Consider the following 115,343-nt stretch of genomic DNA (forward strand, 5'->3'; position numbering starts at 1 on the left):
ATTTCTTCCGTAGTAAGATCTGTGGTTAAGTACTCCTTGATGACTTGCCTTTTGAAGGCTTCTGAGTAACGCGTTAATTGTCTCATTTTGGTTGATTTTGTGTCAACCTATTTCAGGACAAGACAATGAACTGATGAAGGATTAATGGATGAAAGGATGAACTGATGGAGGATGAATTGATGAAGGCTTTTGCCTGAGTTCGAACTTTGGGTTAACGGGGTTCCGCCCAAATGCGGTATGACTGCTTCGGTTTTTAGTGTCGATGCTTGGTTTTACTAAACCCCTGAAGGGGGTGCAAGTATTCTATCACAATAGGGTTAGAGCGGTAATAAACCCCAACGGGGTGATACGGTGCTTGCTTATTGGCTAGTGGCTAATTGGCTTATAAGCATGCTTTTGCCTGAGTTCGAATATGGTTAACGGGATCCCTCCTATGGTCGGGATGACAGCTCCGAGGCACCTCATTCTCGCTCTGCTTCTCATTCTGTTATGGGATGAGGAGATGAAAGATGAATTGATTAAGGATGAATTGATGAAGTCTTTTGCCTGAGCTCAAATGTGGTTAACGGGATCTCGCCCAAATGCGGGATGACTGCTTCGGGAATAGATGGATATCCTTTAAACACTGGGAACACGCCAGCCCCGTAGGGGCGACATTCTTATAATTTACCCGTGGATGATAAACTCAAGCTCCGTAGGAGCGGCACCAACTGGCTAATTGGCCAATTGGCGGGCTCTCTCCTAATCTAGAATATGGCTTAACAGGATTCCTCCTAATGTCGGGATGACAGCTTCGGGTTTACAGCGCCCTCATTCTCGCTCTGCTTCTCATTCTGAACGCCGCGTTTCAATTCCACATTGATACATTCTTATATCGCTACATTTTTCCATTTTCATAAATTCCCTCACATTTACTTTCCATGAAACGACTCCAGGTTATAGAGTTTCTTAAAGGCTTTTCCATTTTTACTATCGTTATTTTTCATCTCTTGCAAAAAGCACATTTAGAAGGGATTTTGAGTAAACTAATTGGATTTGGGGGGACTGGTATCCATCTTTTCGTGCTGCTGTCTGGGTTTGGACTGTATTTATCCTTTCAAAAAAAGCCACTTGCTCTTGTACCCTTCCTTAAAAAGAGATTTTCTAAAATTTACATTCCCTACATTTTGGTAGTTCTTTTTTCAGCCCTTATATCGCTTTTTATCCCTCTTTTTGAAAATTCATGGTTTGCCCTCGGGGGACATGTTTTTCTGTATAAAATGTTTAACGAGTCTATTATGGGGTCTTATGGTTACCCCTTTTGGTTCGTTTCTATGATCATTCAATTCTACCTGGTATTTCACTTGTTGGTTTTTGTTAAGAAACGGGTGCCAGCTATTCCCTTTTTTATTGGTGGACTTATAATTAGTCTAAGCTGGAGTTTTTTGGTTTTATACCTTGGAAAGGCTCACCTTAGAGTTTGGAACAGTTTTTTCCTACAATATCTATGGGAGTTTGCCCTTGGGATGGTGCTTGCCGAGCGTTATGCTACTGGGAAAGGAATAAACTGGAACCCCGGTGTTTTAGTGGTTGGAATTATCGCAATTGTAAACTGTGCTTTGTATGCGCTATTGGCCCTAAAAGGAGGAGAGACGGGTAAAATGCTGAATGATATTCCAGCTTTATTGGGATATTCTTTTGCGGCCTTGTTTTTATATAAGCTTCCAATTGCGATCCTTAAGAAGTTTTTCTTGTTTACAGGTGGGATTTCCTTCTCGGTGTATCTGTGGCATATTTTCTCGTACCGTCTGCTGGCATATGTGATGGGAGATGCTTCCATCGCTGCGGTTCTAATACTTTCCCTTTTGTTGTGTTATTTAATTGCTTGGAAATTTCAGGATGTAGTAAACTGGATCTATAAAAAGTTAGGGGTATAAAAAAACGCCCCGAAGGGCGTTTCACAACAATCTATGATGGGTAGGTATCTTAGTGTGCTTCTGCAGTGTGAGCATCTGCTTCAACTGCTAATTTCACAGTAAGTTCAATTTCATCTGAAATAACCATATCCTTTACTCCAGTGCTAAATGCAACACCATACTTTTGTCTGTCGAACTTTAAAGTAGTAGTAATTGTGTGGTTTTCAGTATCGTGATTGGTTATGGTAGCAACCTCTTCGTGTGTATTTCCATGAATGGTTAGGTTTCCTTTTAATTCGTTTTCAGTCGCAGAAGTAATTACAAACTTCGCGGTTGGATGATTGGCAACATCAAAGAAATCTGGAGATTCAAGGTGTCCAACAAGCATTGAACTTGGCTTTTCTTCCGTGTAGTTTTCATCGGTTGGAGTTATCGCTGTTAAGTCAGCAACAAATTCTCCTCCAGTGATTTTCCCGTCTGTAAATTCCAACTTTCCATATTCAAATGGTACTGTTCCTTCGTGTTCTTTAACACCCAACATTACACCCTTCCACATTACGGTGCTGTTTTCTGTGTTAATCATATGGCTTCCAGTTCCCATGCTAGCATGTTGGTCCTGAGCCTCGGTGTTTTGTTCTGTAGTTTCAGTAGATCCGTTTCCACAAGAAGCTAGTAGAGCCACTCCAGCTAGTCCAAGTATTGCTTTTTTAATTGTTTTCATTTCTGTTTGTTCTAAGGTTTATTTAGTGGTACAAATGTTGTGTATTGCACAACACAACTCAATTAGTTTTCATTAAATCTTGTGAAAGAAATCCGCTCTAACCCCTTGATATATAAAAATTTAACAATTGATTGGTTCTGGGAGGTTAGCGTAGATTAGTCGGCCCAATTTGCTCTATCCAGACTCCTATACTGTATGGCCTCGGCAATGTGTTGGTTTAAGATTTTATCGCTGGCATCTAGGTCCGCTATGGTTCGAGCTACCTTTAAAATTCGGTCGTATGCTCTAGCCGATAACTGCAATTTCTCCATAGCTTTTTTAAGTAGGTTCAAGCTTGCTTGGTCAAGATCGCAAGTAGAACGAATCTCCTTACTGCCCATTTGGGCGTTGCAGTGGATATTGCTTTTACCAAATCTGGCATTCTGAATTTTTCGGGCTCCAATCACGCGATCCCGAACCTTAACCGATTTTTCTGCATGATATTCCTTAACGGCCAATTCATCTAAAGAGACTGGTGTAACTTCTATATGTATATCTATTCTATCCAGAAGTGGCCCCGATACCTTGCTCAAATAACGCTGTACGGTCCCAGGTGGACAAATACATTCCTTTTCGGGGTGATTGTGATATCCGCAGGGGCAGGGATTCATAGCCGCAACGAGCATAAACGAGGCAGGATATTCGACGGTATATTTACTCCTGGCAATGGTAACCATTCTATCTTCTAGAGGTTGACGCATTACCTCTAATACCGTTCTTTTAAATTCGGGTAATTCGTCTAGGAAAAGCACTCCGTTATGAGAAAGAGAAATTTCTCCCGGAGCAGGAAAACTTCCTCCACCCACCAGAGCAACATCACTTATGGTATGATGTGGCGAGCGGAAGGGTCTTTGAGCTAGGAGGGAGGTTTCTTTTCGCAGTTTTCCTGCAACCGAATGAATTTTAGTGGTCTCTAAAGCTTCAGACAGGTTTAAAGGAGGCAGGATAGTGGGTAGCCGTTTGGCCAACATGGTTTTTCCGGCTCCAGGCGGACCTACTAATATGATGTTATGGCCCCCGGCAGCCGCAATTTCAAAAGCACGTTTTACATTTTCCTGACCTTTAACGTCAGCAAAATTTACGGGATACTCCTTTATGTCTTGTTCAAATTGAGCCCGAGTATCTACGGTGGTTATTGGAGGTGCCTTGTCCGCCACAAAAAAGTCGATTAGCTCCTTAATATTTTCTATTCCATAAACATCTATATCGCTAACAATTGCTGCTTCCTTCGCATTTTCTTTTGGGAGGAAAATGGCTTTGTAACCAAGGTTTCTAGTTTCAATTGCCATGGGTAAAACTCCTTTGAGTGGTCTTAGGTTGCCGTCGAGCGCAAGCTCACCCATAATCATAAATTCAGAAAAGTCGCATTTTGGAATTTGTTCTGAGGCCGCCAAAATTCCAATGGCAATGGGTAGATCGTATGCCGATCCTTCCTTTTTAATATCGGCCGGAGCCATGTTTATGGTAATCCCTTTACCCGGAATTTTATATCCAATATTATCTAGTGCTGCATTAATACGGTGTTGACTTTCTTTGACGGCCGAATCGGGTAATCCAACTAAAAAGAAATTAATCCCTTTAGCAATGTTAACTTCTATGGTAATGGGAATGGCTTCAAGTCCGATTACGGCACAGCCAGTGACTTTTACGAGCATGTGGTAGGGTTTTCCTTTAAGTTAGGAAATATCCTGTACATGATTAATTAGTCCAACTAATTTTTCACTTTCCGCAGCCCAGTTAATTTCTTGTTTAGCCTTTACAATGTGTGGAAGGTAGGCTTCCCGTTTGGATAGAACCAATTGAATGGTTTTGGCAACAGACTCTGGCGTTCGATCTTCCACCACTTCTCCAATTTGTTGGGATAATACTAATGAGCTCATTTCTGGCAATGCTGAGCAAACACAAGGGATTTCTGCATGGAGGTATGAAAATATTTTATTGGGTAAGGCTGCGCGGTAATTAAAGCCAAGGTCTTCTTCTAAGCTCAATCCAAGTAGGGCCTTCTCGGTAATACCATGTACTTCTTCAGGAGATAATCTGCCTGTAAAATGGATGCGTTTATTATTTGGCGATAGCTCTGCTTTAACTTTTAAATCCTTCTCGATATCACCCGTTCCTACAATTACTAAATGGATGGATTCATCCAGTTCATTTAAGCTGTCTATCATTAACTCTATCCCCCTGCCCAGGTTTAGCACGCCTTGATACAAAATGTATTGATCTGGAAGTTGGATTGAGATTAATTTAGAATGCTGTATATCGTTGATATTCCGAATTACATGGAATTTAAGTTGGAAGCGTTCCTCGTAAGCTTTAGCAACCAAGTTGGAAACGGTGATGCAAATACTTGCTTTTGGAATTACCAGTTCTTCAACTCTTTGCCAAAGCTTTTGTTTTAAAGGCTTTCCTTGAAGTTCTGGCACCTCTGAGAAGTATTCATGAGCATCGAAAATGATTCGGCGGCTACTAAAAAGTTTACCGAGGTAGGCACCGAGTAAACTGTCGGTATCATTTGCGTAAATGAGTGAGGATCGCGAAGACTTTATGGATAATGCGAATTTTAAATTTAGAAATAGATAAAAGAGAAATCCGCTATTAAACCAAAGTTTATATCGTTTGTGGGCAATATCTTGAGGAACTGAAGGCGATGATTTTAATTTTCTACCATTGACCAAGCATGCATATCCAGCCTGTGACAAAGCCCTTACGGTACGGTGCAAACGCGCATCGGTACTTATGTCGTTACTTACCAGAAATATGATGCTGCGTTGATCCAAGGTTCTTTAAAAAGCCATTTCTATTCCCTCAATTAACGAGTGAATTACCTTAATGTGTATTTCTTGGGCTCTATCGGCATACTGGGTTTTGGGAGATCTAATTTCCACATCTGCAATTGCGCCTAGTTTACCACCATCTTTTCCTGTTAGTGCAACGATTTTCATGCCTTTTACTTTGGCGCATTCGGCAGCTCGGAGCACATTTTCTGAATTTCCGCTGGTACTAATCGCTAGTAGAACATCATTTTTATTTCCCAGGGCTTCTACAAATCGGGCAAATACCTGATTAAAACCGTAATCGTTTCCAACACAAGAAATGTGCGATGGATCTGAAATGGATATAGCAGGTAAGGCTTTTCTGTCATCTCTAAACCTACCCGAGAGTTCCTCTGCAAAATGCATGGCATCGCACATAGATCCTCCATTTCCACAAGAAATAATCTTGCCACCAGCCTTGATAGCTTGGGCCATTAGGATGGCGCTGTCATCAATTTTTTTTGCGTTTGAATCGTCGCTTAAAAATTGTTTAAGTACCTCTTGCGCTTCTAGTAAGTTCTTAAGTGCTATCGACATGGGTAGATGTTTAGGGTGCCAAAATAAAAAAGTCCCGCCATCGGGCGAGACTTTTCTATTGGAATAATCTATAATACTACTGCTTGATAAGCTCTGTAGTGAAAGTTATTTCTACTTCGTTACCAAGAACACCTGGCATAAAAGTAATTCCGTAGTCATTTCTATCAATTGTTAAGCTACCAGCAAATGCTGCAACTTCACTTCCAAATGGGCTTTCACCATTTCCAAGAAATTCTGCCTTAACTACAACTTCTTTAGTTACATCCTTAATGGTTAACGTACCAGGGATATCATAACCATTTTCAGTTTGTACCAAACCGTTTCCTTTAAAGTTGATGGTTTTGTACTTCTTAACTTCGAAGAAATCTTCAGATCTAAGGTGATCGTCTCTTTTTTCGTTTCTCGTATCAATCGTTTTCGCGTCGATAACGATATCGAATTTAGCTTCGCTTGGGTTTTCTCCAAAGTTTACATTTCCTGAAACTTTTCCGAAAGTACCTCTTGAGTTCGAGAATAGGTGACGAATTTCGAAGTTTACGAAAGTGTGCGCTTCGTCAACTTTGTACATTCCAGTTAATCCAGCGATTGATTTAACCTCAGATTCTGGAGTTGCTGGAGTTTCCTCAACAACCTCAATTACTTCTTCGGTTTTTTCTTCAGAGTGTGCAGTATGTCCTCCTAAGATTGGAGCAATAACAAGTCCAACAAGACATGTAAGCTTAATTAGGATGTTCATAGAAGGTCCAGAAGTATCTTTAAATGGATCACCAACTGTATCTCCAGTTACTGCTGCTTTGTGCGCATCTGAACCTTTGTAAGTCATTTCTCCATTAATCTCAACTCCAGCCTCGAAAGATTTCTTAGCGTTATCCCATGCTCCACCAGCGTTGTTTTGGAAGATAGCCCAAAGAACACCAGAAACAGCAACACCAGCCATATAAGCTCCAAGAGCCTCGGCACCCATTGCAAATCCGATGATGATAGGAGTAACAATAGTAATCGCTCCAGGAAGCATCATTTCTCTAAGAGCGGCCTTAGTAGAAATTTCAACACACTTACCGTATTCAGGAGTACCAGTTCCTTCCATAATACCTGGAATTTCTTTGAACTGACGACGAACTTCCATTACCATGTCCATTGCAGCTTTACCTACAGATTTCATGGCTAATGCAGAGAATACTACTGGAATCATTCCACCAATAAATAGAGCAGAAAGTACATCAGCACGGAAAATGTTAATTCCGTCGATTCCTGTAAAAGTTACATAGGCAGCAAAAAGAGCAAGGGCGGTAAGCGCTGCAGATGCAATTGCAAATCCTTTTCCAACAGCAGCAGTAGTGTTACCAACAGAATCAAGGATGTCGGTACGCTCTCGTACTTCATCAGGAAGTTCACTCATTTCGGCAACACCACCCGCGTTATCCGCGATAGGACCGAAAGCATCAATAGCTAATTGCATTGCAGTGGTTGCCATCATGGCAGACGCAGCAAGAGCAACACCGTAGAAACCAGCAAGAGCATAAGATCCCCAAATTGCAGCAGCAAATAATATTACTGAAGAGAAAGTAGAAATCATACCAGTAGCTAAACCAGCGATAATGTTGGTTGCAGCACCAGTTGATGAATTTTTAACGATATCTAAAACAGGCTTTTTACCAAGTGCTGTATAGTACTCAGTAAACATAGAGATAAGGTATCCAACACCTAAACCTACAAGGGTTGCGTAGAATACGTTTATAGATGGTACATCTTTAGTTCCTTCACCAAAGAATTTCATTCCCATAATGGTTTCTGGAAGCATCCAGTCGATAAGGAACCAACAAGCAACTATAGTTAGTAGGATAGAGGTAATGTTACCAGTGTTAAGAGCTCTTTGTACCTGAGCTTCTTTCGCGCTATTGTCTTTTACTTTAATAAGGAAAGTACCTATAATAGAAGCAACGATACCAGCACCAGCGATCATAATTGGTAAAAGGATAGCACCCATACCATTAAATGTTTCGATAACCTGACCCGCATCTAGCATATCCTTGATGATGTAGTTACCAAGAACCATTGATGCAAGAACGGTTGCAACATAAGAACCAAATAAATCGGCACCCATACCAGCAACGTCACCTACGTTATCACCAACGTTATCTGCAATAGTAGCAGGGTTTCTAGGATCATCTTCTGGAATACCTGCTTCAACTTTTCCTACTAAGTCAGCTCCAACGTCTGCAGCTTTGGTATAAATACCACCACCTACACGTGCAAAAAGAGCAATAGATTCGGCACCTAATGAGAAACCAGCTAGGGCTTCAAGTACCATTGTCATGTTTTGGTAGAAACTACCTTCTTGGCCCATGAAAGAACCAACAAATATCATAAAGAACAAGCTAAGACCTAAAACAGCTAATCCAGCAACACCAAGTCCCATAACGGTACCACCACCAAAAGATACTTTTAATGCTTGTGGTAAGCTGGTTCTCGCTGCTTCTGTTGTTCTGGCGTTTGCTTCGGTTGCAATACGCATACCGATATTACCTGCTAAAGCCGAGAAAACAGCTCCAATAATAAATGCAGGAACAATCATCCAGCTTGTGGTTTCAACAATAGTTGAAATTCCAAATAATGCTGCTGAGGCTATGACAACAAAAATTGCCAGAAGTCTATATTCAGCACTTAAAAACGCAAGAGCCCCTTCTTTAATGTTTTTGGAGATTTCTTGCATTCTTTCATTCCCCGCGTTTTGTTTTTTAACCCACGCCATTTTGATGAGCATAAAAACAAGTCCCAAGACTGCCAATGCAATCGGTACAATAATTAGATTTTCCATATGATTAGATTGAGTAAATAAGCCTGTTCTGCTTAAATTTTAGGTCGGCAAAAGTAGTTTTATTCCCGTTTGTCTGCAAGTCTTAACAAAACGGTAACCTGCAACATGCTGCTACTTCTCGATATACAATACTTCTTTTACTAGTTTAACTGTTTTCTCAACGCTTGGATAGCTGTTGTCAATTAGAGGTTTTGCGAATGGGAAAGGCGTATCAGATAAAGTAACGCGCTTAACCGGTGCATCTAAATAATCGAAGGCCTCTCTTTGAACGGTGTATGCAATTTCAGAAGAGATTGAGGCGATAGGCCAGCTTTCTTCCACAACCACTAACCTGTTGGTTTTCTTAATCGACTCGATAATGGTTGGGATATCCATAGGACGGATCGTACGAAGGTCGATCAATTCTACACTTACATCTTCTTTGGCCAATTCGTCGGCAGCTTTGTGTGCTACTTCCATAACTTTCCCAAAGGATACAATAGTAACATCGGTACCTTCTCTAACTACATCGGCTTTTCCGATTGGAATTAAATATTCGCCATCAGGAATTTCACCTTTGTTACCGTACATTTTTTCCGACTCCATAATTAAAACCGGATCATTATCTCTGATTGCCGATTTCATTAGTCCTTTAAAATCCTTTGGAGTGTATGGAGTAATAACTTTAAGTCCAGGAACATGAGCGTACATCGCTTCGAAACTCTGGCTATGGGTTGCAGCTAATTGACCTGCAGTACCGTTGGGACCTCTAAATACTATAGGTACATTGTATTGACCTCCCGACATCTGGTACATTTTTGCAGCGTGATTGATAATTTGGTCAGCAGCAAGAATGGCAAAGTTCCAGGTCATGAACTCAACAATAGGGCGAAGTCCATTCATAGCAGCACCAACTGCTATACCTGCAAATCCTAATTCTGCGATTGGAGTATCGATAACGCGCTTCGGTCCAAATTCATCTAACATTCCTTTAGAAACCTTATATGCACCGTTGTATTCGGCAACTTCCTCACCCATTAAAAATACGCTCTCATCGCGGCGCATTTCTTCTACCATGGCCTCGCGAATCGCTTCTCTTATTTGGACTTCTCTCATCTTTTGAAATTTCAATAGCTGCGCAAAAATAGGAAAGCATCTTTTTTAACCGCACATTAATAAAACCTTTTCTTCTATTCTATGTTACACTTTTTAATTAGGTTGGTCTTCTAACCTTTGGTTATACTCCATTTTTACTAAATTCGCGAAGCTAAAATTTTAGATATTTCATGAAAATTCTTGTTTGCATCAGTAAAGCACCCGATACGACAACTAAAATTTCATTTACCGATAACAACACTAAGTTTAACACTGATAAGGTTACCTATATAGTAAACCCTTATGACGAGTGGTATGCATTAGTTAGAGGTTTAGAGTTAAAAGAATCTTTAGGTGGTTCGGTTACGACAATTACCGTTGGAACGGCAGCGGATGAACCTACAATTAGAAAAGCATTAGCTATTGGAGCAGATAACGCAGTGCGCGTTGATGCCGAAGCAACAGATGCATTCTTTGTAGCGAACCAAATTGCTACTTACGCTAAAGAAAATAATTTCGACCTAGTGCTATGCGGTAAAGAAACTATCGACTACAACGGTTCTCAGGTAGGAGGAATGGTTGCTGCCTTAATGGATGCGCCATTTATTTCCCTAGGATCTAGTCTAGAGGTTAACGACAAGGTGGCTACAGTAGTTAGAGACATTCCTGGTGGAACCGAAACCCTAGAAGCAGATCTACCCGCTGTTATCAGCGCAGCTAAAGGTATGGCAGAGCAAAGGATTCCTAATATGAGAGGAATTATGGCTGCTAGAACTAAACCGCTAGAAGTAATTCCAGCTGTGGGAGACGAGAAATTAACCTCGGTTAAGTCTTACGCACTTCCTCCAGAAAAAGGAGATTGCAAATACGTTGATCCTGAAAACGTAGCGGAATTAGTAGATCTATTACACAACGAAGCAAAAGTTATTTAAGAGCATGTCTGTATTAGTATTTGTAGAAACTTTAGAAGGAAAGATTCAGAAAAATGCCTACGAGGCAGTTTTCTATGGAAATAAAATTGCAGGTGGATCTGGAGTTACTGTATTAACTTTTGGAGACGCTTCTAACGACGATCTTGCAGCATTGGGTAATTACGGTGCTACTAAGGTTAAAGTTGCTAGAGCTATCAAAACCCTTGATACCCTTGCCCTAACCAAATTCATCGAAGAGGAGGTTAACGCCGGTGGTCACGATGTTGCTGTATTCTCATTCGATCCAGCTGGAAAAATGGTAGCTCCTGTAGCTGCAGCAAAATTAAAAGCAGGATTGGTTGCAGGTGCAATCGACCTTCCAGATACAAGCGATGGATTTGTCGTTAAAAAGAATGTGTTCTCTGGAAAGGCGTTCGCGTTCCAACAAATTCATACCGATAAGAAATTTATCAGCATCCTGCCAAATTCATTCAAACCAGAAAAAGGTAGCGCAACAGCAGAAGTAGAAGAGGTAAGCACCGACTTCAACTCTGGTAAGGTAAGAAGCAAAGGGGTAAGCCGTGCTTCTACCGATAGAGCTCCACTACCTGAGGCTGAATTAGTTGTAAGTGCCGGTAGAGGATTGAAAGGTCCAGAAAACTGGGGGATGGTTGAAGAATTAGCTGATGTACTAGAAGCTACAACTGCTTGTTCTAGACCCGTAGCCGATATTGGTTGGAGACCTCACCACGAGCACGTTGGTCAAACAGGTATTGCTATACGTCCAAACTTATACATTGCAATTGGTATCTCTGGAGCAATCCAACACCTTGCAGGAGTAAACGGATCAAAAGTAATCGTAGTTATCAATAACGATCCAGAAGCACCTTTCTTCAAGGCTGCAGATTACGGTATCGTAGGAGACGCTTTCGAAGTAGTTCCTAAATTGGTAGAAGCCTTTAAAGCTCACAAGGCAAATCAATAGTAGAACACAACTTATTTAAACCGTTCAGCGTACTCATACTACGGTAATGGAAAAGATTAAACTAAATATAGTTGGATTATCATATAGCCATACGAGTAGGGGAGCCTATGTGCTTTTGCTAGGAGAAGAGGATGGTAATCGCAGAGTTCCAATTATCATCGGCGCTCCAGAAGCACAGGCTATTGCGATAGAATTGGAGAAAATGACTCCAAACCGACCGCTTACGCATGATCTGTTTAAAACATTTGCAGATAATTTCGAGATTACTCTCGAAGAAGTGGTAGTGTACAACTTGGTCGAAGGCGTATTCTTCGCCAAGTTGTATTGCCGCCAAGGTGATAATACCATCGAAATTGACGCCCGAACCTCAGATGCCATTGCTTTGGCAGTGCGTTTCAATAGCCCAATCTACACCTATGAATTCATTCTAGCTTCTGCTGGGATTTTTGTTGAAAAAGGTGAGGAGAAAAAAGAGGGGGAAGACTCGGCCAAAGCTGTAGAAAAAGAGGAGGTAAAAGAGGATGTGTCCGTAGAAGAACTCGAACAGCAGTTGGACGAGGCACTGAGAACAGAAAACTATGAAAAGGCCTCTAAGCTCAGGGATAAAATAAACAGTATCAAGGGAAATGAAAGCGATAATTAATTGCGCACTACTTTTAACCATTTTCCTCTCTGCATGTAATTCTGAGCCCAAATTTTCCATAGCTGGTTGCTGGAATACCAAGGAAATTACCCAAGGAAATGTTGCTGCTAAGCAAGTAGCTGTAGGTGATAATTTATGCCTGAATACAGATAGCTCATTTAGCTATGTTTTGCAGCGAGAAATGATTTATGCAACAGGTAACTGGAGACTTACCAAAGATTCAGTGCTAATTCTTAATTACGATTATCTTCCTGGTGATTTTGGAGTGGACTCAGTGGCGGTTAAAGATTCGGGTTTATTGGTTTACTATCGCGGTAAAAGGGTGGTTAAACGCATAGGTGTTTCGCGGAATTTAACTAAGGACAAAGATTTTGCTGGAATTTACGAGGCTTCTAAAAATATTAGTAGAACCGAACGTGAATATACCATCGAAATGCTGAACGAAAACCAGCTTCAATTTTCGGAGAAAGGCATCCTATTCTCCTACAGTAAAAACTAGGCCCAATAAAAGGGTATATATATCTTTAGGGTATGAGACAATACTTAGATCTACTCCAGCACATTTTGGATAACGGAGTTGATAAAGGAGACAGAACCGGAACAGGAACAAGAAGCGTTTTTGGTTATCAAATGCGCTTTAATCTGCAAGAAGGTTTTCCGGTGGTTACCACTAAGAAATTACACCTTCGCTCAATTATCCACGAATTACTTTGGTTTTTACAAGGGGATACGAATATTAAATACCTCAAAGAAAATGGGGTAAGTATTTGGGATGAATGGGCCGATGAAAATGGAAATTTGGGTCCAGTTTACGGTTACCAATGGCGCTCATGGCCAACTCCAGATGGAAGAAAGGTTGATCAGATTGTAAATTTGGTAAATGACCTGAAAAATAATCCAGACTCCAGAAGACATATTGTTTCGGCTTGGAATGTGGCTGATATAGAAAACATGGCGCTGCCACCTTGCCACTGCTTGTTTCAGTTTTATGTAGCAAACGGAAAGCTCTCCTGCCAACTTTATCAGCGGTCAGCAGATGTTTTTCTTGGTGTGCCATTTAATATAGCCTCCTACGCCCTGCTTACTATGATGCTCGCTCAAGTGTGCGGTCTAGAACCGGGAGATTTCGTTCATACCTTCGGAGATGCCCACCTATACAGCAATCACTTCGATCAAGCCAAACTTCAACTTTCAAGGAGTCCTTACCCGCTACCAACCATGAAAATCAATCCAGAAGTAAAGGATTTATTTGAATTTAAATACGAGGATTTTAGTCTAGAGAATTACGTTTGCCATCCACACATTAAAGCACCTGTTGCAGTATGAGGTTTTTAGCAATGATTGCGGCCGTTGGTACCAACAATGTTATTGGGTCCAACAACGACTTAATGTGGCATTTGCCCAATGACTTTAGGTTTTTTAAAAAGACAACTACCAATAGAGTGGTAGTTATGGGAAGAAAAACCTACGAATCTATGGACCATGCCTTGCCGCATCGCTATAATTTTGTTCTTACCAATAATAGAGAATGGAATAAAGAAGATGCTCGGGTATTCTCTCAGGTAGATGAGATGTTCGAACACGCTTATAAAATAGATAAAACCCCTTTTGTAATTGGTGGGGCGCAGATTTATAAGCAATTTCTTAATAAGGCTACCCATTTATTCATTACAAGGGTAGATTTTTCAAAGGAGGGAGAGGCTTATTTTCCAGAATTCAGCGAATCCGATTTTGAGCTTTTAAAGGAACGTAAACATCCAAGCGATGAAAAACATGCATATCCTTTTACCATTCAAATTTGGCAACGTAGAGGGGTAACTCCTAAAGGTGAGGAACTAGATTTTCTAAACCAACAGATCGAGAACCTTTAATTAGGATATTCTTACCCGAAAAATCATTTAGATTGTTTTCACCTTCTACCAACGCTTTCCAGGTTGGATAGTATCCAAGAGTTTTTGGGTTAGAGATCCCGTTGAATTCAGCTCCGATCAAAAAATGCGGTATTTCAAGGCTGGATAATAAGTCAGCAATCTCCTCATGTTCTTTGCTGCTGTTTTCACCGCCTTCTTTCATTGCACCGATAATGGCTAATTTTTCCCCTTTAAATTTCGCGAAACTTCTAATCGCATGAGAGACTGAAGTTGGGTTGGCGTTATATGCGTCTAGAAATAACTTGTTTCGTTTACCTTGAGCAAGTTGTGACCTTGAGTTTTCAGGTTGGTAGGATTCTAAACCCTTTTTAATAGTGCGCAAATCCATTCCAAGGTAAGCACCAATGGTGGCTGCAGCAAGAACATTGTCGGAGTTGTATTCTCCAATAAGTTGAGTTTCAACTTCTATTTTTTGACCATCAATGTTAAGGGCGCCGGTTAGCATGGGGTTTTCATTTTCAATAGGTGAAAATTTATAGTTGCTTTCCGCCCCGTACAAAATGATGCGTTGGTAATTATTTTTGGCCTTGGCTAAGAATGGGTCGTTGTTATTTATAAAGCAGAATCCTTCAGGCTGATTGTTTATAAAGTCAAAAAGCTCCCGTTTAGATCTGTCCACCCCTTCAATGCTTCCAAATCCCTCGAGATGTGCCTTTCCTATATTGGTAATTAAGCCATGAAGAGGTTTGGCAATGCTGGCCAATAATTCGATTTCCTTTGGGTGATTAGCACCCATTTCTACGATTAATATTTCCGTTTCGGCTCTGCACGATAATAAGGTTAAGGGTACCCCAATATGATTATTTAGGTTGCCCTTGGTACATTGAACGCTAAAGTTCTGTTTTAAAACCGAGAACAGTAGTTCTTTAGTGGTTGTCTTGCCATTGCTTCCGGTAAGCGCAATAACTTTTGGGTTTAGCTGTATACGGTGATGGGTAGCTAGTTCTTGTAAAAAAGTTAATACGTCAGAAACCAAAAATGTTTTATCCGAGGTAGCGTATTCCGGTTCATCTATTACCGCTGCAATAGCACCTTGCTCAAGAGCCTTAGCGGCAAACTTGTTGCCGTTAAAATTAGGCCCCTTAAGCGCGAAAAATATTTTGTTGGTTAAATCGTCTCTTGTATCGGTAGAAACACCGTTAGACTGAAGAAAAAGGTTATAGACTTTAGATATCATAAACAAAAAATCCCGCCACTAAGGACGGGATTTTTATCAATTATTTGAAGTGTTTATTGCCTACTTTCTTTGACCACCTTGAACTGGGTCTCCAAGTCTAGACATAGCACATCTAAATCCAATTTTATTGCTAGACATTCTTTCATCTAAGAATCTTCTGGTTGCTGGAGAACAGTAATACGCTCTATCTGCCCAAGACCCACCTTTGTATACTCTAGCTCTATTGTCGATTAGAGAAGTTTGTTGCCAGTGGTACATAGATTCTTTTTCACCATACTCCCCTGGAGTAGCGTAGTCGATAGAAGAATATAAGTCTCCATCTTGATAGTCGATATTGTCAGACTCCTTGTAATTAATTCTTCTGGTGTTTTCTTCAACCTTAACATCTCTCATTCTTAGTTGTCCAGGAACGTTTGTAACGTGATCTGATAATCCATCTAAAAGAAGTGGAGAAATTACAGTTTCAGAATCTTTAATTAAGTCAACAGCCTCTTGAATTTTCTCGTTAGCTGCATCGCGTTGTCTCTTGTTATAAAGATCAACAGCTTCTTCACCCATTGTCACTAAAGTGTTCATTAATTGCTCTTCTTCTGGGATGATGGGTACACCACTAGAAGCAGCATCTTCTTGTGCTTTAGTTTGGAAATCTTGGAAGAACTTAAGAACGTTTTCGGTATCGTACTCAACAATGTCGTATTTGTCTTGAACTAATCCGTCGCTTGTTAAAACAGGAGTACGGTATACATTACCTCTAAACGGGTTAAGTGCATCTGCATCTTCGCTAGTAAGAGGTCTGTACACGTCCATTACCCATTCTGAAACGTTTCCGGCCATAGAATAAAGACCGTAGTCATTCGGGAAGTACTTGTATACGTTAGCAGTAATATCTGCACCATCGTTAAGTGCACCAGCGATACCCATTAGATCGCCTCTACCACGAGTAAAGTTATCGTTGATATCACCTAGGTAGTTTCCAGAAGCATCATCGTTACGGATAAAGTTTCCGCTCCAAGGGTAAATTTTTCTGTTTTCAATACGCTCGTTGAAAGACTCACCAATTAAACCAAGTGCAGCATATTCCCATTCTGCTTCGGTAGGAAGTCTGTAGTCTGGAAGGAAAATTCCATCCTTAATTCCAACGTTTCTAAACTCTTTATTAGGATCGTATGCTGGAAGACCTTCTTTTCTTTTCCCAGATTCATATTGACCAGCTAAATATGCATCGGTGCTAAAGTTGTCGTCGTTAATCTGGTTAGGATTGTTTTCGAATAAACCTTGCTGAATAAGGATGTTTTCGTTTACACGGTCAGTTCTCCACTTACAGTAGTTGTTTGCTTGTAACCAAGAAACACCAACTACCGGGTAATCTCTATACGCTGGGTGACGTAGGTAATACTTTACGTGCGTTTCAGCGTAACCCAATTTAGATCTCCAAACCAGAGTATCTGGTAAGGCATTGGTATAAATTTCTGGATAATCAGCTCCGTAAACTCTTGATAGCCAGTATAAATATTCTGTCCAAGCAAGGTTGGTAACCTCTGTTTCGTCCATATAGAAAGAAGAAACTGTAACCTTACGAGGTTCATTGTTCCACTCGTAGTTAAGATCGGTCTCAGTTCTACCCATCACAAAAGAACCACCTTCGATGAAAACTAAACCTGGTCCGGTTTGTTGCTCATCAAATTCTGGTTTCTCAAATCCTCCCGCATCAGGATCGTTGTATGCTGTACCTGTAGTTTGAGATACTTCTCCACCACAAGACGCCATGAATATAGCAAAGCTAAATATCCCGAATCCTGCTAATAATTTTCTTCCTGGCATATCAAAAAGGTTTTCTTCTAAATGCTAAATTACGAAATAACTAAAGTGATAACTAAAAAGATGGACAGCTTATTGTTCTAAATCTTCTTTTTTGTGGGGCGCAGTCTAACTGAATCCCTAAAGAAAGCTCGTGCGAACCACCAGATTGTGTGGTTAAACTAGACACTGTTACATCATAGGAGTATCCGAATCTGATTACATCAGTTTGTACACCTGCTAATAGAATGAAAGAATCTTTAGATCTAATCCAAACCCCACCAACAATAGGGCCTTTGGTTAAATACATACCATAAAGTAACTGCTTGAAATCGCCCTGTAATTGGTACATAATATTTGGCGAAATGAAACTTGCGTTGGCTTTATTGTAGCTATCTCCTATTCTAAACTTACCTCCTGCGTGTACTGTGTACTTTCTAGGAAGCGGAGATTTACTAAGGATTAAGCTTTCGTTTGGTTCTGTTAAGTGATGCACTGCAATACCAGCAAAAAAGTTTTCGCTAAAACCTAAAATCCCGGCAGAGAAATCAGCATTTGATACCTGACCACCACGCTTTGTATCCTGCGTTTCGTAGATAAATCCTTTTCTAGGATCTATCATATCTCCAAAAGTTAGCTTAGACCAATCTAGCCCAAGTTGAAAAAATGAAGCTTCAATCCCCGCTTTCATCGCAAATTCCCTTGAAAGGTTAAATGTATAGGCGTATTGAAGGCTAGCTCTGTATGTAGTTAAAGTTCCATTTCCAGCATTATCTCTCATTAATTGGATTCCTGCCCCTCCGTAAATGGCGGGGATAAATTGGTCGTAAGAGACGGTTTGGGTAACAAAAGTACCCGGTATGCTAGGCCATTGGTTTCTATAGTTAGCAATAATCCTAGGACATTTTGCCGATCCAGCAAACGCTGGGTTTAGATAAAGTGGGTTTGCGTAAAACTGCGTAAACTCCGGATCTTGCGCCTTCACCTCTTGGAACCAAAGTCCCCCTAAAAACGTAAGTATAAGAATCCGGATTAAGTACTTCGACATAAACCTATTGTTAATTTTGTTGACGGTAAATAGCTTAAAATATTTCGGACTTCAGGCCGTTACTTTGAGCGTAGCAACGAAAGTACGGCAATTTTCTCTTGTAAAAGTTGTCAAGATATCAATGATAAATTAAAATGCTAAGAATTTTTAAAAAGCTAACATTCATAATAATCTCCTTTTTTCCGCTACTGGCTGTTAATATGTCCGTTTTAGCTAACAGTTTGGATAAGTGGGGAAATCCTTTCGTTGAAAGGTTTATAGATGGTGATGAGGGGTATAAAGATGCGCAAAGAAAATCGAATCACACCTCTGTTTTATCCTCTGGAAATTGGGCGAAATTAAGGATTTCTAAATCTGGAATACACGGTATCTCCTACAGCTTCTTACTTAATAATGGATTTATTAACGGCCCCATTGAAAGCTCTAAAATAGGAGTTTTTGGATTTGGTGCTTCCTTTTTAGATTACAGTAGCTCAGTGTCTAGACCAGCTGATCTTCCGGAATTACCCATAAAAATGTTAGACGGAGGCGATGGGGTTTTCGGTCCTGGCGATAAATTGTACTTCTATGCCGATGGACCAACCAAATTAGCAATTAACAATGGTTCTCCTGTTCATACTTCTAACACTTTTTCCAGATCTAGCTACTACTTTATCAGCTCAGATAAAGGAACGGGTAAAAGATTAGAGAGCAACTTCGAAACCGCTCCAAATAATGTGGTAGCTAGCATGGACAGCTACGTTTATTACAGTTTTCATGAAAGAGATCTTGAAAATATTGGAAGAACGGGAAGAAGAATGTACGGAGAGGCTTTTGAGTTTGTCCAGAATCAGACTTTTTCAATTCCTACAAAGACTTCAGTCGATGGCGCCCAGGTTAACCTCAGAATAGCAGGGGCATCTCATAGTAAACTTGCTACATCTACTTTTAAATTCAATTTCTTGGGAAGGGAAGAAACGGTAACTTTATCTTCCATCTCATCTGGATCTTACGATTTGGCGCATCGCTTTGTAAAAGATTATAACCTGCAAAACATTAATAATAATGCGCTTAATGTAAATATTGAACTCATTAAAGGTTCTGGGGATGTTAAAGCTTGGTTAGATTATATCGCTATTAGCTACCCTTCTCGAGAATTGCCTTTAGCTGGTACTCCTATGCTAATTGCTGGAACCATCTCTGATACTGGGGTAATCCTTTTACAAGATTTTCTTAATCCTAACTCAGAATATTGGGATATATCGGATCCAGTAAATCCAAAAATTATTGCGGAATTTGATAACAATGGATTCAATTCTTGGTTCATTTCAAATAATAAAACCAACAAAATTGTCGCCTATGATGGGGTGAATAGCCTCAATCCAATATGGGAGGGTAGAGTACCAAATCAAAATATCCACGAAATCGCCGAGGTAGACTATATTATAATACATCCTACTTCCCTTCAGGCTCCAGCTAACCGCTTGGCTTCTTTCCACCAAAGCAGAGGACTTGATGTGGTAACAGTGGATGTGAATAAGATATACACGGAGTTTTCTTCTGGTGCTAAATCCGATATCGGAATTCGAGATTTCCTAAGATACGTTTGGAAAAAGGATACAGATAAATTGAAGTATGCGTTGCTATTAGGAGATGGATCTTACGTTAACCTGGATGGGTTCGAGGAGAATACCAACTTGCTTCCTACATACCAGTCAGCCAATAGTGAGCGAGAAACATCGTCTTATGTCTCCGATGATTTTTATGGAATGCTTGAAGATTTGGAAGGCGGAGACCAAGGGATTAATCCAGTTCCTGGAAGTAAAGACATTAGGAGATCGGATATGGATATAGCCATTGGTCGTTTTCCTGTTACCACGGTGCTACAAGCCAATCAGCTTATCGATAAGATAGAGCGCTATACCTTAGGGTCAGCCGACGAGATTTATGGAGATTGGAGGAATTTAACGGCCTTTGTTGCCGATGATTTAGACGGAAATTTTGCCCCAACCGAAGACTTCCACGTAGAAGATGCCAACATATTAACCGAGTGGATTACGGATAACTACCCAGAATTTTATACGCATAAATTTTATATGGATGCCTATCCACAAGTTACTACTCCAGGAGGATCAAGATATCCAGCTATTAATAAGTTGATTAAAGATAGAGTTCAAGACGGTTTGTTGCTGCTTAACTACACTGGACACGGAGGTGAAGTAGGCTGGGCGCACGAGCGTATTTTGGATATCGGTACCATAAATGGCTGGACCAATAGTTATAAAATGCCCATAATGGTTACGGCAACCTGCGAGTTTAGCAAGTTCGATGATTACGACCGCGTTTCGGCTGGGGAGCTATGTTTACTTAATCCAAATGGTGGGGCAATTGTAATGTTGAGTACAACAAGAATTGTGTATGCTGACGATAACTTTAGGCTAAACCAAGATTTTGTAGAGCAGTTTTTCTCGCGGGCCAATTCAACTGGTGTTGTTAGAATTGGAGATGTTTATAAAGACTCCAAAAGACAGTATGTAGCATCTTCATCGGTAGGGATAAATCATTTAAACTTTTCTCTTTTGGGAGATCCCGCATTGGAGATTGCTTTCCCTAAACATAAGGTAGTAACGACAGAAATAAATGATAAGCCTCTTAATTCGGATACTTTAAGTGCGCTATCAGTAGTGAAATTAAAAGGGGAGGTAAGAGATCATCAAGACTTAGTGCTAACTGATTTTAATGGTGAAGTAGAGGTTCAAGTATTCGATAAAGCCATAACCCAGCAAACCTTGGGGAATGATAATCCCTCTTTAAAGAAGAGTTTCAAGGTTAGAAACTCGCTGATATACAAAGGGGTGGCATCAGTGAATAACGGGGAGTTTGAAATAACCTTTGTGGTACCAAAAGATATCCGTTTAAACGTGGGTGCTGGTTTAATTCAGTACTATGCAAAAAGTGAAAACGCAGATGCAAACGGAGCCTTGAAGAATATAAATGTAGGGGGAATATCCAGTAATCCATTGGTAGATGACCAAGGGCCGCAAATTGATCTCTATTTAAATAATCTCGATTTTGTTTCAGGCGATGCAACTGGGGAAAATTCCAATTTATTAGCCTTCTTGTCGGATGAATCTGGAATTAATACCACCGGAGCAGGAATTGGCCACGACATTATAGCCTTTATCGATGGGGATATTAAAAATGCAATTACGCTCAACGAGTTCTACAAGGCTACTTTAGATACTTATAAAGAAGGTACGATATCCTACCCCTTAGAAGGGGTTTCGGAAGGAAGCCATACTCTAACATTAAGAGCCTGGGATAGTAACAATAATCCAGGGGAAGCCAAAATAAACTTCCTGGTTCGCAATTCATCTAAGCCATTTTTAGAAGAGCTCTTGGTTTATCCAAATCCGGCGGCCGATAGAGCTACTTTTGAGTTTACCCATAATCAAGGGGGATATGCCAGCGAAGCAACGCTAGAAGTTTTCGATTTAATGGGTAGAAGAGTAGCTGGAAAGATTTGGAAATTAGAACCTCAGGAAAAAGGTACGGCTACCTATACGTGGGAAATAAAAAGTAGCGGTTCCAACACAATAAATCCTGGAACCTACGTTTATCGAGTTACTTTAAATTCGGAGTCCGGTGAAACGGCGGTTAAAAGTTCAAAATTGTTGATTGTTCGATAACGCGCTTTAAAAGGTCAACGAATAATCAAAAAACTATATTTGCAATCCAATCAAACAATAATGAGGATACTAAGTACGGCGATACTTTTTTTACTGGTATTAACATCCTACGGTCAAAATAGCCAAAAACAGGAAGAATTTAGAGACGCATTTAACGCAATAACTACCGCAGTTCCTGTATTAAATATAGCACCAGATTCTAGATCATCTGCAATGGGTGATGTAGGAGTTTCTACCACTCCAGATGTAAACTCAATTCACTGGAATCCTGCCAAACTGGCTTTTTTAAACGACGATTTCGGAATTTCTCTTTCCTACGTACCTTGGTTAAGAACCTTTGTGCCGGATATGAATATCGCGTATTTATCTGCATTTAAGAAGATAGATAAGACCAGTACACTAGGTGCCTCTTTGCGTTATTTCTCTATGGGAAATATTGTGTTTACGGATCAATCGGCTAATAGAACCGGAGAATTTACACCAAACGAGTTTGCTTTTGATGTGGCTTATGCTCTAAAAATGTCTGAGTATTTTTCTACGGGTGTGTCTTTAAGATTTATTTACAGTAACCTTACTGGAGGGAATCAGTCTTCAGGGTCTGATACCAAGCCGGGGACTGCATTTGCTTTTGATGCATCATTATACTATACCAGTGATGAGTTTCAGATTTCGGATATCGACGCTAAATTCCGTGGAGGTCTAAATTTCTCTAATATTGGTAATAAGATTACCTACAACACAGGAGGGGCAAGAGATAAAAACTTCCTGCCAATGAATATGAGACTTGGTGGAGGGATAACCTTGGAGCTGGACCAGTACAACGATCTTACTTTTAACATTGAAACCAATAAACTTTTAGTGCCTACACCTGGTGGAACACTAGATACTTCTTCTGCTGATGTGAGTGTGGCTACTGCTGTATTTGGATCGTTTAGTGATGCTCCGGGTGGAACAAGAGAAGAATTGCAAGAATTTAATTTAGGATTTGGAGTTGAATACAACTACGACGATAAATTAGCTTTCAGAACTGGATTTTTTCACGAGCCACAAAACAAAGGGAATAGACAATACATTACAATGGGGGCTGGTTTAGCTTACTCTATGTTACAGTTCGATTTGTCTTACCTGATTCCTACTCAGCAAAACTCACCATTTGCGAATTCTTTAAGAATTACCATTAGCGCTCTAATTGATAAGAAGTCTTCGGAGGATGAAACTCCACCTACACTGAATTAATGGATTTTAGAGTTGGATTTGGATACGATGTACATAGATTGGTGTACAATCGGCCCTGTATAATTGGGGGAGTAGAAATTCCTTTTTTCAAAGGCCTATTGGGGCATTCTGATGCGGATGTGTTGCTTCATGCAATTACCGATGCATTGTTAGGTGCCCTGGCGTTAGGTGATATTGGAACCCATTTTCCTGATACGGATCCTAAATATAAAAATGCCGATTCTGCTGTGCTACTTAAGGACGCATACGTTTTGGTAGGGGAAAAAGGTTATGAGCTAAATAATCTAGATGCCACCGTGGCTGCACAGTATCCAAAAATGAAGCCTTATATCCCACAAATTAGGGAGAGAATAGCCTCACTCTTGGATGTTGAAATGGATAGAATTTCCATAAAGGCCACAACAACTGAAGGCTTGGGATTTGTTGGTAAGGAGGAAGGAATCGCAGCCTACGCCAATGTTTCTGTAATTTCTAGATAAGATTTAGCCCCAAAGGGTATTACCTTAGGCTTATATTCTATACTTTTGGCTCACATTTTATTGGGAATATGGCCAAGAAAAAATCTGTTGTAAAAGAAATCACCATTGATACTTACAAGCGTTGGTACAAAGAAATGTACCTTATGCGTAAGTTCGAGGAGAAGGTAGGGCAGTTATACACCATGCAAAAGTTTGGTGGATTCTGCCACTTATATATTGGTCAGGAGGCCATTTTAGCAGGTGCAGTAACTGCTATAGAACCTACTGACAGAATGATTACTGCGTATAGAGATCACGCGCATCCACTGGTTTTAGGAACAGATCCTAAAAAAGTAATGGCCGAGCTGTTTGGTAAGGCGACGGGAACCAGTAAAGGAAAAGGTGGTTCTATGCACTTCTTCGATAAGGAGAGAAACCTGTTTGGTGGGCATGGAATCGTAGGTGGTCAAATAGGTTTAGGTGCTGGAATTGCATTTGCCGATAAATACCGCGACGAAAAGCATGTAACCCTATGTTTTATGGGGGACGGAGCAACACGTCAGGGTATTTTGCACGAGACCTTTAACATGGCCATGACCTGGAAGTTGCCAGTAATTTTCATTGTAGAGAATAACAACTATGCAATGGGAACTTCTGTGGAGCGAACTTCTAACGTTACCGAGCTTTCTAAGCTAGGTGATGCCTACGATATGCCTGGTTTTGGGGTAGATGGTATGAGTTGTGAAGCGGTTCACCAAGCCATTGGAGAGGCTGCGGATAGAGCAAGAAAAGGAGAGGGACCAACCCTTTTAGATATCAAAACTTACCGATATAAAGGACACTCAATGTCCGATCCTCAAACGTACAGAACCAAAGAAGAGGTTGAGAAGTACAAAGAGCAAGATCCAATCGGAAAAGTGCAAAACCACTTGTTAAAAGAAAAGGCAATGACCGAGGCTGATATAAAGGCCATTCAAAAGGAGGTTAAGGCTTTGGTAGAGGAGTGCGTTAAATTCGCGGAGGAGTCTCCAGAACCAGATCCAAGCGAATTATTCGAAGATGTATATAGCGAACCAGATTATCCATTTGTAACGAGATAAGCAATGGCTGAAATAGTTAGAATGCCCAAGCTAAGCGACACCATGACTGAAGGTGTGGTAGCAGAATGGCACAAAAAAGTAGGAGATGAAGTTGAAGCAGGTGATTTACTTGCTGAAATTGAAACGGATAAAGCAACAATGGAATTCGAATCCTTCCAAGATGGAGTTTTACTTCATATTGGAGTGGAAAAGGGAGGTTCGGCTCCTGTAGATTCTATCCTAGCCATTCTTGGAGAAAAAGGCGAAGATATCGAGGCGCTTCTTAAAGAGGAAGGGTCGTCGGAAGAAAAACCTACTGAGCCTAAGAAAGAGGAGCCAAAAGCAGAAAAGGAAGCCCCTAAAGAGGCTCCTAAAAAAGAGGCAGCTCCAGCTCCTGCCGCAAGTCAGAGTCAATCTAGTGATACTGCGGATGGTGGTAGAATTAAGGCTAGCCCGTTAGCTAAAAAACTAGCTGATGACAAAGGAATAGATATTCAGCAGGTTAAAGGTTCTGGTGAAGGTGGAAGAATCGTAAAACGCGATATTGAAAACTTTAAACCATCAGCTGCAAGCAGCGCGGCATCTTTTGCTACTTCTGGTCCAGAATATACCGAGGAGGCAGTTTCTCAAATGAGAAAAACTATTGCTAGAAGATTAGCCGAATCTAAGTTCTCTGCACCGCATTTCTACCTTAATATCGATATAGATATGGATGCCGCTATTGAGGCTAGAAAAGCAATCAATGAGTCTATAGAAGGTAAGGTGTCTTTTAACGATATGGTTATTAAAGCTGTATCCATTGCTCTTACTAAAAACCCAGCGGTTAACAGTAGCTGGCTAGAAGATAAAATTAGATACAACAACGTTGTAAATATTGGGGTTGCCGTTGCAGTACCAGATGGACTTTTAGTTCCCGTAATTCGCAATGCAAACTTTAAGTCGTTAACCCAAATCAATGGCGAGGTTAAGGAGTATGCTCAAAAGGCAAAAGATAAAAAGCTTCAACCGTCAGATTGGGAAGGAAACACCTTTACCATTTCTAACCTAGGAATGTTTGGTATCGAGGATTTCACGGCCATTATCAATCCACCAGATTCTTGTATCCTAGCCGTTGGTGCTATTCGTCAAGAACCTGTTGTAAAGAATGGTGCAGTGGTTCCTGGAAACAGAATGAAGGTAACCTTGTCTTGCGACCACCGCGTGGTGGATGGAGCAACTGGTGCTCAATTCCTGCAAGATTTGAAAACTCTGTTAGAAAACCCTGTTAGGATGTTGGCTTAAGCCAATTAACTATTGTTATTTTAAGCCCTTGAGAAATCAAGGGCTTTTTTTGTGCTTAATCTAGATACCGATATTACCTATTTAAAGGGACTTGGACCAGAACGTGCTTCTACCTTAAAGAAGGAATTGGAGTTGTTTTCGGCCCGGCAGTTATTTGCTCATTTTCCTTTTCGTTACATAGATAGGTCGGCCATTGTATCCATTGGTGATATCCATAGCGAAGATGCTTTTATCCAAGTAAAGGGAAGACTTGGACAAGTAAAAGAAATAGGAGCAGGGCGTAAAAAAAGACTTGAAGCCTTATTAACCGATGATTCTGGGGTATGTAAGTTGATTTGGTTTAAAGGCCTAAAATGGGTAAAACCATCCCTGATTACAGGTAAAAATTTTGTGGTATTCGGAAAGCCTCAACGTTTTGGAGCCACTTACAGCTTTGCTCATCCAGAAATTACACCCGAAGAAAAATTTCAAGTTAGTGTTCAAGCTTTTGAACCCGTTTATTCCTCCACAGAATTATTGGGTAAAAAAGGATTGCATTCAAAGGGAATCCATAAAATAATAAAGCAAAATCTCCCTGAGTTTCTAAATCAGTACCTCGAGAATCTACCCTCAGAATTAATTCATAAGTATAAATTACTTTCTAGGGCCGAAGCTATGCGCGGTATTCATTTGCCTCGAAATATGAATGAGGTAAAGGCCGCAAAAAGGCGATTGAAATTTGAGGAGCTTTTCCTACTCCAAACTTTCTTGCTTTACAAAAAGCTAATAACGCTAAACCACAATAAGGGGGCTGTATTTTCAGAGGTAGGAAACTATTTTAATCGCTTCTACAAGGAGGTTCTACCCTTTGAGCTTACCAATGCACAAAAGCGTGTTTTAAAGGAAATTAGGGTTCATACGCGCGACGGTAAGCAAATGAACAGACTGGTGCAGGGTGACGTAGGGAGTGGTAAAACTATAGTCGCGTTGATGGCGATGCTTTTGGGTATCGATAATGGAACTCAAGCTTGTTTGATGGCCCCAACAGAAATTTTAGCTAGACAGCACTTTTTGGGTATACAAAAGCTGGTAGAACCGCTAGGGTTGGGGGTGGCACTTTTAACCGGAGCGGTGAAAGGGGCCGAACGAAAGAAAATCCTTGCAGATACAAAGTCGGGGGAATTAAAAATATTGATAGGTACCCATGCGTTGATAGAAGATAAAGTGTCTTTTGGAAACCTTGGTATAGCGGTAATTGATGAGCAGCACCGATTTGGCGTTGCGCAACGGGCTAAGTTGTGGGCAAAAAATAACCCCTCGCCACATGTTTTAGTCATGACTGCCACCCCTATCCCAAGAACCCTGGCGATGACCCTTTATTCAGATTTGGAAATATCGGTTATCGATGAGCTCCCTCCAGGAAGAAAACCGATAAAAACACTCCATAAACGAGATTCGCATAGAGAATGGGTTTTTGGTTTTATGGAGCAAGAAATAAAAAAAGGACGCCAGGTTTACGTTGTTTATCCACTGATAGAAGAGTCTGAGAGTATGGATTACAAAGACTTGATGGATGGATATGAAAGCATTACTCGAAGATTTCAGCCTCCAGCATATCAGATTTCCATTGTCCATGGTAAGATGAAACCGGAGGATAAGGAATGGGAAATGCAGCGCTTTAAAACAGGAATTACTCAAATTTTAGTAGCTACCACAGTAATTGAGGTGGGAGTGGATGTTCCAAATGCCTCTGTAATGGTGATAGAAAGTGCAGAACGATTTGGTTTAGCGCAATTGCACCAGTTACGAGGTAGGGTTGGAAGAGGTGCAGAACAATCGTTTTGCATTTTAATGAGCTCAAATAAATTGTCTGCCAACTCTAAAAAAAGGCTTTCAACGATGGTGGAAACCCAGGATGGCTTTAAAATTGCAGAGGTAGACTTGGAATTAAGAGGGTCGGGGGAAATAATGGGTACGCGACAAAGTGGAGACTCTGATCTTAAATTGGCCGATTTGGTATACGATGCAAACATGTTAGCTGTTGCAAGAGAAGAGGCCAAAAATATTGTTGAATTTGACCCCAACTTAGAAATGAAAGAAAACCAAGCGTTGAAAATGGAATTGAAAAGGCGTTATGCAGATAAGTTGATCTGGAGCAAGATATCCTAACATGAAAAAATTTTTACTCTATACCATTTTTATCCTTGCCACTGTATCGGTTTTAGGGCAATCTAAAAGCATCATTAGTGGTGATGGTAGGTTTGTCGCAACGGTAGATTACTTGGATAAAAATGCAGTTTCCGGTCAGCACGAATACGAGGCTAGAGTTTACTCTGTAGCCTACAAAACTTTAATAAAAGCCTTTCGACTTCGCTACGAAAAGTCGTTAAACATAGATTCTTTGCGATTAAGCCACACGGGTAAAATGCTCTATGTAGGAACCAAAGAAGACCGTAGAATATACAATACCCGAGTGGGTAATATGTTGTTTAGAACCAATGAACCCATGGAGTTTGCCATGGCCAATCAGGACAACTTTTTTGTGGTGAGTGCCCCCAGTTTTGTCAAGGCCCTTGATGCCTACACCGGAGAGGAAATTACCAACTATAAAACGGCTCCCAATAATCAAATTAAGGAGTTGTACATTACCCAAGACGATGAGCATATTGCCGCGATTACATTTCGGAAACAGATACTTTTTTGGCAGGTAGGAAGGGAACGCGCTAGGAAGAAATATTTTGGGGATGATATTGTTTTTAAAACAAATGGAAAGGGCTTTACCGTTGCCAGAAAAGTGGGTACACAGCTTAACGTGTACAATTACGAACTTCCAACATTTAAAAGGATAAATAAGCTTTCCATCGATAAGGTATTGCGCGAAGACGCTAGGGAAAGAACCATGGCTTTGAGGGAAAGCGACCCAAGTCAAAAAAGGACCATTATTAATCCATCCAAATCGCTTCACAATGATTTTTTGCTTTCTCAAGTGGGAAATTACATTGCCATTTTAGCCAAAAGCCCGGAGGATGAGAAAGAGCTGTATGTTATTAATACCAATACAGGAACGGTAAAACTGAGGGAGGTTGTTGGAGATTTAAAGCAAGAAATAGCCCTCAATTGGTACAGCGATTCGCTACTTATTCCGCAGAATATGGCAAGCCCCAGAGTGTACAATGCCAACACCAATGCCTTTGAAAATAACTTAAAACTCAAGTTTTTATACAGCAAAAAGAAGGGGCTTTTCGCGAAAAGGCAGGAGTGGAGTAACAAAAATATATCCTCCAATTTTAAATGGGCAATTTCGCAAAAGGAGGATGCTTTACTTATGAGCTATACCTCGGGAAATGAGGGGCCAAGAAAATTCCCTGGATTTCAATTTTTGGGATTCTCCACCAATGCTCTTTTTGCTTATGCTAAAAACAATGCGGGTCAGAAATTTTACGCAGAACTGCGCGGATTGAAATCTGTAAATGCCGTAAAATGGATTCCTCTCCAAGAAGAAGAGCGTTTATACATGGAGCCAGAAATGGGAAATGTAGCGGCGCCCAACAGCTATAACTTTGTTCGAATAAAAGGCATGCGCCATATCTCGGAGGCGGGACCAACTGATACCTTGAGATTATTAATGAAGACCGTGGAAACGGGTTCTAAGGCTGGCGTTCAGGTGCAAATTGTGGATCAAAATGGGATTTATTATTACGGCGCTGGAACCGAAGATTTTAAGGGGATTTGGTGTAATCTGATGGTAAAGGGGTCGGATGGGAAAATCCGCCAAATTGATGATTTCAGCATTACCGAATACAGCGAAATGGATAGCTTGCCTAACGCCATAGCTACCATTATGGATTTTTCTGGTTCCATGGGGTGGCCTAGAGCCGATGCCTTGCAAGAGGGGGTAGAGAAATTCATAAACGCTAAAAAAGAAAAAGATGAAGTGGCTCTTTTTAAGTATGATCACCGGGTAGTCCAAGAGAGTGATTTGTTGGATAAAAAAGAACGACTGATAAGAAAACTCTATCATTTAGATTTTAGTTCTTTCGGCGGTGCAACGGCACTTTTAGACGCAACCAATGCTGGTATATTTGGCGTTAAAAAAGCCCGAAATGTGAGTAGGAAAATAGTTATAGTAATGACCGATGGAAATGAGAATTCCAGTTTAATTACTAAAAATGAGGTCCTTAAAAACGCGCTGGAAAACGGAGTAAATATTTACACCATTGGGTATGGAAACCAGGTAAACCAGGGGTATTTAAAGTCTCTATCTTATAACACCAGGGGAGGGCATTACCAAATTTATGATGTTGCGGATTTTGAATGGATTTACAACGACATTTATAAAAAATCCCTCAATTATTATTCGGTTAATTACAAAACGGCAGATAAGGGAAGTCAGGTATACCTTCTTAAGATTTGTAAAGACGGTTTAAATTCCGATTCTGTGGTAGTAGAGTTTGAGAATAATCCAGCAGATTTAGCGGTTTTGGCCAATACCTTGGCTGATTATAAGGATAACCCCGTGGCAGCTTCTGGCTTTTCTGAAATAAACACAAAGGGGTTTAACAAGCCGAATTTGAAGCAGTTTTCCAAGGTTAAAATGGAGCAACCTTTACTCCCAAAGCGAATCAGAATTTACGAGGATTCGCTTACTACTATTGAGGATGAGTTTAGTACAATAAAGCTTCCAAGGTTCAATTTCGATTACGACCGAGTTACTACGGTAAAGGAGACCGAGTCGCGTATATTGGATTTAATTGCCTTTCTAAAAAAGTATCCTCAGGTAAACCTTGAAATTATTGGGCATACCGATAATAGTGGCGAAAGCGATTACAATGACGATTTATCCTTGAGACGAGCGAAAAGAGTAAAAGAGCTCATCGTGGATATGGGAGGCGATTCCAATCGGTTGGTGATAAGGGGTTTTGGAGAGACTGCACCTGTGGCTAGTAATGCAACCGAAGAGGGTAGAGCAAAAAATAGACGGGTTGAGTTTAACGTAATAGAAAGGAAGTAAGCTTGAAAATTAAGGGAAAGAAAATCTGGATTACCGGTGCGTCTTCGGGAATTGGGGCCGCTTTAACCAAAGTACTTGCGGCGGATAACCAGTTATTGCTCTTGGCCAGATCCCAAGAAAAGCTTGAGCAATTATCTCAAATGCATCCCAATCAAATTCAGTTTGAATTGTTCGATGTTAGCGATGCTGAAGCTTACCTAAAAACTGAAGGATTAATAGAGAAATACTTTTATCCAGACTTGGTTTTTTTCAATGCTGGAATATCTCAACGCGCGATAGCCAAAGAGGCAAAACCAGAGGTATTTAAAGCAATGATGGATGTGAATTACTTTGGAGTAATCAATCCATTTTTGGCAATACTGCACAACAAGCCAGAAAACCAGCAATTGCAGGTAGTGGTAACCAATAGTGTGGCTGGAAAGTTTGGCTATTGGATGCGAAGCGGTTATGCTGCCAGCAAACATGCGCTCACAGGGTTTTTCGATACTGTAGCCCTAGAGGAGTATCAACATGGGTTGAGAGTTACTCAAGTTTTTCCAGGAAGAATAGATACACCGATAAATCAGCATGCCCTGATGGCGGATGGCAAACCATCGGCTGGCAGATACGAAGGGTTTACCGATGCGATGAAAACGGAATATGTTGTTAGGAAAATCATAAATGCAACAGCCGCTAAAAAATCTCACAAAGTGATAGCGAAACTAGAATGGATCCCCTTTGTGGTATACAACCTGAGCAAGGGCTTGTTCTTTCGATTATTCTCAAAAAGGAAACCAGAGTAATCTGAGCTTCGGTTTAAACAACCTGCTTGTTTTTCCATTTACCCCGTTTAAAATACCACACGGTTAAAATGCAGGGTAAAATGTAGCTTATTGGGAAGGAATACCAAACAGCCAATTCTTCAAAACCTTCAATTTTCGCAGCGAAGTAGGCAAAGGGAAATTGAATAAGCCAAATTCCAATTAGGGTAAGTACCATGGATTGCACCGTATTTCCAGAACCTCGAAGTGTCCCCACCAGGGCCAATTGAGCACCTAGAAAACCAAAACTCAAGGAAACTACCTCCATAAACTTAACTCCCATGGCTACTACATGGTCTTCAGCATCCAAAAAGGTACGTACTATGGGTTCGGTAAATAGGTAAAACAGTAGTCCGATAAAGCTTAGAAACACAAAACCTATCCAGGCAGCGTAGATGGATCCTTTTTCCGCGCGTTCTATTTTTCTTGCACCCATATTTTGCCCAACCAAGGTGGAGTTGGCACGTAATAAGCCCAATCCAAAAATTACTACAAAACTGATGAGGCGAGATCCTACGCCATAGGCAGCCAGCACTTCGGTCCCAAATTGTGCTGCAATCCCTGTTAGAACAGTTAATCCCAAAGCTCTAGCAGAAATTTCGATTGAAGAGGGAGTTCCCAACTTAAAAGCTCTGGCCAATAGAGGTTTGTCGATTTTAAACTGGTTAAAACTTAGTTTGATACCTGCCGAGCCTTTAAAAAGAATAAAAAATCCAGCGATGGAAGATAGTGCCAAGGTAGCCATAGTTGAGTAGGCCGCACCGGCAACTCCTGCGGCAGGTATTGGGCCGTATCCATATATAAACAATGGGTCTAAGATGAAATTTAACGCCAATGCCACCCCATTTATGTACAACGGAATTCGTACCTCTCCAACACCACGCAGGAGGGATTGAAACATGATAAAGCTAAAGTTGAAGGTGAGTGCCAGAAAAATAATGCGCTGAAAGTAATTGGCTTCCTCAAAAATATCTTGTCCAACACCTAACCAACTTAATATATGAGGCGAAAGCGCATAGGCGAGAAGGGAAATAATAAGGGAAAGTAAAACCACCATGCTCAGCGTTTGCTGTGCAGTATGATTTACCATTTTATAGTTTTTGGCCCCAGCGTACTGGGCTACCAAGATGGTGCCAGCAAAGGCAAAGCCGGAGGTAAGTGAAATCAGTAAAAAGTTTACAGGAAAACTTACGGATACCGCTGCAACTGCATTAGCGCCTAACCGTCCTACCCAAAATGCATCTACTAGTTGATATCCCGTTTGCAGAATATTGGCCCCAATAATAGGTAGCGCAAGCGATATGAGCCCTTTGAGTATAGGGCCTTGGGTTAAATCTATTCTGCGGTTTTGCATCGGCCGCAAAATTAAGGTATTCGACTGTTTTGCTGACCTTAAATGTTGTTATTAGTTGGGGGGGTGAGGGGATGAGGGGGTAAGTTGTTTTTTGGGAACAGTCAGTGGTTAGTGGTCAATAATTGGGTGGTTGCATAGCTTAAAGCATTACGCGAATGTGGTTTAGGTTATCGATACTCGGTTCTCGAGTGCACACGCTATGGCATGGGTGTATCGAGAGAACAAAGGCCGGGGTGCCCGCGCATCCCAGGAAAGTGTTCTCTGTTTTCAGTAAACTAGTATGCTCCCTGTCTTGGCTTGAAAAAAGTTGATGAATGTAGTGGGATGATTAAAAAAAGGGGCGATGCCCCTTTTTTTAATCATCCCAATCATGTTGTCCTCTACCTCTTCTCCCGTAAGCTTTTCCTCTTCGGTTACAATCGTCGTTGTTCCTGTAGTAATCTGGGTGGTAATGATGGTCGTGTCTCATATTACAGCTTCTTCTACAGTAGTCTCTCGGTGCTCTCCTTATTGGTTGAATTCTAAAGTCTCCAAACCTATCAATACAAGCTTCTAAATGTGCTCCGTGAGGTAGAAATATTCTATCGGCAAATACTACTTGTGCATAACCATAGCCTCTCCGGTTAATTCTATGTTCAATAACCCTGATGTGGTGCGAACCTGGTCTTAAACGATTGAGAAATAGGCTTCCATACATGTCATATCTTACTCCATCCACAATTACCTCATAATTAATATTGGTTCTATTGTGGATTTCAAGACTCGCGAAATACCTTTTGTTGTGTCCGTCTTCTGCAAATCCTATCATCGGTATAAGCAGAAGTAAAATCAATAACTTTTTCATAAGGCAATAGTTTTAATTTCCTCAATAGAAATCAATTCCCGTGCCAAAACTGTAAGTTATTGATAGCTAATATGTTGTAAGGTGTTCTTGAGGGCCTCTTGATCACTTTTCCTCAAGCGGAGGAATCTAATTTGTGCTAATAATCGATGGAAGTACTTCTTTCCTTTCGGGAAAACTGCTATCCCACCTAAAAGGAAAATAAAGTACCAGGTGTTGATGCTAGATAAGCCGCTGAGCATCAATTGAAAGAAACAAATCCACGCCAAGATGGTAACCAGCAGGTGCTTGGTTAACCAATGTATGGAAAGATGGAATTGGTGATCTTTAAATTTCTTGAGAACCAGTTTAAGGATGAACCAAAATGGAATTTCAAAAAGGCAACCCACCAGCATCAGCGGAAGGCTTGCAGCCAATTTTACCATATTGATTACATAAGATCCAACGGTAAATGGAATAATCAGTTTATCGCCAATTATAGACTTAACCTTAGACCAGTGCTCCTCATTTAAGCTTTCTTTTTTAAGTAGATTTTGCTTTATCCGAGCTGGCCAATCCAGATTTAAAATAGGATCTAAGCTCTCGAATTGTTCTACGGTACATAATTCTTTTTCAAGGGCTTGCTCTAATTCTTTAGTTGTAAGCCCTGCTTCGTATTGAAATGGTTTCCCAAATTTCACCTCTATACACGCATGCGATTTTGTAAGGGAACTAAAGTTTATGGCTATAGGCACCACGCTTGTGGTGGGATTTTGTTCCCATATTCGAAATACGCCCTTTTTAAACCTCCTAAGCGTTCTGTGCTGCAAATGGGTGCCCTCGGGGAATAAAGCGACCCAATCCTTTTTATTCAGTTTGGATTTTAACAGATTAAATGTCTCTTGATTTTTAAGAGGAGCCTTAAAACCATCTACCGCTCTATAGGCAGGAATTGGACCAAAAAAAGATAATAATCTATTGATGTAATTTGATTTGAACACATCAGATCGCGTTAAAAACCAAATCTTTTTCCTAACCGAACAGGTAATCAATAAGGGGTCAATCAGCGTGTTCCAATGGTTGGCAATAAAAATAACCCCTTTGCCTTTGGGTATGTTGTTGCGTCCTACTACCCTGATATCAGAGAAAAAAAGCCGGAGAGACAAGGCAATCCAGCTTTTAAATATGTAGTAGCACCACTTTTCCATTTACCTTAAACTAGCGCCTAATTCTTTTTCAAGACTCTTCATTATTTTATCCATCTGCGCATCTACCTCTTTGTCAGTAAGGGTTTTCTCTGGCGATCTAAATTGATAGCTCAGCGCATAAGACTTTTTACCTTTTTCAAGGTTTTTCCCTTCGTAAACATCGAATAATGAAACGGATTGCAGCAGCTGGTTGGCCGCCTTCTTGCTAACCTTTTCAAGTGCTTGATATTCCACTTCCTTCTCTAACAGTAAAGAAAGATCCCTTCTCATACCAGGGAATTTCGGAAGTTCAGCAATCTGTGGTTTTACATTGGCCAAGGCTTCGTAGGCGAAATCAAAATCAAAAACTGCGAAAAACACTTCTTTTTTGATATCGGATTTCTTTAATAATTCGGCTTTAACCTTACCCCATTTTACCAGTGATTTTTTTCTGAATGAAATTTCCATTCCATATTCCATCCAAAATTCTTTTCCCTCGGTAGTCTTTAATGCCGACTTAAAGCCTAGACGGTCTATTACACTGTATACCAGGCTTTTTAAGTCAGACCAAGAGGCATTTCCAGCATTGGTGTTCCACCCTTCCTCGTTCGCTAATCCAGACAAGGTAATGGCCAGTTGCTCATTTTCGTTGTAGCCCTCACCCGCTTTAAAGTAGGCTTTTCCAAACTCGAATAAGGCAATGCGCTCGTTTCCAAACTTCTGGTTGTACAGCACTGCATCCAATGAAGAAAACAGCATGGAGTTTCTCAAAATTCCTAAATCGGAACTTAAAGGATTCAGAAGGTTGATTGCCGACTTTTCTATTCCCGCATCAAAGGTTTTATAGTTGGCATTGGTTAAACCGTTGCTCATTCCTTCTGCTAAACCTTTGGCAGCAAGAAATGCAGAAATAATTTCTCTGGCTTTATGCTTAGATAAACGCTCTCTTTTTCCTGGACTTAAAGCAATTTTCTGAGGAATAGGAATAGCGTTAAAACCGTATATCCTCATAACTTCCTCGCATACGTCGGCATGTCTTGTAACATCCACGCGATACGCCGGAATATCCAGTGTCCATTTGTCTTCTTTCTCAGAGAGGATAGTGATATCCAAATCCTTAAGAATGGCCTTAACTGTTTCTTTATCAAAATCAACCCCAGCAAGGGTGTTAAGTCCTTTTAATGAGAATTCGCACTGATGACTGGTTGCCACTCCTGCATTTACATCTTGATATCCACCCTTGATTTCACCTCCTGCAATATCCGTGTAGAGTTTAGCAGCAAATTGTAAGGCAGTTAGGGTGGCAGTGGGGTCTATACCTCTTTCATATCTAAAGGAGGCATCTGTGTTTAATGCTTGTCTTTTGGCAGTTTTTCGAACCGAAACGGGATTGAAATATGCCGATTCTAGAAAGATTCCCTTTGTTGTTTCTGACACTCCTGATGATAATCCTCCAAAAACACCGGCGATACACATGGCGCTTTCGGCATTGCAAATCATCAAATCTTCCTCATGTAAAGTTCTTTCAACTTCATCGAGGGTGGTGAATTTATCTTTTGCTTTTGCAGTCTTTACAATTACTTTTTGTCCAGCTACCTTTTCCAAATCAAAGGCGTGCATAGGGTGCCCAAAACCATGACAAACGTAGTTGGTAATATCTACAAGGTTATTTATGGGCTTTAGACCTATGGTTTTAAGTCTGTTTTGAAGCCATTCTGGAGAAGGAGCAACTTTTAAGTTTTCTATAACCAGTCCAGCATACCTTGGACATCTTTCTTTATTTTCCACCTCTATTGTTACTGGGCAGTTTCCTTCTTTAAGATCTGCCAGATTACTAAGAGGTTTTATTGTAAGCTGTTTACCTTCTTTGTGGTTTAATGCCGCCACAATATCTCTCGCTACCCCGAAATGAGACATAGCGTCTGTACGGTTGGGGGTTAATCCAATCTCTATTTGGTAATCGGTAGTAACGTTAAAGTAGTCTGCGGCTTTTTGTCCCACCTTAGCTCCTGAAGGTAGAACCATAATTCCTGCATGACTTTGCCCTAGACTTAATTCGTCTTCAGCGCAGATCATACCCTGAGAAACTTCCCCTCTTATTTTGGCCTTTTTTATTTCGAATGGATCACCCTCAGTTGGGTGGATAGTAGCTCCAACGGTTGCTACCACAACTTTTTGTCCCGCTTCTACATTTGGTGCTCCACAAACGATAGGAACAACCTCTGTCCCTATCTTTACCGTGGTGCACTTTAATTTATCGGCGTTTTCGTGCTTTTTGCAAGTAAGAACTTCTCCAATTACTATTCCTTCTAATCCACCTGGAATACTATCTACCCGTTCAACTCCTTCAACTTCTAACCCTGTATCGGTTAAAATTTCCGATAGCTCATCGGGTGAACGATGGTAATCTTCGGGTAAAAAATCTAATAACCAGTTATATGAAATTTTCATGATAGCGCTCTAAATCGGGACAAAAGTAAGGGATATAACCCGACTAACTTTTATCGTTTTCAATATTGTTTCCGAACTGTATTTTAAGGTGAATTAGATGGAAAAGGGATGCCGAGATGTTTCGTTAGCACCCCCCCCATCTAATTTGGTAATTCTATTTGCTGGTTTGTTCTTGCCCAATGGCAGAAAGTACCTCTTCTTCGCTAATTTCTTCAGGAAGGGTTACTTTAAGTTGTTTGTTTATTTCCATTGCCCTTTTAATGGCAAACACGGCGTTGTCGTTTCTGGCCCAAGATCTTCTAGCAATTCCGTTGTTAACATCCCAGAATAACATGCTGTTTAGCTTTTGCTCGGCTTCTTGGGTTCCGTCAAGCAGTAACCCGAAGCCACCATTTATAACTTCTCCCCAGCCTACACCACCTCCGTTGTGCAGCGAAATCCAAGTTGCTCCTCTAAAGGAGTCTCCTACAAAATTTTGAACGGCCATATCAGCGGTAAACTGACTACCATCGTAAATGTTAGAGGTTTCTCTAAATGGTGAATCTGTACCAGAAACATCGTGGTGGTCTCTACCCAGTACCACCGGTCCTTCTAATTCTCCCAGTGCAATAGCCTTATTAAAAGCTTTTGCAATTTCTATTCTTCCGGTTGAATCTGCATAAAGGATACGCGCCTTAGATCCTACAACCATTTGGTTCTCTTCGGCCTGCTCTATCCATTGGATGTTGTCTTGCAGTTGTTGCTCTATTTCTTTGGGAGCCACCACAGCTAATTCCTTTAATACTTCTGCAGCGATCTTGTCTGTTTTGCGCAGATCTTCCTCATTTCCGCTAGTACAAACCCAACGGAAAGGACCAAAGCCAAGGTCGAAGCACATAGGCCCCATAATATCTTGTACGTAGCTAGGGTATTTAAAGTCGCCATTTTCTTTTACGATATCGGCACCTGCTCTACTCGATTCAAGCAAGAAAGCATTCCCGTAATCGAAGAAGTACATTCCACGGTCCACCAATGCATTTATTGCTTCAACATGCGCTTTAAGGGTTGCATAAATTTCCTTTTTGAATTGCTCTGGGTTGTTCGCCATCATGTCGTTGGCATCATCAAAGCTCATTCCTATAGGGTAATATCCTCCAGCAAATGGATTATGCAGTGAAGTTTGGTCAGATCCAATATCTACTTTAACATTTCTGTCAACCAGTTTTCTCCACAGATCTACCACGTTACCTAAATAGGCAATTGCATAGGCTTTACCCTCTTTTCTTTTGGCTTCGGCAAGGTCAATAACCTGGTCAAGATCTTCAACTACTTCATCAACCCATCCTTGCTCGTGCCTTTTGTAGGCTGCGGCTGGATTTACTTCTGCGGTAATAGAAACGCATCCCGCAATATTTGCCGCTTTAGGCTGCGCTCCCGACATTCCACCTAAACCAGAGGTTACAAAAAGTTTGGTGCCATATTCCGATCTATCCTTACAGATTTTACGCAGTGCATTTAAAACGGTAATGGTGGTTCCATGCACAATTCCCTGTGGTCCGATGTACATGTACGATCCTGCCGTCATTTGCCCATATTGGGTAACCCCTAAAGCATTGTATTTTTCCCAATCATCTGGCTTAGAGTAATTCGGAATCATCATCCCGTTGGTTACTACTACTCTTGGTGCGTTGCTGTTAGATGGGAACAATCCGAGTGGATGACCAGAATACATAACAAGCGTTTGCTCGTCGGTCATTTCGGTTAGGTATTGCATGGTAAGCAAGTATTGCGCCCAGTTTTGGAAAACTGCACCATTACCACCGTAGGTAATTAACTCATCGGGGTGTTGCGCCACCTTTGGATCCAGGTTGTTTTGGATCATTAACATTATGGATGCCGCCTGAATGCTTTTTGCAGGATACTCGTGTATTGGACGGGCATACATATCGTATTCGGGCTTGAAACGATACATGTATATCCTACCATATTTTTCGAGCTCCTCGTTAAACTCTACAGCCAATTCCCGATGCCACTCCTTTGGGAAATATCTAAGGGCATTTCTCAAGGCTAAAATTTGCTCAGATTGAGAAAGTATTTTTTTGCGCTTAGGGGCATGACTTACCTTAGGGTCTATATCTTTTTTTGGAGGTAAATTTGAAGGAATTCCTTGTGCAATTTGCTTTGCAAATTCTGTAGTAACCATACAATAATTAGATTGTAGCGATAAAATAACTAATAAATACCCGAATGTTTAAAACGGTAGAAGAATCTCAAACCCAACTTACCGAATTAATGGTTCCCAGTTATACCAATTTTGGTGGGAAAATTCACGGAGGGCAAATATTATCATTATTAGACAAAACAGCCTATGTATGCGCGTCTAAACATGCAGATAATTACTGCGTAACGCTATCTGTAGATCGCGTAGAATTTCTTCATCCTGTAGAGGTGGGAACCTTGTTGCATTTATATGCCTCGGTAAATTACGTGGGAAGAACCTCATTAATTGTAGGTGTGCGGGTGGTTTCGGAAAACTTTAAGACCAAAGAAAAAATTCACACCAACAGCTGCTATTTTACCATGGTTTCTGTGGATGATGCGGGAAAGCCAAGCCCAGTTCCCGGTTTAATTTTAAGAAGTACGGATGAAATGCGCCGCTTTATTGAGGGGCGAGAGAGAAAAAAGACCAATCTGCGTTTCAAAAGTGAGTTTGAAAAAAGCAAGAAGGAAATTTTGTCCAACATTAAAGCCTACGATTTTGCCGATGAAAATTGCGAATTGAAGATTTAAACACTTCTGTGTTTAATCCGTTTTGCAATTAAAATAATCTGTTATCATGTCCAAAGCCATCAAAAACATTTTTCCCTTGGGTTTTCCTTGGCAAACCCCAGATCCTTTTCTTTTCTGTGTTTACCACCAAGATAATTATCCTGCCGGAACGGAGACTTTGGGACCTGCTCCGTCCTATTTAAAGGGAAGACCCATTGGGAATGATTTTCAAAAGAAGGATGGATTTAGAATGTATCACGGAACAGAGGTTCCGGGATTTCCCGGGCATCCGCACAGAGGTTTCGAAACCATAACCATCGTTGAGCAGGGTTATGCAGATCACTCAGACTCCATGGGGGCTACTGGAAGATTTGGAAACGGCGACGTACAATGGATGACAGCAGGTAAAGGGGTTATGCATTCTGAGATGTTTCCCCTAATTAGTAGCGAGGGACCAAACATTTTGGAGCTATTTCAGATTTGGTTAAATCTACCTCGGAAGTCTAAAATGGTGGAACCCCACTACAAAATGCTTTGGAATGAGGATATACCCGTTCATAAAACTGATGGGGTTGAGGTGAAGGTGGTTGCCGGAGATTTTAAGGATAGCTCCGCCCTAAACCCTACTCCAGATTCCTGGGCTGCCGATCCTGTTTCAGAGGTTGGAGTTTGGCTTATATCTATACCAGAAAATGGCAAAGTAAATTTGCCAAGCTGCTCTGCCGACTGTAATAGAAGCATTTATTTGTACGAAGGTGAAAAGCTTTCGGTACAGGGAGTGGAACTTACCGTAAACCATGGTGCCGAGTTATTATCTGGAGCGGTAAACCTGGAAAATAAATCATCTAGCGCAAAAGTATTGGTGTTACAAGGACGTCCTATTGGTGAGCCCGTTGTGCAACACGGTCCTTTTGTTATGAATACCGAAGGAGAAATTAGAGCTGCGATAATGGATTATCAGAAGGATCAATTCGGTGGATGGCCGTGGCCTAAATATGAGCATGTTCACCCAAGGGATGCCGGTAGGTTTGCAAAATATGCAGATGGTGCCGTGGAAAAAAGGGGGGATTAACGCGCTCCTTTTACTCTTCTTTTGTTAAATCCGTATGGGCAGTGGCGGCAGCCATTTTGGCAACAGTAGCCTCTTTTAAGCAGATATTTTTCGGTGAAAACCATGTAGCCATCTATAGTGGTGTAATAGTCTTCGGGATCTAACTCCTTTTTTTTCGAAAAACCGCTCATATCTTCTGCCATCCCTTCAGATTTTATGCAAATTTACCCCAAATGAAGGAGATCTTTTCCCAAAAGTCTAAAATTGAAACCCATCGATTCGTTTTCAAAGGAAAGGAACTGCAAATTAATATCCTCAGGGAAGATCAATTGCACCCCATAATTAGTGGGAATAAACTAAGGAAATTAAAGTACCCCATTTTAGGTGCTGTACAACAAAAAGTAACTGGAATAATAAGTTTTGGAGGTGCATATTCCAATCACCTCAGCGCCTTGTCGTACTGCTGTAGTATGTTCGACTTGCCCCTGCTTTGTATGGTGCGATCCAATGATAAAAATCTATCTAATCCTACTTTAAAATTTATCGAGAGTCAGGGTGCGAGCATAGCTTTTTTAAGTTTTGCGGAATACCGGATGCGAAACGATGCTGCATTTCTAGCAGAACTTCAAAGCAACTATCCAAATTACCTGATTATTAAAGAAGGAGGAAAAGGTGGAGAAGCAGAGCAGGGGGTAGGAGAAATTGTCGACTCGAGAGTAAAAGAATACGATAGGTTAATAGTAGGGGTAGGAACGGGTACTACTTTTAGGGGATTAAAAAACAGCTTGGGAGATGGTCAAAAAATAACGGGGTTTTCAGCTGTGCCCCAAAAATTTTTGGATGCTGATATCCGTAATGACAAGGACCTTAACTTCGATTTCCTTTTTGGAGCATATGCCAAAACCAATGTCGAACTACAAGCCTTTGTATTCGACTTTTGGGAGCAAACAAAAGTTCTGTTAGATCCCATTTACACCAGTAAGGCTATGTATGGATTGTGCAGCAAAATGAGCGAGGATGTTAATTACGCCCAGCTTCCATTGTTAATACATACAGGAGGTTTACAGGGCTTTTTGGGGATGGAAGATGTATTTCCGTGGGTGAAAGCAGCTCTTCCACAAGCGCTTGTTAGCAAGCATCTTTAGGCTGGGTTATTGTTAGCACTTGACTACCCTAACTTTGTAGGGTATTTCTAATGCTATGAACACCAAAATCACCAGTTTATTTATCGCTTTACTGTGCAGTGCAAGTCTTTTCGCAGGAGGGGATAAAATTACTACCCAAGAGTACATCGATACCTGGAAAGAAACAGCCATTAGAAATATGCGCGAATTTGGTATTCCGGCCTCTATAACTTTGGCGCAGGGGATTTTGGAATCTGCGTCGGGAAACTCCATGTTGGCCAAAAAGGGAAACAACCATTTTGGAATTAAATGCCACGGTTGGGAAGGTGGAAAAATTTATCACGACGACGATAAAAAGGGGGAATGCTTTAGGAAATACAATTCTGCAGCCGAGAGTTTTGAAGATCACAGCTTATTCCTCAAGAATAAAAGTCGATATGCGTTTTTGTTTGACTATAAATCGGATGATTATAAATCTTGGGCGAAAGGCTTGAAAAAGGCTGGATATGCCACCAACCCTAAGTATCCGCAGCTTCTTATGGCAATTATTGAAAAATGGGAGCTTTATAAATTCGATGAGGATATTAGTAAGCCGAGAAAAGAAAAGGTTGATAAGGAAATCGAAGAGGTTAAGGCTAAACCTGTAATTGCTGAAAAGGTGATTACCCTGGATAGAGGAATAGACCTTAGCGATAATAATATTAAGTACACGCGAGCAAAAGCGGGAGACTCCGTTAAAGAAATAGCTGAGGATTTAGAGCTTGCAACCTGGCAAATTACTAAGTACAACGATATCAGCGAAAAGCACACCTTTAATAGCGGCGAATTGGTTTACATCCAACCGAAAAGAAGAAAAAACTGCTCGGTTAAGAAGTATGAAATTACTGAGGAAGACGATTTAAGATTGGTGAGTCAGAAGCTTGGGATAAAACCAAAGCACATTTTACGATTAAACCGGCTTGAGGATTTCTCAACAATCCACGCAGGAGATTCCATTAATACTTGTAAGCGGGTTAAAAAATAAAATTGATTGGATCTATTCGTCAGTTAAAATGAATTGCCAGGAAATCCCGAATTTATCCTGACACCACCCAAACTTTTTCCCAAATCCATAATCCCCTTCGCCATTATAATTGTCAAGCGGAACCATAACCTGACCGTCTTTAGAAAGTTGATCGAATAATTTTTGAATCCGCTCTGGGGATTCGTCTCTAATCAATATGGAGTTGGCATGAGAAAAGTTCCAGGCGTGGTTGTAGCTACTTTCCGAAACCATATACTCTGTTCCGTTGATAGTGAAAACACCATATTTAATAAGGTCTGGGCTTCCTCCAGGTTCTCCCTTTTTGTAGTGGGTGATGCGAATAATTTCTGAGTTAGGGAAGATATCGGTGTAAAGGTTAATTGCCTCTGTAGCTTTGCCACATTGGTCACCCACAAAGGTTAGAAAGGTGCTTGTTTTCATAGGTGGAAGTGTTTTTTTCTATCTCGCTTTTAATTGTAATGGAATAAAGGGCAAATTCAAGTGGGATAAGTTGCTAAATGCGTTATCCAGAAAAATTTGGTCCTATTCCCAAATGCACTACATCCTGAGGTAATTGGCCAAGAAGGAAACCAATTAATTTTTACAACAGCTCTTATTGTTCTGTATGGGCGGACAGGGGACGGTGCCGTAGCTGCAATAAACACAGCAGTCGTTGTTTTTGGGTTTCAAGACTTTGTTGCAGCCTTCGCATTGGTAAAAATACTGGCAGGCATTGGTGGGCATGGTTTCAACCTTCTTATGTCCACAATTCGGACAGGTTATCTCAGATTCTAATATTACACTCATTAATCATGTTTTTTCTCATTTACCTCGTAGCCAGTTTTTAGTATGGCTTGCTCAATTTCTAATGCATTGGTTTTTATTGGGTCGAAAACGATGATGGAATTGGCCTTTGAGTATGAGGTTTCGGTGGATAAAATTCCGGGTAATTTCTGCACCTCGTGGTTAACGTGTTCTTCGCAGCCCGAGCAAGTCATCCCTGCTATGCTAAACTCAACCGTTTTGTACGCAGTGCTCTCGGTAACATTTACATCCTGCTTGTTAGGGTAGAAAATGTTGGAATAATAGGGGAAAGCCAGCATAAGAGCTGCCATAATCGTAACCAAGCCCAAGAAAGTGGTGGATTGCAAGAAATTACCTTTCTCCTCCGGTTCACAATCACAGTCGTCTTCTTTTTTGGGCTTAAACTTTTGGTACCATGCAAAGGCGAGTGTACCTATAGTTAGTACTATGAGGTAGGGTCTTAAAGGTTCTAACCAAGAAAAGGTAGTGGCGAAGCTACTGCTACCCGCAACAAGCGCCAAAACAGGGGCTATACAACATAATGAGGCTGCAAAAGCAGAAAGTAGTCCAGCACCCAATAGTTTTTTCTCAGTCTTCATGTATGTTCCTTTTAACCGGTATTTAGGCAAAGGTATGCAACAGAGCGTTGTAACTTATCCCTTCTACCCCAATTCAGCCATTAGGAGTAATTACGAGTCGCTTTACTGAAAGCAATTGCTGCTTGCTATTTAAAAATTGAACGAAGTAAACTCCAGGATTCAGTGCCGATACATCTATGCGGTTTTCCTTATTGGGCTTGTAATTTATGGTCCTTCCCCTTGAGTCCATTACGCTAATACCATGGATGTCGGCTGTGCTTTTGTAGTTTAGAAAGGTGTTGGTTGGATTGGGGTAAATATCGATTTCTGCATCCGATAATAAATGATCTTTTAGGCCTGAGGTAGTTCCAGAAAAAGACAAATCGTCTAGGTACAATAGATTGCATACCACGTTGTACATGCAATGGGTGTACGCATTGGTGATGATGATGTGCACAGAGTCTGGTATTTCATTAGAAAGGTATTGCAGTTCTACTTGAAAGGGAGCGTAGCTTAGGGTAGAATCAAACTGAAAAGATCCGGTAGCTATGGTATCGGCGTTTCCGTTTTTTGTTAGGGCAACCGAAATCAATCCCGTGGCCAAACCATTATAGGTACTGGTTATGTATTTAAAGTGACCATTTAAATACTGAGGTCTGTACGAAATAGTGTCAGAAGATTTAATGGTGGTATTGGCATAACCGTACCAGTTGTGAAGAATAATTGCGTATTTGCCAGAGTAGCTGTCGGTGGTTTGACAAACGCCATAATTATAGTCTTCCGTCCATTTTTTGACGGTTCCATGTTTAGGGTTGGGGACATTAAATAAACTGTCCATCTGCTCCGGATAGGAATGTTGATAGGTGGAGTCCCAGGTTTCAAAACCCTGATTAAACTGTCCAAAAGAAGGGATGACGATAACAAGGCAAAAAAGTAAAATGAGGTTTTTCATTATAACGGGGTATATGCGGAACAATAGGGGTAACCTAAAAATTTAACCTACGGAGTTACAAGGTACAGACGAAAAATTTTCGTTTACGTGGCTCGGCAAGACAGATTGAAAAACGATGTTGCCTCAAAGGTACACCGCTCCTTGGTTTTTCTTCTAAATCAGAGCAAGTACTTATGATCATTAAAAATCAGTAAGCTTTTGTAATTGCTCAAAGTTGACTTCTAAAATAGACCTTGCCGACCTATGAAAACAGTATTAATGGAGGGTTAAAAATTATATCAGAGCTTGGATTTTAGCTCAGATCATTGTAGGTAGTAGTCCTTTTTATTCATTTACCTCTAATCAACTCAAAAATGTCGGGAAATCTACGTTCAAAATATTCTGGTAAATCCTCTGAAAGCAGATCAATTTCATTGCCTTGAATTTGTAAAATATTGGTGTAAACTTCATTTTGGACTGAATTATCAACAAACAAAAGGTTATCGAATAGCCTAAAATGAAGGTTTAGATTTTTATAACCTGCTTTCCATTAGGTGTCAATAGTTGCTTTATCCACAAAGTGCCCTTTAAATTCGGCCCGTACTTTTACCCGATGCTCGGCAAGCTCCTTATTGTCAAGACAAAAGAATATTAAGTTAAGGCGATATCCCTTTTCTTTAAAAATCTGTGGCCAATGGGTTGGATGAGCATCAAAATTTGTCTCGTAACAGAAACTAAGGTTATTTTGAATAGCATATTCAATTGCAGCCTCAAATTCCCTTACGGTACTATCTCTAGCAAATTTGTCCCTTAATTCACTGTCCGGAAGACTTTCGTAGTGTTCTAAATAGGTTTTGTCATAATCAAATGATGACAGGTTGTTTGGAAGGAATGATGTTGAAAAAGTAGATTTACCTGCGCCATTGCAGCCTGCAATCACAATTAAATCAGGCATAACTCTACGAAACCTTTCTTATGGATGTACTAAGTTTACCTTCCCTTTTACGAATTTGGTAAAGCTCTTCTTTTGGGATAACCTGGTTCTGTAGAATGGTTTTGGCTTTACTCAACTGCCTAGAAACCTGAACCCCTGTTATGATCTTCTCCTTACACATAATGCAAATTTACGAATAAGTTTTGTGCTGTGTTTTTTGTATTACTGCCAAGGGTTCGGCGCGAATATTTCCGAAGAGTTATTACGGTTGAAAACGGCAATTAAAACCAAGGTTAGTAACTCGGGACTCGGCTAGACACGTTGAAAAACGATGTTGAGGTACAAGTACAGATACTATGTAGTTGGTTATTGCTTAAAGGATGTTGCTTAGATCCTGTTTTCCGATGATGGCCATTATCTCAACTGTGTTGTGGTTCAGTCGGTAAAAAATACTGTCGGAACCACAAACACATCTTCTATACCCAGCTTTAATATGGTCCACCGCCTCAAACGAGTTTGGGTTATCTGCAATTAGCTCAAAGTATTCAAAGAATTGGTTGAAGTATTTTTCTGCTTGAAGCTCACCGAATCGCACACAACCGTATTGATATATGCGAATTAAATCTTCTTTGGCCTCGTTGCTGAGTTTGTATTCAGCCATTTTTAGCCTGATTCAAAATCTGTTCCTTAGAAAGATTGGTAAAGCCACTTTTTTCGGCCTTCGTAAGCTTAGCTCTTACAAAATCAATTTGCTCATGTTGTTTGCGAGCTTGCCGAATGAGGTCATTAATGATTTCGCTTTTGCTTGAGTATTCTTTGTTTTCGATTTGGCTTTTTAACCACTCGTCATTTGGTTGACTTAGAGATATGCTTTGTCTTGCCATCTGCAATTGCTTTGATGTAAATATACACCAAATACGCACCAGGAGCAAAAAGCAAGGCTACTTATATAGGCTAGTTATTTTTTAGCGAAGAAATTATTTCTTTCAGATTATTTGACTTCAAGATAAATTGGTACTTGTCAGAATAATATTTACTCGCAGTACTTACATCAATTAATATTTTAAGTTCACCATCCTCATTAAGAAGAAAGTCATGTACCAGAGGTTTTTCATCACCTGGGGATTCTAGAATATAATTCTTAAAGAAGAATACCTTTTCCCTTTCTACATCATCATCTGGGTATTTAATTTTGATATAACCAAACTCGTTATCTGGAAAACTTTCTTTTAGCGTCATGCTACTATTAAATATTTGAAAAATGAATTTACCTCCTTCTAGGTATGCCTTTACAAAGACATCTGATTTCACAACAGCAGAATTTGTATGTTCACCTTTTACTATACAGTATGGATATCCTTCCCCTGTTTTATCTCCAAAGTCATCGACGTAGTTTCCAATTTTCCATTTCCCTATGCTTTCTTCAAATTCCTTTACCTCTGCTTTTTTCTGAAGTAAATTATCAATAGCCATTTCTGTATCTTTTGATAGCTTTTTTTGGTCAGCTTTTATCATTTGAATATGCATTTTTGAACCCACATTTTGGAACAAAAAACCATCCGAATTCGGTATGATGTAAGCGTCATCACCATCTGTATTTATTAACATACTATCATTTCGATAGAAAATTTTTGAGTTAATTAAAGAGGTTTGACCAGCTAGAAACATTAAACCCTTTAAGGAGTCGCCAGAAACATTTAATTCAATAACAGAGTTTTCAATTGCTTTATCTAGTACAGCTGTAGATAAGGCGGTTTGGTTATTCTCATCTTTTAAATTGTTCATTAATTCTTTTTTCAATAGTTCCTTGTCTACGGTATAAACACCTTGTATATCATCAATTTTATTCGATTGACAAGAAAAAAGTATCAACAATAAAAGGGTAACGAGAGTGGTAAGATTTTTCATGATGGATGTATATATGTTATTGGTTCGTTGCACTTATGCCTAATCTATAGTGTAGTGTTGAAGCTACAATATTTAATTCTCCCTTACTTTTAGCCGAGGCTTTTATTTGTGTGGTAAATTACTAAAACCACGTAGAATAAAAGGGGAGATGGAAACAAGAGCGAAAATGTGTTTTTAACCAACTAAACCGCATTATTTATAGAAATTGTTGGCGTGTCGTTTTTTTAAACAAATTCTTTTTGACTATTTATGTCTGCTTTAAGTTCTTTAAATAATTCTCTAAAATTTAGAATGCCTTCGTAGGTACCAAGTTTAAATTCCTGTTTTATCCTTTCACCCCATAGTTTATCGCCTATTACATTGGCTTGTGAAATCAATGGTTTTAGTACATTATCGAAGTTCAAAAACTGGTCAAGGTTTAGATCTTCTGTATAATTTAGATGTGCTATTCTTTTATTACGGTGTTTAACTTTTAAGGAATTTACATTCCTTCTAAAGGAATCAAAGTCTGATTTCAAATTTTTGATCACTTCTTGATCTTTAATTGTGGTATTTATAGCTTTTAATATTTTTCGAAATGAGAAATTCGAACTGTCGTCATCAAGGTTGGTTAAATGGAGGATTAGTCCGTTTTCCATATATCTAAGCGCAGTTAATTCTTCTAAAATGTAATGCCTAGTTGTTTCCTTGAACAAAAAACCTATCCGGTTAAACTTTCTGATGTACAAGCAGGCTAAAATATTGAGGTCAATTAGCTCGATTCTCAAACTTGAAAAATCATCCTTCTGTTCCTTATTAAGCATTCTCTGTTTTTTTGAAATACACGCCAACATATAAGCAAAGCTGGGTTGCTGATATGATATTTGTTTTTGTATTTCGAAAAGTACATAAAACCCCCGAAAATTCACGTCTTAGAAGGTGTAATTGAGAAATGAGATGATCTTATTTGCAAGAAGAGAATTGTTGCTCTCAATTCTAGCTTAAAAATGAAATAAGTAATTAAACCTTTCCCCTTCCTAACTTCAAATTTTAAGACATAAAAAAACCGCCTGAATGCTCAGGCGGTTTTTGATATCTAATTGTTTTTATTCCTCGTTTTTCTCAGGCTCATTCCAGTTGTCAAATTCGCCTTCGGCCTTTTTTGCTTTCTCTTTTTCAGCTTTTTTGTCGGCTTTAGCTTTTTCCTTTTTGGCCTTTGCTTCTTCCTTGGCTTTTTTGGCGTCTTCTTTGGTTTTGTTCTTTGCCTCCTTAGCTGCAGCTTTTGCCTTTTCTTGCTCTGCTTTTGCTTTCTCCTGCTCAGCCTTAGCAGCTTCTTTGGCTTTTTGCTCTGCAGCTGCCTTTTCTTCCGCCTCGCGCTTCTTGAGTTCTGCCGGGGTAATGTATTCTAGTCCAGAGTCGTTGTCATCCTCTTCTTCTTTAAACTTCTGCTCCTCTTCGGCTTTTTCTTTTTCTTCTTTGGCCTTTTGCTTGGCTGCTTTCTTCGCTTCCTTAGCCTTTTTCTTTTCTTCTGGTGTTAACTTCTTAACCTCAGGTTTGGCGGCAGGTTCAACCTCTACTTCTGGTTCAGTAGCAGGAATCTCTGGCGCTAGCTCAGTTTCATCAAACATGTTGCGTTTTCCAAAAATGAGGTTCATTCCCAATCTGGTCTGCACGGTTTTTGCCGATTCTGGAGAAACTATCCCCAATAGGTTGTCAGACATTGCATACAGCTGCAGCGTACCCAGTCTAAAAGAAACTCCAGCTCCTACGTTGGCTATACTGCGGTTTGCATAACTGGCATTTATACTGGCGGTAATCCAATCTTTAAGCGATACCCCATAATATGCCGAGGCAGCAAATTTTGCGCTTTTTCTATTCAAGTAATTTCTTACCATAAGTCCGGCTTCGCTTCTTGGCGTAATTTTATATCCACCCGAAAGAATAACCTGAGTATTTAACTTGGTGGTATAGGCTTCTTTAGATCGGTCCGTTTTTAACTCGGCTGATAGTGAGTCTAACAGCTCGGTAAAAGATCCGTCATCGGAACTTCCCGAGGTGAAATCAAAGAAGTCCATTCCCTGGTAGGTAAATTCAAAATTTGGGTTTTTATAAACGTTAGCGTTTTCTTCCGACCAATTAATGGATCCAATATCTAAAATAGAGGCTCCCACTTTTAATTTGTCGTTAACCAAATAGGTAGCGCCTAGGTCTAAACCAAAGCCCTTGTTTGGAGAGTTGGGCAGTCCCTCAAGAATTTTGTCAATGTCTATGATATCCTCAGAGTCTAGGTCGAGGTTATTCATTCTTAAATCTATAGCGCCATCAAAGGTTATGCTATAATCCTCCTCATTGGTAGTTACTCCACCTTTAAGTTCTGCAGTATTAATGTTCAGTTGCCCCTGTATAATTTTGGCTGTTGCCCCAACACTTAATTTGTCGTTTACCTGGTGCGCGGCTCCAATGGTCATTTCGGTGTATGCAGAAAAATCTACCCCCGAACCATCCAGGCTAATTCGCTTACCAAGATTGTCGCCACCATTACCAATTAGCACCAACTCCATAAGTCCTTTGGAGTAATAGGTTTGGAAATCTAGGTTGGCTCTTACTCCAAGAGATACGTACGTTTTCCCTAGGCTAAATCCAAGTGAGAACAGGTCTATATTTCCAACAAATCCAAAGGTGTTAATGGGTTCTAGTCCGTTTAGGATTTCGTTTCTATCTACCTTTCCTCCGGTGCTACCATCGAAGCTTACAAAGTCTCCAGGTTTAAAGCCAGTATTGTATCCGTTAAATGCCACAGATGATATTCCAGGCAATCCAATTTGCAATTTGGATTGGGGTTGATAAGCTGGATTTAAATAGCGCTTTTGGTAAAGGTTGCTCATTCCAAATAGCGAGATGTCGGTTTGCGCAGATGCACTAAGTCCTAGTAGACCAATAAATAATGAGAGTATTAACTTTTTCATGTTTGGCTAGGAATTAGTTGTTAACAGAAATTGAGGCGGCTAAACCAATAGATACCTCCATGAAATATTCTTTGTAGATCGCAACCTGTGTATTGTTCTCCGCATCCGAAGTCCTAATGGTAGCTTCCATTCTAATGCTATCTGAGTTTCTAAGATTTTCCATTTGACTAGCTGATACCTTAATACTGCGGATAGATTCTTTAACACTTGCCTTACCCGTTTGCTGATTTATATCTCCAGCAGCAAGGATAGTAGGATCTCCTAGAATTAGAGAATCGGTTATGTTTCCGTTTGAGACTGTGTATAGCTGCAAATCTGCTTCAAATGGAAATTGATTTTTTAAGTTCAATAAAATCTCGCCCGAAACCACAGATTCTTCAATAATGCTTCCATCTAAAGAAAGGGTGTTGGCAATGGTCCAACCCTCGGCAAAGCCTCTAAGGGGAAGTTTTATAAAACCATCTACGGCTAGTTCTGCATTGTCGGTAATTACAGCTGGCGAAACACTGGTAAGGGTATTAAAGGTAAAGTCGTATTTAACAATCTGCTTTTCGGGGGTAAGTATTTGCCCGATGTTGGAATTGTTCTTGTTGATTTTAATGATGGTTTGCGCAGTATCTCCAATTTGGCTTGGATTTTTTATGGTGAAGGAATTTACCCCTCCATTTAAAAATATTTCATCTCTGCTTCCATCGTTGGTTCCAATGGCCAAAAGGCTGTCGAAAACGATTTCCGATCCCAGTACAAAACCGTTTATAAAGGTTAGCTCTACTTCGGGATCGAAAAACTCAAAGTCTATTACATCGGCAAAAGCTGCGGAATTGCGGAATAGTTTTAAATCTATTTCTGCCGGAGGAAGATCGAAAGATTCGTCTGCGCTATTTAGCTCCAAACGGCTAAATCTGATGTTGTTAAATGCAAAACTAATTCTCAACTCATCGGTAGCTTCTACTGCATTTCCTCTAGAGTTAATGGTAGTGGTGTAGTTAAAATCCATTCCATTATTCGCAGCAAAAAGGAATTCGTAGCCCTCTAGAGAAACCGTTTTTTGCTTGAATTTAGAGCTGTTATCGGTACTTGGAATAATTAGTTCTACCGAAAGGGGAGTGCCGTTTTTAGTAGCGTTGGGAATTTCTAGGGTAACGGTAACGTCGTTTGCAAAGGTGCTAAAGACGGTAAGGTTAAGTAAGCCCCCTTTTCCTACCAACTTATTCAACTCCACATTTCCAAGCGAAAAGGTTTGTTGGCTAGACCCGTTAAAACCAGCAGATGATCCTTCTGGAAATTGAGCCGCAGAACGGGTAATGGGTGAATTTATGGTTACCTCACTTTGCGAATTTGGAATCTTGATAAGGTCGGAACCTTTCATTCTAAAAACGTTCGCGTCGTATATCAGTGCCATCAGTCCACTTGGATCAGCTTGGATAAGGTCCGAAGTGTCTTGGCTGGCTAACATATCCGTTACGTCTATCCTTCCGTAGGCCAGAGGGACAGCGATTTGGGGCTCAATGGTTTTTAGCTGTATGTCTTTTACACAAGCAAATAAACTTGCAGACAACACGCCCAAAACCCATAGTTTGTTTTTTATAAAAAATCGCATGTTTATGAAGATTGAAGTCGGAAAATTAACTTTATTTTTTAGTCGGAAGGGCTAAACACTTTACTTTTTCCGAATTGGAAGTGATAATGAAAACCTCGCCTTGCTCAACAAAAGGGGTGACCAATGCACTAGAGATTTGCTCATTGATTAGCGCTTCTAACTCGAAGTTTTTAGTCAGTATTTGGCTTTTACTTTCCTTGAGGGAGTTAACAATAATTGGGTAATCTGCATCTCCCGTTTCGATAAAGGGAAATTTTACATCGTTAGAGCTGAAAACAATGCTTAGTTTCTCGTCTAACAGGTGCAGGTGGTCATCTGCCAATACCGCCCAGTATTCTTTAGATCCAATTCTTAGTTTGGAGCTTTGTACGGCATCCGCAAACTCGCGCTTTACCACGCTGTTTACTTTTCCATTTAAATATTGGGTAATAAAATGTCCTTGAGCATTTACATATTCAATGCGCGAAGAAGAAATATCTCTCCCCTTGATTACGTGGTATTCCCCAATAGCCGCAGTTAATTTTACCGAGTTCTCGTATCTAATTTGTCCCCTTCTATTTAATACGTAGACCAAACCGCCTTCGTCAATTACCACCAGGTAGTCTTTATTTCCGATGCGCAGGTAGTGAGGTTTTTGAACCACCTTGTTTTCGGTGGTGAAATTTTCCCAGCCGGTGGTTGGCTTTCCGTCTAGGCTATAATTTCTTATTTCTTTTCCCGCCGCAACTATTATTCGGTAGTCTTTATCGAGGTCGTAGTCTACCACCAGAGCAGGCGAAGTGAAATTCTCATTACTTCTTACTGGGAAGGGGTGTACATCATTACCGTTTCTTGCTATAAGCTCCAAACTATTTTGCGTGTTGAAGAAATATTGCAGTTTCCCATTTTTAAATCGATCTATCTGTATGGGGTAACGCAGCGGAACGTGCACCACATTTTTCTTGAAAATTTGTCGTCCTCCTTTACTTAAAAGTTGAATGAACCCTTTGTTATCGCACAGAAGGATTTCGTTTTCGGAGGTGTAGTGATTTTTAACGGCCAGGGGTTTTAATTGCAGATCGGTCTCCAAATTATAATTCCAAATAGGAAGGTGTTCCGTTTTTAACTCGGTGTGACCAAACTTGTAAAATACCTCTTCGTAAAACTTGTTATCCTTTAAGTAAGAAAATACTGCAGCGCTGTATTGGGTAGATTCTATAAGCCCTCGAAGCAGTTCATTATTGCCAGTATAGCTGTTGCTGAAAACAAGTTTGATGTAGGATCCGGTTAAGTTAATTTCCTGGTGTACATCTTGGAACAGGCTCCAGTTTTTAAGGGTTTTCCCCGAAATTACTTTGTCGATAAGGTCTTTTAGAATTTCCTTACTCGCAGAGAAGTAATGCAAATCATTAAGGCTAAGGTGCCATAACTGCTTTGTTTCGGCAAGGGGATTAATAGTGGTTCCCAACTCCGAGTTTACCTGGTTTAGCGTAATTCCTCGGTATTTTTCTTCGGCATTTAATTTCCAGGCATCGGGTAAGCTCCCTTCTTGCTGTACGCAAAAAATGGTAGCTCCATCCAAATTAAAGTTGGCCATTTCAAGCCCAAAAACATCGCTTAAAATTCCTTCCTCCAGCAAGGAGTTAGCAAAATTGGATTTGCCATTTTTCTCCTCAAGTAAAGACAAATAGCTGTCCCACGAGGCTATGGTTCTCCAAATTAAATGGTGTATTTCGCTAGGTAGGTCTTCTATTATCGTTGGAGCAATAGAGGGGGCGGTAGATGAAAAGTAAGCAGGGTGTTTATTTCCAGGTTCCGAAATTCCTGCCAGGCGCAAATGGTCTGTACCCAATTTTACATCCAAACAGGTTTTGGTAGCCAATTCCTCTTTAAAAATTAATGGGTGGCTAAAAATATCCTCGTGGAGTTGCGACCATTTTTTTGGTTGGATATAAATATGTCCTACCTCTTTTTTACCGCGAGTTCCACGTAGACTTAGCCAGTAATTTGGAAGTTTACTTTCGTCAATATCAGCTTCATTCCACCTAATAAACTCCTTTATGGTTTCGATTCCAGATGAAAGTACAATGCGGTGTTTGTCGTATTTGCTGTAAAAGAAGGGGTTGCTATCTACCTGTAATTCGTTAATAGCTATTCCTTCGTAACTCGAAACGGAATGGCTTCCGTATTGCTGAAGGGAGTCCAGAATTACGTTGGGATAGGTGGCGTATACTTGGATTAAAAAATCCAGGGTGTTTTTGCCCCGAATGTGAAATGATAAGGTGCTTGGGCCAGAGAATTCCTCTTCTGCCTCGGTATTTTGAATGAGATTGGGAAGTAGGGTGTTAAGCGTGGTTTTTTTAACCGTATTCCAAAGGAATTTTGAATCTTTTAAATTGGAATAAAGCGATTTTGGGTGATTGCTTTCTATGAGTAAAAAAGCGCTATTGGGAACTGCTTTTGTTAAATCTATTTCACTTCGAATTTCCGCCTCCTTCAATTGGGAGAAAAAGGTTGCTATGCAAATTACAATGGCTAAACCTATGAGTGCGGGGATTATTTTTTTCATGAAATGTTACTGAAAAGCGATTTCTAGTTGGGGTAATAAAGTAAAGGATTTTCTATGGTGTATGCAGGCGCCAATTTCGGCAATTGCCTGGCGGTGTTTTTTGGTGGGATACCCCTTGTTTGATTTCCACTGATACTGTGGAAAATCGGCATCTAATTTTTCCATGTACGCATCGCGGTAGGTTTTTGCGAGAATAGAAGCGGCCGCGATGTTGGCAAATTTTCCATCGCCTTTAATAATGCATTGGTGAAGAACATCGGGGTAGGGGTTAAATCGGTTTCCATCAACCGCTATCATTTCGGGCTTAATGGGAAGCGCATCTATAGCTCTATGCATTGCTGTAAATGAGGCATTGAGGATATTTATTTTGTCTATTTCCTCTGGGGATACAAATGCCACCGCGTAGTGCAGCGCTTCTTCTTCAATCTTATTGCGTAAAAGCTTTCTTTTTTTCTCCGATAACTTTTTGGAGTCGTTTAAATCCGAAATGTCAAACTGTTGAGGTAAAATAACAGCGGCAGCAACCACGGGGCCAGCTAAACACCCACGTCCGGCTTCGTCGCAGCCCACTTCCAAATTACTTTCACTCACTTGTAGCTTAAGCATTTTTGGCGGTGTTTTTTATAATTTCCCAGGTAAACTTGCTGGCAAGATCCCAGGAAAACTGTTGACATTTTTCAAGTCCTCTTTTTACCACACGAGATCTAAATTTCGAATCCATAGAAAGTTGGTGCATTTGATGGGCCACTTCCTCTGCATTGTTTTGATCTACCATAATTGCAGCTTCTTCTCCAATTTCTGAAAGCGCCGAATTGTTGGCAGCTATTACCGGACAACCGCAAGACATGGCTTCTACAATGGGTAATCCAAATCCTTCGAAATGACTTAAAACCAAGGTTCCAATGGCCGATTGGTAGGCCGATACCAATTCTTCGGTTTCCAACCTGTCGGTAAAAATAATGTCCTTAGAGAAAGGCGAATTTTTCACTGCATTTTCCATGCTTTCAGACCACCACTTTTTTCTTCCAGCCAATACTAGCTTTGTATCGGGAACCTCTTTTAACTTTCTGTAAAGGTTAAAAGCCGAAACAATTCCCTCGATATTTTTCCTTGGATGTAATGTTCCAACATGTAGAAAAAAGGGTTTGCCTTTGGTGTATTTTTCGGTGAATAAAGCGGGCTTTTCCGAGGCGTTGAAAACTTTTCTAATGCCGTTGTAAATGGTAGAAATTTTACTTTCAGAAATGCGGTAGCGCTTTACAATATCTTGTTTCGAAAAGTCGGAAACGGTAATGATATGGTCTGACCAGCTGGCGTATTTTGGAAAAAAATGCTGGTAGTAAAATCGCTCGGCTTTAGGAAGGCTATCTGGAAAATGCTCGAAATTTAAATCGTGAATTACATTTACTAGTGGAGTTGTATCTCTAGGGGGCAAGTATCCTTCTGGGCTGTAAAATACATCGGGTTTATTTTTCTTTAACCACCATCTAACCCTAAGGTGAAACCATATAAAATACAGAATCGGATGTCGGGCTTGAGGGGAAAGGATAACCGGTGTTACATTATTGCCGTAGATGAAATTGGGATTCGGGGTGCGGTCGAAAAGGAAATAAAATTGAACCGTAGGATGTTCTGTCACCAAGCGTTGTAGTACTTCGTGGGCATAGTATCCTATTCCGTCTAATTTATTACTTACCAGTAACCTGGTGTTAACTGCAATTCTCAATTTCTGGCTAATTGCGCACGAAAATACTTGGAAATTAACCAAGCTACAAGGAAATCATTTATTTTGCCCTTTGCTGAGGAAGACTATGCGAGCGAAGTTTTTATCCAATCTTTTTTTATTGCTCATTCTAAACCTAATTGTAAAGCCGTTTTGGCTGTTAGGGGTAGATAGAGAGGTGCAAAATGTATTGGGTCCAGAGCAATACGGAACCTATTTCGCCCTGCTAAATTTTTCCATTCTTTTTAGTGCGCTTTTAGATTTTGGGGTTTCTGCCTACAACAATAGAAATATTGCCCAGCACCAGTTTTTGCTGAGTAAGTATTTCCCCAAGCTCATTACCATAAAGCTGGCTCTTGCCTTTTTGTACACCCTTGTAATGCTGGTTTTGGCATTCATTTTAGGGTATAAGGAGGATGTCATCCAACTGCTGTTGGTTCTCGCTTTAAATCAGGTATTAATTTCTCTGATACTTTTTCTTAGATCTAACCTTACGGCCTTGCTGCTATTTAAAAAGGACAGTGTAATTTCTGTTGCCGATAAGGTGTTACTCATTTTATTTTGTGGAGGGCTGCTACTGTATAAAGATGGAGTTTACCTGAGTATTTGGTCCTTTATTTTGGCGCAAACTGTGGCGTATGGATTAAGTGCGCTACTGGCTTTCTTATTTCTATGGGGGCAAATGCGCTTAAAACGTCCCAGCTTTAATACCCAGTCATACATCGCCATAATTAAGGAAAGCTATCCCTACGCAATTTTGGTTCTCCTTATGGCATTGTATTCCCGAACCGATGCATTGATGCTAGAGCGTCTATTGCCCAATGGCGCAACGCAGGCTGGAATTTACGCCCAGGGATACAGAATTCTAGAGGCTTTTAGCATGATAGCCTATTTGTTTTCCACCCTGTTGCTACCCCTTTTTGCCAAAATGCTAAAACAACGCTCCGATGTGTCTGATTTGGTACAAAGCGCATTAAAGCTGCTTTATGTTTTTAGTATAGGCGTTTCCATTACCTGCTTTTTGTTTTCGGGGTTAATTATTAATCTCCTTTACGAGCAGGATACCCAACAATCGATTGAGGTATTTGGCTTTTTAATATTCTCACTGATCCCAATAGCCTTAACCTACATTTTTGGAACGCTGTTAACCGCTGGAGGTAAGCTCAGGTTTTTAAATCAAATGGCCGTAGGTGGAGTGGTGCTCAACCTGATTTTGAATTTCATTTTAATTCCAAAGTATCAGGCTTCAGGTGCCGTAGTTGCCACCTTGTTTACGCAGGGAATAACGGCTGCCGTTCAGCTTATTATGTGTTTTAAGTACTACCCATTAAAGTTAGAGGCATCGTTAAAGTGGAAACTGATCGTTTTCCCTGTTCTAGTAGTACTTATTGGACTTTTTGTTCAATCGCTTGAATTTCACCTTTGGTCGGTAGTGCTCATGCTTGGTGGAGTATTGGCGTTGGGGGTAATTATGGGACTTCTAAATCCAAAAGCTGTAGTACAGCTGGTAAAAAGCAGGGACAAATAACCTTCGATAACTCGAGGATATAGTTACTTTTGCCAGCAATTATTTACCATAGCTGGAAACTTATGCAAGAGCAGTTTTCTTTTGGGGACATCGTTCCATTGATTCGTAAAAACTTTAAAGTAATAGCAGGTTTAACCATCCTAGCCGGGGTATTGGCTGGAATTTTTTCCGGTCCAAGTTTTATCAAGCCTAGGTTTAAATCTTCCGCTATTGTTTATCCATCTAACCTTTCGCCCTACAGTAAGGAAACCAGAACCGAGCAGTTGATTCAACTTTTGCAAAGCTCTGATATCCGAGATACCCTGGTTAAAAAGTTCGATTTGTATAAAAAATACGAAATCGAAGCAGGGAAACCGGGAGCAAAGTTTGAGGTGGAAAAAGCTTACAACGATTTTGTAGGGATAAATAAAACCAAGTTCGAGTCTATAGAAATTAACGTAGAGGATTATAGCCCAGATACGGCCATGCTTATGGTTAGGGAGATAATTACTCAGGTTAACTTAAAAGCAAGAAAGCTACAGCGCGAAAAGTCAGCAGAAATTTTGGTGATGACGGGTGAGCAAATTGATTATTACGAAGCTCATTTAGATAGCGTTGAGAAAAGGCTTAACGAGTTAAGAGAACAATATGGCCTGCTTGATTACGAAACGCAAACTCAAGAGGTAACACAAGGATACTTTAGGGTGGCGGCTGCAGGAAAAGGCGGTGAGGCAAAAAGAAAAGCAGAGAAAATCTTAGAAGGGCTTGCCAAGCATGGTGGTGAATTCCAAAGATTAAGCGTTTTAAAAGAATTGGGAGAGGAAGAGCTGGCAGAGCTTTACACCGAAAACCAATCAGCCTTAAACGACATTAATAAAAAGCTTACATATACCAATGAGGTGGTATCACCAGCGGTTCCAGATAAAAAATCTTATCCAATTCGTTGGTTAATTGTATTTACTGCTGTTTTTGCAACGGCATTGTTTAGCACGCTTCTTCTACTTGTATTTAACGCAAGTAAGTCTTGGTAAAACACATTAAGGAAAATAAGGCAATCTGGCTTACCGTAGCTTTCTTGGTGGTAAACGTAGCTTTACTCACCCAGGAAGTGTTATGGGGATGGGCGCTTCCGGCCGTTTTGGCAATAGCGCTTATCGCTATTTATAAGTACGATTGGCTTATTGCTTTTTGTGTTTTTGCAACCCCTCTGTCTTTCAATTTCGAGGAGTTGGATTTGGGAGGAGTTGGATTCTTTTTTCCAACCGAACCCATATTTTTTGGACTGCTTATTCTGGCGCTTATGCAAACTATAGTGCGCAGTCCGGTGTCAGCTAGCTTTGCTAAACACCACGTTTCACTGGTTATTTTGTTTGGCCTCTTTTGGATGGGGGTTTGCACCTATGCCAGTACCATGCCTATTGTTTCTCTTAAGTATTTTATAGCGAGATTATGGTTTGTAGTGGTGCTGTTCTTTTTAACGGGGCAGATATTTAAGCAGCATAAAAAAATAGAGGTGTTTTTATGGTTGTATATGGGGCCGCTTTGTTTGGTGGTTCTTCATTCCATTTACAACCTATCAACCGATTCTTTTACTGACATGGCCGCCCACTGGGCTAGTCAGCCTTTTTTCAAGGATCACACCTCCTATGGTGCGGTGTTGGCTATGTATATCCCCGCAGCCATAATTTTGGCATTAAGACCTTCGAGATCCATTTTAATAAAGGCATTAAAAATTACCGTAGCGGTAATCCTTTTTGCTGGAGTTATTTTCTCCTATACAAGGGCAGCCTGGGTGAGCTTAGTAGGAGCTCTGGGAGTGTACGTAATTCTTAAGTTAAAGATTAAGTTTTCGGTAGTTGCAACCGGAATCGTAATGGTACTGGGTTTATATTTTATCTATCAAGATCAGATTTTAGAAAGCCTGGAGAAAAACGAAAAAGAATCTTCAGAAGAGCTCGTCGATCACGTAGAGTCTATTTCCAATATTAGTTCCGATGCCAGTAATTTGGAGCGTATAAATAGATGGAATTCAGCATTGCGTATGTTCTATAAAAAGCCAATCTTCGGTTTTGGACCAGGAACCTACATGTTTCAATATGCACCTTTTCAACGTGCGGATGAAAAAACCATCATCAGTACCAATTTTGGGGAGGTAGGTAATGCGCATAGCGAATACCTGGGTCCGCTTTCTGAGGGTGGATTTATGGGGATGCTTTCATTCGTAGCCCTGCTGATAGTAATTTTACGTTTGGGGCTAAATCTATATTATCGCCTAGATCCAGGAGTTACAAGAGATATAGTAATGGCCCTACTGCTGGGATTAATCACTTACTTTATCCACGGTGTCTTAAATAACTATTTAGATACCGACAAGGCATCGGTTCCATTCTGGACCTTTATCGCAGCTTTGGTTGCCATCGATCTTTGGCACAGCAAGAATAATAAGGAGGAAGAAACGGCTGGGTAGCCCAGCGTTTTAGTTTTTAGACAGCCTTTTTAGAACGGCAATCTCTTTCATTTTTTCACGTGCCTCAACGGCTGGAACACCGAAGTATTTTTTGGCACCTTCAATGCTTTTTGTTACCCCAGATTTCCCGAGAATTTCCGCAAAATCTCCTATGGTAACACCGCTAACCACGGCTACATTTCCCCATATGGTAACGTTATTGCCAATGGTAACACAACCGGCAATAGCACTTTGAGCAGCCATCAAAACGTTTTCACCTAAAATGGTGTCATGACCAATGTGGATCATGTTGTCTAGCTTAGATCCCGAGCCAATAATGGTGTCGCTGGTAACGCCTTTGTCTATGGTGCAATTGGCTCCAATATCTACACGGTCTCCAATAACCACCCTTCCACAGGAGTACATGGCATTGTGTTTACCGTCTTTTCTTTGATAATAAAATGCCGAAGCACCAATTACTGCATTGGCGTGAATTACTACATCATTTCCGACAACAGTGCCGGGATATAATACCACTCCGGGGTATATGGTGCAATTTTCCCCTATCCTAACGTCGGTTCCAATTTTAACATCCTCCGCTATCCAGGTGTTTTTGCCACTAATGGCTTCGCTAGGGTGTGGGTGAAATCCTTTGGGAGGATTAAATGTTTTTCCTAGAAAGTTGAAAGCGTTACAAGGAGACTCGCAAATAATAATGCCCTTTCCTTCGGGAATGGAAGCTACTTCTTTATCAATAAGGATTAGGGTAGCTGGGGAGTTGAGAACCTTTTCGTAGTACTTAGGATGATCTACAAAGGCGATATCACCAGCTTCAACTCGGTGAATTTCGTTTAAGCCGTACGCAAAAAGCGAATCGGGTCCCTTAAAGGTTCCCTTTACCAAATTGGCGATATCACTCGCTTTTTGCGCCTGCTTAAATTTCATAGTGTTATTTAACGCGTTCTACGTAAGAACGAGTCTTTGTATCTACTTTAATCTTATCTCCGATGTTAATAAACAAAGGAACTCGAATTTCTGCACCAGTTTCTAGGGTGGCAGGTTTCAAGCTATTGGTTGCAGTGTCACCTTTAATACCAGGCTCGGTATAGGTTACTTCCATTTCCACTGCAGTAGGAAGATCGCAAGTTAAAGGTCTTTCCTCATCGGCATGAAATAGGATCTCAACGATGTCACCTTCTTTCATAAGGTCGGAATTCTCTACCAAGGATTCTTCGATATTAATTTGCTCGAAAGTATCGGTGTGCATAAAGTGAAAACCAAGTTCGTCTTTGTATAAGAACTGGTATTTTCTACGCTCTATGGTAATAGGGTCAATTTTTACACCCGCATTAAAGGTGTTGTCTAAAACCTTTCCTGTAGTTAAACTTCTAAGTTTAGTTCTAACGAAAGCGGCTCCTTTTCCAGGTTTAACATGTTGAAATTCAATGATTTGAAAAAGGTCGTGGTTATGCTTAATGCATAGTCCGTTTTTTATATCCGATGTAGTTGCCATGAGAAATAATGTAAAAAGTGCTGCAATATTACACTTTTGTTAGGGATTAAGAGTTAGCGCAGGTTGGCAAAATGGAGCTTCAATTTCAGGTTGATTGCTCGCCACAACAAGAATTTTGTTTTGGGTTAGTTGTTCGCAGGTTTCCCAATACCACTTTGTAGCGGTGTTATCTAGATTAGAAGCGGGTTCATCTAGAAATACAAATTCAGACTCCATGCTTAGCGCCAATAATAGTTTAACGCGCTGCTTCATTCCACTAGAAAAATTGGAGACTTTCTTTTTCCCGAGAATTTTTTTCCTCGGTAAAGCCAGTGCATCCACAAAATCAGAAAACTGTGAGAAAACTAAGGGTCTAAAACCGTTAACCAAATGGTAGAGTTCCTTTAAGGTAAGTTCCTCGTACAGTCCAATGGCTGGGGCGCATAAAGCAATGTGCTTAAAAAGCTGTTCACGCTTTATTTCAGTATCCTGGATTTTCCAGATAATGTTTCCTTCACTGCATTTTTCCATTCCAGAAAGGCAACGAAGGAGGGTTGATTTTCCCGATCCGTTTCCGCCGGTAATAAGATGCTTCCCCTGAGAAAAAGAAAAGTCTATTCCAGCAAAAATTTGTTGCTTAGAATAGACTTTACTAGCGTTTATTACCTCAATTTTCATTTAAGAAATACCTCTAATGATACCTTTCTCAGAATTATTGATAAAGCTTAAAATAATTTCTTTGTGTTGAGAGGCCGGTATTTCTAATTCAGCAATTTTTAATGCCTTAGAAATGTTGTTATTATGAACGTAAATTAGACGATAGATATCCTCAATCTCTAAAATTTCCTTGTCCTCGAAACCTCTTCTTTTTAATCCAATAGAGTTTACTCCTATATAACTAAGGGGTTCTCTTGCTGCTTTTACGTATGGAGGTACATTTTTTCTTACCAGCGACCCTCCACCAATAAAGCAATGGGCTCCAAGGGTTAAAAACTGTTGTATTGCCGCAGAACCTTCTACAATTACGTGATCCTCTATGGTTACATGACCCGCAACATTTACAGAGTTGGCAATGATTACATTGTTACCCACCAAACAATCGTGAGCAAGGTGCACGTAGGCCATAAGAAGGCAGTTGTTTCCAACCACTGTTTTATCTCTATCTGTGGTTCCCTTGTTAATGGTTACACATTCGCGAATTTGACAATTGTCTCCAATTTCTACGGTAGTGTATTCGCCTTTGTATTTAAGGTCTTGGGGAATGGCTGAGATAACTGCGCCTGGAAAAATTCTACAATTGTTACCTATTCTAGCGCCATCCATAATAACGGCTCCAGGACCAATCCAACAGTTTTCTCCAATTACAACGTCGCCGTAGATTGTAGCAAATGGTTCTACTACGGTTCCCTTTCCGACTTTAGCATCGGGATGAATATTTGCAACTGCTGACATTAAACTTTATCCTTTATTACTTGTGCCATCATTTCTGCCTGCCCAACAACTTCTCCATTTACATAGGCTTTTCCGTCCATGTGTACGATTCCACGGCGTATTGGAGTTAAAAGTCTAAGCTCAAAAACCAGCGTATCACCTGGAATTACTTTTTTCTTAAATCGCACATTGTCGATCTTTAAAAAGTAGGTAGAGTAGTTTTCTGGGTCGGGTTGTTGGTGTAATGCGAAAATTCCACCCACTTGAGCCATGGCTTCAACCTGTAAAACTCCTGGCATTACTGGGTTTCCAGGGAAATGGCCTTGGAAAAACTGCTCGTTCATGGTAACATTCTTAATTCCAATAATGGAATTATCGGTTACCTCCATAATTCTATCCACTAGTAAAAACGGATAGCGATGGGGAAGCATTTTTTCAATTTGATTGATATCGTATACAGGCTCTGCATCTAAATTAATAGCAGGTCCTTTCGACTCTTGTTCCTTTAATTTTTCTTTTAAAAGCTTACAGAAAGCCACATTTCCAGCATGACCAGGTCTTGCCGCTAAAATGTGTCCGCGAATTCTAAATCCAAGTAGGGCAAGATCCCCCACGATATCCAATAACTTGTGTCGTGCAGGTTCGTTCTCGAATTTTAATTCAGAATTGTTTAATACCCCTATTCCCTCTACAGAGACTTCTAATCCTTCCTTACCCAATTTTTTGGCAAGGGCATCAAGTTCTTCTTTAGATACATTAGGACGCTCTACTAAAACAATGGCGTTGTCTAAATCTCCACCTTTAATTAGGTTTTGATCTGCAAGGGCTTCTAATTCTCTAAGGAAAACAAACGTTCTACAAGGAGCTATTTCCTCTTTAAAAGAGGCCAAATTGTACATAGAAGCATGCTGTGTACCCAATGCTGGCGAGCGGTAATCTACCATTACGGTAATTCTATATTCTCCACCATCTGTTGGTACTGCGAGCATTTCAACTTCCTTCTCAGGATCTTCGAAGGTGATGTTTTCCTTAAGTACAAAGTATTTTTTGTGGCCTTCTTGTTCTTTTTTTCCCACCTTTTCAATGGCCTCAATAAACTTCAGTGAGCTCCCGTCCATAATGGGTACCTCGGGTCCATCGAGTTCTATGATAGCATTGTCAATGCCCAAAGAGTATATGGCCGCTAAAAGGTGTTCAGTGGTATGCACCACCGCTTCGCCGTCTTTTATAGAGGTACCTCTAGCAGTGGAAAAAACCTTTTCGACACTTGCTTTTACAGTGGGCTGCCCCTCTAAATCGACGCGTTTAAAAACGTAGCCGGTATCCGAATCGGCTGGCAGTATGTTTAAGTTTACAGTTGCTCCTGTGTGTAGACCTACCCCGGAAATACTTACCGGACCAGCCAATGTTTCTTGTTTAGGATCCATTAACCTTGGGTTTGGAATAATTGTTGAATTTTTGACTCTAGTTCTTGTACCTTACTGCGTAAAGCTGGCAAGGTTTTAAATATTACGTACGATCTTTTGTATTCTCCTAATGCAATAGCTGGAGATCCTTGAACAATCATTCCAGGCTCCTTAATGCTATTACCTATACCACTTTGTGCGGCAATTTTTACTTCGTCGGCTATGGTTATATGCCCCACAATTCCAACCTGACCACCTATCATACAGTTTTTGCCAATTTTGGTAGAACCGGCTACTCCCGTTTGCGCTGCAATTACTGTGTTTTCTCCAATGTCTACGTTATGCGCAATTTGTATAAGGTTGTCGAGCTTTACACCCTTTCTTATTCTAGTACTTCCAAGTGTAGCCCTGTCGATAGTGGTATTACTACCTATCTCTACGTGGTCTTCTATAATTACATTCCCAATTTGTGGAACCTTTTTGTAGTTATTTTCTGAGTTGGGTGCAAATCCAAATCCATCGGAACCAATTACACAACCAGAGTGAATGATACAATGTGAACCAATTTCGGTTTGGTCGTAAATGGTTACACCAGATTGAATAATAGTACCTTCTCCAATTACCACATTCTTACCTATGGTAGTGTTGGGATGAATTTTGGCGCCCTTACCTATGCTGGTGTGATCTCCAATATGAACAAAGGCTCCTATGTAACAGTCGTCGCCTAAGCTAACATCATTGCCTTTAAATATGGGTTCTTCTATTCCCGATTTATTGTTGATGAACTGGTTGTAGTGTTCCAAAAGGGTTGCAAAACTCTCGTAAGCATTCGCAACTTTAATTAAAGTGCAATTTACGGGTAGCGATCTTTCAGGTGTAAAGTCTTGATTTACAATTACAACGCTTGCCCCGGTGTCATAAATATATTCGGTGTATTTAGGATTAGCTAAAAAGGTTAAACTTCCTGGTTTTGCCTCTTCAATTTTAGCGAGCGTATTTACCGCTGCTTCCTCATTTCCTTCCACTGTGCCCTCAAGAAGTTGGGCGATTTGCTTGGCCGTGAATTCCATCGCTCAAATATAGAAATATTGGCTCTAGCTATATCTGTGTAATGAAAGAATCGTCAATTTCTTTGGGAAATGCCATGAAATATTTTTTTACCGGTTTTGCCAATGCAGAAAGATTTAAATTGTCTGCTACCTGTTCGGCCTTTTCTAAACTTCCATTCTTTCGCTTTATCATAATTCCCGAACCTTTCGCTAAATAGGCATTGTTCTCCAGCGTTCCTGTTAGTAAATAATACTCCAACTCTGCCTCTGAAATAGAAAGCTTGGATTTTAATTCTTGCTTTATGAACTCCTTCTCGGTGGTATTAAAGGGGTGCTTTCTAATGACTATTCTAAATAGCTTTCGATTTACCATTCGGGTACTAAGGTCTCTGAGTACATAGTCATCGCAGTCTTGCCAGGTTTTTATGGCTGCATGGATGTCGTAGTCGTCTAGCTTAGCAAATTGATTTAATAGCTTGGGATCGGCAACAAAGTCTTCCAACTTAAAGTCGTTTTCTAAAAACAATTTCAAGGCTGGAGTGCAATCTGGTTTTATACCGTTGCGGTAAAGCTCCTTCGCTCGACTTAAAACTTTAACCAACATAAATTCGGCCGCAACAACAGTTTTGTGCAGATAAACCTGCCAGTACATGATCCTTCTTGCAACCAAAAATTTCTCAACAGAATAAATGCCTTTTTCTTCTACAACTAATTGATTTTCATGTAGATCTAGCATTTTAATTATTCGTTGAGATCCAATAACTCCTTCAGAAACACCGGTGTAAAACGAGTCCCTCATTAGGTAGTCCATTCTATCCATATCTAGTTGTCCAGAAACCAATTGGTGCAAAAAGGGTAGGGGATGCTCGTTTTTGAAAATTTTAAGGGCGGTTTCAAATAATTCGGGATCTCTTTCTTTGAAAAATTCCATAAAGAGCAGCGAAAGATGCTCGTGAGTGATGCCTTGTACAATGGAGTGTTCCAAGGCATGAGAAAAGGGGCCATGACCTATATCGTGAAGAAGAATAGCCATAGAAGCCGCCCGGCGATCTAAATCCGAAATTTTATGCCCTTTGGCAAGTAATACCTTTAGCGCTTCATTCATAAGATGCATGGCACCTAAGGCATGGTGAAATCGGGTGTTAATGGCTCCTGGATATACCAGGTGAGTAAGCCCTAGCTGCTTTATTCTTCGCAAGCGTTGAAAATGAGGGTGATCTATTATTTCTAGGCTTAAGCGATCTGGGATGTTAATAAATCCATAAACGGGATCATTAAAAACCTTACTTGTATATGTGTTTCTCAAAATTTAGCAGCTTTGGTATACGAATTACGGAAATTCGGCATTGGAGATGCAAATACTTTAACGCATTAAAATTAAAAGATAGCAATGGCGCACAAAATTCTTTGGGCAGACGACGAAATAGAATTGTTGAAACCACACCTCATTTTCCTAAGAGATAAAGGATATGAGGTGGATACAGTAACCAACGGTAATGATGCCCTGGAAGAAATTGAGCAAAATTCCTACGATATCATTTTCCTCGATGAAAATATGCCCGGGTTAACAGGGCTGCAAACGCTAGAGGAAATAAAACGCAAAAGACCAAACCTCCCAGTAATTATGATTACTAAAAGTGAGGAGGAGTTTATTATGGAGGACGCTATCGGAGCCAAAATTGCCGATTACCTTATAAAGCCGGTTAATCCGAGGCAAATTCTTTCCTCCTTGCGTAAAAATCTGGAATCAAAAGATCTGATTTCCAAAAAGGCCTTTACCAATTATCGACAAGAATTCGGTCAGATTTCAATGGAACTGGGATCTTGTAGAAGCACAGAAGATTTCGTGGAAATCTATAAAAAGCTGGTGTTTTGGGAACTCGAACTCGAGGGGGTGGCGGACCAGGGTATCCGCGAGATATTGGAAATGCAAAAGAAAGAGGCAAGGCAAGAGTTTGGCAAGTTTGTTTCTAGAAATTACCTCTCTTGGATTCAAGATCCAGATGATGAAACCCCCGACCTTTCGCACACCATACTGCAACGGAAATTTATCCCCGAACTAAAGCAGGGTGGAGGAGAAACCACTTTCTTATTAGTAATAGACAATTTAAGATTAGATCAGTGGTACATTCTAAAAGAGGTCTTTACCCAATATTTTAAGGTTGAAAAGGAGTCTGTTTATTGCAGTATCCTTCCTACGGCTACCCATTATGCAAGAAATGCACTTTTTGCAGGACTAATGCCTAGAGAAATAGAAAAGATTTATCCAGATCTGTGGTTGAATGAGGAAGAGGAGGGAAGTAAAAATCAGCACGAAGAGGAGCTATTTAAATCGCATTTAAAAAGGCACGGTAAAAATCTTTCGGTGAAATACCACAAGATTCTTAATCAGGAATACGGGAAAAAAGTAGCCGACAATTTTGCCAATTTAACCCAGGTGGACGTAGCCGTTTTGGTATACAATTTTGTGGATATGCTTTCCCATGCACGAACAGATATGGACGTAATTAAGGAGTTGGCTACCGACGAAGCAGCCTACAGATCTATTACAAAAAGCTGGTTTGAGCACAGTCATCTACTCGATGTATTGAAGAAAATTGCTGAATCGGGATCAAAGCTGGTGCTGACTACCGACCATGGTTCCATAAAAACTTCTAACCCCGTTAAAATTGTTGGCGACCGATCTACAAATACCAATCTTAGATATAAAGTGGGGAAAAATTTGTCGTACAACGCCAAAGATGTTTTTGAAATAAAAAAACCAGAGCAGGCCCATTTACCAAAGGCCAATCTTACCAGCACCTATGTTTTTGCCTACAAGCAAGATTATTTTGTGTATCCAAATAACTATAATCAGTACGTGAAAATGTATAAAGACACTTTTCAACATGGAGGAATTTCCCCAGAGGAAATGTTAGTTCCATTTGTAATTTTGTCGGCAAAATAAAATATGAGGACTTGGTCTAATATTTCACTGGCAGATTTGGAAGACGTGGCACTAGAGATTTCTAGAATTATTAAGCCAGGATTGCCCTTATTGGTAAATGCCGAAATGGGTTCTGGTAAAACCACCTTTGCTGCTAAGTTGGTAAAAGTTTTAGGTGGAAATGAGTTAGAAGTATCGAGTCCTACTTTTAGTATTATCCAGTCGTACCCCCTAGCAGATGGGGGCTTTTTTCACCATGTGGATTTATATCGAATTGAAGATGAAGAAGAATTTCTGGATTTAGATATGGATAGTTATCTTGGGGAAAAGGATTTCTTATATATAGAGTGGCCAGAAATGTTTGATAGATTTTACGATTTGCCTTGTCATAGAATGGAAATTGTAAAGGATAATAAGGTGAGATCCTTCAGAATAAAATAAAGGTCAGTTTCTATCTTTTCCCTTTATCAATTCGTATATTTATTCCACTAATTTTTTAGGATGGATAGCAAATTTGAAGCTTTAAAAGCTTTGGCCCGTGAAGCTGTATTAATACCCCAAGAACAAATGGAGGCTATTGGTACCAAAAAGAAGAAGTTGTTTATTGGAATTCCTAAAGAATGCTCGTTGCAAGAGCATAGGGTGGCGCTTATTCCGGGGGCGGTTAGTTTACTAGTAAATAACGGGCACCGCGTTGTGGTGGAATCCGAAGCTGGTAAACAGCTATCTTTTACCGATCGCGATTATTCCGACGCCGGAGCTCAGATAGTATATTCCTTAAAAGAGGTATATCAAGCTGATATCATCCTTAAAGTAGCACCTCCATCCAACGACGAAATTGCACTTATGCGGCCCGGGCAAACCTTGTTTTCCGCCCTGCAATTAAATGTTCAGCCTAAAGATTGTCTTAAGAAATTAATGGACAAGGGTATTACTGCCGTGGCTTGGGAACACATTAAAGACGAATCTTCAATCTACCCAGTAGTAAGAGCTATGGGGGAGATTGCTGGAAATATGTCTATTCAAATTGCTGCCGAATATTTAAGCAATTCTAAATACGGCTCTGCCCAGTTATTTGGAGGAATTTCAGGAGTACCCCCTACCGAGGTAGTAATTTTAGGTTCGGGAACGGTAGGAGAGTTTGCTACCAGAGCCGCGCTTGGTTTAGGAGCTTCTGTAAAGGTTTTCGACAATAGTATATATCGCCTTCGTAGGTTGCAAAATGATTTAGGAGTTCGCTTATACACCTCCATTATTCAACCCGATATCTTGGCAGACGCATTAAAAACTGCAGATGTTGCAATTGGTGCCGTTAGGTCTCCCTACGGCCGCACCCCATGCATAGTTACAGATGCTATGGTTCGAAATATGAAAAATGGCTCTGTAATCGTCGATATCAGTATAGATCAAGGTGGATGCTTTGAAACCAGTGAGGTTACCACTCACGATAATCCAGTATTTACCAAATACGGCGTAATCCATTATGCAGTGCCCAATGTAGCTTCTCGGGTATCTAAAACTGCTAGTCACGCATTAAGTAATATTTTTGCCCCCATTGTTTTAAATATGTCTGACTCTGGTGGAGTAATGGAGTACATAAAACGCGATCCTGGGTTTAGAAATGGAATTTACCTGTATCGTGGGCACCTTACCAATAAAGTATTGGGAGAAGCCTTTAGTCTTCCCCACCAAGATTTGGATTTAATTCTTCCTGCACTTTAATGAATAGTACATTTTTTAAAAGGCTGCGCCTGTACCTAATTGGGGTATTAATTGGTGCAGTAATGGTGGTTTTTATTTTTAAAGAGAGAACCTCCTTATTAACTTCCTGGCTACCCGAAAATACCGTAATCGAGGCCATTCAAACTTCGGATTTCCAACTTAATGCCACAGACTCCTGCTATTTTAATTGCCTCGGAGCTAATGAGGATCTTAAAGCCTTTTTCGATGAGGCGGATGTGCTTTTTTCAGAAGGGGAAAGAGGAGTTAAAGACGCCAACCGCTATTATATCCTTAAAAACGACGATAAAAGTCTGGAGCGATTGCGTGTAACTTTCGTAAACGATTCTCTAGTTTCCTTTTCCTCTTGGAAGTTAATGGAAGGTAAAAACTGCCCCTGTTAAGAAGCAGTGGCAGAATTTCTGCGCTTTAATTCCATAGAAATTAATTGTAGTTCCCTAGAAGTTTGGCCCGCTACGGAGGTGTTTTCTTCTGCGCGTCTAATTAGGTAAGGCATTACTTCTCTAACCGGTCCATAGGGTACGTATTTTGCTACGTTGAATCCTTCCTTTGAAAGGTTGTAGGAGATATGGTCGCTCATACCTAATAGTTGGGAGAAATAAATTCTAGGATCGTTTTTAGCTAATCCGCGTTTAACGATTTCATCTGCCAGAATTTTGCAGCTATCCTCGTTGTGGGTTCCAGAAACAAAGGCTACATGGTCTAAATTATCTAAGCAGAAAGCCACGCCAACGTTAAAGGATTGGTCGGAGCTTAACTTTTCTCTAAATACTGGCGAGTTGTAACCTTTGTCTTCCGCGCGATCGTGCTCTTTTTCCATGTAGGCACCGCGCACCAATTTTAATCCAACCTTGTACCCGGCCGATTTTGCTCGAATTACTAATTCCTCCAGATATCCAAGTTTATCGTTTCTGTACAGCTGTATGGTGGTGTATATCCATGCGCGATCTTGGTTGTACCGCTCCATCATCATTTCTGCCAACATGTCTATAGCATGTTGTAACCAGCTTTCCTCGGCATCTATCAAAACCGGAACTTTGTGTTCCACAGCAGCTTTACAAATCTCATCTACTCGGTCTCTGGCACGCTCAAAATTTCGACTTTCTCTTTCGCTTAATGCTGTTCCACTACCTACTTTTTCCAGAACCTTGTTACTTGCAATAGCAGTAACTTTAAACACTGCAAAAGGTATTCCTGGTTGTGAAGCACCGAATTTTATGGTTTCAATAATCTCCTTTTTGTTTCTTTCGTAGTCCTCGGTGGTGTCACTACTTTCTACCGAAAAGTCTAAGATGGTACCAATACCACTTTGGTGTAAAAGGTCAATTTGTTTTTGGCAATCTCTAATGGTTCTTCCGCCACAAAAGTGTTTGAACACGGTAAGTCTGATGATCCAAAGAATTGGAAGTCTCAAAGCAAGTGCAAATTGAAGAAGCTTTTTCCCCACCTTAACCAAGTTTGGATTTTGGATGGTTTGGAATAAGATTTTAGCCATTCTTAACTCGCTGTTGCTTTTGTTGTAAAAGGCTACTTTTGTGTTGCTAAAATCCATAGGATTTATCGAGTTTTAGAGAAATTCACGCGAAAATAGGTGTAAAAAATTACATCAACCAACAACTTCGATCTACCATGCAAAATGTCTTTTTTGAGCATTCTAATTTTGAACACCTAAATCGTTTTTTTTCGGATAACGAATCAAAGTATAGCACTGTTTTTATTTTAACAGATTCAAACGTTTATAAGCACTGTATCAGTCAGTTACTTCAAAATGTCCCACATTTAAATGGGGTGGAAATTATTGAGTTAGATCCTGGAGAGGGCCAAAAAAACATAGAAATTGCTCATCAGCTTTGGGTAACCCTCCTGGAAATGGAAGCAGATAAAAACAGTTTGTTTTTAAATTTTGGGGGAGGAGTTATTTCCGATTTAGGAGGATTTATTGCTGGAACTTACAAAAGAGGTATTGATTATATAAATGTTCCTACCACGCTGTTAGCGGCTGTGGATGCAGCTTTGGGAGGAAAAACTGGGTTGGATTTAGCGGGCGTTAAAAATCAAATAGGTCTCATTAATAACGCTAAGGGAGTTTTTGTTGCCCCGCATTTATTCGAAACGCTACCAGCCTTGGAATTCGAGTCTGGTTTGGCGGAGTGTGTTAAACACATGCTAATCTCGAATGAGACTATATGGAATGGCTTTTTAGAAAGTGAAAATGCCAAAGACTTCGTTATTGTTAACCTTGAAGTTCTTGCCAAGGTGAAATTAGATATTGTAGCTCGCGATCCTTTTGAAAAAAACGAGAGGCAATTTCTTAATTATGGTCATACTATTGGTCATGCTGTTGAGGCCTTATTCTATGCTCAAAATAAAAGCATTACCCATGGGGTAGCGGTGGTCTGGGGGATGATAGTTGAGAACCTTATTTCTTGCCAATTAGGTATGTTATCTCATTCCAACTGCGAAACTATCAATGCTAAGTTGGCGGATGTTTTTGACCTTCCGAACGTATCCCTTGATTCTATTGACAGCATAGTGGAGTTTACTCGCCACGATAAAAAGAATGAAGATGGAGAAATCCGTTGTTGTTTGCTAAAAGAAATTGGGGCTCCTGTATCTAAGGTTGGAGTTGCTGAAGTTGAGGTGAAAAAAGCTTTGGAAGAGGCAATTTCCAGGTTTAACTCATAGACTTATTGATATCGTCCTTTAGGTTTTCAATGGAGTCTTCAGGTAAGTCGTGAAGGTTCAGAATCATCAATCCGTCTAGTGCATTATTAAATTTCGGATCGACGTTAAATCCGATGATTTTAGCGTTTTGATTGATGTATTTTTTTAAAAGCACAGGAACCGATGCGTTAATGGGTTCTATATCACCAATGAGGCGGTCTAAATCTTTTAAATCCGAACCAACACTATCTAAAAGTGCCTTTAGTTCGCTGTCTTTTATAGTGTCATTAAAAGGTTTAGTAGGCTTTATCCATTTGGCTAATTCGTGATCGTAGTAGTGCGCTTTTACAAAAGCTACCATTAGCTTTTTACTCACCTTTGAGTACTCGTTAGAAATACTCACAGGGCCTAAAATGTATTGGTATTCCTCGTTTCGTAACAAGAATGCCATAATTCCTTTCCAAAGCAGAAAAAGAGGGAGCCTTTTGTTCTGGTACTCTTGGGTAACATAACTACGACCGAGTTCTATAGTTTTTTCTAAAATGGGTCTGAATTTTCGGCCCATTTTAAAGAGACTCTGGGTGTAAAACCCACTTACCCCGTACTTAGAAATAATGTCGTTTCCTTTTCCGATTCTATAACCTCCCGCAACCTTTTTCGCTTCTCTATCCCATAAAATTAAATGGTGGTAGTATAAATCGTATTCATCTACATCTATGGCAAGGTTGGTTCCCTCACCCACAGACCGAAAAGTTTCCTCTCGCAGTCTTCCAATTTCATTTAAAACATTAGGTATGTCTGTGGAATAGGCGATAAATACGTCAAATTCCATCTGACTGACCATTTTGTTTTCCTCGGGAAGTGCATTAATCTCTTTCTCCAGCAACTCGGTACTTACTGGAGGGATAATTTCCTCTGGAGTTACAGGGTTTTCTATTCCCTTGAATTTAATTTTGGGTAGGTAGAATTTTTTAACCTGAAGGGAGCTACCTAAAGCGTATGTTTTTGCCCTTAAGAATCTTCCAAAAAGATCGGCCGATGGGAAATTTCTTTGTTCTCGTAGTGAGATGGGTTTTCCTATCCTAACATGTATTGTTCTGCCTTTTTTCTTGAGCATTTCTTTTGGGAGTGCGGCAGTTCTTAGCTTGGGTTTTATTATTCCCAGTAAATGGAATAGCATGGAGTTATTTCCAGAGAAATACACTGGCACAACTGGGGCTTCCGCTTTCATTATGAATTTGATAGCACCTGTATTCCAAACTCTGTCGGTTACTTTTAGCGCATTGGTTTTGTACGCCGAAACTTCACCAGCAGGAAATATGCCTAGGGGCCTATCCTGTTGTAAATGCCCCAGGGCCTGCTTAAGACCGGTTAAACTGCTTTTTTCTTTTAAATCCTCAAAGGGATTAACCTCGAAAAACAAACTAGAAAGCGGTTCAATTTCCTTAAGTAGAAAATTGGCCATTACTCTAAAGTCTGGTCTTGATTTACAGAAAAGATAAATCAAAATTAGCCCGTCTAACGCACCGTAGGGGTGGTTTCCTACAGTAATAAATCTGCCATTAGCCGGGATATTAGCTAAATCTTTTTCTGGAACGTGAATTTGTATTTCTAGTGCATTAAAAACCTCTTCAATAAATTCTATCCCGGATTTTTCGCCAGCTTGGTGGTAAATTTTATTGATTTCATCAAGCCCAAGTATTTTCATGAGTGCCTTGGCGGCTATCTCCAATCTATACTTATGCAAGTTGGCAACATTTACGACGTCTTCTTGGCTAATCAGATCCTTCATAGGGGCACTAGAATACTAATTTAAGCTTACTTAAAACCTAAGTTTGCTCAATTCATAACACGCAATACCTGTGGCTACTGATACGTTTAACGAATCAACTCCACCTTTCATTGGGATGTGAGCGTGTTGCTGAGCTAACTTAATTAAGCCAGGAGATATTCCCTTTTGTTCTCCTCCGAACATTAAAATGGTTGGGCCATTGTATTTCACGTCGCCCATGGGAACATTACCTTTTTCGGTAACGGCAATTAGTTCAAAACCCTCTGCCATGGCGGTATGGAGTCCTAATTTACTATTGTCAATTCTACAAACTGGGATGTTGAGAATAGCCCCAGCACTGGTTTTAACCGTGTCTTCTGTTACAGCGGCCGAACCTTGAATTGGCAGAATAATCCCGTTGATTCCCATACAAGCGGCAGACCTTGCTATACCACCTAAATTCCTTGTGTCAGTTACTCCATCCAAGTACAGTAAAAGAGGCTTGTCCTCCCGTAACGTCTTAGCAAGTAAAACAGTTAAATCCCAGTATTTAACTGGAGATATTCTAGCAATAACACCCTGGTGATTGGCTCCGTTTGCAAGTTTGTCCAGCTTTACGTTGGGAACCTTGGTTACAGATATATTTCTAGCAGCGGCTTGACGCTCTACAGGTGCTAATCTTTTAAAATCTCCAGTTTGCGAGATGTATATCTTGGTGAGTTCGGTTTCGCCCTCAAGGGCTTCAATTACTGGGTGTAATCCAAAAATTAAATGGTTATCCATTTCTAGTAGTTAAAAATTCGTCCATTTCTCCAGCTATTCGTGGCAAGATCCCAAATGGCCTTGTACCCGCCGTTTCGCAGAAGTTCGTAATGGTTAAACGAGAACATGTTTTCTCGCTGCACAAAGGTAAAGCTTAATCTAACGGTATTTATTTCTCTTCCATAAACCCAAATTTCTTGTCCAGGTCTTTTGGTGATGTTGTCTGGGTTTCCAAAAATGGTGTAGATCATCCCTCGATCACTTTTCCAGCCAGGAACGAAGGAGGTAAAATTTTCATTGGCATATAATACGCGACGATAATATTCTCCCAATATGTCTCTGGCTTTGTCTTTTGATTTACAGCGTTTTAACCAAAATTCTTCCGCCGATTTTCGATAATTGTTTGAGGCTTTTAATTTGTCGAATTCCTCGTCGGTTGTAATATATCTGAGTGGATATATCATGTCTTCCCCATCCTTTATTTTGGGAAAACCAGGTTTGAAAAAGGGGAGGATGAGTCCGTAATCATCGCTTTCGGAATCCGCTCGTATTTCAAAAATTTTGGGTTTTAGGGTGTGGGGTAACTTGCATTTTTGATCGCGTACTAAAATTTGCAGTTGTTTTTGAAACTTGGGAAGATGTAACTTCCATGGCTCAACGAAAGGTGCGGGAGCTGCATTTTCTGGGTAATCGTAGATATTGACATATAGCTCCGTAGCATCAGATTTTCCATAATGAATGATGAGAGAATCTGTGGTGTGGTAGTATTCCTTTAGCAATGGGGCTTTGGAACTGGCGTCAATGGTTAAGAATTTTTGACTTGAGATCCTTGCTTCTGAGATTCGCGTGTAGGCAGTGAATTCTGCACCCCTTACTAAATCTTGTATGGTTACAATGGCTTCACCACGGTAATCGCTTTTTGAAGAAAGGTCTAAATGATCTATCCAGAAAAAATCAGAGTGCTTTTTGCTTAATCGGTAATCGCGGGTTATTTCCCAATGTTTTAGCTCTGCTTTACTATCGATTCCAGATACAGTTACCCGCAATTCGGCTTGTAGGGGCTGGTTTTCCGATCTTCGAGCAAAAAGTAAATTCTCGGTGGGTAAGGAGAAGTATAATCGAAGTAGTTTGTGGTCTTGTCTAAAAAATTGGAGTTTGGGATGCAGGTCTACCTGCTGATTAATTCTTGATTTTTCAGCAATGCTACTCGTTGTTTTTGGACTGCATGTGCTTGTTAGTAAGCATGTTAGCAATATGGTGATATGCAGAAAAATCCTTGGAATCTTCATCCAATCTTGTGAAAATTTAAGCCAAAACAATCGGCAAGATGGCAATAAAAATACTAGCTTTGTCGTACTATTAAAGCAAAAGCTACAAATTATGAAAAAAGCCGGCTTAATATTTATCGCCGTTGCACTGGCAAGTTTTATTTTGAGTTCTTGTGGTGCCCACAAAGGTTGCGAAGCTTATTCTCAAGTTGATGTGGAGAAGAAAGAAGAAAGAGTCTAACGATACCGTTCGTTGGAATTTTCTAGAAAATAAAGAAGCGTTCGACGATTTATTGAAATCTGGTGAGCGCTTTTTAATTTTTAAGCATTCAGGTCGTTGTTCTATTTCCTTAACGGCCAAGAGTAGAATGGATGCGCATCTATCGAGCTTTGACAGCGAGGTTTATTTGGTGGATGTGATAGGCGCTAGAGAGTTATCTCAGCACATTGCTCATGTATCAGGGGTGGTTCATGAAAGTCCGCAACTCATTAAGTTTAATAAAGGAAAAGCCGTAAAAACGGCTTCTCATTTATCTATTTATCCAAAGGAATTTAACGGTAATTAAACACCAATTCTTTTTCCATTTCTGGATTTAACGATAGAAAAACAGGACAGGTTTTAGCTGCGTTTTCCATAATTTTCCGCTCCTTTCCGCTCCAAATTTCAGGAACATAAAACACGATTTTTACTTTCTGTACCCATCTGGGGTTCGAGCCCATTTCTTTGTAAACCGTTGCCTCTACGTTTTCGAAATTAATCTCACCAGATCTAGCTTTAATGGCCATAATGGTTAAACAGCAGGTTGCTAACGATGTGCACAATAAGTCTGTAGGAGAAAAAGAAGTTCCGTCTCCATTATTGTCTTTAGGCGCTGTGGTTTTTATTTGTGCGCTGCTATCTAGGTGTATTGCATCGCATGAAAGGTTTCTGTCGTAGCTTACTTTAACAATTTCCATCGAACTTAGGGGCTTTTGAGGCGTTAAAATAAGTACATTTATGCCAATGAAAGTCATCTACCTCATTTTCATTTTTCTGCTTCCCTCTGTGGTCGTATTTGGTCAGCAGGAGGAAGGGAATCTGGGGATTTTTGAAGAAAATTCCGTGGTGTATAGGAGCCAACGAAATGGTGGTGCTATCCTGTATACTAACGGGTGGGGTGGTAATTTTTATTGGGGAAAGCATATTGATGGCTTCAAAAGGCGCATGCTTGGAATAGAACTAACTACGGTTAAAAACCCCAAGGAAGTTCGCCAGTATAATCCCTATCACCAAAATGCTAAATCATATGTTTTTGGGAAAATCAATAGTGTAATTGCACTTCGTCCTACCTATGGAATAAAAGTCGATAAGTTCGATAAACTAAGAGAAAATGGAGTTCAGGTTGGATATTACTTTGCGGTTGGGCCTGCATTGACCTTCCTAAAACCCGTATATCTGGAGATTGGGAAATTTATTGATGAGGAAAACGTAAATCCTTTCGATTACGATTACTTAAGTGCCGAGCGCTACGACCCTAGTGAACATTCACTCACAAATATTTATGGTCGTTCTTCTTATTTAAAAGGCCTTCTGGAAACCGATCTAATGGTCGGCTTGCACGTTAAGGTGGGTGCCCATTTTGAGTACAGCCCCGAAAAAGACAAAATTAGAGCATTAGAAGTTGGGATAGCAGGTGATTTTTTCCCAGCACCCGTTCCAATTATGGCTTCTGATGTGAACCAATCTATCTTGTTTAATATCTATTTAAATTTCTTATTCGGTAAGAAGTACAAAGAGTAAGAACTTTATTTCTTGTAGTTTCGCGAAATCATGAGTGAAGTAGTGGTAGAAGAGAAAAGCAAACGCAGCCCAAAGCCTTCTTGGTTAAGAGTAAAACTCCCAACAGGAGAGGAATATAAAAAGGTTAGGAATATTGTTTCCGAGCACAAGTTGCACACCATCTGCGAAAGTGGTAATTGCCCAAATATGGGAGAATGTTGGGGAGCTGGAACGGCCACCTTCATGATTCTCGGAAATATTTGTACCCGTTCTTGTGGGTTTTGTTCTGTTGCAACAGGAAAACCCTTGCCAGCAGATGAATTAGAGCCTGCTAAGGTGGCGAGATCCGTTTCTTTAATGAGCGTAAAACATTGCGTTATTACCTCGGTGGATAGGGATGATTTACCAGACGGAGGTTCCATTATATGGGCAAAAACGGTAAATGCAATTCGCAAGGCTTCGCCAACCACCACCATGGAAACGCTTATACCAGATTTCGCCGGTAAGTGGGAAAACCTGCAACGCATTATTGATGTGGCTCCCGAAATTGTTTCCCATAACCTAGAAACGGTACGTAGGCTAACTAAGCAAGTGCGCATCCAAGCAAAATATGATAGATCTCTCGAGGTTTTAAGACGCCTGAAAAAGGGCGGTATGAGAACCAAGAGTGGTGTAATGTTAGGACTTGGTGAAACGGATGAAGAAGTTATTGAAACCATGGAAGACTTAAGGTCGGTAGGGTGTGATATCCTAACACTTGGACAATATCTTCAGCCTACAAAAAAGCACCTGCCGGTTGCTGAGTTTGTACATCCAGACCGATTTAAGAAATACGAAAAACTAGGTCTAGAAATGGGCTTTAGATTTGTAGAAAGCGGTCCCCTTGTTCGCTCATCTTACCACGCAGAGAAACACCTTTTCGATTAATTTTTCATGATTAGAGTCGCAATTAATGGATTCGGAAGAATTGGGCGCTGCTTTTTAAGAATTGCGCAAACCAATCCAGAGATACAGGTTGTTGCTGTTAACGATCTTGCAGATCATAAAACTTTGGCACATCTGTTAAAGTGGGACTCAGTTCATGGAAAAGCTAATTTCCCGATTGAAGTTGTTGATAAGGGAATAGAAATTCAAGGGCGGTTTATCCCTTTCTTTTCCTTTTCCAATCCATCTGACGCCCCTTGGGGAGAAATAGGGGTGGATTACGTGGTGGAGAGTACGGGCTTTTTTAAAACCAAAGAATTAGCTGGAAAGCACATAAATGCAGGGGCGAAAAACGTGGTTATCTCTGCACCCTCCCCAGACGAAAACGTACCTACTGTTGTTCTGGGTGTTAACGACCATATCCTAGAAAAAGAACACCAGATTTTTTCTAATGCTTCGTGTACTACAAACAGTGCAGCACCGCTTATTAAGGTTGTTGACGAATTGTGCGGAATTACTGGTGGGTACATAACAACGGTCCACAGCTACACTGGAGACCAGAGACTTCACGATGCGCCACATAAAGATCTAAGAAGGGCCAGAGCAGCAGCTCAATCTATAGTCCCAACTACCACTGGAGCCGCAAAAGCAATTACAAAAATCTTTCCTCAGCTGGAGGGTAATTTTGGAGGATGCGGAATTCGTGTTCCCGTTCCCGATGGCTCGCTTACGGATATAACGTGTACTGTTAAAACGCCCAAATCGGTAGTGGAAATTAACGCTGCTTTCCAAAAGGCGGCAAAAGGTAATCTTAAAGGGATACTAGAATACGAACAAGATCCAATCGTATCTATCGACATCGTAAACAATCCACATAGCTGCATTTTCGATGCACAATTAACCAGTGTAATTGGTGGATTAATTAAGGTGGTTGGATGGTACGATAATGAGTGGGGCTATGCTAACCGCTTGGTAGATTTGTTGCAATTTCATGCTTCCCTTTAGCAGGATACCTATATAACTTTAAATCTTCCCCATCGAACTTAGCATAGGTGTTTTGACTAAGCCAATCTCCTAGATTAAGGTACCGAGATTTGTTATTAGATAGCGTTATATCCAAGGCTAAATGTCGATGTCCGAAAATAAAGTAATCGGGTTGATCTGGATTTTCTTTGGGGTAGTCTTCACAAAACTGAACCAGCCATTCTTCATTTTTTCCGTGGTAAATAGCGTCTTTACTCCGAGTTTTTTTACTGCTCTGTCTGCTCCAAAAGTTAGCCAACCCAACACCTAAATCTGGGTGGAACCACTTAAATAACTTCTGAAGAATGGAGTTGGTAAAAATCTTTTTTATGAACTTATAGCCATGGTCACCGGGTCCTATTCCGTCACCATGATGCAATAAAAATTGTTTTCCACTGGCCTTAAATTGATAAAATCCCGCATGGAAGGTAACTCCCAACTCTTGCTCAAAATATCCATTATTCCACATGTCGTGGTTTCCAGGAAACATGTGAACAGGAATACCAGAATCCGTAATCTCCGCAATTTTACCCAGTAAGCGTACAAATCCTTTTGGTACAACGTATTCGTAATCGAACCAAAAATCAAAAACATCGCCCAGTAAGAATATTTCACGGGCATCCTGTTTTACTTCATCCAACCAGGAAACAAGTAGCTTTTCTCTAGCAAGGCTCTGTTCCCTGTTCGGAACTCCAAGATGAAAATCGGAGGCGAAGTATATGTTGGTCCTTTGTTCTATAACCTAGGTATTAAGAAGTTTTGCCAAGGTATTGTGCAGGGCTTCTCCACGTAAGTTTTTGGCAACGATTTTTCCTTCTGGGTCTATCAGTAGGGTGAATGGGATGGAGTTTACGCCATACTTTTGGGCGGCTTCAGAATTCCAGAACTTTAGGTCTGAAACATGTTTCCAAGTCATGTTATCCGACTTAATAGCGTTTACCCATGCCGATTTATTCTTATCTAAGCTAACCGAAAGAATCTCAAATCCTTTGGATTTATATTTCTTGTATGCGTTAACCACATTGGGGTTTTCTCTTCTACAAGGTTTACACCAGCTTGCCCAGAAATCGATAAGTACATATTTACCTCTTAGATCAGAAAGGTTTATAACTTTTCCATCTGGGTTGGGCAAAGAGATTTCTGGTGCAACATTTCCTTCAGCGAGTAACTTTTCTCGCTCCTCTTCAGCTTTTTTCTGTTGTAGGTAAGCTGTCGCTTGTCCTTCGTTTCGGGTTATTTGGGCTTCAAGGTTTTTAATGTAATCAGATCCACCCATTCTAGGTTTTAATGCTTGTAAGGTAGACTTGTAGATTTCTAAATCCTCGATAGGGTGATAAACACTTAAACAACTTAAAACTGCAGGGGAATTTGGATGCTGATCAACAAAATTACGAGCATAGTCAGACCACTCTTGGTTAATTTCATTAAACCTGTTCATGGCACCCATTCTGTCTATTTGGCCAGCTTGAAAATCGGTGTTCAACTGCTGTCTTTTTTTATTCAGTTCCTGGGTAAAGGTGTGTACTTCGTTGAAATCTGTGCTTTCTTGAGGACCTTCAAAACGAGTGTTTTGGGTGATCGATTCTCTAAAGTCAGCCTTTATTTCCTTTCCAGGAATTCCTAGGAAAATGTAGGTGGTATTTCCGTCTATAATGTTCAGGAAATCCATTTCAGGAAGAATAGCAGTAAGCTGATATTTTCCGTCTTCACCAACGCTGGCAGAGTCTAGTACCTCCAATTTATTACCAATACTTTGCTTTAGGTAAATGGTTTTACCATTACCGCCCTCGTAAACTCCCGAAATTTCAACTTGATTTTCTGGTTTACAAGAGATAGCAAGTACCGCGGAAAGAATTAAAATTATTGTTCTCATTTTTCTAGTAGGGTTCTTAATATTTGATTTGCTTTTTTAGGGTCGGCTTTTCCTTTTGCAGCTTTCATAAACTCTCCCATAAATAGACCAAGGAGGTTTTTATTGCCTTGTTTGTAGGCCGCTACTTTATCTGGGTATTTATCTAAAGCCGCTTGCGCCAATGCAATGATTTCATCTTCGCTGGTATCCTGTAATAGGTTATTTTCTTTAGCGTAAGTTTCTGGATCAATGTTGTCGTCTACTACCCCTGGGAAAATCTTTTGTGTGGCAGTGGTGTGACTAATTTTCCCGTCTTCGATAAGCTGTAGCAACTTTGCCAAATTAGAAGTAGTAAGAGGGAATCTATCGATTTTTATTGCCCTTTGGTTTAGGTAGGATTTAACCGAGGTAATTACCCAGTTTGCCGCAACCTTGTAATTGTTGAATTTCGAAATAAGGTCATTATAATATTCCGCTATTCCTCTTTCTTCCGTTAAAATAGTAGCATCGTAATCTGATAAACCGTATTCCTGAGTGTATTTTTTAAACAACTGAGAAGGAAGTTCGGGTAATCCTTTCTTAACTTCTTCTATGAACACGTCTTTCAGAGAAATTGGAGCTATATCAGGTTCTGGGAAATATCTGTAGTCATGGGCAAACTCCTTGCTTCTCAACGAAAAAGTGCTGCCGTCGGTTGCATCGAAAGACCTTGTTTCCTGGTGAATGGTTCCCCCGTTTTCTATGATCTCAATTTGCCTTTTGGCCTCAAAATCAATTGCGCGTTGCACATTTCGCATGGAGTTCATATTCTTTACCTCGGTACGAGTTCCGAACTTTGGGTCTCCAAATTTTCTTACCGATATGTTGGCGTCACAACGAAGGCTACCTTCCTCCATATTTCCGTCGCAAATTCCAAGATATCGCACTATTTTTCTAACCTCTGTAAGGTACTGGTAGGCCTCCTCTCCAGATCTCATTTCTGGTTCAGAAACGATTTCAAGCAAAGGAACTCCAGCCCTGTTCAAATCAATTAAGGTATGGAAAGGATCCACGTCGTGTATGCTTTTTCCAGCATCTTCTTCCATGTGGATACGGGTAAGATTCACGCGTTTATCCACCCCATTGGTAGTAATGTCTATGTATCCACCATTACAAATTGGAGTGTGATCTTGGGTTATCTGATATCCCTTTGGTAAATCGGCGTAGAAGTAGTTTTTCCTTGCATAGTGCATCTCCTTTCGGATGTCGCATCCCAAAGCAAGTCCTAATCGCACAGCGTATTTTACTACTTGCTGGTTGGGAACAGGTAAGGTACCCGGATGCCCTAGAGTAATAACACTTACCTGGTCGTTCGGTAATCCTCCATATTCATACTTTTCGGCGCTGTAGGCCTTTGTAGTAGTAGAAAGCTGCAGGTGGACTTCAAGTCCTATAACTATTTCGTATTGGGCTAAGGTTGCCTCATCAATCATTCTTACCTAACTTTTGGTTTATGGATTCAGAAAGTTTTTTAATGAATCGATCTCCCAGATTGTCGTTTACTTCCATCTGAATAGGTGCTACAAGAATGGTCCAATCTTTAGGCCAATAATCTTTAAGCTGTACAAGCTTTACGTAGTCCTTTTCGGTGGTAATTATTACTCGATCCGGAGTTTTGGCGAAATTATTAAATATCTGTTGTATAGACTTAATGTCTTTAGGAGAATAACGATAATGATCTCTGAAATTAACGGCTTTTAAGTTGCTTATGGCGCCAGATAGAAAGTTGGAAATGGGCTTTGGGTTGGCGATACCGGTCACCAATAATGCCTGATCTATATGCTGCGCGTTCACTTCTTCTCCTGTCAATGGGTTTTTTAAAAGTCCATATTCTAGATGAGCAAAAAAGAGAGTTTTCTCCAAAGTAAACCCCGATTCGCGTTGAAATACTTTTTTGGTCTCGTGCGAAACCTGGCTCGGAGATTTTGTAATCATTAAGTAATCTGCCCGGACTGCTGCTCTTTTTAGGTCTCTTAAGCCGCCGGAAGGAACAAGGTGATCCCTAAAAAAAGGTTTATTAAAAGGCGTTAGTAAAACGTTAATATCAGCTTTTAATCGGCGATGTTGGAAAGCGTCATCTAGAATAATAACCTGAAGGTCTGGGCGGAATTCTAAAAATTTATTGACACCTACCCATCTGTTTTCACAAACAGCAAAGGGAATGTCCGTATTCTTTTGTGCCATTTGTACTGGTTCATCTCCATATTTGTTTGGATCTCCGTGTTTATCCACAATTAAAAAACCCTTGGTGCTGCGTCCATAACCCCTACTTAAAACACCTACGGTATATTTTCTAGAGAGCCTTTGGATTAACATTTCTGTTGTTGGTGTTTTTCCGGTGCCACCTAAGTTTAAATTTCCGACACAAATGATAAATGCGCGTTCGTGAGCGTAGGATCTGTAAAAACCAATGTCATATAGGAAATGCCTGATATTCAGAACCCCTCCATACATCCAAGACAGCGGTGCCGCAGCAAATCCCATTAATTTCATATCGCTATTTTTGAGAGCCAATAAAAGTCGTAAAAAAAATAGACCTTGAAAGTAGGAGATATATTAAGTTTTCTTGAGAATAAAGCCCATCCGTCATTGCAAGAGGGATATGACAATTCTGGGCTTATAGTGGGAAATAGGTTGGATGAGTGCTCAGGAGTGATAGTGTCACTGGATTGCACGGAGGAAGTTATAGAAGAGGCAATAGAAAATAACGCCAATTTGGTCGTGAGTCACCACCCTATTCTATTTGGAGGAATTAAAAGCCTAACTGGCGCAAATTATGTTGAGCGCACCATAATTAAAGCGATTAAAAACGGAATTTCTATCTACGCTATACACACAAACTTAGATAATGTTGCTCACGGAGTAAACGCAAAGATAGCGGAGGTGATAGGCCTTGTGAATACCAGAATTTTAAGTCCTAAGAAAGGTTTATTACAAAAGTTGGTGGTCTATGGCACCGAGGAGGATATATCGAAGATGCGCTCGGCCATTTTTAATGTAGGTGGTGGAGAAATAGGCGAATACAGTGAATGTAGTTTTCATCACACTGGAACGGGTAGTTTCAAGCCTAATTCCAATGCCAATCCAACTATAGGGGAGAAAAACAAGCGGACGGAGCAGCCTGAATATAGGTGCGAAATCCTTGTGCCGAATTATTTAATGAATGCCTGTTTACAGGCCGCAAAGGAGGCAAGCTCGTACGAAGAGTTGGCATACGATATAGTTAGTTTAGAAAATATCAATCAAACCATTGGAAGTGGAATGCTAGGCGAACTTCAGGAACCCATGTCAACTCTTGATTTTCTTGCTTCTGTAAAATCAAAGTTTGGATGTGGTGTAATCCGTTATTCAGGGGCGGCAAAAAGTATAAAGACTGTTGCCCTTTGTGGTGGGAGTGGATTTTTCCTTCTAGGTGCGGCTAAAAAGGCAAAGGCAGATATTTATATTACCAGTGATGTTAAATATCACCAATTTTTTGATGCTGAAAATGACTTGATTCTCGCCGATATTGGACATTATGAATCAGAACAATTTACAATCAATTTATTGGCTGATTTATTGAAGAAAAATTTTCCTACTTTTGCAGTTCGTTTAACCAGCAAGAATACCAATCCGGTAAATTATATCTAATATGGCAGAAACAGTGGCAAAGAAGGAAAATCCAATCGAGGAAAAGCTAAAAGCCCTGTATAACTTACAGCTTATAGATTCTAACATCGATAGAATTAATACCATTCGCGGAGAGCTTCCATTGGAGGTTCAAGATTTGGAGGATGAGCTAGCAGGATTGCAGACTCGTCTTGAAAAGATGATGAATGGTGTTCACGATCTTGAGAAAGAAATTTCGGCCAGAAAGATAAAAATGTCCGAATGTAACGAGTTGATTAAAAAGTACGGTGAGCAACAGCAAAACGTACGTAACAACCGTGAATACGACTCACTAACCAAAGAAATTGAATTTCAAACTTTGGAAATTGAGCTTTGCGAGAAGAAAATTAAGGAGCACAAGGCCGAGATTGCTGCAAAGCAAGAGCTTATTGATAGCACCAAAGAGCACATCAAAGAGCGCGAAGGTGATCTGGAAGCCAAAAAATCTGAGCTGGATTCTATCGTAAACGAAACTCGTAAAGAGGAAGAAGCCCTACTTAAGGAAAGAAAGAAAGCGGCATCAGTGGTTGATGAGCGACTTCTTAAAGCTTATGATAGAATTAGAACCAACGCCAGAAACGGTCTAGCGGTTGTAAATGTAGAGCGTGATGCTTGTGGTGGTTGTTTTAGTAAAATCCCACCTCAGAGGCAATTAGATATTAGATCTCACAAAAAGGTAATCGTATGTGAAAACTGTGGTAGAATCCTAATCGACTTCAAAGAAGAGGAGCCAGAGTTAGAAGAGAAGCCTAAAAAGAGAAGAACAACTAGAAAAAAGACAGCTACGGCATCTAAATAGTTATAATTCATTCAAAATAAAAAGCCCCCACGCATCAGCGTGGGGGCTTTTTATTTATATATCTTTTGATCTACAATGAAGATACTTCAGATTCGCGGTTAATTTTCTTTACCAATCCTTGAAGTACTTTTCCAGGACCAACTTCGATAAATTCAATAGCTCCATCTTTTACCATCTGTTGCACAGATTGTGTCCACTTTACAGGAGCAGTTAGCTGCTTGTTTAGGTTTTTCTTTATCTCCGCAGGATCCGAAACCGCAGAAGCAGTTACGTTTTGATAAATAGGGCAAATTGGAGTTGAAAACTCGGTAGCTTCTATTGCTGCGGCTAACTCTTCTCTTGCAGGCTCCATTAATGGAGAGTGAAAAGCTCCACCAACAGGTAATAGAAGGGCTCTTTTTGCACCAGCTTCTTTTAATTTTTCACATGCAGCTTCTACAGCAGCTGTAGCGCCAGAAATAACCAATTGACCTGGGCAGTTGTAATTTGCAGCTACCACTACTCCGTCGATATAGGCGCAAATATCCTCTACAACTTTGTCTTCTAGTCCTAATACTGCAGCCATAGTAGATGGCTCTAATTCACAAGCTTTCTGCATGGCTTGAGCTCGTTTGCTCACCAAGCTTAAAGCATCCTTAAATTTTAAAGTTTTATTAGCCACCAGTGCGGAAAACTCACCTAAACTATGTCCAGCAACCATGTCTGGCTTCATGCTTTCTCCCTTTGCCAATGCCAATGCACAGGAGTGGATAAATATGGCAGGCTGGGTTACCTTCGTTTGCTTTAAGTCCTCTGCGCTACCATCAAACATGATTTTTTGAATATCAAAACCAAGAATTTCATTGGCCTCAGTAAAAAGGGCTTTAACCGAATCAAATTCTTCCCATAAATCTTTGGCCATTCCTGGGAACTGAGATCCTTGGCCTGGAAATACATATGCTTTCATTAAGTTGGGTTTAAATTTTGGGGCAAATTAAAGGTTTAAACAATAAAAAAGCCCGAATTTATCATTCGGGCTTAGGAGTTATCTCAATTTTGGAAGCCTAGTCTCTTGATCCTCCAAAGAATCTTAATAAAAACAGAAACAGGTTTACAAAGTTTAAGTACATATTAAGTGCTCCCATAATGGCCATTTTTGCGCCATCGGCACTATCCGCATCTACCTGGTGCGACATGTTCTTTAACTTTTGCATATCGTAGGCGGTTAATCCGGTAAAGATTGCCACACCCAACAAGCTGATGATGTAGTCCATCATCTCACTTTTCATGAAGAAGTTTACTAACATGGCAATGATGATTCCAAACAAAGCCATATATAGAATGCTCCCCATTTTGCTTAGATCAGTTTTTGTAGTGTATCCAAGTATAGCCATACAACCAAAAGTTCCCGCCGTGATTAAGAAGGTGGTAAAAATTGTGGATTGAGTGTAGGCCAAGAAAATGAAACTAAGGCTAATTCCCATGATAGCTGAATAGGCAACAAAGGTTGAGGTAAGTGCCGTTGGAGACATTTTGTTCACCCTTCCAGCCATTAAAAAAACCAAACCAAGAGGAGCGAACATTACGATCCATCCCAACATATTTAATCCTCCTTGCTCTTTAATTAGGAGGCTAATTAATTCGGGAGTTGTTCCAAACCAATAGGCCAAACCTGCCGTAATGGTTAATCCACCTGCCATGTACACAAATACCCTGCTGATGAAAGTGCTTATGGATCTCTCCGCACTTATATCTCTATAACCAGTTTCACTCATTATCTTCTTTATTTATTTAGGTCCGAAGATATTAATGAAATGAATTCGTTTCTCGTATTTTCTTTTAAAAATTCTCCTGTAAAGGCGCTGGTGGTGGTAACGGAATTTTGTTTTTGCACTCCGCGCATCTGCATGCACATATGTTGTGCTTCAATAACCACAGCAACACCAAGCGGTCTTAGCGTCTCCTGAATACAATCTCTAATTTGATAAGTTAAACGCTCTTGCACTTGAAGTCTTCTTGCGTAAGCATCAACTACTCTAGGGATTTTAGATAGGCCAACGATTTGTCCATCAGGTATGTACGCAACATAGGCCTTTCCAAAAAATGGAAGCATGTGGTGTTCACACATAGAGTACAGCTCAATTTCTTTAACCAGTACCATTTGGCGATACTCCTCCTTGAACATAGCCGACTTTAGGATCTCAGCTGGATCAAGTGAGTATCCATGCGTTAAAAATTGTATGGCTTTGGCCACTCTTTCAGGGGTTTTTAAAAGTCCTTCACGAGTTGGATCTTCTCCAATTTCTTGAATTACACCTTCGTACAACCCTGAGAGTTTTTCAATAGATTTCTCGTGGTAGCGATCTATCCTCTCGTATGCTTCTTCTGATTCTCCGTTCTTACTCACCGTAATATTCTGCAAAATTGTTTCTGGTTTCATAAAGCTTGATGCAATGTAGGTCGCATTTTAACGACGATTTAATTTTTGGTTCAAGAATTTTCCACATGGCAATTACCAGATTCTCTGTAGATGCCATGATACCTTTCATAAACGGTACGTCCAGGTTAATGTTCTTGTGATCAAGCTTTTCGGTTATCTCTTCTTTAATTAAATCGCTTAGCGCTTTCAGGTCGCATACATACCCAGTATCTTCCTGTGGTTCTCCCTTTACGGTTACGAATAGGTCGTAATTGTGTCCATGCCAATTTTCGTTAGCACATTTTCCGAAAATCTCGTGATTCTTTTCTTTAGACCACTCGTCATTCCACAATTTATGAGCAGCATTAAAGTGCTCCCTTCTCGTAATGTATATTAATGCCATAAATTATTTTTCAAATATACTGTATAACCTGCTTAGCGGTAAAAAGTTATTTTTGTCTGCAAACCTAAGAAATGATAGTAGTTACAGGTGCAGCTGGATTTATTGGGAGTTGCTTAAGTGCTGGTCTTTTAAATTCAGGATACAAAGATATAGTTTTAGTAGACGATTTTAGCCAAGCTTCTAAGGAGCAAAACCATATTAATAAGAGTGTTACTGCAAGAGTAGATCGTAAAGACTTTACCAAGTGGTTGGTGGAAAATCAGAATCAAGTTCAATTTGTATTCCATTTAGGAGCTAGAACAGACACAACAGAATTCGATTATCAGATTTTCCAAGAGCTAAATGTAGATTACAGTAAGGCGGTTTGGAATATTTGTGTTGAAAATGGTATTCCATTGGTTTACGCGAGTTCCGCTGCTACTTATGGTTTGGGTGAGCTTGGGTACAAAGACGATCATGGGATTGTTTCGGATCTAAAGCCCTTAAATCCGTATGGAGAATCGAAAAACGAGTTTGATAAGTGGGTTTTAGAACAAGAAAAATTCCCTCCATTTTGGGCGGGATTGAAGTTCTTTAATGTGTATGGCCCAAATGAATACCACAAGGGCAGAATGGCGTCTGTAGTCTTTCACGCATTTAATCAAATTCAAAAGAACGGGGAAGTAAAGTTGTTTAGGTCTCACCGTGAAGATTATGAGGATGGTAAACAGCTGAGGGACTTTATTTACGTAAAGGATTTGGTGAATGTTTGCATTTTCTTGATGGAAAATAGAGAGCACTCTGGGTTGTATAACCTGGGGACTGGAAAAGCGAGAGCATTTTTAGACCTTGCTCAAGGTGTGTTTAAAGCACTAGACCTAAAGCCGAATATTAGCTTTGTAGATACTCCAGAGGATATAAGAGATAAGTATCAGTATTTTACAGAAGCTAAAATGGGTAAGCTAAGAGATGCGGGTTACGAAGCGCCTTTTACTTCTCTTGAAGACGGTATTTCAGATTACGTGAAAAACTACCTTCTACCCAATACGTATTATTAATCCAAGAAAGATTTTAACTGCAGGAGGTATTCTTTTATCTCCTGCAATTTATTTACCGCCTCTGCCTTGGTTGCAATAGCCACTTTATTAGCTTTCAACTGTTCCTTGGCACCACTCAAAGTGTAGCCCTTTACTTTTACTAAATAATGAATGGTTTGGATATTTTCTATATCCGCCTTGGTAAAAAGTCGATTCCCTTTTTTGTTTTTGTGGGGCTGGATTTCATCAAACTCACTTTCCCAATACCGAAGAATGGATGCGTTTACACCAATAAGCTCAGCCACTTCTGAAATGGTCCAGTAGAGTTTTTCTGTTGGCCTATTTTTCCACGGCATGTTTTAGGGTTCTGGGAACGACTAGTCGAACGATTGATTTGCACTTGAAGATAATTCAATCATCTTATCGTACTCCTCAGGTGTTAAATCGTTGAAGAAGAAGTTAATCGGGTTGATTTTTCTATTGTCTTTAAGAACTTCGTAATGGAGGTGAGGTGCCGTAGAGGTACCAGTAGAACCAACGTATCCAATTATATCCCCTCTCTTAACATTCTGTCCTGCGATTACATTAAATGCGCTTAAGTGAGCGTAAAGGGTTTTGTACCCAAAGTTGTGCTTAATAATAACGTGATTACCATAACCACGTCTACTTGCTTTAACATACTCAATTTTACCATCACCGGTTGCATATATCGGTGTCCCGGTTGGAGCGGTAAAATCCATTCCCGTATGCATTTTTCGGATTTTATGAATAGGGTGAATTCTATATCCAAATCCAGAGGCAATACGAGTAAGATCTTTATTGGAAATGGGTTGAATAGCCGGAATGGAGGCTAGCATTTCCTTTTTTCTTTTTGCTAAATCTATAACCTCATCAAAAGATTTTGATTGGATATATAATTCTCTGGCTATTTTGTCAATTCTCGATCTAGTTTCTACGACTAAATCGCTGAATTCATACCCCTGAATCTCGCTGTAGCGATCAACTCCACCAATTCCTGCATGCCTAACGCTTTGTGGAATAGGATCTGCTTCAAAAATTACACGGTAAATATTGTTGTCTCTTTTAACAACATCCTTTAAAACCTCGGTAATTTGATCTACTTCTTTGTTAAGTAAGGAATACTGAAGTTGTAATTGCTTGTTTTCCCTTTTTAAAGCACGTTCTTTAGGGGAATCGAAAAAGGTGTAGGCAAGAAAAATAATAATGCTCGCGAAAACCAAACCTGTGATTAACGTAGAGCCAATCTTTTTCAGATGGTCTTTAAACGTCAAGTTGATTTTCTCGTAATTGAGGGTGTTGGGGTTGTAAATGTACTTGTGCTTCGACATTCCCAGTTACGATTAACGCATTATAACTACTTATCGCGCAAAACTATAAAATTCTGCCTAATTGATATACTTTTGTTCGCCCGTAAAGCACAAATAACGGCCAGATATCAAAATCATTATGAAGACAGTCGAAATAAGAAATCGCTTCCTAGAATATTTCTCAAGCCAAGACCACGATGTTCAAGCATCTGCGCCTTTGGTAAATAAAAACGATCCAACCCTTATGTTTATAAATGCGGGGATGAATCAGTTTAAAGATATATTTCTGGGCAATGAACAAGCGAAATTTCCAAGAGTAGCCAATTCACAAAAATGTCTTCGCGTATCGGGTAAGCATAACGACCTAGAAGAGGTGGGGGTAGATACTTATCATCACACGTTATTCGAGATGCTTGGAAACTGGTCCTTCGGTGATTATTTCAAGGAGAAAGCCATAGAGATGGCTTGGAGGTTTATAACTGAAGAACTAAAAATTGATAAGAATAATCTTTACGTAACTTATTTCGAAGGTGATGATCAGGATGCTTTGGCTCCAGATGATGAGACCAAAGAAATTTGGAGCAGGTACCTGGCTTCGGATCGTATTTTAACTGGGAATAAAAAGGATAATTTCTGGGAAATGGGGGATGTGGGGCCATGCGGACCTTGTACCGAAATCCACGTGGATTTGAGATCTCAGTCAGAAAAGGACCAAAAACCAGGTGCGGAGTTGGTAAATCAGGACCATCCTCAGGTAATTGAGATTTGGAACTTGGTTTTTATTGCTTTCAATCGTTTTACCGATGGGAAATTAAAGCCGCTACCCAATAAGCATGTAGACACGGGAATGGGCTTAGAGCGTCTTGCAATGGTTATGCAAGGGAAAACGTCTACTTACGATACTGATATTTTTGCCCAGCTTATTGCTCATTTAAGTGGTCTTTGTGGTAAGAAATATACCGGTGGAGATAGCAAGCAAGATGTTGCCTTTCGCGTAATTTCAGATCATATTAGAGCTGTTGCTTTTGCAATTGCAGACGGTCAGCTGCCTTCTAATACAGGAGCAGGTTATGTGATAAGAAGGATATTGAGAAGGGCGGTTCGTTACGCCTATAGTTTTCTGGATTTTTCTGAGCCATTTTTCTACAGTTTAGTTCCAATTTTGGTAAAGGAGATGGGAGCTTATTTTCCAGAAATTTCCAATCAACAAGAATTTGTTGTTAAAGTAATTCGCGAGGAGGAGCTAGCGTTTTTTAGAACGCTTTCTTCTGGATTACAAAAAATCAATCAATATATAGGTCAGGCTGAATCTGGTGTGCTATCGGGAGAAAAGGCTTTTGAACTTTATGATACCTACGGATTTCCCTTCGATTTAACTGCACTTATTTTATCTGAACGCGGATGGTCGACTTCCGAAAAGGAATTTGAGGCCTGCATGGCGCAGCAAAAGGCCAGAAGTAAAAAGGCTGCCGAACAAGAAACAGGAGATTGGGTAGAAGTTCGTTCAGATCAGGAAATAGAATTTGTAGGATACGACAATTTGGAGTGCCAATCTAATGTGGTAAAACACAGGGAGGTAAAAACCAAAAAAGACACCTTGTACCACATCGTACTAGATAAAACACCTTTTTATCCAGAGGGTGGAGGACAAGTAGGGGATGCTGGTATTCTATTAGGTGAAACAGAAAGTATTCCAGTTATATCCACTAAGAGAGAGAACAACCTTATCATTCACATCACCAAAAAGGCTCCAAGTGAAAAGAGCTACATGGCTAAGGTTGATCGAGAAAAAAGGTTGTCTACACAAAGAAATCACAGTGCTACGCACTTGTTACATTTAGTATTAAGAGATTTATTGGGAAATCATGTGGAACAACGTGGTTCTTTAGTTAATGCAGATTATTTACGTTTCGATTTTAGTCATTTCGAAAAGGTAAGTGAAGAGCAATTACAAGAGGTGGAACAGCGCGTTAACAATTTAATTTTTTCATCCATTCCACTAGCAGAACACCGCGCTATAACTAAGGAGCAAGCTGAAGCAATGGGGGCAATGGCTCTTTTTGGGGAAAAATATGGTGATGTAGTACGGGCTATAAAATTTGGAGATTCAGTAGAGCTTTGTGGTGGAACCCATGTTAACAACACCTCGGAAATTGGCTTTGTAAAGCTTATTTCGGAAAGTAGCGTTGCTGCTGGTGTTAGAAGAATTGAAATGGTTTCGGGAAGAGGAGCTATTCAATACACCAATACCAAATTGAACACCCTTTCAGAAATTGAGTCTAAGCTTAAGTCAGTAAAAGACCCAGTTAAAGATGTAGAGAAGCTGTTGGATAGCAAGAGCAAGCTTGAAAAGAAATTGGAGGGATTGGAAAAGGCTCAGCTACAGACTTTAAAAAGCGAACTGAAGGCTAATGCCAAGGAATTGGGGAATGGAATATATCTTATTGCCTATAAAGGAGATATTGATGGAAATGGATTGAAAAATCTAGCTTTCGAATTAAAGGATATCGATAATACTGTGGTGGCACTTGCCGCTGAGAATGAAGGTAAAGTCTTATTGCAAATTGGGGTGAATAAAAGCCTTACGGAAAAGGGAGTTTCCGCTAAGGCCCTAATAAAAGAAACCGCCTCACTAATTAAAGGAGGCGGCGGAGGTCAAGATTTTCTTGCTTCGGCTGGAGGGAAAAATCCAGCGGGGATTACAGAAGCACTGAATAAAATTGAAGGAATTCTTGAGAGAATTTGAGTTTAAGCAAATTCGGCGTTACCTATGGTAGCGTCGTCTTTGTTTTCGTTTTCCTTGTAAACAGGTCCTTTATAGGTTTCGTCGTAAGATAATCCTAGGTTTAAAATGTAGAACCCGTTTAGTAAGATTACTAAAACGTAGTCTATAATGCTTCTTTTTCCAAAGCTTTGGCAAACCTCTATAAACACCTTAGCGGTAAAGAAAATATTAAACACAGGGATGAAATAATACCAAACGTGAGACGCAGGTCTTCCAACAACTCTGTTTAATACAATAAGGTTTAAAACAGGAACAAAAATGGTCCAACCATTTTGTCCAGCTTTGTCGTACAATTTCCATTGTCCAACAGATCCAACAAAAAACAGGAGTAAAATCACCAGTTTTGCTCCCATACTCATGTCGCTAATAAAATCGATAGCGGTCTCAAAAAATTCCATAATTAATTGTTTAAAGTTTGGTAAGGTTTTTCAATTCGGGTATTAATTTCCGAAAATGAAACCTATCCCACAAATTTGACGAATTAAAGATGAAACGGGTTGCTTATCGAAAAAACAATAATGTGGAGATAAAAATACTGGAAGTCAGTTAGGTGTTTAGTTTAGTTGTGGATTTTGATACTTAGATACATCCTGTGCAGATATTTCTGAATCGCTCAGTATAATTAGCCTTTCGATGGTGTTTCTCAATTCTCGGATGTTTCCTGTCCAGTTTAAATCTTCAAGAGATTTTATGGCATCCTTCGAAATTGCCTTTTTAGGCATTCCATAGTCGGCGCAAATTTGGTCGAGAAAGAAATTTGAAAGTAAGCCAATATCATCCTTTCTGTCATTTAAAGAGGGTATGTGCATCAAAATAACAGCCAAGCGATGGAATAGGTCTTCTCTAAATCCACCTTTGTTAATCTCCTCCCTAAGGTCTTTGTTGGTTGCGGCTATTACCCGCACATTAATTTTAATGTCTTTGTCACCACCCACTCTGGTGATTTTATTCTCTTGCAATGCCCTTAAAACTTTTGCCTGAGCGCTCAGAGCCATGTCTCCAATTTCATCTAGAAAAATAGTTCCTCCGTGAGCCAATTCAAACAAGCCTTTCTTCTGTTTAATGGCGGAGGTAAAAGATCCCTTTTCGTGACCAAATAATTCACTTTCTATTAGCTCGCTTGGTATGGCTGCACAGTTTACCTCAATAAATGGTTCGGCAGCGCGGGTACTTAGTTCGTGAATTTGCCTAGCAACCAACTCTTTTCCGGTTCCATTTTCACCCGTAATTAATACTCGAGCGTCAGTTGGAGCAACTTTTTCAATTAAAGCTTTAACTTCCTTAATCCCTTTACTTTCTCCTATTATTTGTGTGGAGGTTTTTTTCTTGATCCGTCGTTTTAGCTCTTTTTCCTTTTTTTCGAGTTTTTTGAGTTTTAGGGCATTTTTAATTGCCACCATCACTCTATTTAAATCGAAGGGTTTTTCAATAAAGTCAACGGCTCCAATTTGTAATGCCTCAACTGCGGTTTCGATAGTCCCATGCCCAGATATCATTATAAAGGGAATGTCCGAATCTTGACGGGCCTGGGTTAGAACCTCTAGACCATCCATTCCCTGCATTTTAATATCACAGAAGCATAAGTCGAGATTTTCCTTGGCGAGAAGAGATAATCCTTCTTTTCCATTTTCAGCGGTAAAGACGGTGTGATTTTCAAACTCTAGAATTTCCTTTAATGATCTACGAATTCCAGCTTCGTCGTCTATTATTAGGATGTTGGCCATTATTACTTTTTAATCTGGTTGAATAAAACGCCCTCCTTAAGAGAGTATGAACATTGCTTTATTTCTTTAAATGGACAGAGTGAAAGTACTGTCTCAATTAACATGCAGGAGATCACTATAAAATCAACTCGCATACTAATTAACCCATCGCGATTTTGACGTTGCTCCAAAGTAGATCCCTTCATCTCCTCGATGATCTCGTTTAATTCTTCCGGAGCAATCTCATTGGTTACCTTTTCTGAGGGATAGGGTTGTCGTTTAGAAGCAGCAATCATATCCACAATGGAGTCGAAGGATCCACTGGATCCAACAATCTTGGTTACCTTAAATTCTTTTAGTTTTCGCTTTAACTCCTCGAATTCTTCGGAGATGTATTTCGATATTTTATCTTGAGTATTGGGCTTAATGGGGTTTTCTGGATCGAACATTTCCTTTAATCGGGCAGCACCGATATCATAGCTTTTTAACCAATATGCTTCGTCACAATCAGCGATAATAAACTCGGTTGAGCCACCTCCGATATCCATAATTAGCGTTTTCTCCGAATCTAAAGCTCCACTGTGTTTAACTCCGGAATAGATGAATTTAGCCTCTTCGATTCCAGAAATAACATCTATGGTAATTCCGAATTTCTCCTTTACCTCCGAAAGAAATTCATTTCGGTTTTGCGCATTGCGTACGGCACTGGTGGCAAAGGCAGAGATTTTCTCTACCCCTGCAGCTTTGGCGCTTTCTAAAAGCATTGCTATGCCGCTTAAAGCTCTGTCCATTGCTTCGGGCATTAGCATGTTTTTTTGAAATCCTTTTTCACCCAATTTAACCGCAATTTTTTCGCGGTGGATTAACTCAACACTACCATTGATATGTTCGGCTACCAATAAGTTAAAGGTGTTGGTTCCAAGATCTAGAATTGCGGTTTTCATTTTGTTTAATGGTATTTGATCCATTTCCAAATTTCCTTGTAGCTAACCTTTTTACCATACATCAGGATACCTACTCGATAAATTTTTGCTGCAAGCCAAGTTACTGCCAAAAATCCTGCAATTAACAATGCCATAGAAAGTATTAATTGCCAAAGAGAGTCGGCATCAAATCCCACGGCAACTCTTAACATCATTACAATAGGGGAGGTAAGTGGGAAAATCGAAAACCAAAATGCAGCTGGACCTTCGGGGTTGGTTATAGCAAACTCGCCTACCATAAGTGCAAAAATCAACGGTATAGTAATGGGGAGCATAAATTGTTGGGTGTCGGTTTCGTTATCAACCGCGGCTCCAACTGCAGCAAATAGTGCCGCATAGATTAAATATCCTCCAAGGAAATAGAAGATAAACATTCCCAATAAAAGAGGGAAGTTAATACGCTGAATGAGATCGAAAATAGCAACCAATTCCTCGGAGGGGCCCTCTTGGTTTTGCACCATTTCTTGCACCGCTTCCTTGCTCATTTGCTGCGACATCATACTTGGATCGAATTCGTCTCCAAGTAAAATACCTTGGGCAAGGGTGGCTAGAATGAGGGTAAGAACAATCCACATTAAAAACTGAGTTAATCCTACCATTGCTATACCAATGATTTTCCCCATCATCAGTTGAAAGGGTTTTACCGATGAAATAAGTACTTCAACAATTCTGTTGGTTTTTTCCTCAATAACCCCGCGCATTACCTGCACTCCATACATAAATACGAACATGTAAATAAGGAACGCAAAAGCAAATCCTACTATAGCCAACTCTTGGTGGTATGAATCTTCTTCGTCTTGCTTGTGGATATCGCGCGTGGATATATCAAACTTGGTATTAATGTGCGCGTAGGTTGCTCGGCTAATTTCGTTAAGGTCTAGTTTGTAATCTTCGAGAATGTTTTCCATTTGCCCTTTTATATAGGCCTGGGTAACCATACTAGGAGCCTCCTTGTAATAAATAACTCCGCGGTTTGTTTGTATTACATTTTCGGGGAGATATAACATTAAGGTGTAGTCACTTTCGATGAACTCCTCATCGGAAATATCCTCTTCGGTATGGGTAACAGAAAATCCTTCTTTCTCATCAAAAAGCCCGTCGGTAAGAGTTAAGGGGCTTTTATCAACAACCAAAATATTTTGTGGTCCGCTCTCCGAAAGGCTAAGATATATTGCACCGGCAAATACACTAGCCATAAGAATAGGGCCAAGAATGGTCATTATTATAAACGACTTCTTTTTTACTCGCGTTAAGTATTCTCGCTTTATGATTAATCCAATCTTTCCCATGTCTTAGTTATTAGCGTTTACTACCTCTATAAATATGTCATTCATGGTTGGAACAACCTCCTGAGCAGCAATGATAGGAGCTTGAGGAATGAGCTCCTGAAGTAAATTGTTTAGGCTCTTATCTTCATTGAGTTTTATCTTCAGTTTTTTTCTACCCTCTGCCAAGGACTGTTCATCGGTTAAGGTTGAAAAAGATGGAAGGTTTATTTGAGATTCGGAGGGGATTACGATTTCCCAGGCGTTTGGAGCAAACTCCCTTTTTACCTCCGAAACAGCACCACCAAGTACCTTCTTAGATCTATTAATAAGTGCGAAAGAGTCGCAGATTTCTTCTACACTTCCCATGTTGTGGGTAGAAAGCATAATGGTAGCGCCTTCCTTTTTCAGCCTCATTATTTCGCCCTTGATTAAAGAAGTGTTTATGGGGTCGAATCCACTAAATGGCTCATCGAGAATTATAAGTTTGGGTTGATGGACCACGGTGGTTATAAATTGTAGCTTTTGAGCCATCCCTTTGGATAATTCCTCCACCTTTTTATTCCACCAAGAGCCAATTTCAAATCGTTCGAACCATTTTTTAATTTCTCTCTTGGCCTCGGATTGCGACATGCCTTTTAATTGGGCTAAGTACATGCATTGCTCACCAACGGTCATCTTTTTATACAGTCCGCGCTCTTCAGGTAAGTATCCAATTTGAGATATATGGTCTGGTTTTAATCTTTCACCGTTAAGCGTAACAGTTCCCTCGTCTGGGGCTGTAATCTGGTTAATAATTCGAATTAGAGTTGTTTTCCCCGCGCCATTTGGGCCGAGCAAACCGAATATTTCTCCTTCTTTAACCTCGAAGGAAACGTTATTGAGGGCTTTGTGGTTAACGTAAACCTTACTAACCTCTTTTATTGTTAACATGAACTGATCAATTTGGGCCTGAAAATAAAATTTGTAACAGTAATATGGATGTTTAAAATGAAAAAAGGCAGTATTCCTATGTAGAATACTGCCTTTTCTGTATTATATAATCGCTGGGATGATCATCCAAACATTTCCTTAACTCTTTGGAAAAATCCTTTGTCCTTATTTCCAGGTTTAGGTTGGAAGTTTTCAGACTCTCTTAGGCTTTCTAGCATGCTTTTTTCCTCATCCGTTAACTGTTGAGGTGTCCAAACATTAATGTTTACAATAAGATCACCTCTTCCATAACCATTTATTTCAGGAAGCCCCTTACCTCTCAACCTGAGAAGCTTTCCGCTTTGGGTCCCAGGGTCTATTTTAATTCTAGCCTTTCCGTTTACTAAAGGTACCTCTACCTGGCCTCCAAGGGTTGCGTCTACAAAGGAAATGTAACAATCGAAGTGAAGATTATTTCCATCTCTTTTTAAGAAGGGATGTTCTTGTTCTTCGATTACAACTAGTAAATCTCCTGGTATACCGCCCATTGGTGCAGCATTCCCTTTACCGCTCAGACTTAGTTGCATTCCTTCCTCTACACCAGCAGGTATGTCAATAGAAATAACTTCTTCTTCGCGCTTTAGACCGTTTGCGTCGGCATCCTTGGGTCTATTGCTAAGGGTTTTACCCGTTCCGTTACAACTTGGACAAGTGGTAGCAGTTTGCATTTGACCAAGAATGGTGTTCATTACGCGGGTAACTTGCCCTGCTCCATTACATTGACCACAAGTTCCGTAGGTAGCGCCTTCGGCTTGTACAAGTTTATTAACCTTAACCTTCTTGCTACAACCTTCTGCGATTTCTTCTAGGGTAAGCTTTACCTTAATTCTTAGATTGGTACCTTTTCTGCGTCTAGCACCGCCGCCTCCACCTCCAAAGCCACCACCAAAGGCGCCTCCAAAGATGTCTCCGAACTGGCTAAATATGTCATCCATAGACATTCCACCTCCGGCACCACCGCCGAATCCACCGCCAGCTCCAAAAGCTTGGTGTCCAAACTGGTCGTACTTAGCGCGCTTTTGCTCGTTACCCAAAATCTCGTAAGCCTCTGCAGCCTCCTTAAATTTGGTTTCAGCGTCTTTGTCATCTGGATTTTTATCCGGGTGATATTTAAGCGCAAGTTTCCTGTAGGCTTTCTTTATCTCATCCTTGGTGGCGTTTTTACTCACCCCAAGTATTTCATAATAATCTCTTTTCGCCATAATAATTGATTATTGGCCAACCACCACTTTTGCGTATCGAATCACCTTTTCATTGAACAGGTATCCCTTTTCAATAATGTCTACCACCTTGCCCTTAAGTTCTGGAGATGGGGCTGGAATGTTGGTGATTGCTTCGTGCTTATCCACGTCAAAGTCATCTCCAACTTGGGTAGCCATTGGAGTTAATCCTTTGGTTTTTAGGATGTTGTTTAATTTGTTTTGGATTAATGTAAATCCTTCGATAACCGCATCAATCTCTTTGGCCTCAGTATTTGAGTTGGCCGCTCTTTCAAAGTCATCCAAGATAGGTAGCATTTCCTTAACTACATCGCTACCAGCAGATTGGATTAAATCGAGGCGCTCCTTATTGTTTCTTCTTCTGAAATTTTCGAAGTCTGAGTATAACCTCAAGTACTTATCGTTGGCCTCTTTTAATTGTTCTTTCAATTTATCTTCCTCGCTGAGTTCTTCGGTTTGCTCCTCTGCACTTTCGGCAGTTGAATTTTCAGTTTCCTGTGTCGATTCTTCAGTTTTTTCTTCCTGAATATTTTCCTTGTTCTCCTCGTTCAAAATTTCTTCCGCTTGCTCCGCTTTCTTATTCATGGTACACAGATTTTTCTGGTTACTAATAAGGCAATTACTTTGCCAATTTTCTTAGCGTGCCAAATTGGCAATAAAAAACCCCTTCCGTTGAGCGAAAGGGGCTGCAAATTTAGGCATTATCTTAAGACCTAAAGCTTTTTAACGTATTTATCGAGTTCTCTATCCAAAAGAGGTCCTCTTAGGTTCTTTGCTACAATTACTCCATCAGGATCTACCAAATAACTTGCCGGGATAGAATTCACTTTATAGGTCCTTGCTGGTTTACTGTTCCAATATCCAAGGTCGCTTACATGGTAATCCCATTGTAGGTTGTCTTGTTCAATTGCCTTTTCCCAAGCATCTTTAGATCGGTCTAAACTCACACTAAAAATTTCAAAACCTTTTGCATCTCTAAATTTCGCCTTGCTGTATTTCTCGTATGCTCTAACCACATTTGGGTTCTCTCTTCTACAAGGTCCACACCATGATGCCCAGAAGTCGATCAGTACATATTTCCCTCGTAAGTCAGAAAGTGCATATTCCTTTCCGCTGGGGCTGTTAAGTTTTATTTCGGGTGCGATATCACCAATACCCGTTCCTACTTTTTTAGTTTGCCCCGAAACTGCAAATGCAGCAACTAGCAATAATCCTGTGCTTAATAACTTTAATGCTTTCATAATCTATTTACGTACAATATCTGCGCCAAGTCTTCTCAGGCGGTTTTCTATATCTTGATATCCTCTATCAATCTGCTCAATGTTGTGAATGGTAGATTTGCCATCCGCGCTTAAGGCAGCAATCAATAAGGAAACTCCAGCCCTAATGTCGGGAGAAGTCATTTCAATTCCTCTTAGGTTTTGTGATCTGTTTAATCCAATAACCGTAGCTCTATGCGGGTCGCAAAGAATTATTTGTGCCCCCATGTCAATGAGTTTATCGACAAAGAAAAGTCGGCTTTCAAACATTTTTTGATGAACCAATACCGAACCTTTTGCCTGGGTGGCAACAACCAAAATTATGGATAAAAGGTCGGGTGTAAACCCAGGCCATGGGGCGTCGGATATGGTTAAAATTGAACCATCTATAAAAGTGTCTACTTCGTAACTTTCCTGCTCGGGTATAAAAATATCATCTCCTCTGCGCTCCAGTTTTATTCCTAATCTTCTGAATATTTCGGGAATTAGACCAAGCTCGTCATAAGCCACATTTTTTATGGTGATCTCAGATTGCGTCATAGCCGCAAGTCCAATAAATGAGCCGATCTCAATCATGTCTGGAAGCATAGTGTGTTCCGTGCCGCCGAGGTAATCTACTCCCTCAATGCGCAGGAGGTTACTTCCTATTCCATCAATTTTTGCTCCCATCCTTACCAGCATTTTGCAAAGTTGCTGAAGGTAAGGTTCGCAGGCCGCATTGTATATGGTGGTAGTTCCCTTTGCCATGACAGCAGCCATAAGTATGTTGGCTGTTCCGGTTACCGATGCTTCATCCAAGTGCATGTAACAACCATTTAGGTTGCTAGCTTCCACCATGTAAAAATGCTCGGTTGGATTGTAGTTAAATTGGGCTCCCAATTTTTTAAATCCTTCGAAGTGGGTGTCCAGTCTTCTTCTCCCAATTTTATCTCCACCGGGCTTTGGAATGTAGCCTTTACCAAATCTAGCTAGCAGTGGTCCCACTATCATGATAGAACCTCTAAGACTACGACCTTTCTTTTTGAAAGCTTCGGAGTTTAAGTACTCTATATCTACATTTTTTGCACAAAAACTGTATTCAGATTTATCCAATCGCTCTACCTCTACTCCCAAATCTTCGAGTAGGGATATTAGTTTTTGTACATCAAGGATGTCGGGGATGTTTTTTATTACAACCTTTTCAGGTGTCAAAAGAACGGCACAGAGAATTTGCAGTGCCTCATTCTTTGCACCTTGTGGAATTATTTCTCCTTTGAGTTTTTTACCACCTCGGATTTCAAATGAACCCATTTATGAATGTCTTTTTTTGGAGTTAGTTCTTTTTGTGAAATTTTTCTTACGCTTTCTGTTGCCTTGGTTGTTAAGGTCGGATGCAGATGCAATTTGCGAGGGGTCATTCAAACGCAGTTTCCCATCAGATAATTCTTCAAGATGTTTAAGAATCACTTCATCATCAACGGTATCCCTATTCCAATTTAGGTAGCAGCGCTTCATTAAATTTACGGTTACCAGAATTAGCGCTTGGCGCTCTTCTCCCGGCTCCATATCCCCGGCGGCTTTAATCAGGTCTTGTACTATTTTACCATAATGTCCGTACTTAATACCACCTTTCGGATACTTAACCTTGTTCGGTTTTTCTTGAAATTGCTCTGCACTTGGAGGAGGGTAGGGGCCATCTACTTCCAATTCGAAATTGGACATAATATATAAGTGGTCCCATAATTTATGCTTGTAGTCTTCTACATCTCTTAAATGTGGGAACAATTGCCCCATAACATCCACAATGGCAAAGGCTACCTTGTTTCGCTCAACTCTATCTTCAATTTCACTGCAATACTTCACCATTTTCTGGATGTGTCTTCCATACTCGGGTATGATAAGGTAATTGCGTTGACTGTTATATTCTAATTGGTGTTCCATTCTGGTTTCAATAATACGGATAATGTGTTATCCAATCACTCTTAATTTAGCAAAGCGCAATAGGAGTTGTTTTTGTCCAACTGCAGGGAAGTAAACCGTAGCTTTTAAATTGGGTTCTACTCCGTCTATGGCAACAACCTTTCCCTTGCCAAAAGTTCCGTGTTCTACCTGTATTCCTATTCTAATATCCTCCACATTTGCGTAATCTCTTTGATCGGGATTTCCTGCAGAGGGGCGAGGTATTTTCTTTAAATTTTTGGGTTTAGGCGGATTGATCTTTTTGGTGAAAATTGCTCCGCCAGTTCGTTTTTCAGTTACCTGAGTGCGCTGCATTTGTACTGGCCAATCCACATATTTATCATCTAATTCATCCAAAAATCTACTTGGTTCGGAGTAAATTAAATTACCCCATCTAAAACGGCTTGTGGCGTAAGATAGTGTTGCCTTTTGCTTTGCTCTGGTTATGGCAACATAGAAAAGTCGACGTTCCTCTTCTAAATCGCTTCTAGAGTTGACAGACATCTGCGAAGGAAATAGGTTTTCCTCCATCCCCACGATAAAAATATAAGGAAATTCCAACCCTTTAGAGGCGTGAATAGTCATTAAAGATACGCGTTCCTCATCTTCGTTATCTTGATCCGCGTCGGTTAACAGGGCAACATCTAGTAAAAAGTCTTCTAATTTAGGAGCGGCCTCGGCATCTTGCTCTTTTTGGGTCTCGGCAAACTCTTTTATTCCGTTTAATAGTTCTTGTACGTTTTCGTAGCGCGCAACGCCCTCTGGTGTTTTGTCGTTGTACAATTCCTTTAATAAACCTGATGACTTAGCAATTTTTTCTGCCATTAAGTAGGCGTCCTCCTTATGGAGTTCAGAGCGCAGACTTTTTATCATGGTGGTAAAGGATTCTATTTTGGCCCTTGTACCTGCATTAATGTTGCAGTTGTATTGCCCAGGAGAATTTGCAACCTCCCAAAGACTGGTGTCATTTTCGTTGGCAGCAAGGGTCAATTTATCCATTGTGGTTTTCCCTATACCACGTGCCGGGTAGTTTATTATTCGCTTAAAGGCTTCTTCGTCGTTGGGATTAGAAGTGAGTCTGAAATAAGCAAGTAGATCCTTTATTTCCTTTCGTTGATAAAAGGAAAGTCCACCGTAAATTTTATACGGTATATTAATTTTTCTAAGCGCCTCTTCCAAAGCTCTTGATTGTGCGTTAGTTCTATATAGAATTGCAAAATCATTGAAAGTGGAGTGGTGCTGGTGTTGTAATTCGAAAATACTTTGGGCAACAAACATACCCTCTTCGTTGTCCGAATTCGCTTTAAATATTTTTATGCGATCTCCCTGGTCGTTTTCCGTCCAAACTTCCTTTTTTATCTGGTCTCGGTTATTGGAAATAACACTATTCGCCGCATTAACTATCGTTTGGGTTGAGCGGTAGTTTTGCTCTAGTTTTATAAGGGAATAATCGGGATAGTCTTTTCGGAAGTTTAATATATTTTGGATGTTGGCACCACGAAAGGCGTAAATACTTTGAGCGTCGTCACCAACTACACATAGATTTTGAAAGCGGGCTGCTAATTTCTTTACAATAAGGTATTGAGCGTGGTTGGTATCCTGGTACTCATCTACTAAAATGTATCTAAACCGATCTTGGTATTTTAATAGCGTTTCGGGGAAATCACGAAGGAGAATGTTGGTTTTGAAAAGGAGGTCGTCAAAGTCCATGGCGCCAGCCTTAAAGCAACGTTGCCAGTATTCTTGGTAGATGGCGCCTAATTTTGGTCTTCCCGCCGCTCTGTCATCGGCTTGTATATCTACATTTTCTAAGTATTGCTTTGGTGAAATTAGGTTGTTTTTAGCCCCGCTTATTCTAGACTGCACTATACTCACCTTGTATACTTTGTCGTCTAGCTGAAGTTCCTTTATGATAGTATTGAGGAGACTCTTAGAGTCGGCACTGTCATAAATTGTAAAGTTGCTTGGGTAATTTATCTTTTCGGCTTCAAAGCGGAGAATTTTCGCGAAAACCGAGTGGAAGGTTCCCATCCATATGTTTCGAGCATTTTCTTGACCAACGATAAGTGCTATCCTTTCTTTCATTTCCTTTGCAGCTTTATTGGTAAATGTTAAAGCCAGGATATTAAAGGGGTCAATTCCTTGTTGGATAAGGTAGGCGATACGGTAGGTGAGCACTCTGGTTTTACCCGATCCTGCACCTGCAATTACCATTAAAGCGCCGTTGGTTTGTTCTACTGCTTGACGTTGAGCGGGGTTTAACCCTGTGAGTATATCTGATTGCATTTTTCTTATTCTGCTGCAAAAATACAGCTTTAATAACGGATTGGACTAGAGGCAAGTAGACGAAATTAACAGTGCGAACGTGGAAAAAAAGAAAAGTTGATGAAAAAAATATTTTCTCTAGTTGTTTAGTAAAAATAAAGCCCTACATTTGCACCCCTATTTTTGCGAAATAGAAGAAATTAGACACGAAAGAAGCATAATATGCCTACTATTCAGCAGTTAGTAAGAAAAGGTAGAACGGACAAAGTTAAGATGAGCAAATCAGCTGCTCTAGATTCATGTCCGCAGAGAAGAGGAGTATGTACGCGTGTATATACCACAACACCAAAGAAACCAAACTCAGCAATGCGTAAAGTTGCAAGGGTTAGGTTAACTAATGGTAAAGAGGTTAACGCATACATCGGAGGTGAAGGACATAACCTGCAAGAGCACTCAATTGTATTGGTGCGCGGTGGTAGGGTAAAGGACTTACCTGGGGTTAGATATCACATCGTACGTGGTGCATTAGACACTGCCGGTGTAGAAGGAAGAACTCAGCGTAGATCTAAGTATGGAGCTAAGCGTCCAAAAGACAAAAAATAATATTATCTGAGTCAGAATGAGAAGGAAAAAGGCCAAAAGAGTAGAAACGCTTCCAGATCCTAAGTTTAACGAGGTTCTGGTTACCAAGTTTGTAAACAACTTAATGTTGGACGGTAAGAAGAGCGTGTCCTTTAAAATCTTTTACGATGCAATTGATATAGTTGCAGAGAAGACGAATGAGGATGGTTTAGAGGTGTGGAAAAAAGCCTTAGAAAATGTAACTCCAGCTGTTGAAGTAAAGAGTAGACGTGTTGGTGGTTCAACCTTTCAGATACCACAGCCTATTCGCGAGGATAGAAAAATATCTATGGGAATGAAATGGCTTATTAGCTACGCTAGAAAGCGTAACGAAAAAGCTATGAGTTCTAAGTTAGCTGCTGAGATCATTGCCGGTTCTAAAGGGGAAGGTGCAGCATTTAAGAAGAAAGAAGAAACTCACCGTATGGCTGAGGCTAACAGAGCATTCTCTCACTTTAGATTCTAATTAGGATATCCGGATAATTGTCATGGCAAAAAGAGATTTAAAATTTACAAGAAACATCGGTATTGCAGCGCATATTGATGCGGGTAAAACAACAACTACCGAGCGTATTCTTTATTATGGTGGTGTGAGTCACAAGATCGGTGAAGTTCACGATGGTGCCGCTACTATGGACTGGATGGAGCAGGAGCAAGAGCGTGGTATTACCATTACCTCTGCAGCTACTACTCTGAACTGGAAATACCGCGATCAGAATTATCACATTAACATTATTGACACCCCAGGTCACGTGGATTTTACCGTGGAGGTAAACCGTTCATTACGTGTTCTTGATGGGTTAGTTTTCTTATTTAGTGCGGTTGATGGTGTTGAGCCTCAGTCTGAAACTAACTGGAGACTTGCAAATAACTATAATGTTCCTAGAATTGGTTTCGTTAACAAAATGGACCGTCAAGGAGCAGATTTCCTTAATGTGTGTAAGCAAGTTAAGGAGATGTTAGGTAGCCACGCGCTTCCACTTCAAATTCCTATTGGGTCTGAAGCTGATTTTAGAGGAGTTGTTGATCTAATCAACTTCCGTGGAATCACCTGGAACGAGGAAGATATGGGAATGACTTTCGAGGAAATCGAAATCCCAGCAGATATTATTGACGAAGCTACAATGTATCGTGAGCAACTTCTTGAGGCTGTTGCTGAATTTAACGATACCTTGATGGAGAAATACTTCGAAGATCCAGAATCTCTTACTGAAAGAGAAATTCTTGATGCTTTAAGAGAAGCTACTATCGGAGGAAAAGTTGTTCCAATGATGTGTGGTTCTGCATTTAAGAACAAGGGTGTTCAGGCAATGCTTGATATGGTAATGGAAATCCTTCCATCTCCACTAGATGTTGAAGCTATTACCGGAACTAACCCCGATACAGACGCAGAAGAAAAGCGTAGACCAGATGTTGATGAGCCTTTTGCTGCTCTTGCATTTAAAATCGCTACTGACCCATTCGTAGGTCGTCTTTGTTTCACCAGAGCTTATAGTGGTAAGCTAGACTCTGGTTCTTATGTTCTTAATACTAGAACAGGTAAGAAAGAGCGTATTTCTAGAATCTTCCAAATGCATGCTAACAAGCAAAACCAAATCGACGCGCTTCAAGCAGGAGATATTGGTGCATTAGTTGGATTTAAAGATATTAAGACTGGAGATACTTTATGTGCTGAAAAGCACCCTATTGTTCTTGAGTCTATGGACTTCCCAGATCCAGTAATTGGATTAGCCATTGAGCCTAAGGCACAAGCAGACGTAGATAAGCTTGGAATTGCTCTAGGTAAATTAGCAGAGGAGGATCCAACTTTCCAAGTTCATACTGACGAAGAAACAGGTCAAACTGTAATCAGTGGAATGGGAGAGCTTCACCTGGATATTATTTGTGACCGTCTTAAGCGTGAGTTTAAGGTTGAGGTTAACCAAGGTGCTCCACAGGTTTCTTACAAGGAAACAATTAAAGGGTCGGTTGATCATAGAGAGGTATACAAAAAGCAAACTGGTGGTCGTGGTAAGTTCGCAGATATCGCAGTTACTATTGAGCCAGCAGATGCAGAGAAACCAGGTTTAGAGTTTATCAACCTAATTAAGGGTGGTAACGTACCTAAAGAATTTGTTCCTTCTATTGAGAAAGGATTTAAGGAAGCTATGAAAAACGGTGTTTTAGCTGGATACCCAGTTGATTCATTAAAGGTAACGTTGAAGGACGGTTCTTTCCACCCTGTGGATTCTGACCAATTATCTTTCGAGGTTGCTGCTAAAATGGCATACCGTGCGGCCCTTCCAAAGGCTAACCCAGTACTTCTAGAGCCTATTATGAAATTAGAGGTGCTAACTCCAGAAGAGAATATGGGTGATATCGTTGGTGACCTTAACAGAAGAAGAGGTGTAATGGAAGGAATGGGAGACCGTTCTGGATCTAAAGTAATCAAGGCTAAAGTTCCGTTATCAGAAATGTTCGGTTATGTAACAGCGTTGAGAACCATTTCTTCGGGTAGAGCTACATCAACAATGGAATTCTCTCACTTCGAGGAAGCTCCAGGTAACATTGCTGAGGAAGTAATCGCAAAGTCAAAAGGAAAAGTTAACGCGTAATCAGGCGATTAGGATATGAGTCAGAAGATTAGAATTAAGCTTAAAAGTTACGATCACAACTTGGTAGATAAGTCTGCTGAGAAAATCGTAAAAACGGTAAAAACTACCGGAGCTGTGGTGAGTGGGCCGATTCCGTTACCAACTCACAAAAACATCTACACTGTGCTTCGTTCACCTCACGTAAACAAAAAGTCTCGTGAGCAATTCGAGCTAAATGCACACAAAAGATTGTTAGATATATATTCTTCATCATCTAAAACAGTTGATGCTCTAATGAGATTAGAGCTTCCTTCTGGAGTAGAGGTAGAGATTAAAGTTTAATACACCCAAAAAAGAAAACAATGTCAGGGTTAATAGGTAAGAAGATAGGTATGACTAGCCTATATAGTGCCGATGGTAAAAACCTTCCATGCACGCTTGTAGAAGCTGGTCCTTGTGTAGTTACACAAGTTAAAACCGTTGAGAGAGATGGCTATTCTGCGCTACAGTTGGGCTTCGGAGAGAAAAAAGAGAAGCACACACCAGCAGCACTTAATGGTCACTTCAAGAAAACGGGAGTTACACCAAAAGCTAAGTTAGCAGAGTTCAGAGATTTTTCTCTTGAAAAGAACGAAGGTGAGACTATCAGTGTTGTTGATCTTTTTGAAGAAGGAGATTTCGTAGATGTAACTTCGATCTCTAAAGGAAAAGGATTTCAGGGGGTTGTAAAACGCCACGGTTTTGCCGGGGTTGGTGGACAAACCCATGGTCAGCACAATAGACTAAGAGCACCCGGTGCTATTGGTGCTTGTGCTACTCCTTCAAGAGTATTCAAAGGTACCCGTATGGCGGGACAAACTGGTAACTCTCAAGTTACTATAGAGAACCTTCAGGTACTTAAAGTAATTGAAGACAGAAATTTGTTGGTGATAAAAGGTTCAATCCCTGGACCTAAGGGGGCGATAGTTAAAATCTACAAGTAGGATGGATATTTCTGTATTAAATATAAAGGGCGAGGATACTGGTAAGAAAGTTGATCTTTCTGAAAGCGTATTCGGAATAGAGCCAAATGATCATGCAATTTACCTAGATGTTAAGGGTATCCTTGCTAATGGTCGTCAAGGTACAGCTAAGGCTAAACAAAGAGCCGAAATTAGCCGTACAACCAAAAAATTAAAGAGACAAAAAGGAACGGGTGGAGCTCGTGCCGGATCAATGAGATCTCCATTATTTGTTGGTGGTGGTCGTGTATTTGGTCCAACTCCTAGAGATTACGGAATTAAGGTTAACAAAAAGACTAAGAAATTAGCTAAGATTTCTGCCCTTTCATACAAGGCGAAAGACCAAGCAATTACTGTAGTTGAAGACTTTAATTTTGAGGCACCTAAAACCAAAAGCTTTAACGAAATCCTTGGTAAGCTTAACCTTAGCGACAAAAAAACGCTTTTTGTTTTAGTAGATTACAATAAAGCACTATATTTGTCGTCCCGAAATTTGAAGGGAGCTAAGGTTGTAACTATCTCAGAATTAAACACTTACGATATTTTGAATTTCAATAATATCGTTTTTGTAGAGAGTTCAGTTTCTCAAATTAACGAATTGGGTAAAAAGTAAGAACTGATGGGCCAGATATTAATAAAGCCACTTTTAACCGAAAAAACGTCTGATCAGGCAGAAAATAACAACGCGTTTGTTTTTCTAGTAGATCGTAAGGCGAATAAAATTGAGGTTAAAAAGGCTGTAGAGAAGACTTACGGTGTAACTGTTAATAAGGTTAACACTGTAAATGTGATGGGGAAAAGAAAAGTTCGTATGACTCGCAGCTCTTACTCAGTTGGACGTACTAACCACTTCAAGAAAGCGGTTGTTTATGTTGCTGCAGGGGATACGATAGATCTATATGCCAATATTTAATTAAAGGTAAAGAGAGAGAATTGTTATGGCAGTTAGAAAATTAAAACCAATAACTCCTGGACAGCGTCACCGCTTGGTTTCTGGATTTGAGACCGTAACTACGGACAAGCCAGAAAAGTCGCTTTTAGCTCCGATTAAAAAATCTGGAGGTAGAAATAACCAGGGGCGCATGACTATGCGTTACCTAGGTGGTGGGCACAAGCAGCGCTACAGAATTATTGATTTCAAACGCGATAAGCAGGGAATACCAGCTACCGTTAAGACCATTGAGTACGATCCAAATCGTACAGCTCGTATCGCATTAGTAGTTTATGCTGATGGTGAGAAGAGATATATTGTTGCTCCTCAAGGTTTAGAGGTTGGGCAAACAATCATTAGTGGTAAAGAAGCTACTCCTGAAATCGGAAACACTATGTACCTATCTGATATTCCATTAGGTACAATTATTCACAATATTGAATTGCATCCTGGTAAAGGTGGATCTATTGCGCGTAGTGCTGGATCTTACGCTCAGCTTAACGCAAGAGACGGGAAATATGCAATTATCAAAATGCCATCAGGTGAAACTAGAATGATACTAGTTACTTGTATGGCTACCATAGGTTCAGTATCCAACCCAGATTACATGCTTATCCGTAGCGGTAAAGCTGGTAGAAGCAGATGGTTGGGTAGAAGACCACGTGTACGTGGTGTTGTTATGAACCCAGTTGATCACCCAATGGGTGGTGGTGAAGGACGCTCGTCTGGAGGTCACCCAAGATCAAGAAAAGGTCTTCCGGCTAAAGGTTACAAAACTAGAAAGCCGAAGAATAAGAGTTCTAAGTACATTATTGAAGGTAGAAAAAAATAGTAGGGAGGAATGAGTAGATCGTTAAAAAAGCCACCATTTGTCCATTACAAATTGGCACAGAAAGTAGACAAGGCATTAGAGTCAGGTAACAAAAGCGTTATCAAAACATGGTCTAGAGCTACTACAATTACCCCGGATTTTGTTGGATTCACCTTCGCGGTACACAACGGGAATAAATTCATTCCAGTTTATGTAACCGAGAACATGGTTGGCCATAAGTTAGGAGAATTCTCTCCAACGAGAACTTATAGAGGTCACGGAGGAAATAAAAAGGATAAAGGAAAGCGCTAATAAAGCTCTATCATGGGATCTAGAAAGAAATTACGTGCGGAAAAGATAAAAGAGGAGAAGAAGGCAGTATCCTTTGCGAAACTTAATAATTGTCCTACTTCACCTCGTAAAATGAGGTTGGTAGCAGACAATATCCGCGGACTTGAAGTATTTAAAGCTATGGCTGTATTAGAGAATAGTTCTCAATCTGCAGCCAAGAATATGGAGAAATTGCTTCGTTCAGCAATGGCGAACTGGGAGAGTAAAAACTCTGGTCAGCGTCCTGAAGAGGCTGCTCTATATGTAAAAGAAGTTTCTGTGGATAGTGCTAGAATTTTAAAGCGTATTCAGCCTGCTCCTCAAGGAAGAGCACACAGAATTCGCAAACGTTCGAATCACGTAACCTTAGTTATAGACAGCGCAGCAAAATAAGATTATGGGACAGAAGACTAACCCGATTGGAAATAGATTAGGTTTCATCAAAGGATGGGACTCTAACTGGTTTGGAGGGAAGAACTACGGGGAGAAAATCGTAGAAGACGATAAGATCAGAAGATATCTTAACGCGCGTCTTTCAAAGGCAGGTATCGCCCGTATAATTATCGAGCGTACACTTAAGCTAGTAACTGTAACTATTCAGTCTTCAAGACCTGGAATTATCATCGGTAAAGGTGGTACTGAGGTTGAGAAACTAAAAGAAGAGTTAAAGAAACTTACTGGTAAAGAAGTTCAAATTAACATCTTTGAGATAAAGCGTCCAGAACTTGATGCAAGTCTTGTTGCAGCTGGAATTGCTCGTCAGATCGAAGGAAGAATTTCTTTCAGAAGAGCTATCAAAATGTCTGTGGCTTCAACCATGAGAATGGGTGCAGAAGGAATTAAAGTTACTATTTCAGGACGTTTAAATGGTGCTGAAATGGCTCGTACAGAGCACTTTAAAGACGGTCGTATTCCATTGCATACTTTCCGTGCTGATATCGATTATGCTTTAGCAGAAGCACATACTACTTACGGTAGAATTGGTATTAAAGTATGGATCTGTAAAGGTGAAGTATACGGTAAAAGAGATTTGTCTCCACTTCCAGCTCAAAAGCAGCAGAAATCAGGAAGATTCGGTGGACGTAAGAAAAAGAAGTAAAATCAGCAAACTGATTTAAGATGTTACAGCCAAAAAGAACAAAGTTTAGAAAGCAGTTTAAGGGAAGAATGAAAGGTAATGCTGGGAGAGGAACCCAAATTGCCTTCGGATCTTTTGGCTTGAAAGCTTTAGAGAGTGGATGGATTACTTCACGTCAGATAGAGGCAGCGCGTATTGCGGTTACTCGTTACATGAAACGTGAAGGAAAAGTTTGGATTAGAATATTTCCCGATAAACCTGTTACTGCTAAGCCTCTAGAGGTAAGGATGGGTAAAGGTAAGGGTGCTCCTAGCCATTGGGTAGCC

Annotated in this window: 111 protein-coding genes (1 of these 111 running past the window's edge); 48 read left to right on the forward strand and 63 right to left on the reverse strand. The window is 40.3% G+C overall.

Annotated elements, in window-relative coordinates; translation table 11 throughout:
- Positions 1 to 920: 920 nt before the first annotated feature.
- A complete protein-coding gene (locus FRX97_RS08260; protein ID WP_147014733.1) occupies positions 921 to 1,916 on the forward strand; it encodes an acyltransferase family protein in 996 nt (331 codons plus the stop codon).
- A 49-nt stretch (positions 1,917 to 1,965) separates the two neighbouring features.
- Here FRX97_RS08260 and FRX97_RS08265 read toward each other — a convergent pair whose 3' ends face one another.
- The 6 genes from FRX97_RS08265 to FRX97_RS08290 form a co-directional block, all read right to left on the reverse strand.
- Entirely contained in the window at positions 1,966 to 2,616 is a 651-nt protein-coding gene (locus FRX97_RS08265; protein ID WP_147014734.1) for a YceI family protein, read from the reverse strand.
- A 155-nt stretch (positions 2,617 to 2,771) separates the two neighbouring features.
- Positions 2,772 to 4,310: a YifB family Mg chelatase-like AAA ATPase gene (locus tag FRX97_RS08270; RefSeq protein WP_147014735.1), complete on the reverse strand. Its 1,539-nt coding sequence runs from the start codon at positions 4,308 to 4,310 to the stop codon at positions 2,772 to 2,774.
- Positions 4,311 to 4,331: 21 nt separating this feature from the next.
- A complete protein-coding gene (locus FRX97_RS08275) occupies positions 4,332 to 5,432 on the reverse strand; it encodes a glycosyltransferase (RefSeq protein ID WP_147014736.1) in 1,101 nt (366 codons plus the stop codon).
- A gap of 6 nt (positions 5,433 to 5,438) precedes the next feature.
- Positions 5,439 to 6,005, reverse strand: coding sequence for a D-sedoheptulose 7-phosphate isomerase (lpcA, locus tag FRX97_RS08280; RefSeq protein WP_147014737.1), 567 nt, complete (start codon positions 6,003 to 6,005; stop codon positions 5,439 to 5,441).
- 76 nt (positions 6,006 to 6,081) lie between these two features.
- Positions 6,082 to 8,823, reverse strand: a complete 2,742-nt coding sequence (locus FRX97_RS08285; RefSeq protein WP_147014738.1) for a sodium-translocating pyrophosphatase — start codon at positions 8,821 to 8,823, stop codon at positions 6,082 to 6,084.
- Positions 8,824 to 8,934: 111 nt separating this feature from the next.
- A complete protein-coding gene (locus tag FRX97_RS08290) occupies positions 8,935 to 9,918 on the reverse strand; it encodes a pyruvate dehydrogenase complex E1 component subunit beta (RefSeq protein WP_147014739.1) in 984 nt (327 codons plus the stop codon).
- A 170-nt stretch (positions 9,919 to 10,088) separates the two neighbouring features.
- Between FRX97_RS08290 and FRX97_RS08295 the strand changes: the two genes are divergently transcribed.
- From FRX97_RS08295 to FRX97_RS08320, 6 genes are read left to right on the forward strand one after another with little or no spacing between them, the layout of a single operon-like run.
- Positions 10,089 to 10,829, forward strand: a complete 741-nt coding sequence (locus FRX97_RS08295) for an electron transfer flavoprotein subunit beta/FixA family protein (RefSeq protein WP_147014740.1) — start codon at positions 10,089 to 10,091, stop codon at positions 10,827 to 10,829.
- Between the two features lie 4 nt (positions 10,830 to 10,833).
- Positions 10,834 to 11,793: an electron transfer flavoprotein subunit alpha/FixB family protein gene (locus FRX97_RS08300; RefSeq protein WP_147014741.1), complete on the forward strand. Its 960-nt coding sequence runs from the start codon at positions 10,834 to 10,836 to the stop codon at positions 11,791 to 11,793.
- A 46-nt stretch (positions 11,794 to 11,839) separates the two neighbouring features.
- A complete protein-coding gene (locus tag FRX97_RS08305) occupies positions 11,840 to 12,436 on the forward strand; it encodes a bifunctional nuclease family protein (RefSeq protein ID WP_147014742.1) in 597 nt (198 codons plus the stop codon).
- Positions 12,420 to 12,935, forward strand: coding sequence for a hypothetical protein (locus tag FRX97_RS08310; RefSeq protein WP_147014743.1), 516 nt, complete (start codon positions 12,420 to 12,422; stop codon positions 12,933 to 12,935). The genes FRX97_RS08305 and FRX97_RS08310 overlap by 17 nt, the downstream gene beginning before the upstream one ends.
- 32 nt (positions 12,936 to 12,967) lie before the next feature.
- Positions 12,968 to 13,762 (forward strand): thymidylate synthase, encoded by a 795-nt coding sequence (locus FRX97_RS08315; protein ID WP_147014744.1) that lies wholly within the window; start codon positions 12,968 to 12,970, stop codon positions 13,760 to 13,762.
- Positions 13,759 to 14,307, forward strand: a complete 549-nt coding sequence (locus FRX97_RS08320) for a dihydrofolate reductase (protein ID WP_147014745.1) — start codon at positions 13,759 to 13,761, stop codon at positions 14,305 to 14,307. Before FRX97_RS08315 ends, FRX97_RS08320 begins: the two co-directional genes overlap by 4 nt.
- Here FRX97_RS08320 and FRX97_RS08325 read toward each other — a convergent pair.
- From FRX97_RS08325 to FRX97_RS08335, 3 genes are read right to left on the reverse strand one after another with little or no spacing between them, the layout of a single operon-like run.
- On the reverse strand, positions 14,258 to 15,544 hold the full coding sequence (locus FRX97_RS08325; RefSeq protein ID WP_223266595.1) for a UDP-N-acetylmuramoyl-tripeptide--D-alanyl-D-alanine ligase: 1,287 nt from the start codon (positions 15,542 to 15,544) through the stop codon (positions 14,258 to 14,260). The genes FRX97_RS08320 and FRX97_RS08325 overlap by 50 nt on opposite strands.
- A gap of 60 nt (positions 15,545 to 15,604) precedes the next feature.
- Positions 15,605 to 17,365, reverse strand: coding sequence for an SUMF1/EgtB/PvdO family nonheme iron enzyme (locus tag FRX97_RS08330; protein ID WP_147014747.1), 1,761 nt, complete (start codon positions 17,363 to 17,365; stop codon positions 15,605 to 15,607).
- Positions 17,366 to 17,417: 52 nt separating this feature from the next.
- The gene (locus FRX97_RS08335; protein ID WP_147014748.1) at positions 17,418 to 18,389 is read right to left on the reverse strand and encodes a PorP/SprF family type IX secretion system membrane protein; all 972 of its coding nucleotides are present in this window, start codon (positions 18,387 to 18,389) and stop codon (positions 17,418 to 17,420) included.
- Positions 18,390 to 18,589: 200 nt separating this feature from the next.
- On the opposite strand from FRX97_RS08335, the gene porU reads away from it, so the two are divergent.
- From porU to FRX97_RS08375, 8 genes are all read left to right on the forward strand, one after another.
- Positions 18,590 to 22,057 (forward strand): type IX secretion system sortase PorU, encoded by a 3,468-nt coding sequence (gene porU, locus FRX97_RS08340; protein ID WP_170227081.1) that lies wholly within the window; start codon positions 18,590 to 18,592, stop codon positions 22,055 to 22,057.
- Positions 22,058 to 22,117: 60 nt separating this feature from the next.
- A complete protein-coding gene (gene porV / locus FRX97_RS08345; RefSeq protein ID WP_147014750.1) occupies positions 22,118 to 23,293 on the forward strand; it encodes a type IX secretion system outer membrane channel protein PorV in 1,176 nt (391 codons plus the stop codon).
- Positions 23,293 to 23,772 carry a 2-C-methyl-D-erythritol 2,4-cyclodiphosphate synthase gene (gene ispF, locus FRX97_RS08350; RefSeq protein WP_147014751.1) on the forward strand — a complete coding sequence of 160 codons (480 nt, stop codon included), beginning with the start codon at positions 23,293 to 23,295 and terminating at the stop codon, positions 23,770 to 23,772. The genes porV and ispF overlap by 1 nt, the downstream gene beginning before the upstream one ends.
- Positions 23,773 to 23,840: 68 nt before the next feature.
- Positions 23,841 to 24,851, forward strand: coding sequence for a pyruvate dehydrogenase (acetyl-transferring) E1 component subunit alpha (gene pdhA / locus FRX97_RS08355; RefSeq protein WP_147014752.1), 1,011 nt, complete (start codon positions 23,841 to 23,843; stop codon positions 24,849 to 24,851).
- Between the two features lie 3 nt (positions 24,852 to 24,854).
- Positions 24,855 to 26,111: a pyruvate dehydrogenase complex dihydrolipoamide acetyltransferase gene (locus tag FRX97_RS08360; protein ID WP_147014753.1), complete on the forward strand. Its 1,257-nt coding sequence runs from the start codon at positions 24,855 to 24,857 to the stop codon at positions 26,109 to 26,111.
- A gap of 51 nt (positions 26,112 to 26,162) precedes the next feature.
- Entirely contained in the window at positions 26,163 to 28,259 is a 2,097-nt protein-coding gene (gene recG / locus FRX97_RS08365; protein ID WP_147014754.1) for an ATP-dependent DNA helicase RecG, read from the forward strand.
- A 1-nt stretch (position 28,260) separates the two neighbouring features.
- Positions 28,261 to 31,101, forward strand: coding sequence for an OmpA family protein (locus FRX97_RS08370; RefSeq protein WP_147014755.1), 2,841 nt, complete (start codon positions 28,261 to 28,263; stop codon positions 31,099 to 31,101).
- A gap of 2 nt (positions 31,102 to 31,103) precedes the next feature.
- A complete protein-coding gene (locus FRX97_RS08375; RefSeq protein WP_147014756.1) occupies positions 31,104 to 31,883 on the forward strand; it encodes an SDR family NAD(P)-dependent oxidoreductase in 780 nt (259 codons plus the stop codon).
- Between the two features lie 13 nt (positions 31,884 to 31,896).
- On the opposite strand, the gene FRX97_RS08380 is transcribed toward FRX97_RS08375, so the two are convergent.
- The 5 genes from FRX97_RS08380 to FRX97_RS08400 all read right to left on the reverse strand — a co-directional run bounded on the left by FRX97_RS08380 (position 31,897) and on the right by FRX97_RS08400 (position 39,895).
- Complete coding sequence (locus FRX97_RS08380; RefSeq protein ID WP_147014757.1) at positions 31,897 to 33,255, reverse strand: MATE family efflux transporter; 1,359 nt, start codon at positions 33,253 to 33,255, stop codon at positions 31,897 to 31,899.
- Positions 33,256 to 33,610: 355 nt separating this feature from the next.
- The gene (locus tag FRX97_RS08385; RefSeq protein WP_147014758.1) at positions 33,611 to 34,099 is read right to left on the reverse strand and encodes a hypothetical protein; all 489 of its coding nucleotides are present in this window, start codon (positions 34,097 to 34,099) and stop codon (positions 33,611 to 33,613) included.
- Positions 34,100 to 34,155: 56 nt separating this feature from the next.
- On the reverse strand, positions 34,156 to 35,283 hold the full coding sequence (locus FRX97_RS08390) for a 1-acyl-sn-glycerol-3-phosphate acyltransferase (RefSeq protein ID WP_147014759.1): 1,128 nt from the start codon (positions 35,281 to 35,283) through the stop codon (positions 34,156 to 34,158).
- A complete protein-coding gene (pheT, locus tag FRX97_RS08395; protein WP_147014760.1) occupies positions 35,284 to 37,713 on the reverse strand; it encodes a phenylalanine--tRNA ligase subunit beta in 2,430 nt (809 codons plus the stop codon). It lies immediately after the preceding gene.
- Positions 37,714 to 37,867: 154 nt separating this feature from the next.
- Entirely contained in the window at positions 37,868 to 39,895 is a 2,028-nt protein-coding gene (locus tag FRX97_RS08400) for a urocanate hydratase (RefSeq protein ID WP_147014761.1), read from the reverse strand.
- A gap of 44 nt (positions 39,896 to 39,939) precedes the next feature.
- On the opposite strand from FRX97_RS08400, the gene FRX97_RS08405 reads away from it, so the two are divergent.
- Both FRX97_RS08405 and FRX97_RS08410 read left to right on the forward strand, forming a co-directional pair.
- Complete coding sequence (locus FRX97_RS08405) at positions 39,940 to 40,482, forward strand: acyl-CoA thioesterase (RefSeq protein ID WP_147014762.1); 543 nt, start codon at positions 39,940 to 39,942, stop codon at positions 40,480 to 40,482.
- Between the two features lie 46 nt (positions 40,483 to 40,528).
- The gene (locus FRX97_RS08410) at positions 40,529 to 41,533 is read left to right on the forward strand and encodes a pirin family protein (RefSeq protein ID WP_147014763.1); all 1,005 of its coding nucleotides are present in this window, start codon (positions 40,529 to 40,531) and stop codon (positions 41,531 to 41,533) included.
- Here the strand turns inward: FRX97_RS08410 and FRX97_RS08415 are convergent.
- Positions 41,530 to 41,715: a DUF5522 domain-containing protein gene (locus FRX97_RS08415; RefSeq protein WP_147014764.1), complete on the reverse strand. Its 186-nt coding sequence runs from the start codon at positions 41,713 to 41,715 to the stop codon at positions 41,530 to 41,532. The genes FRX97_RS08410 and FRX97_RS08415 overlap by 4 nt on opposite strands.
- Before the next feature lie 30 nt (positions 41,716 to 41,745).
- Between FRX97_RS08415 and FRX97_RS08420 the strand changes: the two genes are divergently transcribed.
- Together FRX97_RS08420 and FRX97_RS08425 are read left to right on the forward strand one after the other, a co-directional pair.
- A complete protein-coding gene (locus FRX97_RS08420) occupies positions 41,746 to 42,657 on the forward strand; it encodes a 1-aminocyclopropane-1-carboxylate deaminase/D-cysteine desulfhydrase (protein ID WP_147014765.1) in 912 nt (303 codons plus the stop codon).
- Between the two features lie 55 nt (positions 42,658 to 42,712).
- Positions 42,713 to 43,660 (forward strand): glycoside hydrolase family 73 protein, encoded by a 948-nt coding sequence (locus FRX97_RS08425; RefSeq protein WP_147014766.1) that lies wholly within the window; start codon positions 42,713 to 42,715, stop codon positions 43,658 to 43,660.
- A gap of 12 nt (positions 43,661 to 43,672) precedes the next feature.
- On the opposite strand, the gene FRX97_RS08430 is transcribed toward FRX97_RS08425, so the two are convergent.
- From FRX97_RS08430 to FRX97_RS08495, 15 genes are all read right to left on the reverse strand, one after another.
- Positions 43,673 to 44,101 (reverse strand): VOC family protein, encoded by a 429-nt coding sequence (locus tag FRX97_RS08430; protein WP_147014767.1) that lies wholly within the window; start codon positions 44,099 to 44,101, stop codon positions 43,673 to 43,675.
- Between the two features lie 153 nt (positions 44,102 to 44,254).
- Positions 44,255 to 44,467, reverse strand: a complete 213-nt coding sequence (locus FRX97_RS12375; RefSeq protein ID WP_147014768.1) for a GDCCVxC domain-containing (seleno)protein — start codon at positions 44,465 to 44,467, stop codon at positions 44,255 to 44,257.
- The gene (gene merTP, locus FRX97_RS08440; RefSeq protein ID WP_147014769.1) at positions 44,467 to 45,063 is read right to left on the reverse strand and encodes a mercuric transport protein MerTP; all 597 of its coding nucleotides are present in this window, start codon (positions 45,061 to 45,063) and stop codon (positions 44,467 to 44,469) included. Before merTP ends, FRX97_RS12375 begins: the two co-directional genes overlap by 1 nt.
- Before the next feature lie 73 nt (positions 45,064 to 45,136).
- Positions 45,137 to 45,994 (reverse strand): T9SS type A sorting domain-containing protein, encoded by an 858-nt coding sequence (locus FRX97_RS08445; RefSeq protein WP_147014770.1) that lies wholly within the window; start codon positions 45,992 to 45,994, stop codon positions 45,137 to 45,139.
- 529 nt (positions 45,995 to 46,523) lie between these two features.
- A complete protein-coding gene (locus tag FRX97_RS08450) occupies positions 46,524 to 46,928 on the reverse strand; it encodes a zeta toxin family protein (protein ID WP_147014771.1) in 405 nt (134 codons plus the stop codon).
- A gap of 4 nt (positions 46,929 to 46,932) precedes the next feature.
- Complete coding sequence (locus FRX97_RS12265) at positions 46,933 to 47,088, reverse strand: hypothetical protein (protein WP_170227082.1); 156 nt, start codon at positions 47,086 to 47,088, stop codon at positions 46,933 to 46,935.
- A 192-nt stretch (positions 47,089 to 47,280) separates the two neighbouring features.
- Positions 47,281 to 47,568, reverse strand: a complete 288-nt coding sequence (locus FRX97_RS08455) for a type II toxin-antitoxin system RelE/ParE family toxin (RefSeq protein ID WP_147014772.1) — start codon at positions 47,566 to 47,568, stop codon at positions 47,281 to 47,283.
- On the reverse strand, positions 47,561 to 47,791 hold the full coding sequence (locus FRX97_RS08460; RefSeq protein ID WP_147014773.1) for a ribbon-helix-helix domain-containing protein: 231 nt from the start codon (positions 47,789 to 47,791) through the stop codon (positions 47,561 to 47,563). Before FRX97_RS08460 ends, FRX97_RS08455 begins: the two co-directional genes overlap by 8 nt.
- Before the next feature lie 70 nt (positions 47,792 to 47,861).
- Entirely contained in the window at positions 47,862 to 48,815 is a 954-nt protein-coding gene (locus FRX97_RS08465; protein WP_147014774.1) for a hypothetical protein, read from the reverse strand.
- Positions 48,816 to 49,039: 224 nt separating this feature from the next.
- Positions 49,040 to 49,618, reverse strand: a complete 579-nt coding sequence (locus FRX97_RS08470) for a hypothetical protein (protein ID WP_147014775.1) — start codon at positions 49,616 to 49,618, stop codon at positions 49,040 to 49,042.
- A 282-nt stretch (positions 49,619 to 49,900) separates the two neighbouring features.
- Positions 49,901 to 51,760: a DUF5723 family protein gene (locus tag FRX97_RS08475; RefSeq protein WP_147014776.1), complete on the reverse strand. Its 1,860-nt coding sequence runs from the start codon at positions 51,758 to 51,760 to the stop codon at positions 49,901 to 49,903.
- A 13-nt stretch (positions 51,761 to 51,773) separates the two neighbouring features.
- The gene (locus tag FRX97_RS08480) at positions 51,774 to 53,360 is read right to left on the reverse strand and encodes a hypothetical protein (protein ID WP_147014777.1); all 1,587 of its coding nucleotides are present in this window, start codon (positions 53,358 to 53,360) and stop codon (positions 51,774 to 51,776) included.
- A gap of 31 nt (positions 53,361 to 53,391) precedes the next feature.
- Positions 53,392 to 55,908, reverse strand: coding sequence for a hypothetical protein (locus FRX97_RS08485; RefSeq protein ID WP_147014778.1), 2,517 nt, complete (start codon positions 55,906 to 55,908; stop codon positions 53,392 to 53,394).
- A 6-nt stretch (positions 55,909 to 55,914) separates the two neighbouring features.
- Complete coding sequence (locus FRX97_RS08490) at positions 55,915 to 56,514, reverse strand: ribonuclease HII (RefSeq protein ID WP_147014779.1); 600 nt, start codon at positions 56,512 to 56,514, stop codon at positions 55,915 to 55,917.
- The gene (locus FRX97_RS08495; protein ID WP_170227083.1) at positions 56,507 to 57,634 is read right to left on the reverse strand and encodes a glycosyltransferase family 4 protein; all 1,128 of its coding nucleotides are present in this window, start codon (positions 57,632 to 57,634) and stop codon (positions 56,507 to 56,509) included. Before FRX97_RS08495 ends, FRX97_RS08490 begins: the two co-directional genes overlap by 8 nt.
- A gap of 85 nt (positions 57,635 to 57,719) precedes the next feature.
- Between FRX97_RS08495 and FRX97_RS08500 the strand changes: the two genes are divergently transcribed.
- The 3 genes from FRX97_RS08500 to FRX97_RS08510 all read left to right on the forward strand — a co-directional run bounded on the left by FRX97_RS08500 (position 57,720) and on the right by FRX97_RS08510 (position 61,605).
- Positions 57,720 to 59,159, forward strand: coding sequence for an oligosaccharide flippase family protein (locus FRX97_RS08500; RefSeq protein WP_147014781.1), 1,440 nt, complete (start codon positions 57,720 to 57,722; stop codon positions 59,157 to 59,159).
- Between the two features lie 62 nt (positions 59,160 to 59,221).
- Positions 59,222 to 60,169 (forward strand): Wzz/FepE/Etk N-terminal domain-containing protein, encoded by a 948-nt coding sequence (locus tag FRX97_RS08505; protein WP_170227084.1) that lies wholly within the window; start codon positions 59,222 to 59,224, stop codon positions 60,167 to 60,169.
- A complete protein-coding gene (locus FRX97_RS08510) occupies positions 60,163 to 61,605 on the forward strand; it encodes an O-antigen ligase family protein (protein WP_147014783.1) in 1,443 nt (480 codons plus the stop codon). The genes FRX97_RS08505 and FRX97_RS08510 overlap by 7 nt, the downstream gene beginning before the upstream one ends.
- A gap of 9 nt (positions 61,606 to 61,614) precedes the next feature.
- On the opposite strand, the gene FRX97_RS08515 is transcribed toward FRX97_RS08510, so the two are convergent.
- From FRX97_RS08515 to FRX97_RS08545, 7 genes are read right to left on the reverse strand one after another with little or no spacing between them, the layout of a single operon-like run.
- Positions 61,615 to 62,529 (reverse strand): UDP-3-O-(3-hydroxymyristoyl)glucosamine N-acyltransferase, encoded by a 915-nt coding sequence (locus FRX97_RS08515; protein WP_147014784.1) that lies wholly within the window; start codon positions 62,527 to 62,529, stop codon positions 61,615 to 61,617.
- A 4-nt stretch (positions 62,530 to 62,533) separates the two neighbouring features.
- The gene (gene efp / locus FRX97_RS08520; protein WP_147014785.1) at positions 62,534 to 63,097 is read right to left on the reverse strand and encodes an elongation factor P; all 564 of its coding nucleotides are present in this window, start codon (positions 63,095 to 63,097) and stop codon (positions 62,534 to 62,536) included.
- 39 nt (positions 63,098 to 63,136) lie between these two features.
- Positions 63,137 to 63,754, reverse strand: a complete 618-nt coding sequence (locus FRX97_RS08525; RefSeq protein WP_147014786.1) for an ABC transporter ATP-binding protein — start codon at positions 63,752 to 63,754, stop codon at positions 63,137 to 63,139.
- Positions 63,755 to 64,528 (reverse strand): acyl-ACP--UDP-N-acetylglucosamine O-acyltransferase, encoded by a 774-nt coding sequence (lpxA, locus tag FRX97_RS08530; protein WP_147014787.1) that lies wholly within the window; start codon positions 64,526 to 64,528, stop codon positions 63,755 to 63,757. It abuts the gene before it with no gap.
- The gene (locus FRX97_RS08535) at positions 64,528 to 65,934 is read right to left on the reverse strand and encodes a bifunctional UDP-3-O-[3-hydroxymyristoyl] N-acetylglucosamine deacetylase/3-hydroxyacyl-ACP dehydratase (protein ID WP_147014788.1); all 1,407 of its coding nucleotides are present in this window, start codon (positions 65,932 to 65,934) and stop codon (positions 64,528 to 64,530) included. The genes lpxA and FRX97_RS08535 overlap by 1 nt, the downstream gene beginning before the upstream one ends.
- The gene (lpxD, locus tag FRX97_RS08540; RefSeq protein ID WP_147014789.1) at positions 65,934 to 66,983 is read right to left on the reverse strand and encodes a UDP-3-O-(3-hydroxymyristoyl)glucosamine N-acyltransferase; all 1,050 of its coding nucleotides are present in this window, start codon (positions 66,981 to 66,983) and stop codon (positions 65,934 to 65,936) included. Before lpxD ends, FRX97_RS08535 begins: the two co-directional genes overlap by 1 nt.
- A gap of 28 nt (positions 66,984 to 67,011) precedes the next feature.
- Positions 67,012 to 68,268 carry an HD domain-containing protein gene (locus FRX97_RS08545; RefSeq protein WP_317129538.1) on the reverse strand — a complete coding sequence of 419 codons (1,257 nt, stop codon included), beginning with the start codon at positions 68,266 to 68,268 and terminating at the stop codon, positions 67,012 to 67,014.
- A gap of 84 nt (positions 68,269 to 68,352) precedes the next feature.
- Here FRX97_RS08545 and porX point away from each other — a divergent pair, with 84 nt between their 5' ends.
- Genes porX through FRX97_RS08565 form a run of 4 tightly spaced genes read left to right on the forward strand, consistent with a single transcriptional unit; the run spans position 68,353 to position 72,011 of the window.
- Positions 68,353 to 69,909, forward strand: a complete 1,557-nt coding sequence (gene porX, locus FRX97_RS08550) for a T9SS response regulator signal transducer PorX (protein ID WP_147014791.1) — start codon at positions 68,353 to 68,355, stop codon at positions 69,907 to 69,909.
- A gap of 3 nt (positions 69,910 to 69,912) precedes the next feature.
- Positions 69,913 to 70,329, forward strand: coding sequence for a tRNA (adenosine(37)-N6)-threonylcarbamoyltransferase complex ATPase subunit type 1 TsaE (tsaE, locus tag FRX97_RS08555; RefSeq protein WP_147014792.1), 417 nt, complete (start codon positions 69,913 to 69,915; stop codon positions 70,327 to 70,329).
- A gap of 60 nt (positions 70,330 to 70,389) precedes the next feature.
- The gene (locus tag FRX97_RS08560) at positions 70,390 to 71,610 is read left to right on the forward strand and encodes an alanine dehydrogenase (RefSeq protein ID WP_147014793.1); all 1,221 of its coding nucleotides are present in this window, start codon (positions 70,390 to 70,392) and stop codon (positions 71,608 to 71,610) included.
- Positions 71,610 to 72,011, forward strand: a complete 402-nt coding sequence (locus tag FRX97_RS08565; protein WP_147014794.1) for a hypothetical protein — start codon at positions 71,610 to 71,612, stop codon at positions 72,009 to 72,011. The genes FRX97_RS08560 and FRX97_RS08565 overlap by 1 nt, the downstream gene beginning before the upstream one ends.
- Here FRX97_RS08565 and FRX97_RS08570 read toward each other — a convergent pair.
- Positions 72,008 to 73,180 (reverse strand): proline dehydrogenase family protein, encoded by a 1,173-nt coding sequence (locus FRX97_RS08570; protein WP_147014795.1) that lies wholly within the window; start codon positions 73,178 to 73,180, stop codon positions 72,008 to 72,010. The genes FRX97_RS08565 and FRX97_RS08570 overlap by 4 nt on opposite strands.
- A gap of 77 nt (positions 73,181 to 73,257) precedes the next feature.
- Here FRX97_RS08570 and FRX97_RS08575 point away from each other — a divergent pair, with 77 nt between their 5' ends.
- The gene (locus tag FRX97_RS08575; protein WP_147014796.1) at positions 73,258 to 74,313 is read left to right on the forward strand and encodes a 3-dehydroquinate synthase; all 1,056 of its coding nucleotides are present in this window, start codon (positions 73,258 to 73,260) and stop codon (positions 74,311 to 74,313) included.
- Here the strand turns inward: FRX97_RS08575 and FRX97_RS08580 are convergent.
- The 3 genes from FRX97_RS08580 to FRX97_RS08590 are packed head-to-tail and all read right to left on the reverse strand — an operon-like array spanning position 74,303 to position 78,114.
- Positions 74,303 to 76,084, reverse strand: coding sequence for a lysophospholipid acyltransferase family protein (locus FRX97_RS08580; RefSeq protein ID WP_147014797.1), 1,782 nt, complete (start codon positions 76,082 to 76,084; stop codon positions 74,303 to 74,305). The two genes, FRX97_RS08575 and FRX97_RS08580, sit on opposite strands and share 11 nt — an antisense overlap.
- Before the next feature lie 30 nt (positions 76,085 to 76,114).
- The gene (rlmB, locus tag FRX97_RS08585) at positions 76,115 to 76,846 is read right to left on the reverse strand and encodes a 23S rRNA (guanosine(2251)-2'-O)-methyltransferase RlmB (RefSeq protein WP_147014798.1); all 732 of its coding nucleotides are present in this window, start codon (positions 76,844 to 76,846) and stop codon (positions 76,115 to 76,117) included.
- 2 nt (positions 76,847 to 76,848) lie between these two features.
- Positions 76,849 to 78,114, reverse strand: coding sequence for a GWxTD domain-containing protein (locus FRX97_RS08590; protein WP_147014799.1), 1,266 nt, complete (start codon positions 78,112 to 78,114; stop codon positions 76,849 to 76,851).
- 91 nt (positions 78,115 to 78,205) lie between these two features.
- On the opposite strand from FRX97_RS08590, the gene FRX97_RS12430 reads away from it, so the two are divergent.
- Positions 78,206 to 78,334, forward strand: coding sequence for a hypothetical protein (locus FRX97_RS12430; RefSeq protein ID WP_262711317.1), 129 nt, complete (start codon positions 78,206 to 78,208; stop codon positions 78,332 to 78,334).
- Positions 78,306 to 78,659: a bacillithiol system redox-active protein YtxJ gene (gene ytxJ / locus FRX97_RS08595; protein ID WP_147014800.1), complete on the forward strand. Its 354-nt coding sequence runs from the start codon at positions 78,306 to 78,308 to the stop codon at positions 78,657 to 78,659. The genes FRX97_RS12430 and ytxJ overlap by 29 nt, the downstream gene beginning before the upstream one ends.
- Here ytxJ and FRX97_RS08600 read toward each other — a convergent pair.
- Positions 78,646 to 79,050: an OsmC family protein gene (locus FRX97_RS08600; RefSeq protein ID WP_147014801.1), complete on the reverse strand. Its 405-nt coding sequence runs from the start codon at positions 79,048 to 79,050 to the stop codon at positions 78,646 to 78,648. The two genes, ytxJ and FRX97_RS08600, sit on opposite strands and share 14 nt — an antisense overlap.
- A gap of 40 nt (positions 79,051 to 79,090) precedes the next feature.
- On the opposite strand from FRX97_RS08600, the gene FRX97_RS08605 reads away from it, so the two are divergent.
- The 3 genes from FRX97_RS08605 to gap are packed head-to-tail and all read left to right on the forward strand — an operon-like array spanning position 79,091 to position 81,781.
- Entirely contained in the window at positions 79,091 to 79,873 is a 783-nt protein-coding gene (locus FRX97_RS08605) for a hypothetical protein (protein WP_147014802.1), read from the forward strand.
- Positions 79,874 to 79,903: 30 nt separating this feature from the next.
- Positions 79,904 to 80,779: a lipoyl synthase gene (lipA, locus tag FRX97_RS08610; protein ID WP_147014803.1), complete on the forward strand. Its 876-nt coding sequence runs from the start codon at positions 79,904 to 79,906 to the stop codon at positions 80,777 to 80,779.
- A 6-nt stretch (positions 80,780 to 80,785) separates the two neighbouring features.
- The gene (gene gap / locus FRX97_RS08615) at positions 80,786 to 81,781 is read left to right on the forward strand and encodes a type I glyceraldehyde-3-phosphate dehydrogenase (RefSeq protein ID WP_147014804.1); all 996 of its coding nucleotides are present in this window, start codon (positions 80,786 to 80,788) and stop codon (positions 81,779 to 81,781) included.
- Here the strand turns inward: gap and FRX97_RS08620 are convergent.
- Genes FRX97_RS08620 through lpxK form a run of 4 tightly spaced genes read right to left on the reverse strand, consistent with a single transcriptional unit; the run spans position 81,738 to position 86,183 of the window.
- Positions 81,738 to 82,538 (reverse strand): UDP-2,3-diacylglucosamine diphosphatase, encoded by an 801-nt coding sequence (locus FRX97_RS08620; protein WP_147014805.1) that lies wholly within the window; start codon positions 82,536 to 82,538, stop codon positions 81,738 to 81,740. The two genes, gap and FRX97_RS08620, sit on opposite strands and share 44 nt — an antisense overlap.
- Positions 82,539 to 82,541: 3 nt before the next feature.
- Positions 82,542 to 83,672: a TlpA disulfide reductase family protein gene (locus FRX97_RS08625; protein ID WP_223266596.1), complete on the reverse strand. Its 1,131-nt coding sequence runs from the start codon at positions 83,670 to 83,672 to the stop codon at positions 82,542 to 82,544.
- On the reverse strand, positions 83,669 to 85,123 hold the full coding sequence (gene gatB / locus FRX97_RS08630) for an Asp-tRNA(Asn)/Glu-tRNA(Gln) amidotransferase subunit GatB (RefSeq protein WP_147014806.1): 1,455 nt from the start codon (positions 85,121 to 85,123) through the stop codon (positions 83,669 to 83,671). The genes FRX97_RS08625 and gatB overlap by 4 nt, the downstream gene beginning before the upstream one ends.
- On the reverse strand, positions 85,116 to 86,183 hold the full coding sequence (gene lpxK, locus FRX97_RS08635; RefSeq protein WP_147014807.1) for a tetraacyldisaccharide 4'-kinase: 1,068 nt from the start codon (positions 86,181 to 86,183) through the stop codon (positions 85,116 to 85,118). The genes gatB and lpxK overlap by 8 nt, the downstream gene beginning before the upstream one ends.
- 45 nt (positions 86,184 to 86,228) lie before the next feature.
- On the opposite strand from lpxK, the gene FRX97_RS08640 reads away from it, so the two are divergent.
- Positions 86,229 to 87,320, forward strand: a complete 1,092-nt coding sequence (locus tag FRX97_RS08640) for a Nif3-like dinuclear metal center hexameric protein (protein ID WP_147014808.1) — start codon at positions 86,229 to 86,231, stop codon at positions 87,318 to 87,320.
- 1 nt (position 87,321) lies between these two features.
- Positions 87,322 to 88,137, forward strand: coding sequence for a zinc ribbon domain-containing protein (locus tag FRX97_RS08645; protein WP_147014809.1), 816 nt, complete (start codon positions 87,322 to 87,324; stop codon positions 88,135 to 88,137).
- 70 nt (positions 88,138 to 88,207) lie between these two features.
- Here the strand turns inward: FRX97_RS08645 and fabD are convergent, their stop codons facing one another.
- The 4 genes from fabD to FRX97_RS08665 form a co-directional block, all read right to left on the reverse strand.
- Positions 88,208 to 89,083: an ACP S-malonyltransferase gene (gene fabD, locus FRX97_RS08650; RefSeq protein ID WP_147014810.1), complete on the reverse strand. Its 876-nt coding sequence runs from the start codon at positions 89,081 to 89,083 to the stop codon at positions 88,208 to 88,210.
- A 97-nt stretch (positions 89,084 to 89,180) separates the two neighbouring features.
- Positions 89,181 to 89,891 (reverse strand): Bax inhibitor-1/YccA family protein, encoded by a 711-nt coding sequence (locus FRX97_RS08655; RefSeq protein WP_147014811.1) that lies wholly within the window; start codon positions 89,889 to 89,891, stop codon positions 89,181 to 89,183.
- A gap of 8 nt (positions 89,892 to 89,899) precedes the next feature.
- The gene (gene folE / locus FRX97_RS08660; protein ID WP_394348731.1) at positions 89,900 to 90,460 is read right to left on the reverse strand and encodes a GTP cyclohydrolase I FolE; all 561 of its coding nucleotides are present in this window, start codon (positions 90,458 to 90,460) and stop codon (positions 89,900 to 89,902) included.
- 55 nt (positions 90,461 to 90,515) lie between these two features.
- Positions 90,516 to 90,938, reverse strand: coding sequence for a 6-pyruvoyl trahydropterin synthase family protein (locus FRX97_RS08665; protein ID WP_147014813.1), 423 nt, complete (start codon positions 90,936 to 90,938; stop codon positions 90,516 to 90,518).
- Between the two features lie 71 nt (positions 90,939 to 91,009).
- Between FRX97_RS08665 and rfaD the strand changes: the two genes are divergently transcribed.
- The gene (rfaD, locus tag FRX97_RS08670; RefSeq protein ID WP_147014814.1) at positions 91,010 to 91,975 is read left to right on the forward strand and encodes an ADP-glyceromanno-heptose 6-epimerase; all 966 of its coding nucleotides are present in this window, start codon (positions 91,010 to 91,012) and stop codon (positions 91,973 to 91,975) included.
- On the opposite strand, the gene FRX97_RS08675 is transcribed toward rfaD, so the two are convergent.
- Together FRX97_RS08675 and FRX97_RS08680 are read right to left on the reverse strand one after the other, a co-directional pair.
- A complete protein-coding gene (locus FRX97_RS08675; protein ID WP_147014815.1) occupies positions 91,972 to 92,310 on the reverse strand; it encodes a MerR family transcriptional regulator in 339 nt (112 codons plus the stop codon). The genes rfaD and FRX97_RS08675 overlap by 4 nt on opposite strands.
- A gap of 21 nt (positions 92,311 to 92,331) precedes the next feature.
- On the reverse strand, positions 92,332 to 93,303 hold the full coding sequence (locus FRX97_RS08680) for a M23 family metallopeptidase (RefSeq protein ID WP_147014816.1): 972 nt from the start codon (positions 93,301 to 93,303) through the stop codon (positions 92,332 to 92,334).
- 118 nt (positions 93,304 to 93,421) lie between these two features.
- Between FRX97_RS08680 and alaS the strand changes: the two genes are divergently transcribed.
- Complete coding sequence (gene alaS / locus FRX97_RS08685) at positions 93,422 to 96,028, forward strand: alanine--tRNA ligase (protein WP_147014817.1); 2,607 nt, start codon at positions 93,422 to 93,424, stop codon at positions 96,026 to 96,028.
- 2 nt (positions 96,029 to 96,030) lie between these two features.
- Here the strand turns inward: alaS and FRX97_RS08690 are convergent, their stop codons facing one another.
- From FRX97_RS08690 to FRX97_RS08740, 11 genes are all read right to left on the reverse strand, one after another.
- Entirely contained in the window at positions 96,031 to 96,465 is a 435-nt protein-coding gene (locus FRX97_RS08690; protein WP_147014818.1) for a DUF5684 domain-containing protein, read from the reverse strand.
- 156 nt (positions 96,466 to 96,621) lie between these two features.
- Positions 96,622 to 97,791, reverse strand: coding sequence for a sigma-54-dependent transcriptional regulator (locus FRX97_RS08695; protein WP_147014819.1), 1,170 nt, complete (start codon positions 97,789 to 97,791; stop codon positions 96,622 to 96,624).
- Positions 97,792 to 97,793: 2 nt separating this feature from the next.
- Positions 97,794 to 98,714: a Ppx/GppA phosphatase family protein gene (locus tag FRX97_RS08700; RefSeq protein ID WP_170227085.1), complete on the reverse strand. Its 921-nt coding sequence runs from the start codon at positions 98,712 to 98,714 to the stop codon at positions 97,794 to 97,796.
- Between the two features lie 5 nt (positions 98,715 to 98,719).
- A complete protein-coding gene (locus FRX97_RS08705) occupies positions 98,720 to 100,042 on the reverse strand; it encodes an ABC transporter permease (protein WP_147014821.1) in 1,323 nt (440 codons plus the stop codon).
- Positions 100,043 to 100,045: 3 nt separating this feature from the next.
- Positions 100,046 to 100,951, reverse strand: a complete 906-nt coding sequence (locus FRX97_RS08710) for an ABC transporter ATP-binding protein (RefSeq protein WP_147014822.1) — start codon at positions 100,949 to 100,951, stop codon at positions 100,046 to 100,048.
- A 122-nt stretch (positions 100,952 to 101,073) separates the two neighbouring features.
- Entirely contained in the window at positions 101,074 to 102,192 is a 1,119-nt protein-coding gene (gene dnaJ, locus FRX97_RS08715) for a molecular chaperone DnaJ (RefSeq protein ID WP_147014823.1), read from the reverse strand.
- 9 nt (positions 102,193 to 102,201) lie between these two features.
- Positions 102,202 to 102,795: a nucleotide exchange factor GrpE gene (locus FRX97_RS08720; protein ID WP_147014824.1), complete on the reverse strand. Its 594-nt coding sequence runs from the start codon at positions 102,793 to 102,795 to the stop codon at positions 102,202 to 102,204.
- A gap of 128 nt (positions 102,796 to 102,923) precedes the next feature.
- A complete protein-coding gene (locus FRX97_RS08725) occupies positions 102,924 to 103,451 on the reverse strand; it encodes a TlpA family protein disulfide reductase (protein ID WP_147014825.1) in 528 nt (175 codons plus the stop codon).
- 3 nt (positions 103,452 to 103,454) lie between these two features.
- Positions 103,455 to 104,759, reverse strand: coding sequence for a UDP-N-acetylglucosamine 1-carboxyvinyltransferase (murA, locus tag FRX97_RS08730; RefSeq protein ID WP_147014826.1), 1,305 nt, complete (start codon positions 104,757 to 104,759; stop codon positions 103,455 to 103,457).
- Complete coding sequence (locus tag FRX97_RS08735) at positions 104,760 to 105,389, reverse strand: DUF4290 domain-containing protein (protein ID WP_147014827.1); 630 nt, start codon at positions 105,387 to 105,389, stop codon at positions 104,760 to 104,762.
- A 27-nt stretch (positions 105,390 to 105,416) separates the two neighbouring features.
- Positions 105,417 to 107,693 carry an ATP-dependent helicase gene (locus FRX97_RS08740; RefSeq protein ID WP_147014828.1) on the reverse strand — a complete coding sequence of 759 codons (2,277 nt, stop codon included), beginning with the start codon at positions 107,691 to 107,693 and terminating at the stop codon, positions 105,417 to 105,419.
- A 201-nt stretch (positions 107,694 to 107,894) separates the two neighbouring features.
- Between FRX97_RS08740 and rpsL the strand changes: the two genes are divergently transcribed.
- The 12 genes in view from rpsL to rplP are tightly spaced (at most 25 nt apart) and all read left to right on the forward strand, a layout consistent with a single transcriptional unit that may run on beyond the window.
- The gene (gene rpsL / locus FRX97_RS08745) at positions 107,895 to 108,275 is read left to right on the forward strand and encodes a 30S ribosomal protein S12 (protein WP_147014829.1); all 381 of its coding nucleotides are present in this window, start codon (positions 107,895 to 107,897) and stop codon (positions 108,273 to 108,275) included.
- 16 nt (positions 108,276 to 108,291) lie between these two features.
- Positions 108,292 to 108,759 carry a 30S ribosomal protein S7 gene (gene rpsG, locus FRX97_RS08750; protein ID WP_147014830.1) on the forward strand — a complete coding sequence of 156 codons (468 nt, stop codon included), beginning with the start codon at positions 108,292 to 108,294 and terminating at the stop codon, positions 108,757 to 108,759.
- Between the two features lie 22 nt (positions 108,760 to 108,781).
- Positions 108,782 to 110,887: an elongation factor G gene (fusA, locus tag FRX97_RS08755; RefSeq protein ID WP_147014831.1), complete on the forward strand. Its 2,106-nt coding sequence runs from the start codon at positions 108,782 to 108,784 to the stop codon at positions 110,885 to 110,887.
- A gap of 15 nt (positions 110,888 to 110,902) precedes the next feature.
- Complete coding sequence (rpsJ, locus tag FRX97_RS08760) at positions 110,903 to 111,208, forward strand: 30S ribosomal protein S10 (RefSeq protein ID WP_147014832.1); 306 nt, start codon at positions 110,903 to 110,905, stop codon at positions 111,206 to 111,208.
- 20 nt (positions 111,209 to 111,228) lie between these two features.
- Positions 111,229 to 111,849 carry a 50S ribosomal protein L3 gene (gene rplC / locus FRX97_RS08765; RefSeq protein ID WP_147014833.1) on the forward strand — a complete coding sequence of 207 codons (621 nt, stop codon included), beginning with the start codon at positions 111,229 to 111,231 and terminating at the stop codon, positions 111,847 to 111,849.
- A gap of 1 nt (position 111,850) precedes the next feature.
- Entirely contained in the window at positions 111,851 to 112,480 is a 630-nt protein-coding gene (rplD, locus tag FRX97_RS08770; RefSeq protein ID WP_147014834.1) for a 50S ribosomal protein L4, read from the forward strand.
- Positions 112,481 to 112,486: 6 nt separating this feature from the next.
- Positions 112,487 to 112,780: a 50S ribosomal protein L23 gene (gene rplW, locus FRX97_RS08775; RefSeq protein WP_147014835.1), complete on the forward strand. Its 294-nt coding sequence runs from the start codon at positions 112,487 to 112,489 to the stop codon at positions 112,778 to 112,780.
- Between the two features lie 25 nt (positions 112,781 to 112,805).
- Positions 112,806 to 113,630, forward strand: coding sequence for a 50S ribosomal protein L2 (gene rplB, locus FRX97_RS08780; protein WP_147014836.1), 825 nt, complete (start codon positions 112,806 to 112,808; stop codon positions 113,628 to 113,630).
- 9 nt (positions 113,631 to 113,639) lie between these two features.
- Positions 113,640 to 113,921, forward strand: a complete 282-nt coding sequence (gene rpsS, locus FRX97_RS08785) for a 30S ribosomal protein S19 (RefSeq protein WP_147014837.1) — start codon at positions 113,640 to 113,642, stop codon at positions 113,919 to 113,921.
- Between the two features lie 12 nt (positions 113,922 to 113,933).
- Entirely contained in the window at positions 113,934 to 114,332 is a 399-nt protein-coding gene (gene rplV, locus FRX97_RS08790) for a 50S ribosomal protein L22 (RefSeq protein ID WP_147014838.1), read from the forward strand.
- A gap of 4 nt (positions 114,333 to 114,336) precedes the next feature.
- Positions 114,337 to 115,038, forward strand: a complete 702-nt coding sequence (rpsC, locus tag FRX97_RS08795) for a 30S ribosomal protein S3 (protein WP_147014839.1) — start codon at positions 114,337 to 114,339, stop codon at positions 115,036 to 115,038.
- 20 nt (positions 115,039 to 115,058) lie between these two features.
- On the forward strand, positions 115,059 to 115,343 hold the 5' portion of the coding sequence (gene rplP, locus FRX97_RS08800; RefSeq protein ID WP_147014840.1) for a 50S ribosomal protein L16. 135 nt of this gene lie beyond the right edge of the window; the window shows 285 of its 420 coding nt (coding positions 1-285); it begins with the start codon at positions 115,059 to 115,061; its stop codon lies beyond the right edge, outside the window.

Source organism: Luteibaculum oceani (assembly GCF_007995015.1).
GTDB classification, from domain to species: Bacteria; Bacteroidota; Bacteroidia; order Flavobacteriales_D; family Luteibaculaceae; genus Luteibaculum; species Luteibaculum oceani.

Excerpts from the sequence above, each read along its gene's own strand:
- FRX97_RS08260 (WP_147014733.1), top strand. The coding sequence starts at position 921 with ATGAAACGACTCCAGGTTATAGAGTTTCTTAAAGGCTTTTCCATTTTT.
- FRX97_RS08265 (WP_147014734.1), bottom strand. The coding sequence starts at position 2,616 with ATGAAAACAATTAAAAAAGCAATACTTGGACTAGCTGGAGTGGCTCTA.
- FRX97_RS08270 (WP_147014735.1), bottom strand. The coding sequence starts at position 4,310 with ATGCTCGTAAAAGTCACTGGCTGTGCCGTAATCGGACTTGAAGCCATT.
- lpcA (WP_147014737.1), bottom strand. The coding sequence starts at position 6,005 with ATGTCGATAGCACTTAAGAACTTACTAGAAGCGCAAGAGGTACTTAAA.
- FRX97_RS08285 (WP_147014738.1), bottom strand. The coding sequence starts at position 8,823 with ATGGAAAATCTAATTATTGTACCGATTGCATTGGCAGTCTTGGGACTT.
- FRX97_RS08290 (WP_147014739.1), bottom strand. The coding sequence starts at position 9,918 with ATGAGAGAAGTCCAAATAAGAGAAGCGATTCGCGAGGCCATGGTAGAA.
- FRX97_RS08295 (WP_147014740.1), top strand. The coding sequence starts at position 10,089 with ATGAAAATTCTTGTTTGCATCAGTAAAGCACCCGATACGACAACTAAA.
- FRX97_RS08300 (WP_147014741.1), top strand. The coding sequence starts at position 10,834 with ATGTCTGTATTAGTATTTGTAGAAACTTTAGAAGGAAAGATTCAGAAA.
- FRX97_RS08305 (WP_147014742.1), top strand. The coding sequence starts at position 11,840 with ATGGAAAAGATTAAACTAAATATAGTTGGATTATCATATAGCCATACG.
- FRX97_RS08310 (WP_147014743.1), top strand. The coding sequence starts at position 12,420 with ATGAAAGCGATAATTAATTGCGCACTACTTTTAACCATTTTCCTCTCT.
- FRX97_RS08315 (WP_147014744.1), top strand. The coding sequence starts at position 12,968 with ATGAGACAATACTTAGATCTACTCCAGCACATTTTGGATAACGGAGTT.
- FRX97_RS08320 (WP_147014745.1), top strand. The coding sequence starts at position 13,759 with ATGAGGTTTTTAGCAATGATTGCGGCCGTTGGTACCAACAATGTTATT.
- FRX97_RS08325 (WP_223266595.1), bottom strand. The coding sequence starts at position 15,544 with ATGATATCTAAAGTCTATAACCTTTTTCTTCAGTCTAACGGTGTTTCT.
- FRX97_RS08330 (WP_147014747.1), bottom strand. The coding sequence starts at position 17,365 with ATGCCAGGAAGAAAATTATTAGCAGGATTCGGGATATTTAGCTTTGCT.
- FRX97_RS08335 (WP_147014748.1), bottom strand. The coding sequence starts at position 18,389 with ATGTCGAAGTACTTAATCCGGATTCTTATACTTACGTTTTTAGGGGGA.
- porU (WP_170227081.1), top strand. The coding sequence starts at position 18,590 with ATGTCCGTTTTAGCTAACAGTTTGGATAAGTGGGGAAATCCTTTCGTT.
- porV (WP_147014750.1), top strand. The coding sequence starts at position 22,118 with ATGAGGATACTAAGTACGGCGATACTTTTTTTACTGGTATTAACATCC.
- ispF (WP_147014751.1), top strand. The coding sequence starts at position 23,293 with ATGGATTTTAGAGTTGGATTTGGATACGATGTACATAGATTGGTGTAC.
- pdhA (WP_147014752.1), top strand. The coding sequence starts at position 23,841 with ATGGCCAAGAAAAAATCTGTTGTAAAAGAAATCACCATTGATACTTAC.
- FRX97_RS08360 (WP_147014753.1), top strand. The coding sequence starts at position 24,855 with ATGGCTGAAATAGTTAGAATGCCCAAGCTAAGCGACACCATGACTGAA.
- FRX97_RS08370 (WP_147014755.1), top strand. The coding sequence starts at position 28,261 with ATGAAAAAATTTTTACTCTATACCATTTTTATCCTTGCCACTGTATCG.
- FRX97_RS08380 (WP_147014757.1), bottom strand. The coding sequence starts at position 33,255 with ATGCAAAACCGCAGAATAGATTTAACCCAAGGCCCTATACTCAAAGGG.
- FRX97_RS08385 (WP_147014758.1), bottom strand. The coding sequence starts at position 34,099 with ATGAAAAAGTTATTGATTTTACTTCTGCTTATACCGATGATAGGATTT.
- FRX97_RS08390 (WP_147014759.1), bottom strand. The coding sequence starts at position 35,283 with ATGGAAAAGTGGTGCTACTACATATTTAAAAGCTGGATTGCCTTGTCT.
- pheT (WP_147014760.1), bottom strand. The coding sequence starts at position 37,713 with ATGAAAATTTCATATAACTGGTTATTAGATTTTTTACCCGAAGATTAC.
- FRX97_RS08400 (WP_147014761.1), bottom strand. The coding sequence starts at position 39,895 with ATGGTTACTACAGAATTTGCAAAGCAAATTGCACAAGGAATTCCTTCA.
- FRX97_RS08405 (WP_147014762.1), top strand. The coding sequence starts at position 39,940 with ATGTTTAAAACGGTAGAAGAATCTCAAACCCAACTTACCGAATTAATG.
- FRX97_RS08410 (WP_147014763.1), top strand. The coding sequence starts at position 40,529 with ATGTCCAAAGCCATCAAAAACATTTTTCCCTTGGGTTTTCCTTGGCAA.
- FRX97_RS08415 (WP_147014764.1), bottom strand. The coding sequence starts at position 41,715 with ATGGCAGAAGATATGAGCGGTTTTTCGAAAAAAAAGGAGTTAGATCCC.
- FRX97_RS08420 (WP_147014765.1), top strand. The coding sequence starts at position 41,746 with ATGAAGGAGATCTTTTCCCAAAAGTCTAAAATTGAAACCCATCGATTC.
- FRX97_RS08425 (WP_147014766.1), top strand. The coding sequence starts at position 42,713 with ATGAACACCAAAATCACCAGTTTATTTATCGCTTTACTGTGCAGTGCA.
- FRX97_RS08430 (WP_147014767.1), bottom strand. The coding sequence starts at position 44,101 with ATGAAAACAAGCACCTTTCTAACCTTTGTGGGTGACCAATGTGGCAAA.
- FRX97_RS12375 (WP_147014768.1), bottom strand. The coding sequence starts at position 44,467 with ATGAGTGTAATATTAGAATCTGAGATAACCTGTCCGAATTGTGGACAT.
- merTP (WP_147014769.1), bottom strand. The coding sequence starts at position 45,063 with ATGAAGACTGAGAAAAAACTATTGGGTGCTGGACTACTTTCTGCTTTT.
- FRX97_RS08445 (WP_147014770.1), bottom strand. The coding sequence starts at position 45,994 with ATGAAAAACCTCATTTTACTTTTTTGCCTTGTTATCGTCATCCCTTCT.
- FRX97_RS08450 (WP_147014771.1), bottom strand. The coding sequence starts at position 46,928 with ATGCCTGATTTAATTGTGATTGCAGGCTGCAATGGCGCAGGTAAATCT.
- FRX97_RS12265 (WP_170227082.1), bottom strand. The coding sequence starts at position 47,088 with ATGTGTAAGGAGAAGATCATAACAGGGGTTCAGGTTTCTAGGCAGTTG.
- FRX97_RS08455 (WP_147014772.1), bottom strand. The coding sequence starts at position 47,568 with ATGGCTGAATACAAACTCAGCAACGAGGCCAAAGAAGATTTAATTCGC.
- FRX97_RS08460 (WP_147014773.1), bottom strand. The coding sequence starts at position 47,791 with ATGGCAAGACAAAGCATATCTCTAAGTCAACCAAATGACGAGTGGTTA.
- FRX97_RS08465 (WP_147014774.1), bottom strand. The coding sequence starts at position 48,815 with ATGAAAAATCTTACCACTCTCGTTACCCTTTTATTGTTGATACTTTTT.
- FRX97_RS08470 (WP_147014775.1), bottom strand. The coding sequence starts at position 49,618 with ATGCTTAATAAGGAACAGAAGGATGATTTTTCAAGTTTGAGAATCGAG.
- FRX97_RS08475 (WP_147014776.1), bottom strand. The coding sequence starts at position 51,760 with ATGAAAAAGTTAATACTCTCATTATTTATTGGTCTACTAGGACTTAGT.
- FRX97_RS08480 (WP_147014777.1), bottom strand. The coding sequence starts at position 53,360 with ATGCGATTTTTTATAAAAAACAAACTATGGGTTTTGGGCGTGTTGTCT.
- FRX97_RS08485 (WP_147014778.1), bottom strand. The coding sequence starts at position 55,908 with ATGAAAAAAATAATCCCCGCACTCATAGGTTTAGCCATTGTAATTTGC.
- FRX97_RS08490 (WP_147014779.1), bottom strand. The coding sequence starts at position 56,514 with ATGCTTAAGCTACAAGTGAGTGAAAGTAATTTGGAAGTGGGCTGCGAC.
- FRX97_RS08500 (WP_147014781.1), top strand. The coding sequence starts at position 57,720 with ATGCGAGCGAAGTTTTTATCCAATCTTTTTTTATTGCTCATTCTAAAC.
- FRX97_RS08505 (WP_170227084.1), top strand. The coding sequence starts at position 59,222 with ATGCAAGAGCAGTTTTCTTTTGGGGACATCGTTCCATTGATTCGTAAA.
- FRX97_RS08515 (WP_147014784.1), bottom strand. The coding sequence starts at position 62,529 with ATGAAATTTAAGCAGGCGCAAAAAGCGAGTGATATCGCCAATTTGGTA.
- efp (WP_147014785.1), bottom strand. The coding sequence starts at position 63,097 with ATGGCAACTACATCGGATATAAAAAACGGACTATGCATTAAGCATAAC.
- FRX97_RS08525 (WP_147014786.1), bottom strand. The coding sequence starts at position 63,754 with ATGAAAATTGAGGTAATAAACGCTAGTAAAGTCTATTCTAAGCAACAA.
- lpxA (WP_147014787.1), bottom strand. The coding sequence starts at position 64,528 with ATGTCAGCAGTTGCAAATATTCATCCCGATGCTAAAGTCGGAAAGGGA.
- FRX97_RS08535 (WP_147014788.1), bottom strand. The coding sequence starts at position 65,934 with ATGGATCCTAAACAAGAAACATTGGCTGGTCCGGTAAGTATTTCCGGG.
- lpxD (WP_147014789.1), bottom strand. The coding sequence starts at position 66,983 with ATGGAATTCACGGCCAAGCAAATCGCCCAACTTCTTGAGGGCACAGTG.
- porX (WP_147014791.1), top strand. The coding sequence starts at position 68,353 with ATGGCGCACAAAATTCTTTGGGCAGACGACGAAATAGAATTGTTGAAA.
- tsaE (WP_147014792.1), top strand. The coding sequence starts at position 69,913 with ATGAGGACTTGGTCTAATATTTCACTGGCAGATTTGGAAGACGTGGCA.
- FRX97_RS08560 (WP_147014793.1), top strand. The coding sequence starts at position 70,390 with ATGGATAGCAAATTTGAAGCTTTAAAAGCTTTGGCCCGTGAAGCTGTA.
- FRX97_RS08565 (WP_147014794.1), top strand. The coding sequence starts at position 71,610 with ATGAATAGTACATTTTTTAAAAGGCTGCGCCTGTACCTAATTGGGGTA.
- FRX97_RS08570 (WP_147014795.1), bottom strand. The coding sequence starts at position 73,180 with ATGGATTTTAGCAACACAAAAGTAGCCTTTTACAACAAAAGCAACAGC.
- FRX97_RS08575 (WP_147014796.1), top strand. The coding sequence starts at position 73,258 with ATGCAAAATGTCTTTTTTGAGCATTCTAATTTTGAACACCTAAATCGT.
- FRX97_RS08580 (WP_147014797.1), bottom strand. The coding sequence starts at position 76,084 with ATGAAGGATCTGATTAGCCAAGAAGACGTCGTAAATGTTGCCAACTTG.
- rlmB (WP_147014798.1), bottom strand. The coding sequence starts at position 76,846 with ATGGATAACCATTTAATTTTTGGATTACACCCAGTAATTGAAGCCCTT.
- FRX97_RS08590 (WP_147014799.1), bottom strand. The coding sequence starts at position 78,114 with ATGAAGATTCCAAGGATTTTTCTGCATATCACCATATTGCTAACATGC.
- FRX97_RS12430 (WP_262711317.1), top strand. The coding sequence starts at position 78,206 with ATGAAAAAAGCCGGCTTAATATTTATCGCCGTTGCACTGGCAAGTTTT.
- ytxJ (WP_147014800.1), top strand. The coding sequence starts at position 78,306 with ATGTGGAGAAGAAAGAAGAAAGAGTCTAACGATACCGTTCGTTGGAAT.
- FRX97_RS08600 (WP_147014801.1), bottom strand. The coding sequence starts at position 79,050 with ATGGAAATTGTTAAAGTAAGCTACGACAGAAACCTTTCATGCGATGCA.
- FRX97_RS08605 (WP_147014802.1), top strand. The coding sequence starts at position 79,091 with ATGCCAATGAAAGTCATCTACCTCATTTTCATTTTTCTGCTTCCCTCT.
- lipA (WP_147014803.1), top strand. The coding sequence starts at position 79,904 with ATGAGTGAAGTAGTGGTAGAAGAGAAAAGCAAACGCAGCCCAAAGCCT.
- gap (WP_147014804.1), top strand. The coding sequence starts at position 80,786 with ATGATTAGAGTCGCAATTAATGGATTCGGAAGAATTGGGCGCTGCTTT.
- FRX97_RS08625 (WP_223266596.1), bottom strand. The coding sequence starts at position 83,672 with ATGAGAACAATAATTTTAATTCTTTCCGCGGTACTTGCTATCTCTTGT.
- gatB (WP_147014806.1), bottom strand. The coding sequence starts at position 85,123 with ATGATTGATGAGGCAACCTTAGCCCAATACGAAATAGTTATAGGACTT.
- lpxK (WP_147014807.1), bottom strand. The coding sequence starts at position 86,183 with ATGAAATTAATGGGATTTGCTGCGGCACCGCTGTCTTGGATGTATGGA.
- FRX97_RS08645 (WP_147014809.1), top strand. The coding sequence starts at position 87,322 with ATGGCAGAAACAGTGGCAAAGAAGGAAAATCCAATCGAGGAAAAGCTA.
- fabD (WP_147014810.1), bottom strand. The coding sequence starts at position 89,083 with ATGAAAGCATATGTATTTCCAGGCCAAGGATCTCAGTTCCCAGGAATG.
- FRX97_RS08655 (WP_147014811.1), bottom strand. The coding sequence starts at position 89,891 with ATGAGTGAAACTGGTTATAGAGATATAAGTGCGGAGAGATCCATAAGC.
- FRX97_RS08665 (WP_147014813.1), bottom strand. The coding sequence starts at position 90,938 with ATGGCATTAATATACATTACGAGAAGGGAGCACTTTAATGCTGCTCAT.
- rfaD (WP_147014814.1), top strand. The coding sequence starts at position 91,010 with ATGATAGTAGTTACAGGTGCAGCTGGATTTATTGGGAGTTGCTTAAGT.
- FRX97_RS08675 (WP_147014815.1), bottom strand. The coding sequence starts at position 92,310 with ATGCCGTGGAAAAATAGGCCAACAGAAAAACTCTACTGGACCATTTCA.
- FRX97_RS08680 (WP_147014816.1), bottom strand. The coding sequence starts at position 93,303 with ATGTCGAAGCACAAGTACATTTACAACCCCAACACCCTCAATTACGAG.
- alaS (WP_147014817.1), top strand. The coding sequence starts at position 93,422 with ATGAAGACAGTCGAAATAAGAAATCGCTTCCTAGAATATTTCTCAAGC.
- FRX97_RS08690 (WP_147014818.1), bottom strand. The coding sequence starts at position 96,465 with ATGGAATTTTTTGAGACCGCTATCGATTTTATTAGCGACATGAGTATG.
- FRX97_RS08695 (WP_147014819.1), bottom strand. The coding sequence starts at position 97,791 with ATGGCCAACATCCTAATAATAGACGACGAAGCTGGAATTCGTAGATCA.
- FRX97_RS08700 (WP_170227085.1), bottom strand. The coding sequence starts at position 98,714 with ATGAAAACCGCAATTCTAGATCTTGGAACCAACACCTTTAACTTATTG.
- FRX97_RS08705 (WP_147014821.1), bottom strand. The coding sequence starts at position 100,042 with ATGGGAAAGATTGGATTAATCATAAAGCGAGAATACTTAACGCGAGTA.
- FRX97_RS08710 (WP_147014822.1), bottom strand. The coding sequence starts at position 100,951 with ATGTTAACAATAAAAGAGGTTAGTAAGGTTTACGTTAACCACAAAGCC.
- dnaJ (WP_147014823.1), bottom strand. The coding sequence starts at position 102,192 with ATGGCGAAAAGAGATTATTATGAAATACTTGGGGTGAGTAAAAACGCC.
- FRX97_RS08720 (WP_147014824.1), bottom strand. The coding sequence starts at position 102,795 with ATGAATAAGAAAGCGGAGCAAGCGGAAGAAATTTTGAACGAGGAGAAC.
- FRX97_RS08725 (WP_147014825.1), bottom strand. The coding sequence starts at position 103,451 with ATGAAAGCATTAAAGTTATTAAGCACAGGATTATTGCTAGTTGCTGCA.
- murA (WP_147014826.1), bottom strand. The coding sequence starts at position 104,759 with ATGGGTTCATTTGAAATCCGAGGTGGTAAAAAACTCAAAGGAGAAATA.
- FRX97_RS08735 (WP_147014827.1), bottom strand. The coding sequence starts at position 105,389 with ATGGAACACCAATTAGAATATAACAGTCAACGCAATTACCTTATCATA.
- FRX97_RS08740 (WP_147014828.1), bottom strand. The coding sequence starts at position 107,693 with ATGCAATCAGATATACTCACAGGGTTAAACCCCGCTCAACGTCAAGCA.
- rpsL (WP_147014829.1), top strand. The coding sequence starts at position 107,895 with ATGCCTACTATTCAGCAGTTAGTAAGAAAAGGTAGAACGGACAAAGTT.
- rpsG (WP_147014830.1), top strand. The coding sequence starts at position 108,292 with ATGAGAAGGAAAAAGGCCAAAAGAGTAGAAACGCTTCCAGATCCTAAG.
- fusA (WP_147014831.1), top strand. The coding sequence starts at position 108,782 with ATGGCAAAAAGAGATTTAAAATTTACAAGAAACATCGGTATTGCAGCG.
- rpsJ (WP_147014832.1), top strand. The coding sequence starts at position 110,903 with ATGAGTCAGAAGATTAGAATTAAGCTTAAAAGTTACGATCACAACTTG.
- rplC (WP_147014833.1), top strand. The coding sequence starts at position 111,229 with ATGTCAGGGTTAATAGGTAAGAAGATAGGTATGACTAGCCTATATAGT.
- rplD (WP_147014834.1), top strand. The coding sequence starts at position 111,851 with ATGGATATTTCTGTATTAAATATAAAGGGCGAGGATACTGGTAAGAAA.
- rplW (WP_147014835.1), top strand. The coding sequence starts at position 112,487 with ATGGGCCAGATATTAATAAAGCCACTTTTAACCGAAAAAACGTCTGAT.
- rplB (WP_147014836.1), top strand. The coding sequence starts at position 112,806 with ATGGCAGTTAGAAAATTAAAACCAATAACTCCTGGACAGCGTCACCGC.
- rpsS (WP_147014837.1), top strand. The coding sequence starts at position 113,640 with ATGAGTAGATCGTTAAAAAAGCCACCATTTGTCCATTACAAATTGGCA.
- rplV (WP_147014838.1), top strand. The coding sequence starts at position 113,934 with ATGGGATCTAGAAAGAAATTACGTGCGGAAAAGATAAAAGAGGAGAAG.
- rpsC (WP_147014839.1), top strand. The coding sequence starts at position 114,337 with ATGGGACAGAAGACTAACCCGATTGGAAATAGATTAGGTTTCATCAAA.